Below are 115,343 nucleotides of genomic sequence, written 5' to 3'. Positions count from 1 at the left end.
CGACAGCCCGATGTTGCGGCCCGACGTGCTTTGTGGCCACGATATCCGACTGGTGGCGGCCCAATGTCGGATCGGGTTTCCTGATGCCGTTGACGCCACGAGAGTAGCGGTCCGGGATTGGATCGATCAGATGCACTTCTACGTCCGGATCCCGATCCGGCCACTTCGGCACCTGGAAGTTCCCGGGCTTCGTCACTGCGCACCGCCCAGAAGATCTGGCCGCAACTGCCTGAGCGCCCCCGCCGACGCCGCCGAACGATGCAAAGCCGCCCGGACAAGACCGATCGAATTCGGATCAAGCTGGTAGTACCGCCGGCGCGGACGCCCTTCAACCGCCGGATCGATCTCCTCCCACCGGCTGCGCAGCCAGCCGCACCCCTCCAGCCGGGCAAGAATCGGGTGAATCGTTCCGCTCGCGAGGCCCGCCTCCGAGCAGATCTCCAGGCCGTACCTCTCCCGGTCCGGCTCCGCCATGAGCACATACAGCACGAGCTGCGTCGGAAGCGTCATCTTCGGTGCCGTCATACTCTAACTCTACCTAGCCCCCTCCGACCCGCATACAGAAGCCGGGAGAGCGAGTTCACACCACCCGGGGATGCACGTTCATACATAGTCGTGCATAATCATTCCTATGTCCAAGGTGCTCACTTCCCTTCCCGTCGGCGAGCGGGTCGGCATCGCGTTCTCCGGCGGCCTCGACACGTCCGTGGCGGTGGCGTGGATGCGCGACAAGGGTGCGGTTCCGTGCACCTACACCGCCGACATCGGCCAGTACGACGAACCCGACATCGCGTCCGTCCCCGGCCGCGCGCACGCCTACGGGGCGGAACTCGCGCGGCTGGTCGACTGCAAGGAAGCCCTCGTCGAGGAGGGGCTCGCCGCGCTGACCTGCGGCGCGTTCCACATCCGCACCGGCGGCCGGGCCTACTTCAACACCACCCCGCTCGGCCGCGCGGTCACCGGCACCCTGCTGGTGCGCGCGATGCTGGAGGACGACGTCCAGATCTGGGGCGACGGCTCCACCTACAAGGGCAACGACATCGAGCGGTTCTACCGCTACGGCCTGCTGGCCAACCCCGGGCTGCGGATCTACAAGCCGTGGCTCGACGCGGCGTTCGTCGGCGAGCTCGGCGGCCGCAAGGAGATGTCCGAGTGGCTGCAGGCGCACGACCTGCCCTACCGCGACAGCACCGAGAAGGCCTACTCCACCGACGCCAACATCTGGGGCGCCACGCACGAGGCGAAGTCGCTGGAGCACCTCGACACCGGCATCGAGATCGTCGAGCCGATCATGGGCGTGCGGTTCTGGGACCCGGCGGTCGAGATCGCGCCCGAGGACGTCACGATCGGCTTCGAGCAGGGCCGCCCGGTGAGCATCAACGGCAAGGAGTTCGGCACCGCGGTCGAGCTGGTGCTCGAGGCCAACGCGATCGGCGGGCGGCACGGCCTCGGCATGTCCGACCAGATCGAGAACCGGATCATCGAGGCGAAGAGCCGCGGCATCTACGAGGCCCCGGGCATGGCGCTGCTGCACGCGGCGTACGAGCGGCTGGTCAACGCGGTGCACAACGAGGACACCATCGCCAGCTACCACAACGAAGGCCGCCGCCTCGGCAGGCTGATGTACGAGGGCCGCTGGCTCGACCCGCAGGCGATGATGCTGCGCGAATCGCTGCAGCGCTGGGTCGGCACCGCGATCACCGGCGAGGTCACGCTGCGGCTGCGGCGCGGCGAGGACTACTCGATCCTCGACACGTCCGGCCCGGCGTTCAGCTACCACCCGGACAAGCTGTCGATGGAGCGCACCGAGGACTCCGCGTTCGGCCCGGTCGACCGGATCGGCCAGCTGACCATGCGGAACCTCGACATCGCCGACTCGCGCGCCAAGCTGGAGCAGTACGCGAGCCTCGGCATGGTCGGCGGCACCTCGCACCCGAAGCTGATCGGCGCCGCGCAGGCGGCCGCGACCGGCCTGATCGGCGCGATGCCCGAGGGCGGGGCCGAGACGATCGCGTCCCGCGGCCGGGCCGACGACGTCGAACTGCTCGACCGCGCCGCGATGGAATCCGGCACCGACTGAGCTTTTTCCCACGGATGCCCGCGCCGGACCACCGGCGCGGGCATTCTCTATATACCAGCGTTCGCACCCCGCTAACGTCTCTATATTCGGGCCGAGCCTCCCGGCTAACGTGGCGGCGTGACCCCGATCTTCCAGCTGTCCGCCGACCACGTCACCGCCGAGGCGGCGCTCGACCCGATCGCCGCGACCCTCGACGGCGTGACCACCGACGCGACCGCGCTCACCGACTTCACCCCGGACGGCTTCGCGGCCCGCGCCGACCTGGCCCGGCGCACCCTGGCCACGCTCTCGACGCTGACCGCCGAATCGCGCACGGACCGGATCGCGGCCGCACATCTGCGGGACAGCCTCGAAGCCGAACTGGCCTGGCACGAGCTGGACGAGCCGTTCCGCCAGGTCCAGGCCCATTTCGGCACGCTGAACATCCTCGCCGATTCGATCCGGCTGCTGCCGCGCGGCGACGCCGACGGCTGGCACGTCGTCGCGGTCCGGATGGCCGGCGTCGAGACGATGCTCGACGGCTGGCAGAAGACGCTCCAAGACGGCCTCGACCGCGGCCTGCGCGCGGCCCGGCGGCAGGCGCTGGAGACGGCGGCGCAGGCCGACCGGTACGTCGGTGTCCACAATGCACTCGTCGAGGAGTACGGCGACGGACCGCAGGCCGACGAGCTGCGCGCCGCCGCCGATACCGCCCACCGCGGTTACGCGTCCCTTGCCCGGTTCCTGCGCGAGGACTACGCCCCGCACGCCACCGAAACCGACGGTGTCGGCGCGGAGCGTTACGCCGTCGCCGCGCGGCTGTCCCTCGGTGCGGACATCGACCTCGCCGAGGCGTACGAATGGGGCTGGGCGGAACTTCAGCGCATCGAAACGGAAATCGCCGCGGAGGTCGCGAAAATCCAGCCCGGCGCGAGCGTGCCGGAAGTGCTCGCGCGGCTCGACGACGAATGCGCGGTGCTCGGCGAACAGTCCTATTTGGACTGGCTACGCGCGGCGCACGACCGTGCGCTGGACGCCGCGAGTGAGCACTTCGACATCCCGGAACCGTTGCGCGCCTTGGACGTCACGCTCGCGTACGGCTCCGCGTCCGGTTCGCCGTACTACACCGGGCCCGCCGAGGACGGCACCCGTCCTGGCCGCACGTGGTGGCCGCTCGGCGGCCGAGAGCGCTTCGCGACCTGGTCCGAGCTGACGACAGTGTTCCACGAAGGCGTTCCCGGACATCATCTGCAGATCGGCGTCGCCAGCCTGGCCGGGGACTCGGTCAGCCGGTACGCGCGCGTGCATTCGTCGAGCGGTCACGCGGAAGGCTGGGCGCTGTACGCCGAGCGCCTCGCCGACGAACTGGGCTGGTTCTCCGAGCGCGGCACCCGGCTCGGCATGCTCGCCGGCTCCGCGCTGCGGGCCGCGCGCGTCGTGATCGACCTCGGCTCGCACCTCGACCTGCCGCTGCCGGACGGTTCCCGCTGGGACTTCGACACCGCGTGCCGGTTCCTGCACGAGCGGGGGCTGGCCGCGCAGCACCGCGTGCACGCCGAAATCGTGCGCTACCTCGGCTGGCCGGGCCAGGCGATCTCGTACAAGATCGGCGAACGCGCGTGGCTTCAGGCGCGGGCCGAGGCCGCCGCCAAGCCTGGGTTCACGCTGCGCCAGTGGCATCGCGAAGCGCTGGCGGTGGGGCCGGTTGGGCTGTCGGCGTTGCAGGAAGCGCTGCGTTAGCTCGTGAGTGTTTATCCCGGTTAGAACCGGGATTGCCACTCACGACCCCTTGGCCTCGCACCCCTCGCACATCCCCCACCACGTGACCTCCGCCTGATCCACCCGAAACCCGGCCACCGGCCCAGGCTCAAGACACGGCGCGGCGCCGACCGCGCACGGCACGTCCTGGATCCGCCCGCAGCCGCGGCAGACCAGGTGGTGGTGGTTGTCGTGGGTTTCGAGTTCGAACCGCGCGGGCGAGCCAGCCGGTTCGAGCGGGCGCAGCAGCCGGGCGCCGACGAGGTCCTCGAGCACGTTGTAAAGGCCCTGCCTGGACAACGCGCCGACGGCCCCGTCGGCGTCGAGCACCGTCGCGATCTCCGCGGCCGTGACGTGCGGGGTCCGCGCGACCGCGGCCAGCACCGCACGCCGCTGCGGCGTGTTGCGCAGGCCCTTGTCGCGCAGGCGCGCCCCGAACTCGTCCATGGCCCGGATGGTACCCGCAGACTTGACCGGATCAATTCTGTCGTGCAGTGGCTCACAGTCCTAGAGTTGACCCGTTCTTACATTTGACTGGATCAACTTTTCGGACTACAAAGGAGGCGTGCTCACGACCTCCGCACCTACCCCGTCCAGCGCCGACGCCGGTGTCCGGCTCCGGCGCGCCGGCCTGCGCGTGACCACCGCCCGGCAGGTCGTGCTGGAAGTGCTGGCCGAAAACCCGCACGTGACCGTCGCGGAGCTGCTGCCGCCGGTCCGCGAACGGCTGCCGATGGCGTCCACCAGGGCGGTCCACGACGTGCTGGCCACCGGCGTCACCGCCGGTCTCGTCCACCGCTTCGACCACGTCGGCGTCGCGCAGCGCTACGAACTTTCCGGCTTCGACCACCGGCATCTGCTGTGCGGCCAATGCGGCCGGCTGGAGGCAATCGCCGGCGCGCCAACGGAATCAGCCGAAGAGACGGTGTCCGGGCTGTGCTCGCGCTGCGCTCCGGCCGAGTAAGAAAGCTCAGCGGAACGCGGCGATATTGCGCGCCGCCCAATCGGCGAAGGACCGCGGCGGACGGCCGAGAACCCGCTCGACGTCCGGGCTCACCCGCAGCTCAGCCGGCGTCGGCGAGCTGAGGATGTCCAGGGTGTCGTCGGCGAGTTCGCCCGGCATGCTCTGGGTCATGCCCGCCTTGGCCTCGGCGCGGGTCAGCTCGTGGAACCGCACCGGCTCGCCCAGTGCGGCGGCCAGCGCCGCGGTTTGCTGCCGCGGCGTGATCACCTCCGGCCCGGTCAGCTCGTACACGCCGCCGACGTGCCGGTCGTCCACCAGGCACGCCGCCGCGACCTCCGCGATGTCCGCCGGATCGACGATCGGCACCCCGGTGTCCCCGAACGGCGCGGCGACCGTCCCCTGCGTGCGGACGGATTCCGCCCACCACAGCGCGTTGGAGTCGAACCCGCCCGGCCGCAGGATGGCCCAGTCCAGGCCGGACTCGCGCAGCGCGTCCTCCAGCGCGCGCATGGCGATCCGCGTCGTGCCGAACGGCCTGGTCGCCACTCCCAAGGTGGACAGCAGGACGACCCGGCGCACTCCGGCGTCGGCGGCCTTCGCGATGAGGTCGGCCGGATTGGCGCCGACCGCGTGCAAATCGCCGGACAGCAACAGGAACAGCGCCTTCGCCCCGGTCAGCGCGGGTTCGAGACTGGCCGGATCAGCCAGATCGGCCACCACGTGCCGTACGCCGTCCGGCACCTCCGCGGCGTTTCGCGACACCGCCGTCACCTGCTCGCCCGCCTCGGCCAGCGCCCGCACCAGCGGACGGCCGATGTTTCCGGTAGCCCCGGTCACCACGATCATGTGCAGCTCCTTTTTCGATGTGCATCCGAAGCTAGACCGCAGCGCTTACTCTTCGTAAGCACATACCTTTCGGTAAGCTCGATACGTGACAGGAAGCGCGCAGTTCACCCCGGCCGTCCCCGAGCCGCGGTATGAGGTGTTTCACACCGACTGCCCCGCTCGCACCGTGCTCGGCCACGTGACCAGCAGGTGGGGCGTCTGGATCCTGATCTCGTTGCGGGACAAGGAACTCCGGTTCTACGAACTGCGCGAGAGCATCGAGGGGATCAGCGAAAAGATGCTCGCCCAGTCCCTGCGCGCCCTGGTCGAGGACGGCCTCGTCTGGCGCCGCGTCGAGCCGACCACCCCGCCCCAGGTCACCTACGGCCTGACCGAGTTCGGCGAGGACGTCCGCGAACCCCTCGACGATCTCTTCGACCGCATCACCCGGCGGCTCGGACCGCGGTAGCTCCCGGCCGCGAACCGGTCCGGCATTACCTCAGAGGTAATTTACATACAGACTGCATGTATGTATCTTCGCCCTATGACTACCCACGAAGAACTCGGCACTGCCCGGCACGTCAACCTCCCGCAAGGCGAGATCCGGTACTTCGAACGCGGACGCGGCCGGCCGGTCGTCTTCGTGCACGGCGTGCTCACCAACGCACTGCTGTGGCGCAAGGTCGCCCCCGCCGTCGCGGACGCCGGATTCCGTTGCCTGTCCCCGGATCTGCCGCTCGGCGCGCACTCGGTCCCGATGCGCTCGGACGCCGACCTCAGCGCCACCGGCCTCGCCACCCTGCTGGGCGACTTCCTCACCGCGCTCGACCTGGAGGACGTCATCCTGGTCGCCAACGACACCGGCGGCGCCATCACGCAACTGCTGCTCGCGCGGTATCCGGAACGGGTCAGCCGAGTCGTGCTGACGCCGTCGGACAGCTTCGAGTACTTCTTCCCGCCGATCTTCCAGCCGCTGCCGTCGATCGCGCGCGTCCCGGGCTCGATGGCGGTGCTCGGCCAGCTGCTGCGGATCAAGGCGCTGTACCGGCTGCCGCTGCTGTTCGGCTGGGTCACTAAGTATCCGCTGCCGCCCGACATCGCGGAGGAGTACCTGGGCAAACTGCGGAAGTCTCCTGGCGTGCGGCGAGACCTGCGCAAATTCCTGCGCACCGTCGACTCCAGCCACACCCTCGCCGCGGCCGAAAAGCTGCGCCAGTTCAAGCACCCGGTGCTGCTGGTGTGGCCGCCCGAGGAAAAGCTGTTCCCGATCAGCCTCGCGCACCGTCTCGCGGAAATCCTGCCGGACGCGGAGATCGCCGAGGTACCGGACTCCTACACCTTCGTGTCCGAGGACCAGCCGGACGCACTGGCCGGGCACATCACGCGCTTCGCCACCGCCATGGCAGATTAGGTGCGTGCGACGTACCCAGCAAGAACGCTCCGACGCGACGCGAGCCGCACTGATCAAGGCCGCCCGCGACCTCTTCGGCGTGCGCGGCTACCACGACGTGCCCGCCGAAGAAATCACGCGCACGGCAGGCGTCACGAGGGGCGCGCTGTACCACCACTTCGGCGACAAACTCGGCCTGTTCCGGGCGGTAGTCGAGGTGGTTGAGCGGGAATTGACCGCCGAGGTCACCGAGGTTCTCGACCACGCACCGGACCCGCTCTCCGGCCTTTCGGGAGCGCTGGGGGTGTTCCTGGACGCGTGCCTGCGCCCGGACGTCCGCCAAATCTCGCTGACGGACGCTCCGGCCGTACTGGGCTGGGACGCCTGGCGAGAACTCGAGGCGGAGCACGGCTTGGGACTGGTGGCCGAGCACCTGGCGGCGGCGCGGGATGCCGGGTTGATCGTGGATACGCCGGTGGATGCTCTGGCGCAGCTGGTTCTGGCGACGGTGATGGAGGCGGCGCGGATGATCGCGAACGCGGACGACCCGGATCGGGTGCGGGAGGATGTGCAGCAGGTGTTCGCCGGGTGGCTGGGCGGGTTGCTGCGGACCGCTTAGGCGAGAAGCCTGGTTGTGTAGCCATGAGCGATCAGGTTTGCGAAGGCTCGCTCCACTGTGTCCGGGACATCTTGCGGTATCGCGAATCCTTGCTCGGCGTATACGGAGATCCTTTGCGTGTCGCCGACTAGCATGCTGATGACCCGGTCCACGTCGCCGATGCCGAGGATGTACTCGTCCAGCGGCAATGGCTGGGAGGCGCAGGTCACGGCTATCTCGGGCCAGAGCTTCTTGCAGGTCGCGTAAGCCCTTCGCTGTTGGTACGGCCGGGAAATCAGCACGACCGACTTGATCTCCCGCGCTTCCAGCAGTTTCCGGCTGAGGGTGATGTTTTCTCCGGTGTTCCGCGCGGTTGGCTCGACCAGAATCGCGCCGTCCGGTACGCCCAGTTCCAATGCGTGTTCCCGGTAGTGCACGGCCTCGCCGCGAGGGAATCGCTCCACGGTCGTCGGCGCGTTGGCTCCGGTGAAGACGATCCGCGGGAAGTATCCCTGGTGGTACAGCTCTGCGGTGCAGGCAGCGACGCCGAGGTCGTGACTGCCCAGACCGATCCCCACGTCGGCGGGCCGGAGTTCATGGTGCAGATCGTGGTAGTCCCAGAGCGCTTGGACGTCGGCACGGAGGTGCGGCGGGAGGGCGGTCGAGGCCATGCGCGGACTCCGGGTCAGTCGGGGATCTTGAACGTATAGGACCAGGAGAACCGGCTTGCGGCGTGGACACCGCGCGCGAACTCGACGACCCGGCCGTCCGCGGTGAACGTGCGGCGCCGCAAGACCATGACCGGTTCGCCCGCGAGGAGTTCCAGCATCTCGATTTCGTCCGGTGTGGGCATGCGCGAGCAGACGGTCTCGTTGATCGTGTCGGGTTCTAGTCCTTGCAGCGTGAGAACAAGGAAGCCACCGCCTCGACCAGCTGGCCCCGGCGTGTCGTCGACAAGACGAGTGCCCTCGACGTCCTCCGGCCGGTAGTAGCTGGCGAGGGTGTGCGTAGGGCGGCCGGCGTCCTTGACTAGGCGCGCACGCTCATAGACGGGCGAGCCGATGTCGACGCCCAGGGCTTCAGCGATTTCATCGTCGGCCTCGATCCGCGAGACAGTCTGCGTCTGGTCCGAGTGCTTCCATTCGCGACCGGAGGCCTCGCGATCGGCGATGAACGCGACCCTGTCGCCGTACTTCCACTTGCTCTTGGCATAGCGGTCGGCTCCGAGGCGCTTCATCGCCGGACGCGCACGAACGACGGTGCCACGACGGCGGATCGGCGTGACTAGCCCTTCGGCTTCCAGGACACCGACGGCTTTGCGGACCGTGTTGACGTTGACGCCGTACTCCTCGGCCAGCTCCTCCTGCTTCGGCAACGTTGAGTCCGGGGCGTACTCACCCTGCTGGATCGCGTCCCTCAGGCGCGCGGCCAGGTCGCGGTATCCAGTGCCCACCTCGTCCTCCTCCGTCGGGCGATAACGCTAGCGGTATCAGCGCACTCTGCCCACCAGACTAGATAGAGGTAGTTCTATTGACAACTTCCCCACACCCTCCTCTAATAGAACTATCCCTAATTGAGCACCCTCGGGCTACGGGAACAGATGCACCAGCGGAAGGACCTCCACGATGGCGACCAGTGCTGAACCGGCGACACTGCACGACGCGCACGCCTCCGCGATAACCCGGCGGCCCGCGTCCGACGCGCCCTCTTCGGACTGGGCAGACTTCCACTTCGCCAACGCGCGGATGTACCGGGCCGTCGCGGACTACGACCGCTGGCATCATCACGAGGCTCTGTACTGGGCCGGCTACGAGGAACGTCAGGCAGCACGGCGTTCCACACCGCCCGAAGAAGATCCGAGCGACCAGCATTAGTCCGCATCAGATCAAGGTCAAAGCCTGATCGACTTCTGGTTCATGAACTCCTCAATCCCCGCCGGCCCCAGCTCCCGCCCCATCCCCGACCGCTTGATCCCGCCGAAGGGCAAATCCGCCTGCGACCCGCCGGACTTGTTGAAATACACCATCCCCGCCTCCAACCGATCCGCAGCCCGGCGCAACCGAACCGGATCCGTGCCAAACACCGCCGCCCCCAACCCGAACGGCGAATCGTTAGCGATCTCAATCGCATGATCATCCGATTCCGCCCGGAACAAGACCGCCACCGGACCGAAAATCTCCTCCCGATAAGCGTCCATCTCCGGCGTGACATCGGTCAGGACAGTCGCCTCCAGATAAGCCCCCTCGCCCCGACGACCGCCGGTGCGCAACGTCGCGCCCTGCTCCACCGCGCGGGCCACCTGGGCGGCAACCTCGTCCGCAGCGGCAACCGAAGCCAACGGCGGCAACTTCACCGCCGGATCCGACGGATCGCCCGGCACGTAATAATCCGCGACCCGCTTGGTGAAGCGGTCCACAAACTCGGCATAGAGGTCGGACTGGACGATAATCCGCTTAGGAGCATTGCAGGACTGTCCACAGTTCCGCATTCGCGCAGTCGCGACCGCCTGGACCGTTTCGTCCAAATCCGCGGTGTCGAGCACCAGCAGCGGATCCGCGCCACCGAGTTCCAGCACGCACCGTTTGAGGTTCCGGCCCGCTTCGGCCGCGACGGAGATGCCGGCTTGTTCACTGCCCGTCAGGGAAACGCCTTGAATGCGCGGGTCGGCGAGGACCGACGGGACCTGGCGGCTGGAGGCGAAGATGTTCACGTACACATCGCCCGGTACGCCTGCTTCGTGCAGGATTTTCTCGATCGCCAGCGCCGAACGCGGGCAGATCGACGCGTGTTTGAGCAGGATTGTGTTGCCCAGCACGAGGTTCGGCGCGACGAACCGGGCCACCTGATAACACGGGAAATTCCACGGCATCACACCCAAGAGCGCGCCGATCGGCTCCTTGCGGATCACCGCGGACCCGCCGCGGATGGCCAGCGGCTGGTCGGCGATCAGGTCCGGGCCGCGTTCGGCGTAGTAGCGGAAGATGTCCACGACGATGCCGACCTCGCCGCGGCCCTCGTTGATCCGCTTGCCCATCTCCAGCGTCATGATGGCGGCCAGCTCGTCAGCACGTTCCTCGAAAAGATCCGCAGCACGCGCGACAATCGCGGAACGTTCCGCCACCGGACGGTCGCGCCAAGTGCGATATCCGCGGCCGACGCGCTCGATCGCCGCGCGGACCTCCTCGTCGGTCGCGTTGTCGATTTCCTCGATCAGCTGTCCTGTGGCCGGGTCGGTCACCGTGTACATCGCGGTCTCCCTGCGGTCGGTATCCTCCTCGACATCATATTGCATACAGTATCCTGTGTATAGATAACGCAGGGTAGCCGATTCTTGACCGAGCGCGGGCGGCCGAGTATGGTCTAGACCACAAATCTCCCCACCCCTCCGCCCGCGCTCCACCCCACCGCGGGCTCGTCGGTCGTGCCCTGGCCCGCCCGATCGCCCTCCGGCGCGGGAGCGGGCCCGGCTTCGAAGGAGCCACCATGCCCCGCAAACGCACGATCCTCGCCGCACTCGGCGGCGCGGCGCTCGCTCCGGTGCTGATGCTCGTCGGTCCCGGCATCGCCAGCGCGCACGGCTACGTCAACTCCCCGCCGAGCAGGCAGGCCCAATGCGCGGACGGAACGGTGTCCTGCGGCGACATCCAGTGGGAACCGCAGAGCGTCGAAGGCCCGAAAGGCCTGCACAGCTGCAGCGGCGGCGTCGACCGGTTCGCCGACCTCGACGACGACAGCAAGGGCTGGAAGGTCACCCAGGTCGGCTCGCAGGTCACCTTCACCTGGGTGTTCACCGCCCGCCACCGCACCCTCGACTACCAGTACTTCATCGGCGGCACCGAGGTCGCGAACTTCAGCGGCAACGACTCGATCCCGCCGGAAACCGTGTCGCACCAGGTCGATCTGAGCGGCTACTCCGGACAGCAGAAGGTGCTCGCGGTGTGGAACATCGCCGACACCGACAACGCTTTCTACGCCTGTATCGACTTGAACGTTTCCTGACCGCGCGAAACCGCCGGGCGGCCGGGCGGGGATCTCCGCTCCGGCCACCCGGCTATCCGGCGAATGCCTCGGCGACGGCGAGGCTGTCTTCGTAGACGTGGTACCGCGTGATCAACCCGCCGCCGACGGTCAGGTGAACCGCGAAGCTCGTCACGAAGCGTTTGCCGGTCAGCTTGACCGTTTGTGCGCTCGTCCCGATCAATACCGCGTCCGGACCGTCGATGCCGTCGGCCAAGACCTGGTCAACCCGGATTTCCCCGGACACACAGGCGTTTCCGAGCGTCCGGAAGTGGTCCGCGACGTCCGCCCTCGACGATCGGGGACGGATCCAGGGCACGGCGGGATGATGCGGTTCCGGCCAGCTCACCCGCCAGTCGGCTGGGTCCGCGAAAAGCTCCGCGATCCGGTCCGGGTCGCCGACCGCGAGCCGGCGCAGGAATTCGTCAATCACATGCTTCATGCCCGGACGCTAACCGCGCTCCACTGACACCCAGTGTCAGCGAAGTGGTCACCATCGTGCCGTTTCCGCGCTCCGCTTGCCGACCAGGAACCACAGGACCGGCCCGAGGAACGGCGCGCAGAACGCGAAGATCACCCACACCACCTTCATCCCGAAGCCGAGCGGGCTGCCGAGCACGCTCACCAGCGCGCCGAGGAACAGCAGCACCGGAAACGCCACTAGCGCCACGATCCCGGCGATAGCGGCGAAATGCAGGCCTTCATGGACGGTGTCGGCCAGGACGGCGGTCATCGGATTCCTCTCTCACAGCGGGCTGAACCCCATTGTGCGAGCGGAACCGCCGCGCCCGGATCGGCTTGACGGCTCGCTCCGGGTACCGCTTAAGTCGTAGTCCACAGTGGACGTCAGGCTCCGAAGAACTCGAGCAGCCCCGCCGGCGCGTCGTCGCGGAAACAGAGTTCCAGGCTCTGCGCCGACTCAGCGGCAGATTTCGCGCTGCGCGGGAACAACGCGGCCTCGTACTCGGCGAGCGCGCGTTCGACGTCACCCGGGTGCCGCGCGAGCGCGAGCCCCAGCTCGGCACCGTCGAGCATCGCGAGGTTCGCGCCCTCCCCCGCGAACGGCGACATGACGTGCGCGGCGTCGCCGATCAGCGTGACGCCGGGCACCCGCGGCCACGAATGCCCGACCGGGAGCGCGTGGATCAGCCGCGGGATCAGCTCGCCGTCCGCGTCCGCGACCAGGGCGCGGAGCCGGTCGGACCAGCCGTCGAAGTGGCTGAGCACGGCTGCCTTGGCGGCGTCGCGGTCGGTGAAGTCGATCGAAGCGGCCCAGGTTTCCGGGACGCGCAGGGCGACGTAGACGTGCAGGCTGCCGTCCGGTTCGCGGTGCGCGAGGAAGCCTTTGCCCTCTCCAAGGGCGAAACTCATGCCGCCGCCGAGGAGGGCCGCCGCGTCCGGGTGCCGGGTGTCGGCCTCGAGGAGGTCGATCTCGACGAAGGAAATCCCGGAGTACGCCGGTTTGTCCGGCGAGACCAGGGGCCGGATCCGCGACCAGGCACCGTCGGCACCGACGAGCAGGTCCGTCGTGAGCGACGTGCCGTCGGCGAGAGTGAGCCGATGCCGCCCGTCGGACAGCGATTCGGCAGCGGTGACCTTCGTGCCCCAGCGGACGGTGCCCGCTGGCAACGAGTTGAGCAGGAGGTCACGCAGGACACCGCGGTCGATTTCCGGCCGGTCTCCACCGCCGTCGTCCTCCTCGGAAAACAGTAAGGCGGCAGTTCGGTCGTAGACGCGGGCTTCCTCGCCGCCGGAGTGGATCAGGGTGCGGAATTCGTCATGCAGGCCGGCAGCGTGGAGGGCGACCTGGCCGGCGTCCTCGTGGATGTCGAGCATGCCGCCCTGCGTGCGGGCGGACGGGGAGGCGTCGAGGTCGAGGACAGTGGCTTCGATGCCGTGGACGTGCAGGACGCGGGCGAGGCTGAGACCGCCGAGGCCGGCGCCGACGATGGTGATGGTCATGGCGTGCTCCGTTCTTTTCGTGAGTGGCTGCCGATCAGCTTAACGAACATGTTCGTTACGAACAAGTTCGCTTTAGGGTGACGGCGGTCAACCGTGAGTAGAGCGGCTGGAGTCCTGGCCGGACGGGACGGGTTCGGCGGAACTGCTGCACCCCCGCTTGCACCGTCCCGTCCGTGCCTGCGGCGAAAGCGCAACGATTCGCCCGTCGTGGCAACCTGACCGCGGCTCAACCGTCGCCGAGTGCTCCGGCCCCGACCAACCGGTCACTCGATTGGTGGCGACCCAGATCACCTTATGGGGCCGGAACATTCGCGGGGCTCGCGCGTTGTACAGGGTGTCGGTACGGAGGTGCCCCCGGGCCTCACCTTCTGCCTTCCAGGAATACCGGTCCGGCCGGAGCCTGGTCGTGCCACTCGCCGCGAGGCGGCCCCCGTACCGGCGCACAAACCACCCGCTCCGCGCGACTGCTCCCCCCAGACGCGGAACGGGATCCGGTGCTCCTGCTCCCGCCGGCCGGTAACCCCCAGCCGGTCCGGACGGAGAGCGGGAGCACACCCCCGGACGCGGGAATGTTCTTGGCCCGCAACGAGTTGTACTGAATAGCGGAACTGTCCTCAAGGAACACTCTCCAGCCCACCAGAGCCACCCCGTCCGCTGCGGCGTCTCCCCCAGTGCCCCGCGCGGACGGGGATCCCGCGCCCCCGCTCCGGCACCCGCATCGGCCGGACGCGCGGGGCGCCCCGACTGCCTCGCCGACCACGGGCCGTCCCTGACCGCCTTGGTCGCCGCGAGGCGCTCGGACCCGTCTCGCCCGTCGCGGGACACCACAGAGACAGCCCTTCGCCCACCACGAGCACGCGGACGACCCCGCTCACTTGCGGACCGTCCAGGCCAGCTCCTCCGCCACGGGGACGCCCAGAGCCCCTCGCCCACCTGCGAGGTGCCCAAACCGTCTCGCTCGCCGCACGACACCAGACCACCTCGCTCGCCGCGCCACCCCTCCCCACGGTCGCGCGAGCGGGGACATGTGCCCGCCCGGCCGCCGGATCCCGACCGGACCGGCCGGGCAGGGCACCCCAGCTAGGCCCGACCCACTCGTGGCGATTCAACCGGTCCTCTCGCGGGACTCAGCCACGCCACGCGCGCAGTTCGTCCGGTCCGCTTGCGGGCTCAGCCCAACCGTTCGCGCGATTCAGCCAAGCCCCGCGCAGGGTTGAGCCGAACCGCTCGCAGGGTCCAACCGACCCACGCGCGGGACTCAGCCAAGCCGCTCGCAGTTCATCCGAACCGCTTGTGGGCTCGGCCAAACTGCTCGCGCGATTCGTCCGCGGCCCACTCGCAGGATTCGACCAAGCCACTCGCACAGCTCCTCCAGCCCGCTCGCGGGCTCAACCAAACTGCTCGCGCAGTTCGTCCGGTCCGCTCGGGCCCAGCCAAGCCGCTAGCCCGATTCAGCCGGTCCGCTCGCCGGTTCGGCCAAGCCCCTCGCACGGTTCAGCCAAGCCACGCGCAGGGCTCAACCAAGCCTCTCGCGGCGATTCAGCCGATACCCGCGCCGAGACCAACCAAACCGACCACAGCGGCTCAGCCGATCCACTCGCGAGCGTCGCGCAGCAGTCCCAGCATCCCGGAAACCAGCCGCATCTGGTCGACCGTCCGGATGTCCGCCTCGAGCAGCTTCGGGGAGCACACCAAGACCGCGACGGACTGCGCGCGGGACAGGGCAACATTCAATCGATTGCGGGACAACAGAAAATCAAGGCCTCGTGGCAAGTCTACCGCCGAAGAGGACGTCATGGTGGTCACCACAACGGGTGCTTCTTGGCCCTGGAACCGGTCCACCGTGCCGACGCGGACGTCACCGAAACCGGCGTCGGACAGGGCGCGCGTCACCACCCGGGCTTGCAAGTTATACGGGGCTACCACGAGGAAATCGGCGTCGGCGAGCGGGCGGCCTTCCCACGAACGGCCGTGCAGCGATTTGATCACCGAGACCACCTGCTCGGCTTCCTCCACCGAACGCGTGGTGTTCCCGCGATGCTCGACCGACGCCAGATAGAGGCCCGACGGGAAGCCGTCGATCGAGCGTTCCGCGGTGGGATGCGAGTGCAGCAAACCCGCGTACGACAGGTTCGAGACCGGCGCGCACACGGCGGGGTGCATGCGGCGCGTCAGGTCGAGGAAGTATCCCAATTCCGGCGGGATACTGTCGGCATCGCCGATCAAGTGGCCGAGCGCCGAAGCCTCCGCGCCTGCCGGATGCGTGCCCTGCACCACCTGCGGCAGCTGCTGCGGATCCCCCAGCAGCACAACGTTCTTCGCGCACGTCGACACCGCGAGCGCGTCCGCGAGGGCGAATTGACCCGCCTCGTCGATCACCAGGACGTCAAAGGGTTCTTCGCGCACGGCGGCGTTGGCGAACGTCCATGCCGTGCCGCCGACTAAGTGACCGGTGTTGTGTTCTTCACGCCAGCGTACCAGCGCGGTGTTGTTTTTCGGCTGTTCCCAAGGTAATTCCGGATCCGGCGTCCGCTTCGCGCGCTTGGCGCAGGCCATCTCCGGCGCGTTCTCCATGGCCGCCGAGAGCACGTTCTCGACCGCTTTGTGGCTGTTCGACGTGACGCCGACAGTCCGGCCCGAACGCACCAGATGCGCGATCAGTTTTCCGGCCAGGTAAGTCTTTCCGGCTCCGGGCGGGCCCTGGACGGCGAGCACCGAACCGTCCAGTTTGTCGACCGCGGTGATCACCGTGGCGACCAGATCTTCCCCCGGTTCGGGCAAACCGCCGCGCAGCCGGGGGATGCGGCGCAGCAGATCGACGCCGGGATGTGACGGCAGCGCGGGCAGCGTTTCCCCGACCAGCCGGGCGAGATCGGCTACCGCCTCGTCCTTCGGCGACGGACGGACCGGGCTGCCCGGCAGGACGGCCGCGGGGCGGTCATCGGACGTCCGGTCCGGGGCGCTGCTCTCTTCCAGGGTCACTTCGACGGCCGTCGCGGACACGACCTTCGCGTCGCGAGCGTCGGCGCCGTAACGCAATCGCACGTCGTCGCCGGGCGCGAACGGGTGCGGACGGTCCGGGTCGCACTTCACGACCAGGGTGCGTTTCGCGGTGCGCAGCCGGCCGGACGGCGGCACCCACTCGCCCGCGGTCACCGACAGCGGGACGGCGCAGGTCGTGTCCACTTCGAGGTCGCTGAGCGGGGCAGCCAACTGCCGGAAAAACTCCCACCACGCCGGGTTCGTCTCGCGCCGGTGGTAGCCGACGGAGGCGGCCAGCAGGGCGCGGGCGTGGTCGTCGGGGGTGAAATCCGCGGGGTCCTCGGGGAGGCCGTCCAGGAGCGGGTCGACCAGGGCCGCCATCGCGGCAGCGCGTTCGGCTCGGCGCTGGGCTGCTTCCTCTTCTTCGGTGCGGCGGAGCAGAGCGTCCACTTCGGACTCTGGGTCCGGTTCGGCGAGGTCGATTCCGGCTTCGGCGCGCACGCGGTGGAGGAATTCGTGCAGGCGCAAGGTGGAGACGCAGTCGTACTCGTTGTAGTCCGCGATGCCGCGCAGGATTTCGTCGGCTTGTTCGGTGCTTCCGGCGGAGGAGAGCGTCAGATAGTCCTCATATGCCTCGATGCTCGACGCCGCCGTTTTTACGTCGCCGTCGCGGGCTTCGGGCATGTACAGTGGTTCTAGATACTTGATCGAATACGACCGCTGCCCTACCCGTAAAGCCTTGCGTACCACGGCATACAGGTCGATCATCGCGCCGCTGCGCACCAGCTCGTCCACGGCTTCCTCGCGCGTGCCGTGGACGGCGGCGAGCCGCTTGATCGCCGTGACCTCGTACGGCGCGTAGTGGTAGACGTGCGCGTCGGGGTGTTCGGCGAGCCGTGCGGTGGCGAAGTCGATGAACTCCTCGAACGCTCGTTTCTCCTGCGCGCGCGAGTGCGCCCAGAAGGGCGTGAAGCGCTCGTCCGGGGTCACCGCGCCGAAGAGGTATTCGAGGCCGGTGCCAGCCAGCGCGTACGGGTCGCCTTCCATGTCGAAGAAGACGTCGCCGGGGCTGGCCTCGGGCAGTTCGGCGAGTGCGTCCGGGGCGATGATTTCGTAGGCCAGCTCACCGGTTTCGTCTTGGCGGACCTGGATCGCGGCCTGCGCGCGCAACGAGGCGAACGTGCCCTCGGACATGTCGCGCGGACGGTCGGCGGGTTCGGCGCTGGCGAGCGCGTCGATCGTGCCGAGCCCGGCGGCGGCCAGTTTGCGCCGCTGCTCGCTGCGCATGCCGGCGACCAGTGACAGGTCCCGATCCGCCTCCCGCGCGGACGAACAGTGGTCGGCGAACGCACATCCGGTGCACGCCGGGCGCTCGTCCGCCCAGACCCGGTCGGGCAGCTGCGGTGGACGGTCCTGCAACCGGTCGCGGAGCCGGTCCACGAGCGGGAGGAAGTCGTCGACGCGGAGGCTGCGCGTGCTGCCGTCGCCTAGCAGCAGGTGCATCTCCGGGCCGGTGGGCCATCCGCCGCGCCGGAGCGCGTCGGCGTACGCGGTGAGCTGCACGACCGCGGACGGCTTGGCGTGCCGGGCGAGTTTCGTGTCGTAGACCTCGTAGCGGCCCTCGTCGTCGCGCAGAAGAAAATCGGCTCGGCCGGAGAATTCGCCGTCGTGGAACACCGCCTGATAGACGACCGGCGCACCCGCGCGCAACGCTTCCTCGGTCGCTTTCGCCGCGACGACCGGATCGTGCTCCTCGATCTCGACGACCTGCGTCCGCTCGCCGCGCAACCGGCTGAGCGTGGCCGCCTCGTGCGCGCGGCCGTGCTTCACCGCCAGCCGATCGGGTGCCGAACTGGGCCGCGGCGCACCGGGTATCCCCGCCGCCAGCGCCTGCTTGAGGATGCTCCGGTGCTCGCATTCGAGCAGGTCAGCGAGATCAGACGGCGTGTACATCGCCCGGCAGTCTGTCACGGCCGGCGACGGGTCCCGGCAAGGCGGGTGCCGACACGCCGCCCGGAATTGTCGGTGGTGGGTGGGATGCTCTTGGAGTGCGCGGGAACGGGAGGGAAGGATCTGGTGAGGATGGAGGTGAGTGCTTGGAGGAGGCGCGAGTGACGGTGCGCGTGGGCGGTGAGTAGTCGTGTGGTGAGTAGTCGTGTGGTGAGTAGTCGTGTGGTGACTTGCGTTCGGCTTGGCGGCTGGGTGGCTTCACGGCTCGGCGGCTTCGCGGCTGGCTTGGCGGCATCGAGACTGGGTGGCCTCGTGGCTGGGCGGCCCCGTGATCGGTCCGGGTGGAGGCTGATTGCGGGCGCAACCGGCCTGAAACCGTAGGCGCTACGGCAGCTCGGCACGGCGGCGAGCCAGCGAGGCACGCTCAGCGGCGTTGCCCGCCAGCTCGATCGCCTCGTCATACGCCGCACGCGACTCCCCGACGCGGCCCAGCCGGCGCAGGAGGTCGGCGCGGGTGGCGTGGTACGGGTGGTAGCCGGACAGCCGGTCGGCTAGGCCGTTGACCACTGCCAGTGCCGCGTCCGGGCCGTCGAGTTCGGCGACTGCGATGGCGCGGTTCAGGGCGACGATCGGTGACGGGTCCACGCGGACGAGCTGGTCGTAGAGGGCGAGGATCTGCGACCAGTCGGTCTCGTGCATGTCGCGGGCGGACGTGTGCACGGCGTTGATCGCGGCCAGGATCTGGTAGCGGCCCGGAGCCACGCCGGCGGCGGCAGCGGCTAGGCGTTCGCGCACCAGGCGGTGGCCTTCGGCGATCAGGGCCGGGTCCCAGACGGTGCGGTCCTGTTCGTCCAGGGCGACCAGGTCGCCGGCGGGTGATACGCGGGCGGGGCGGCGGGCTTCGGTGAGGAGCATGAGGGCCAGCAGTCCGGTCGCCTCGCCGTTGCCGGGCAGGAGCGCGCGGATCAGGCGGGTCAGCCGGATCGCCTCGGTGGTCAGGTCGTGCCGTACTGGGTCGGTGCCGGGGCCGGTGGCCAGGTAGCCCTCGTTGAATACCAGGAAAAGCGCGGTCAGGACGCCGGAGACACGAGCCGGGAGGTCCTCGGCGGACGGCACTCGGTACGGGATGCGGGCCGCCTTGATCTTGGCTTTCGCGCGGGTGATCCGTTGCCCCATGGTGGTTTCGGCGACCAGGAAGGCGCGGGCGATCTCGGGCACGGTCAGGCCGCCGACCATGCGCAGGGTCAGTGCTACGCGCGCTTCCGGGGCCAGTGCCGGGTGACAGCAGGTGAAGATCAGCCGGAGCCGGTCGTCGTCGATGGCGCTGGGAGGCTCGGGCGGGGCGTCGTCGTGCACCGCCTGCGCCTCCTTGTGCTTGTCGTCGCGTTTGGTCTCGCGGCGGAGCCGGTCGATGGCTTTGCGGGTGGCGGTCGTGGTGAGCCAGGCGCCGGGGTTGGGCGGTACGCCGTCGGACGGCCATCGCTCCACTGCGGTCGCGAAGGCTTCGGCGGCGGCTTCTTCGGCGATGTCGAGGTCGCCGAAGCGTTTGGTCAAGCCGGCGACCACCCGCGCCCATTCCTCGCGGTGGGCCCGGGTGATCGCCTCCTGGACGTCGCTCATCCGGCCAGGAACGGGCGTACCTCGACCTTGCGGTTGCACGCCTTCGACCCCTCGGCGGCGAGCTTGAGCGCCACGTCGAGATCCGGGGCCTCGATGACCCAGAACCCGGCGAGGTACTCCTTGGACTCCAGAAAAGGCCCGTCGGTGACCATGCCCGCTCCGTCCCGGTTGTCGAGGACAGTAGCGGTGTCCGGCGCGGCGAGGCCGCCCGCGAAGACCCAGTGGCCCTTGGTCTGGAGCCGGTCGTTGAACACGTCGATCGCGGCGTGCTCCTCCGGGGTGGCGAGGCTGGCCTGGTCGTGGACGACGGAAATCAGGTACTGCATCCGAGGATCATCTCCTGTGCGGTCGAGAATGGATACGGTCAGCGGCCCGCGTACTGCGGACGTCCGGCGGGACGCCAGACCTCGGTCGTCACGCCCTTGGTGTCCACCCGCGACTCGACCAGGTCGAGCGCCAGATCCGGGCCGTTCTCCGGGAACAGCCGCTTGCCCTGGCCGACGATCACCGGGATCACGAGCAGCGTCATCTCGTCGACCAGGCCGTGCTCCAGCAGCCACCGGACGAGGGCACCGCTGCCGTGCACCTGCAGTTCGCCGCCCGGTTTGGCCTTCAAGTCCGTGATGGCGTCCGCCAGGTCGCCGGACAGGACGGTGGTGCCGGACCACCCAGGATCGGTGAGCGTCGCCGAGGCGACGTACTTCGGCCGCGCGTTCAGTGCCCGCAGGATGGGCTCCCGTCCGGGGACGTCCTGGAGCGTCAAGGATCCCCACGAACTGGCGAACAGGTCGTAGGTCCGCCGGCCGAACAGGAAAGCGTCGGCGCGCTGGTAGGTCTCGTTGATGAACGCCACGGTCTCGTGGTCGCCCTTGCCGAGCGCCCATCCGCCGCGCTCGAACCCGTTCCGGCGGTCCTCGTCCGACGCGCCGCCGTTGCCCTGCACGACTCCGTCGACGGTCACCTGGGTCATGGTCGTCAGCTTCACGATCGCGGTTCCTTTGCCTCCGTGCCGCCCCTCGCGGGCGGCCTCACCCCTGCTACGAAGACCGTCGGCCCGATCCGACACCGCGTCCCGAAGTTTCTCGGAAAAATTTCCGGAGCTAGCCGCGTGCCTCCAGCCAGGCGTTGATGGCCTGGACGAAGCCGTCGACGCTCAGCAGGGGTTTGCCGGTGAAGAGCGCGTGGAGGTGCTCGACGCCGACTGGGTCGTTCCAGGCTCGGGCGCGTCGGCAGGTTTCGTCGTCGGTGGCGGCGCGGAGGAGGTCCCAGCCGTGCCCGGTCGCGACGAGGGCGGCGTCGATCGCCGGGTCGGCCAGGGTCGCCAGGTCCCAGTCGACGACGCCGATCAGCTTGCCGTCGGCGCCGAAGTGGACGTTGCTGGCCCCGAGGTCGCCGTGGACGAGCCTGGCCGGGACCTCGTCGAGCGCCAGCAGCGCGTCGAGGCGCCGCCGGACGCCGTCCTGTCGTTTCGGCGGCAGGCGTGGGATGACCTCGTCGCGCAGGATGTCCGCCCAGCCGAGGCCGTCGGCGTGTCGGCGCGGCCGGTGGAGGACGGCTTCGAGTTCGGGCGAGATCTCCGCCTCGCGCAGCGCCGCGAGGAGCGGGCCGAACGCCGCCGGGTCGCCGACGCCTTCCGGCAACCCCTCGCCGGCGACCCATGAGATCGCGACGGCCGCGTGCTCGCCGAAGGTGGTCACGGGAGTCAGCGGCTCCGGCACGGTGAAGGGCAGTCCGGCGGCCGCGACCGCGCGAAGGATCGCGACCCGGCGCGGTAACTCGGCGGCGGCGCTGGGGCGTTTGGTGATCCGTACCGCGGCGACGTCGGGCAGCAGCACGACGTGGTGCATATTCCCTTGCGTGGCAAGGCTTGCGGAGCTGAGAGGGGTGCCGGGGACTAGCGCTTCGGCGATTTCGAGCAGGTCGGCGGGGACCGGTTGCGGCATGCCGTGATTCTGCCGGACTGGGGTGCGGTGCTGTCGAGGCAGCGGGACCACGCCCTGCGAGCTTGCCGGGCCACTGCGCTTCAGCGGCGAGGCGGCGGCGCTCAGGTCACGCGATCTCGCCGGACCGGCATACGGCGCTGTCAAGACGGGAGCTGCGCCGCGTCCGGATCACGCCGGGTGGCATGCGGCGCGGCGAGACGGCAGTCGCACCACAACCAGATCGCGCTAAATCGGCCCACGACACCGTCGAGGGCTCAGCAGCCTCATACCCGGGCCCGCCAGCCCACCCCATCTCACCGGCGAGGCGGCAGCGGCACCACGTCCAAATCCCGGGCCACGTGGATCTCCCCGTCGAACACCTTCGCGGCTTCGTCGCGGAACCGGTCCGCCTCCTCGTACGGGTAGCGCTGCGAGAAGTGCGTCAGCAGCAGCTCCCGGGCGCCCGACTCCGCCGCCAGCCGGCCAGCGTCAGCGCTGGTCAGGTGGCCGTAGCGGTAGGCGAGGTCGGCGTCGTCGGCGCGGAAGGTCGATTCGGCGATCAGCAGGTCCGCTCCGCGGGCGCAGGCGAACGCGCCCGCGCACAGGCGGGTGTCCATCACGAACGCGACCACCTGGCCCCGGCGCGGCACGCTTACGTCTTCCAGCCGGACCATGCCCTGAGCCGTCTCCAAGGAGCCATCGGCCTGGAGTTTTCGGACCGCAGGGCCTTGGACGCCTGCTGCGGCGAGGGCGTCCGGCAGCATCCGGACGCCGTCCGGTTCGGCGTAGCGGTAGCCGAAGCAGTCAATACGGTGTTCCAGCGGGTACGCCGACAGCGCGCCGCCCAGTGGGCCGGGGGCGGTGATCGGCAGCGGGACCAGCTCGGCGCGTTCGTGGAAGGACGTCGAGTGCCGTAGCCGGTCGAAGTACTCCTGGCCGGACGCTGGGTAGTGGCAGCGCACGGGATGCGCGACCCCGTCCAGCGACAGGCGCTGGACGATGCCCGCCAGGCCCAGGCTGTGGTCGCCGTGGAAGTGGGTGACGCACAGGTGCGTGAGCTCGGTCGCCGTCGCGCCCGCGTACATCATCTGCCGCTGGGTGCCCTCGCCTGGGTCGAAGAGGATGCCGTCGGCGTCGAAGCGCAGGAGGTAGCCGTTGTGGTTGCGGTGCCGGGTCGGCGTCTGGCTCGCCGAGCCCAGCACGACGAACTCGCGTCGGGACATGACGATCATCTTCGCGCCACGCCCGGGCTCGCCGCCACCGAAATGAACTCCGCGGAAACAGCGGCGGCCGTCCGGCGTGAAATTCTCCGGACGGCCGTTAGCATAATTGCCGCGTGAATTCGTTCGATTACTTTCCGCGAATTCGATCTTCGGTTCAGCTGGTCGCGGGAATTGCCAGAGTTTCCCGATACCAGTTTCTCGCTTGGGCCAAACGGACGCGGAATCCCGGTCCCCGGGACACGCCGGTGACCGCCCAGACCCGGCTGCTGTCGTACCAGTGGTCCCGGGTGAGCAGCGACCACTGGTGCTCGCTGAGCCACGGCGTGCGCGCCCGGTGTTCGCGCAGTGGCAGGTCGTGCTCGGGAACCGGCAGGTCGAGCAGGTGGCAGACGGTTTCGAGCAGGTCGCGCATCCGCACCGGCTCCGGGTCGGCCACGTGGAACACCTCGCCCGGGCTGCCCAGCGCCGGGTCCAGCGCGAACGCGCTGAGCACGGCGGCGAGCTCCTGCGACGAGACAACGGACGTCCGGGACGCGCCGCCCGCTGCCCACGCCGGCACTGCGCGCAACCACTTCACCAGCGCCGGGACCACGTGCCGGTCGCCGTCGCCGTACACCAGGTGCGGCCGCAGAACGATCCCGCCCGCGGCGCGGACCTGCTGTTCTCCGGCCAGTCTGGTGCGGCTGGTGGCCGAGGCGGGCCCGAGGTCGAGCGTGTCCTCGGGCGCGCCTCGATGGTCGCCGTCGCGGTAGACCGCGCAGGTGCTCAGCGACACGATGCGGCGGGTGCCCGCGCGGTGCGCCTCCGCGAGGAGCCGGGCCGTGCCGCGATCGTTGACCTCGGCGCATTCCTCTTCCGTGCCGCCGATCCGGGACGCGGCGTGCACGAGCGTCGTGACGCCCGTGCACGCCCCGGCCAGACTGGCGGCGTCGGCGAGGTCGCCGGAGTGGACCCGCGCGCCGGATCGCGTGATCCACTCCGGCACCTCGCCGCGCGCCAGCACCCGGACCGCGGCGCCGCGGGCGAGCAACACCCGCAGCACCGCCGAGCCGATGAACCCGGTCGCACCGGTGACGAGGATTTCCCCGGTCGTACTGTCCGCCCCCAGGCCGGCAGTCATGACCTGCGCATCGCCAGGGTGCCGCTCGCCACGGGGCTGCCCTTCTGCTCCGCCACCACGCGGACCAGCCGCGACCCGTCCGCGTCGACTCCGATCTCTTCCGCCGTCAGCAGGCATTCCGAGTCGAACTCGACGTAGACGGAGAACTCGAAGTCCGAACGCAACGGCAGCGCGTACGGGTCGCCGAGCGTCAGCAGCGCCGCCTGCCGGGCGCCTTCCAGCAGCACCATGCCCGGAACGTGGTCCACCGAGTGGTCGAACAGGACCGGGTGGTCCGGGTCGAACTGCAGGGACCACGTGCCGGGCGTCGCGGTCTCCGCGACCAGCACGTCTTCCTTGCGTTCCCGGCCGACGAGCGCCGGGTCCACGGTGGGCAGCGCGATGGCCTGGAACGGCGTCGCCGCGAAGTGATCGCCGCGCAGCCGGCGGTAGACCGCCGGGGACACGCAGCGGATGGTCTCCGAAGCGGTGCCGATCAGCTCGCCCTCGCGGAAGCAGCCGAACTCGAACCGCATGCCGCCGACGTTGTTGCCCCGGCGGAGCACGTCCCGCACGCTCGCCCGGAGCACCACGTCGATCGGCCTGCCCGCGGTGACCAGCCCTTCGGGGGTGATAGCGCTGGTCTTGCGGCCGGAGACGAACGCGGTGCCGAGCGAGACGCCGTACGCGCGGTGCGCGACGAGCATGATCGCCTGGCGGAACGTTTCCAGGTACAGCATGGGATCGTGCGATCCCGGAGTGCGCGGGCCGAAGAACCCGTGCCGGCGCGGCCACTGCGCGCCGACCTCGAACCGGTCCTCGCCCACGATGTTCAGATCAGTGACGAAAACTTCCGAGACGGCCGCGCGGTGCACGAGATTGCGCGGGATCGTCTGCTGGAAGTCGACCGGGCATCCGCCCGGCGAACTCTCGCCATCGATGATGAAGTTTCTTCCGACAGACTCCTCTAACAACGTACCGACCATGTCGGTCCTCCCAGAAAAAAGAACTTCCCCAGTACCCCCACCACATTTTTAGCGGAAACGGGCGAACAAAACCATACCTACCTACCGGTTTTTTTCTCTGGCTCCGGGGGCCGGTGCGGAGGTAGACTGGTGTGTCAGCGTGGCCCGGCGTGGGCCCGCATCCCCCCGAGAGGAGTCACAGTGGCTCGCCAGGAACGCGCGGAGCAGACCCGCAATGCCATCCTCGACGCCGCCGCGTCCAGGTTCGACGCGGTCGGCTTCCTCGGCGCGAGCCTGTCGGACATCCTCGCCGAGGCCGGGGTCACCAAAGGCGCGCTGTACTTCCACTTCAAGTCCAAGGAAGAGCTCGCCGACGCGCTGATCAACGAGCAGTTCACCGTCTGGGACCCGCTGGCCGACATCGAGAGCCCCGGGCTGCAGACGGTCATCGACCTCACCCAGAACATGGGGCACAGCCTGCGCAAAGACGTGCGCGTGCGCGCCAGCATCCGGCTGGTCATCGAGCAGGGCTCGTTCGTCACGCCCGCCGCGGGCGCGTACAAGCAGTGGACCGACACCATCCACGGCTGCCTGCTCGCCGCGAAAGCGGCCGGTGACGTGCGGAAAGACGTCAACGCGCACGACCTCGCGCAGTACGTGGTCGCGTCGTTCACCGGGAGCCAGCTCAGCTCGCAGGTGCTGACCGGGCGGACCGACCTGCACGAGCGGGTCACGTTCATGTGGCAGACGATCCTGAACTCGGTGGTCCCGCCGCGGCGGCTGCACAAGTTCGACCCGGCCGGGACCTTTCCCGCCGAGTGAGGTCCAGCGGTCGCGAGGCAAAACCGGACGGTCGGTTTGCGGCTCGCTGACCTGCCGGGGCGCGGTGGTCGCGGCCCCGGGAATCCGTTGCGGTGAGCTGACGCCGGGTGCTCCGCTCGCTCGCCTGCTCAGGTTGTCGCGGGGTGCCGTGGGCGGAAACCGGGTGGCCGGTCCGCTCCGGCCGGCGCGGCGCTCAGGCGCCGGTCGCCTCCGCCGCCGCCGAATCCGCCGGCTGGGACGCCTCGATCACCCGCCACAGTTCGGAGAGCGTGCTCACCAGGTCCGTGCCCGCCGGGATCGTGCCGCTGGCCGCCGCCGATTCCAGGCCGACACAGGTCACCACGACCAGCAGGGCCGCCATGTCCGGGCGGACGTGCGGGCTCAGCTCGCCCGCTCCGTGCGCCGCGGCGATGTGCGCGCGCACCTGGCCCAGCCACGCGCGGACGAACGCGACGAAACGCGGGTCGTTCGAGCCCATCTCCCTGGCCAGCCGGAAGCTCGCGCCCACCTTCGCGTCCTCGGCCAGCCAGCCCATCAGCGCCCGGCTCAGGTCGGCCAGCCTGCGCAGATGCGGACGGCGCCCGCGCGCTCGCGCGACGTGCCGGTGCAGGACCGCGACCGCGGCCGACTGCACCTCGTCGCAGATCTCGTCCTTCGACGAGAAGTGGAAGTACAGGCCGCCCTTGGTGACGCCCGCCTCGCGCGCGATGTCCACCATGCTCGTGGCCGCGTAGCCGTCCCGGTTCAGCAGCGCCGCCGCGGCGTCCAGCAGCAGATGCCTGGTCAGCTCCGCGCGGGCCTGTTTCGTCACCGTCTTCCCCATCGTCTCGCGCCGGGAACGGCACGGCGTGCGTTCCGGCCCGCTCATCATGACATACCGACCGCCCGGTTTACCAGCATTCACGCCCGATTACCTGGCCACACCTGGCCACTCAAGATCGAAACAGACCAACCTCCCGGTTTTGTCTTGAAAACCGACCTCCCGGTTTGCTATGGTGCAGTGGTGGACCCGGCTCGGACCGGCAGGCAGCGGCGCTGGGGGCGCCGCCGGACGGGTCCGGCGCGAGAGACACCGGAGGGCAGTCATGCTGAACTACGAAATTCTCGGACAGATCAGAGTGAGCGGCCGGCCCGGCGTCTGCGCCCCGCGGGCCCGCAAGATCGAGACCTTGCTGTCCGTGCTGCTGGCGAAGAACAACCAGGTCGTGACCGCCGAGCACCTGATCGGCGAAATCTGGGGCGAGCACCCGCCGGCGCGGGCGAGCGCGGCGCTGTACGTGTACGTGTCGCAGCTGCGGAAACTGTTGCGCGGCAACGGTGAAAGTGCGGAAGACAGCCCTGTTGTCACGAGCCCGCGCGGTTATTCGCTGCATGTCGGCATCGAGGAACTCGACGCCGACCGCTTCACCCGGCTCTACGAACAGGGCCGCGCGCTGCACTGGGACCGCGGCTACGGCCAGGCCGCGAAGGTGCTGCGCGAGGCCACGAACCTGTGGCGCGGCCCGGCTTTCGGCGGCTTCACCGACTCGCCGGATGTGCAGGCGTACGCCACGCTGCTCGAGGAGAGCCGGCTCGGGTGCCTGGAGCTGCTGATGGAGACGGAGCTGCTCATCGGACGGCACCGCGAGGTCGTGGGGCAGCTGTCCGCGCTGGCGAAGGAGCACACGCTTCGCGAGACCTTCACCGAGTACCTGATGACCGCGCTCGCCCGGTCCAACCGGCGGGCCGAGGCGCTGGAGACGTTCGCTTCGGCGCGGCAGAACCTGGTGCAGCAGCTGGGGATCGAGCCGGGGAGCTCGTTGCGGAAGCTGCATCACAGCATCCTTGTCGGGGAGATGTCGGACGCGGTCTGATCCTGACCCGCGGTCGTTTTCGGCCCGGTCTTCCGCCACAAGCGGGGGCCGGGCCGTTTTTCGTGTCGAGTATCCGCAGCAGGGAAAGCCTTGAAGGACTCCTCGCGGAAGCCCCGCGAGGAGTCCTTCACGACACCCCTCAGCTGCGATAGACCGAAACCACAAACCCGCCGCACGTAACAGGTTCTCCGTACCAACCGCCCCAGCGGCTGTCCAACGCCAGGCCCGCCAGCTCGGCCATCAGGTCCATCTCCGCGGGCCACACGTACCGCAGCGGCAGCGAAGCATCCGTCAGCTGCACGATCTGCCGTACGTCGTCGACCGTGCGCACGCGGGCGTCTGCGGCCCAGCACGTCGGGTCTGGGTGCCTGCCCTGCACCACCAGTGCGCCGCCGGGGCGCAGGAGGCGGCTGTAGCGGCCGATGGCGCGCAACTGGTCTCGCTGGTCCGGCAGGCGGGAAAGGACGTCCGCGCCCAGGTATCCAGTGTCGAAGCGCGGGCCGGGTTCCAGGTGGACCTCGTAGCCCTCTCCGGCCAGTGCGTCCGCGACCGGGCCGCCGCCGGGGACCAGTACCCGGCCCGTGCCGTGCTGGCGGGATACCCGGTCGGTTACTTCGGAGAGGAACGCGACCGCGCCCGCTGGGTCGTCCGCGAGCGGGGCCAGCCACTCGGCCACGGGGTCGGCCGGCTTTTCCATCACCCGGGTCGGCATTGTCGCCACCTCACTTCACGCAGTGGTCCTCTCTACTCCACAGAGAGTGCCGGAGCGATCTAAAGCCGACCTAGCGGAATCGGGGTCCCCTAGGCACGGAGAAAGGGCGACCCGCGCCGTTGCGGGTCGCCCTTAGTCGGGAAGAGGCGCTCAGCCCTTGGTGCGCCGGTTGAACTTGCGCACCGCGAAGTACGAGGCCAGTACCGTGATCGCGGCCCACCAGGCGAGCGCGAGCCACGCCGTGCCGCCGGCGGGGGTGCCGTTCATCAGCGCCCGCACGGCGTCCATGAGCACGGTGAACGGCTGGTTGTCCACGATCACCCGCAGCACGCCGGGCATCGCCTGGGTCGGCACCAGAGCGCTGGAGGCGTACGGCACGAACACGAGGATCATGCCGAGGCCGCCCGCGCCTTCGACGGTCTTGGAGATCGAGCCGAGCAGGACCGCGAGCCAGAAGACGCCCGCGGCGAACAGGACCAGCAGGCCGATCGCGGCGAGCCAGCCGAGTGCGCTGCCGCCGGGGCGGAAGCCGATCGCGAAGCCGATCGCCACCATGATCACGAACGACACCAGGCTGCGCAGCATCCCGGCGGCGACGTGGCCGACCAGCACGGCCGGGCCGAACATCGGCATCGAGCGGAAGCGTTCCACGAGGCCCTGGGTGAGGTCCGCGGCGACGCCGACGACCGTGGTGGTCGAGTTGAAGCCGATGCTGATCGCCAGCAGGCCGGGCACCAGGTAGTCGACGTAGGCCATGCCGGGCACGTTGATCGCGGGCCCGAACATGAAGCGGAACAGCAGCAGCAGCACGATCGGCAGCGACACCGCCTGCAGCAGCATCTCCGGGTTCCGCGTGATGTGCTTGACGTTGCGCCCGATCAGCACGCGGAAGTCGGACAGCACCGAGGCGAGCCCGGCGCTTTCGGGGGCCGCGGGGACCAGCTCCCCCTCGGTTTCCCTGGACAAGGTCTGGGTCATCACTTCGCTCCCGCGGTTGAGGTGAGGGTGTGGAACACGTCGTCGAGCGTCGGTTCGGACAGCTCGATCCCGGCGGGTTCGAGCCCGGCGTCGGCGACCCGGTTGAGCGTCGCGCGCACCTGTCCGGGGTGGTCGATCGGGACGCTGACCGTCTCGTCCAGCAGCACGCCGCCGGTGATCTGCTGCGCGCGGCCCGCTTCGGCGGCCGACGCGAAGGCCAGCTTGAGCCGTTCGGTGCCGACCCGGCGCTTGAGTTCGGTGGCGGTGCCCTCGGCGACGACGCGGCCCTTGTCGATGACCGCGATCCGGTCGGCGAGCTGGTCGGCCTCGTCGAGGTACTGCGTGGTGAGCAGGACCGTGGTGCCGCCGTCGAGCAGTTTGCGGATCGCGTCCCACATCGCCGAGCGGCTGCGCGGGTCGAGTCCGGTGGTCGGCTCGTCGAGGAACAGCACCGGCGGCGACGTGATGAGGCTGATCGCCAGGTCGAGGCGGCGCCGCATGCCGCCGGAGTAGGTCTTCACCGGACGGCCGGCGGCTTCCTCCAGGTCGAACTGGGCGAGCAGTTCGGTGGCGCGCTGCTTCGCCCGCGCGGTCGGCAGGTGGAACAGCCGTCCCATCATTTCCAGGTTTTCGCGTCCGGTGAGCAGTTCGTCGACCGCGGTGTTCTGCCCGGTCAGGCCGATCTGCTCGCGGACCTTGCGGGTGCGCTTGGCGACGTCGTGCCCGTTCACGGTGACGGTGCCGCCGTCGGCCTCCAGGAGGGTGCTGAGGATCCGCACCGTCGTGGTCTTGCCGGCCCCGTTGGGGCCGAGCAGCGCGAACATCGTGCCCCGCTCGACGCTGAGGTCGACGCTCTCCAGGACGTCGACATCGCCGTAGGACTTGCGCAGCCCCCGTGCTTCGATTGCGTAGCCGGTGACCATCGGGTTACCTCTCCTCGGTTCGGTCAAGCGGGGAATCTGTCGGGATCAAGTGGGCCACAGCGGCCGCGAGAGCGGCAATACCGGCCGGGCCCGATAGGGGTCGGCTAATCGTCGTCCCCACCCCCGATCGCCATGCTGATCAACGCGTCCGTGTCCAGCTCGTCGATCGTGTCCTCGTCCACTGCGGACACTTCCGGTTCATCCTCGGCCACAGTCTGTTCCGGGACCTGGATGCCGGCCAGGTCGAGCAGCCCGTCGAGCAGGCCCGCCGAACGCAGCCGTTCCAGCGGGATCGCCGCCAGCGCGTCGCGGATCCCCTGTTCCGACAACGGTTCCGGCTCGGCGTCGGCCGGGGCCAGTTCGGCGACAAGGTGCTCGGCGAGGATCCGCGGCGTCGGGTAGTCGAAGATCAGGCTGACCGGCAGCTTCAGTCCGGTGACGAGGCTGAGCTTGTTGCGGAATCCGGTGGCGGACAGGGAATCGAAGCCGACCTCGTTGAACGAGCGGTCCGCTTCCACCGCCTCCGGCCCGGCGTGCCCGAGCAGCGTCGCCGCGTGCGTGCGCACCAGGGTGAGCACGGTCGGCACCCGCTTGCCCGGCGGGAGCGCGCCGAGTTTCTGCGCCAGCGATTCGGTGTCCTCCACCGCGTCCTGTGCCGCGCGACGGCCGCGAGTGCCGACGAGTTCGCGCAGGACGGCCGGGAGGTCGTCGTCGCCGGAGGACGCCAGTACGCGGGTGTCCAGCGCGATCGGCACGAGCAGCGGTTCGGGAGAACCCGCCGCCGCGTCCAGCAGCCGCAGACCGTCCTCTGTGGACAGCGCGGTGATGCCGGTTTCGCCGATGCGGTGGGCGTCCGCGTCCTCCAGCGCCGCACCCATGCCGCCGCCCCACAGGCCCCACGCGAGCGAGGAGCCCGCGAGGCCTTCGCGACGGCGGCGGACCGCCAGTGCGTCGAGGTAGGCGTTGGCCGCGGCGTAGCTGCCCTGTCCCGGTGCGCCGAGCACGCCGGCCGCCGAGGAGAACAGGACGAACGCGGTCAGGTTGCGGTCGCGGGTCAGCTCGTCGAGCGTGGCCGCGGCGTCGACCTTCGGGCGCAGGACGTTGTCGAGGCGTTCTGGGGTAAGGGAAGTCAGCACCCCGTCGTCGAGTACACCGGCCGCGTGCACGACTCCGCGCAGGTCGATTCCGTCCAGCAGCGCGGAAACCGCGGCGCGGTCTGCCACGTCGCAGGCGGCGAGGGTGACCTCGGCGCCGAGACCGGACAGTTCGTCCCGCAGCTCGGTCGCGCCCGGTGCGTCCGCGCCGCGACGGCTGACCAGCAGCAGGTTCCGGACGCCGTGTTCGGTCACCAGGTGCCGGGCGACGGAACCGCCGAGCGCACCGGTGGCACCGGTGATCAGCACCGTGCCGTCCGGATCCCAGACCGGGGCGGCGGCCGCGTCGGCAGCTCGTTGCAGACGCGGTACCAGCACCGCGCCAGCACGGAGAGCGACCTGCGGTTCGTCCGATGCGGACACCGCGGCAAGGGTGCGGCCGCTAGGGGTTCCGGTGCCGAGGTCGACCAGGGTGATCCGGTCCGGGTGCTCGGCTTGCGCCGAACGGACCAGTCCGGCCACCGCGGCTCCGACCGGGTCGGGGCTCTCCTCGGCGTCGGTCGCGACCGCGCCTCGGGTGACCACCAGCAGCGAACCCTCCGGACGGCCGAGGAACGTCTGCAGTTCGCCGAGGACCCGGTGCAGTTCCGCGTGCACGTCGTCACCGGCGGCGGGCAGTACGACCAGGCCGGACGCGTCGCCGATGCTGGCCGCGGCGGTGGCGCCGAGGGCCTCGGTGAGGCCGAACGGGTCGTCGCCGACCACGGTCCAGTCGGTGACTTCGGCGACCGCGTCGAGGTCGGTCTGCTCCCACGCGAGGCGGAACAGCGACTCCGTGCCCCCGGTTTCGGCGGCCTGCGGCTGTGCCGACATCGGGCGCAGCAGCAGCGAATCCACCGAAGCGACCGGCGCGCCGGTGGCGTCCGCGATCTTCAGCGCGGCCGCGCCCGAGCCGATCTGCTTCACGTGCACCCGCAGCGTGGTCGCGCCGACCGCGTGCAGCCGGACGCCTTCCCACGCGAACGGCAGCGCCGGTTCGTCGCCGACCGCGCCGGAGACGCCGATGGTGTGCAGGGCGGCGTCGAGCACGGCGGGATGGATGCCGTAACGGTCCACATCGGACACAGTCGCCGGAAGCTGGATCTCCGCGAACGCTTCCCCGTCGCCCTTCCAGGCAGCGACGAGACCGCGGAACGCCGGGCCGTAGGCGAGACCGTCAGTGGCCAGTTCTTCATAGGTGCCCTCGAGTTGCACCTGTTCGGCGGCGGGCGGCCAGGCGGAGAGGTCGAACTTCTCCGTCTTGCCGGCCTTGGCCAGGCGTCCGGTGGCGTGCCGGGTCCACGGGACACCGTCCGCCGCGCCTTCCGGTCGCGAGTGGACAGTGAACGCGCGGGTGCCGTTCTCGGCGGCGTCGAGCGCGAACTGGACGCGCACGCCGGTCCGCTCCGGCACCACCAGCGGGTACTCCAGGGTCAGCTCGTCCAGGCGCGGGCATCCGGCCTCGTCGCCCGCGCGGATCGCCATCTCGACGAAACCGGTGCCGGGGAACAGGATCGAGCCGCCGACGACGTGGTCGGCCAGCCACGGGTGCGTGCCGACGGACAGCCGTCCGGTGAACAGGAGGCCCTGCGCACCGGCCAGCTCCGTCGCGGTGCCGAGCAGCGGGTGGTCTTCCTGGCCCGGTCCGGCGGCGGTGCTTTCCAGCCAGTAACGCTGCCGCTGGAACGGATACGTCGGCACCGCGACCGGGTGGGCACCGGTCGGCGCGTAGATCGCTGCCCAGTCGACGTCGACGCCGCTGACGTGCAGCTGCGCGACACCGGTCAGTGCGGCAACCGCCTCGTCCTGCTCCTTGTGCAGCAGCGAAGCGAGCACGAGACCGTCGGGACGCTCGTCGAGGCAGGCGTCGGCCATCGCGGTGAGCGTGGTGTCCGGGCCCAGTTCCAGGAACCGGGTCACGCCGTCCGCTGCGGCCCGGGTGACCGCGTCGCGCAACTGCACGCCTTCGCGGACCTGGTTCACCCAGTACTCCGGTGACGTCAGGTTGTCGGCGGGCTCGCCGGTGACGGTGGAGATGATCGGGATCCTCGGGTCCGCATAGGACAGTCCTTCCGCGACAGTGCGGAATTCGGCGAGCATCGGGTCCATCAGTCGCGAGTGGAACGCGTGCGAGACGCGGAGTTGCTTGGTGCGCTCGAACTTCGCCGCCACCTCGGCGACCGCTTCCGCAGCACCGGAGATCACCACTGCGGTCGGACCGTTCACTGCGGCAATGTCCACAGTGTCCCCAGCGGCTTCACGGACCGCCTCGGGAGTCCCGTCGATCGCGACCATCGCGCCACCGGTCGGAAGCGCCTGCATCAGCTTGCCGCGGGCGACGACCAGCTTCGCGGCGTCGGCCAGCGAGAACACGCCAGCGCAGTGCGCGGCGGCGAGTTCGCCGATCGAGTGTCCGGCCAGCAGGTCTGGCTTAACGCCCCACGAACGGACCGTGCGGAACAGCGCGACTTCCAGCGCGAACAGTGCCGGTTGCGTCCAGCGGGTCTCGTCGAGGCCGTCGCCGCTTTCGATCACCTCGCGCAGCGGGCGGTCGAGGTGCTTGTCGAGTTCGGCGCACACCTCGTCGTAGGCCTCGGCGAAGGCCGGGTACCGCGCGGCCAGCTGCGTGCCCATCTGCGCCCGCTGTGAACCCTGGCCGGCGAACAGGAACGCGGTCCGGCCACTGCCGGTGGCGATGCCGCGGACGACGCCGCGTGCGTCCTCTTCGTCGACCAGTGCCGCGAGACCGCGCACGAACTGCGGCGAACGGCTGCCGATCAGCACCGCCCGGCGGTCGAACGCACTGCGCGCAGTCGCCAGCGAGAGACCGATGTCGGCGAGGCTGCCTTCCGGCTCCTCGTCCACATAGGACATCAGCTGCTCGGCCTTCGCCCGCAATGCAGCCGCACCGCGTCCCGAGACCGGCCAGGCGACCGGGCCGTCGTACTCCGGGCCAGTCGAGGCGGTGACCTCGCGACGGTCGCCTTCCTCCAGGATGACGTGCGCGTTCGTGCCGCTCACGCCGAAGGACGAGACGCCGACGCGCCGGGTGTGACCGTTCGGCAGCCACTTCACCGGCTCGGCGAGCACGCGCACCGCGCCAGTGGACCAGTCGATCTCGCTCGACGGTTTGCCCACGTGCAGCGTCGCGGGGAGTTCGCCGTGCCGCATCGCTTCGATCATCTTGATCACGCCTGCCGCGCCCGCGGCGGCTTGGGTGTGCCCGATGTTCGACTTCACCGAACCGATCCACAACGGACGGTCCGCCGAGGTCTGCGTGCCGTAAGTGGCCAGCAGCGCTTGGACTTCGATCGGGTCGCCGAGCTTCGTGCCGGTGCCGTGCGCTTCGACGGCGTCCACATCGGACGGTTCGAGTCCGGCGTCGGCCAGCGCGGCGCGGATCACCCGCTGCTGCGCGGGGCCGTTGGGCGCGGTCAGGCCGTTCGACGTGCCGTCCTGGTTCACCGCGCTGCCCTTGAGGACCGCGAGCACCGGGTGGCCGTTGGCGCGGGCGTCGGAAAGGCGCTCCAGCACCAGCACGCCGACGCCTTCGGACCAGGTGGTGCCGTCGGCGTCGTCGGAGAACACCTTGCACCGGCCGTCGGCGGCGAGGCCCTGCTGACGGCTGAATTCCACAAAGGTCTCCGGCGTGGCCATCACCGTGACGCCGCCGGCCAGCGCGAGCGAGCAGTCGCCGCCGCGCAGTGCCTGTGCCGCCATGTGCATCGCGACCAGCGAGGACGAGCACGCGGTGTCGACGGACACCGCCGGACCCTCCAGGCCGAGGGTGTAGGAAACCCGGCCGGTGACGATCGATCCGGCGCTGTTCGCGCCCACGTAGTCGTGGTACTGGACGCCCGCGTAGACGCCGGTCGGGCTGCCCTTGAGCGACACCGGGTCGATCCCGGAGCGCTCCAGCGCCTCCCACGACGCTTCGAGCAGCAGCCGCTGCTGCGGGTCGATCATCGGCGCTTCCTTCGGGGAGACGCCGAAGAACGTCGGGTCGAAATCGCCCGCGTCGTAGACGAATCCGCCGCGCGCGACGTAGGTCGTGCCGGGGCGGCGGCCGGTCGGGTCGAGCAGGCCGTCGATGTCCCAGCCGCGGTCGGCCGGGAAGTCCCCGATCCCGTCGCGGCCCTCGGCGACCAGTTCCCACAGCTGTTCCGGCGAGGTGACTCCGCCGGGCAGGCGGCAGGCCATGCCGACGATCGCGATCGGCTCGTCCGAGTTGTCCTTAGTGGACACCGCGCTGATTTCGACCGCCGTGCCGGCCAGCTCGGCCAGCAGGTGCGCGGCGAGTGCGGTCGGCGTGGGGTGGTCGAAGATCAGCGTGGCGGGCAGCCGCTGGCCAGTGGCCGCGGTGAGGCCGTTGCGGAGTTCGATCGCGGTCAGCGAGTCGAAGCCGAGCGACTGGAACTGCGCCGACGGCTCGATCTCGTGCGCCGCGCGGTAGCCAAGCACGGTGGCGGCGTGGCCGCGGACCAGTTCCAGCACCGCGTCGCGGCGGTCTTCTTCCGGCAGCCCGAGCAGGCGTCCGGCGAACGAGTCCACTGAGGACTCGGCAGCGGCGGCCACCCGGCGGGTGGTGCGGCCGACGAGCTGCTCCAGCGTGCGCGGGAGCCGGTCGAGTTTGCGCAGCACCGGCAGGTCGAGCTTGGCCGGGACGGCGGTCGGCTTGCGGACGGCGAGCGCACGGTCGAACAGCGCCAGACCCTCCGCAGTGGACAGTGGCACGATGCCGCTTGCCGCGAGCCGCTGCACCTCTTCTTCGGTGAGCGTGCCGCCCATGCCGCCGACCTCGCCCCACAGGCCCCAGTCCAGGGACAGACCCGGGAGGCCGTGCGCGACGCGGTGCGAGGCGAGGGCGTCCAGGTACGCGTTGGCTGCGGCGTAGCTGCCCTGGCCAGGCGCGCCGAGCACGCCGGAGACCGACGAGAACAGCACGAACGCCGACAGTGCGGTTTCGCGGGTGAGTTCGTGCAGGTTCAGCGCACCGTCGACCTTCGGGGCGAGCACGGCGTCGACCCGTTCGGGCGTCAAAGCGGTGACCACGCCGTCGTCGAGTACGCCAGCGGCGTGCACGACCGCGGTGAGCGGGTTCTCCTCCGGCAGCGACGCCAGGACGCCGGCCAGCGCCTCGCGGTCGGCGACGTCGCAACGCTCCAGCCGGACGTCGACCTCGCTTTCCCGCAGCTCAGCGGCCAGCTGGTCGAGGGCGGGCGTGATCCGGCGGCTGAGCAGCAGCAGCCGGCGGACGCCGTGTTCGGCGACCAGGTGCCGGGCGAGCTTTCCGCCCAGCGCGCCGGACGCGCCGGTGACCAGCACCGTGCCGTGCGGGCAGAAGTACGGCCGGTCCAGCTCCGGCGTCGTGCGGACCAGCCGGGGCACCAGGACGGTGCCGAGCCGGACCGCCGCCTGGGCCTCGCCCGAGGCCAGGACCTGCGGCAACACCGCTTCCGGCGTGGTTTCGGCGTCGAGGTCGAGCAGGACGAAGGCGTCCGGGTTTTCCTCCTGTGCGGAGCGGACCAGGCCCCAGACCGCCGAGGCGGCGAGGTCGGTGACGTCCCCGGCGGCCGGGACCGCGCCGCGCGTGACCACCACGAGCCGGGCTTGCGAGGGGTGTTCCTCGGACAGCCACGTCTGCAGCGCCGTCAGCACCCGGTGCGTCAGCTCGTGCGTCTCCGCAGCGGTGCCGGATTCGCCGATGCACTCCAGGAGCTGGACGTCGGAAGTGTCCACAGTGGCTTCGTTGTCCGCCGAACGCTGCCATTCGATCCGGTACAGCGGAGCGGCCTGTTCGGCGACCGGCGCGGTGAACGCGCGGAACACCGTCTCGGCGACCGTTGCGACCGGAGCGCCGGTCGGGTCGGCGAGGGCGATCTCGAAACCGTCCTCTGTGGTCGGAGTGAAGCGCACCCGCAGCGCGGACGCACCGGTCGCGTGCAGCTCGACTCCGGTCCAGCAGAACGGAACCCGGCCGACCCCGCCGTCTCCGCCACCGGCGACGCGCAGGGCGTGCGTGCACGCGTCGAGCGCGGCCGGGTGCAGGCCGAAGCGTTCGGCGTCGTTGTCCTCCGGCAGGGCGACCTCGGCGAAGATCTCGCCACCGCGCTGCCAGACTGCTTGCAGGGAACGGAAAAGCGGGCCGTACGTCAGGCCGGTGTCGGCGAAGTCGTCGTACAGGCCGTCGATGGCGACCGGCTCCGCACCAGCAGGCGGCCACTCGGTCAGCTCAGTGCCGCCGCGAGCCGACTGCGGGGCGACGCTGCCGCTGGCGTGCAGGGTCCAGTCCGCGTCGTCGTCTTCGGGTCGCGAGTGGACAGTCACCGTGCGGACGTCGCGCTCCCCCGCCGCGCCGACGGTCACCTGCACCTGGATACCGCCGCGAGCGGGCAGGACGAGCGGGCTGCCCAGGGTCAGTTCCTCGATCCGGCCCGAGCCGACCTGGTCGCCGGCGCGGACGACCAGCTCCAGGAACGCCGTGCCGGGCACGGTCACCGCGTCGCCGAGCTGGTGTTCGGCCAGCCACGGGTGCGTTTCGACGGACAGCCGGCCGGTGAGCACGACGCCGTCGGTGTCGGCGAGCGCGACGGCCGCGCCGAGCAGCGGGTGCCCGGCGGACGTCAGACCGGCGGCGGTGACCTCGTCACGGTTGGCCCGCGCGTCGAGCCAATACCGCTTGCGCTGGAAGGCATACGGCGGCAGGTCGACGCGCTGGGCACCGCTGCCCGCGAAGACCGCGGCCCAGTCCGGGGTCAGGCCGCTGACGAAGAGTTCGGCCAGCGCGGTGAGCGCGGCGGCCGGTTCTTCGCGGTCCTTGCGGAGCACCGGAACGACGAGTGCGTCGGAGGTCTGGCGGACCAGCGCGGACAGCACACCGTCCGGACCGACCTCGACAAAGCGTCCGACGCCTTGTGCGGCAAGGGTTCCGACGCCGTCGTGGAACCGGACCGCGGCACGCACCTGGCGCACCCAGTAGTCCGGAGTGGACATGTCGGCCTCGGGGCCGACCGTGGAGACCAGCGGGATTTCCGGCTGGTGGTAGGTCAGGCCGCGAGCCACAGCCGCGAACTCGGCCAGCATCGGCTCCATCAACGGCGAGTGGAACGCGTGCGACACCTTGAGCTTCGAGGACTTCCGTCCGTCGAACGCAGCCGCCACGGCGGCCACCGCGTCCTCGGTGCCAGAGAGCACCACGGAATCCGGGCCGTTGATCGCGGCAATGCTGACCTGGTCAGTCAGATGCGGCGTGACCTCGTCCTCGGTCGCCTGCAAGGCCACCATCGAACCACCGGACGGCAACGCCTGCATCAGGCTCGCCCGCGCGGCCACCAAGGTGGCGGCGTCGGCCAGCGAGAAAACTCCGGCGACGTGCGCGGCGGCGAGTTCGCCGATGGAGTGGCCGAGCAGGAAGTCCGGCTTGATCCCCCACGACGCGAGCAGCCGGAACAGCGCGACCTCGATCGCGAACAACGCGGGCTGGGTGTAGCCGGTCTGGTTGATCAGGCGCGGTTTCTCGAACAGGACTGTCTTGAGTGGACGGTCGAGGTGCTGGTCCAGTTCGGCGCAGACCTCGTCCAGCGCCTCGCGGAAGACCGGGAACGCGGCGGCCAGCGCGGCCCCCATTCCGGCCCGCTGCGCGCCTTGGCCGGAGAACAGGAACGCGGTCAGTCCTTCCACCTGCGGGCCGGTGATGACGTCCGGAGTGGCGACGCCGTCCGCGAGCGCGGCGATAGCCTGCTTCGGGTCCTCGGCCAGCACGACCGCGCGATGCGACAGCGGCGACCGCGAGGTGGCGAGCGAAAAGCCCAGGTCAAGTGGGGTCGCCGCGAAGGACACCAGCTGCGCCGCCTGCGCGCGCAACGCGGTGCTGCCGTGGCCAGCCAGCGGCAGCGGAATCGCGACGCCCTCGGGCCAGCTCGGCGTAACCGGCTCGGCGGTCTCGGCCGGAGGCGCTTCCTCCAGGATGATGTGCGCGTTGGTGCCGCTCACGCCGAACGACGACACACCCGCGCGACGTGGGCGTTCCCCAGCCGCCCACGGACGTTCGGTACGCAGCAGTTCGACGGCGCCGGAGGTCCAATCGACCTCTGTGGACGGTTCGGTGACGTGCAGCGTGCGCGGCAGCAGGCCGTGCCGCATCGCCTGCACCATCTTGATCACGCCGCTGACGCCCGCCGCCGCCTGCGCGTGGCCGATGTTCGACTTGATCGACCCCAGCCACAGCGGCTCGGTGCGGTCCTGGCCGTAGGTAGCCAGGAGTGCTTGCGCCTCAATGGGATCGCCCAGCGTGGTACCGGTGCCGTGGCCCTCGACAGCGTCCACTTCGGACGCCGACAGCCGGGCGTTGGCCAGCGCCTGCCGGATCACGCGCTGCTGCGAGGGACCGTTCGGCGCGGTGAGGCCGTTGGACGCGCCGTCGGAGTTCACCGCGGAACCCCGCACCACCGCGAGCACCGGGTGCCCGTTGCGCTGTGCGTCGGAAAGCCGTTCCAGCAACAGGGTTCCCGCGCCCTCACCCCAGCCGGTGCCGTCCGCGCTGTCGGAGAACGCCTTGCAGCGACCGTCCGCCGCGAGGCCGCGCTGACGGCTGAAGGCGAGGAACGGGCCGGGCCGCGACATCACCATGACACCGCCGGCCAGTGCGAGCGAGCAGTCCCGCTGGCGCAGCGACTGCACCGCCAAGTGCAGCGCGACCAGCGAAGACGAGCACGCGGAGTCGATCGTGACGGCCGGGCCTTCCAGGCCGAGCGCGTAGGCGATCCGGCCGGAGATGACCGAGGCGGCGTTGCCGGTGCTCAGGTAGTCCTCGACCTCGCCGGTGAGCACGGACTGCGGCAGCTCGTCGTAGTAGTCCTGCCCGCCGCTGCCGACGAACACGCCGACCTGCTGTTTCGCCAGCGAGTGCGGCGCGATGCCGGCCCGCTCGAAGGTCTCCCACGCCAGCTCCAGCACGAGCCGCTGCTGCGGGTCCATGGCCAGCGCCTCGCGCGGCGAGATGCCGAAGAACGGCGCGTCGAACTCGCCCGCTTCGTGGACGAACCCGCCTTCGGAGACGTAGCTCGTGCCGGGGCTGTCCGGGTCGGCGTCGAACAGCCGGTCCAGCGCCCAGCCGCGGTCGGCGGGGAACTCCCCGATCGCGTCGCGGCCCTGTGCGACCAGCTCCCACAGGTCGTCGGCGGACCGGACGCCGCCGGGATAGCGGCAGCCCATCGCGACGATCGCGATCGGCTCGGACTCGGCGGCCTCGACCGCGCGCAGCCGGGCCCGCGTCTCCTGCAGGTTGGCGGTGACCCGCTTCAGGTAGTCGACCAGCTTGGTTTCGTCGGTCCTGGCTTCGTCAGACATCTGGAGAACCTCTTGTCGCGGTGTAGTGGGCTGGCCGTGTGGGTCAGGCGCCGAGTTCGTCGTCGATGAGGGCGAAGAGTTCGTCGGTGGTGGCCGCTTCGAGCGCTTCGGAGCCGGACTGACCGCCCGAGAGCGTCTGGTGCAGCGCGGCGACCACCGCCTGCAGCCGGGGCAGGATGCGGGACCGGTCGATCTCCGCGGCGTCGAGCGCGGCGGCCGCCGCTTCGAGCCGGTCGAGCCCGGCCTCGAGCGGGACCTCCGTCTCGCCCGCGCACAGCTGGCTCCAGAGGTGCTCGGCCAGCGCCTGCGGGTTGACGTGGTCGAACGCGACCGTGGCGGGCAGCTTCAGTCCGGTGCCCGAGCCGAGCCGGTTGCGCAGGTCGACCGCGGTCACCGAGTCGAAGCCGAGTTCCTTGAAGGCCCGCGCGGGCTCCACCGCGCCGCCGTCGTCGTACCCGGCGACCGCGGCGACCTCGCCGCGCACCAGGTCCAGGACAGTCCGGCGCTGTTCGGCCGGACTCAACGAGGCCAGCCGGGTGGCGAGATCGCCCGCGCCCACCGGTTCGGCGTCGGCCTGGTCGGCCGCCGCCTCGGGAATGCCGCGCAGCAGCGGGCGGGGCCGGGCGAGCTGGTAGACCGGCGCGAACGCGGACCAGTCGATGTCCGCGACGACCAGCTGGGACTCGTCGTGGTCGAGCGCCTGGCCGAGGGCTTCGACGGCCAGCCTCGGGTCCATCTCGGCCAACCCCATGCGGCGCAGCAGATCGCTCGCGTCCGCGTCGACCATGCCGCCCCCGCCCCAGGAACCCCAGGCCACCGCGGTCGCGGTGCGGCCGGCCGCACGACGGCGGCGGGCCAGGGCGTCGAGGTAGGCGTTGCTGGCGCCGTAGGCCGGCTGGCCCGAAGTGCCCCACACCGCGGCACCGGAGGACATCAGGACGAACGCGTCGAGTTCGGTGTCGCCGAGCAGCCGGTCGAGCAGCGCGGCACCGGTGACCTTCGCCCGGATCGCGGCGGTGAACTCCTCCGCCGTGACGTCGGCCAGCGCGGGTTCGCGGGTCAGCACCCCGGCGGCGTGCACCACGGCGGACGGCGGGTGCTCCGCGAGCAGCTTGGCCAGCGCTGTCTCGTCGGCAACGTCGCAGGCCACGACGGTGACGCGGGTGCCGGACAGCTCTTCCACCAGCTCCCGCGCGCCTTCCGCTTCGAGGCCGCGACGGCTGGTGAGCACCAGGTGTTCCGCTCCGCGAGCGGCGAGCCAGCGTGCGACGTGTCCGCCGACCGCGCCGGTGCCGCCGGTGATGAGCACGGTGCCGCTCGGCTGCCACGGTTCGGCCGCGTCCGGGCCGAGCGGGGCGTGCACCATCCGCTTGGCGAACACTCCGGACGGCCGGATCGCGACCTGGTCCTCGTCGTTGACGCCGGACACGACTGCGGCGAGCTTGGCCGCGTCGTTCGAGTCCGTGATGTCGACCAGGCCGCCCCAGCTGCCGGGCTGGTCCAGCGCGACCACGGTGCCGAGGCCCCAGACCGACGCGGCTTCGGGGTCAGCGTCGGAGAAGGCGTCGACCGCGACCGCGCCTCGGGTGACGACCCAGGCCGGAGCGTCGATCTCGTTGTCCCGCAACGCTTGCAGCAGGGCGATCGTGGTGAGCGTCGGGTTGTCGTCGAAAGCGAGCAGCGACAGGACGCCGTCGAACGGACGGACTGCGGTGGCCTCGCCGAGCAGTTCGGCGAGCGCCGCGCGGTCGTAGTCGGCGGCGACCAGGCGGACGACGTCGCCCTGTTCGGCCAGCGTGTCCGCCAGTTCGGTCGCTTGCGCCACCCCGGCGGGGACGACGACCAGCCAGCTGCCGGTGAGTCCGCCGGTCACGCCGGACAGCGGGGCCCACGACACGCGGTAGCGCCAGGAGTCCACCGTGGACAGTTCGGTGCGGCGGCTGTGCCAGGCGGCCAGTGCCGGGACGACCTCGGCGAGCGGGCCGGTCCCGACGCCGAGCCGGGCGGCAAGCGCGTCGACGTCGCCGCCGGCCACGTCCTGCCAGAACTCCTGGTCGGCCACCGGGGTCGCCGCGGCCTCGACGGCGGCGGCTTCCTCTTCGAGCCAGAAACGCTTGTGCTGGAACGGATAGGTCGGCAGGTCGGCGATCTGCCCGCCGGGGACCAGCGAGAGCCAGTCGACCGAGCCGCCGCGGACCGAGTACTCCGCCATCGAGGTCGCGAACCGGGTCAGGTCGCCCTCGTCGCGGCGCAGGGTGCCGGCGACCGAGCCAGTGTGCCCGGTTTCGTCCAGGGTTTCCTGGATGCTCATGGCCAGCACCGGGTGCGGGCTGATCTCGATGAACCGCGTGTAACCAGCCTCGGCCAGCTGCGCGACGACCGGGGCGAACCGGACCGTGCGCCGCAGGTTGGCGAACCAGTACGCGGCGTCCACAGTGGACTCTTCCACCGCGTCGAGAGTGACGGTGGACGTCATCGCGACGTCACCGCGGCGTGGCGTGATCGGGCCGAGGTCGGCGAGCAGCCGGTCCGAAAGGTGTTCGACGTGCGCTGAGTGCGACGCGTAGTCCACCGGGACCAGCTTCGCGCGGAAGCCTTCGGCGACCAGCTGGTCGCGCAGCTCTTCGAGGGCTTCGGTGTCGCCGGACAGCACGGCCGACGTCGCGCCGTTGTCCGCGGCGACCGAGATCCGGCCGTCCCACGCGCCGAGCCGCTCTTCCAGCTCGGTCGCCGGGAGGCCCGCCGCGAGCATGCCGCCGCCGCGTCCGCCGAGGACGTCACCGATCGCCTTGCTCCGCAGCGCAACCACCAGCGCACCGTCCTCAAGCGACAGTGCACCCGAGACAGTCGCCGCGGCGATCTCGCCCTGCGAGTGGCCGATCACCATGTCCGGCTCGACGCCGTGCGCACGCCACAGCGCGGCCAGCGACACCATGACCGCCCACAGCATCGGCTGCACGACGTCGACGCGATCTGCCGGCGGAGTGCCCGGTTCGCCGCGCAGGACCTCGATGACCGACCAGTCGGTGAACTTCCGCAGCGCGGTGTCGCATTCGGACATTCGGGCGGCGAAGGCCGGGGACTGCTCGATGAGGTCGAGCGCCATGCCAGTCCACTGTGAACCCTGACCGGGAAAGACGAAGACGGTCCTGCCTCGCACGTCCGCGGTACCGGTGAGCACGTCCGGACGCGAAGAGCCGGAAGCCAGCGCGCGCAAGGCTTCCTCGGCCTGCTTGCGGTCCTGAGCGACGACTACCGCCCGGTGGTCCAGCGGCGCGCGTCCGGTGGCTAGCGTGTGGACGACGTCGGCGAGGTCACTGTCCACTTGCGCCAATTGTCCAGCGGCCTCGGCGAGCGCGGCGGGCGTCTTCGCCGACAGGGCCAGCGGATAGACGGCGGCCGGAGGTTTAGCGGCTTCCTCCGTGACCGGGGCTTGTTCCAGGATCACGTGCGCGTTGGTCCCGCTCACGCCGAACGACGACACCGCCGCCCGCCGCGGCCGGGTCACCTCGGGCCACTCCTGCGCTTCAGTGAGCAGCTCGACCGCGCCGGACGTCCAGTCGACGTGCTTCGACGGCGTCCCGACGTGCAGTGTCTTCGGCAGCCGGGCGTGCCGCAGCGCCTGCACCATTTTGATCACGCCCGCGACGCCGGCGGCAGCCTGCGGGTGCCCCATGTTCGACTTGATCGAGCCGAGCAGCAACGGCGCTCCGCTGCTGCGCTGGCCGTAGGTTTCCAGCAGCGACTGGGCTTCGATCGGGTCGCCCAGCGCAGTCCCAGTGCCGTGTGCCTCGACAGCGTCCACATCGGACAGCGACAGCCCGGCGTCGGCGAGCGCGGCCTCGATCACGCGGACCTGCGAAGGGCCGTTGGGCGCGGAGAAACCGTTGCTGGCCCCGTCCTGGTTGACCGCCGAGCCGCGCAGCAGCGCGAGCACCCGGTGCCCGTTGCGCTGGGCGTCGGAAAGCCGCTCCAGGACCAGCACACCGACGCCTTCGGCCCACGAAGTGCCGTCCGCGTCGTCAGAGAACGACTTGCTCCGACCGTCCGCCGCGAGACCGCGACGGCTGCAGAAGTCCACGAACATCTCCGGCGTACCCATCACCGCGACCCCGCTCGCCAGCGCGAGCGTGCAGTCGCCGCGACGCAGCCCCTGCGCGGCCATGTGCAGCGCGACCAGCGAAGACGAGCACGCGGTGTCCACCGACACCGACGGTCCTTCCAGACCGAGCGTGTAGGAAACCTGGCCGGACACGAGGCTGCCGTCCGGGCTGCCGCCGCTGTAGTCGTGGTACATGACGCCGGCGTAGACGCCGGTCGAGCTGCCCTTGAGCCCGTGCGGGTCAAGCCCGGCGCGCTCGAAGGCCTCCCACGACGCTTCGAGCAGGATCCGCTGCTGCGGGTCGGATCGGCGGGCGTCGCGCGGGCTGATGCCGAAGAACTCGGCATCGAACTCCGCTGCGCTGTAGAGGAAACCGCCGTGCCGGGTGTAGGTCTTGCCGGGCCGCTCGGGCGTCGGGTCGTAGACGCCCTCGATGTCCCAGCCGCGGTCGGCCGGGAACTCCCCGATCGCGTCGCGGCCCTCGTCGACGAGGTCCCACAGGTCGTCCGGCGTCCGGACGCCCCCGGGGTAGCGGCAGCTCATGCCGATGATCGCGATCGGCTCGGTGTCGCGCGCCTCCAGCTCGTGCAGCCGGCGGCGGGCCTGCTTCAGATCGGCCGTCGCACGCTTCAGGTAGTCGCGGAGCTTGTCCTCGTTGCTCATGGTCTGCCCGTTCATGAGATGCCCAATTCGTCGTCCAGGACGGCAAACAGCTCGTCGTCGGTGGCCTCGTCCAGATCGGCTTCGGTTTCTGCTCCGGCGTGCGCGTCGGTCCACTTGCGCACGAGCGCGTCCAGCCGCGCGGTGACCTTCGCGGTCGACCCGTTCAGCGTTCCGGCCGCGCCGCCGAGCAGCGCCTCCAGCCGGTCGATCTCGGTCAGCAGCGGTTCGGCCGGACCGCGGCCGGCGCCGAGCAGCTCGTGCAGCCGCCGCGCCAGCGCGGCCGGGGTCGGATGGTCGAACACGATGGTCGCGGTCAGCTTGAGCCCGGTGCGGGCGCCGAGCTGGTTGCGCAGTTCGACGGAGGTGAGCGAGTCGAAGCCCATCTCCTGGAACGCGCGCTCCGGCTCGACCGCGGCGGCGTTCGCGAAGCCGAGGATCGCCGCGACCTGCTCGGACACCAGGCCCAGCAGGTGCTCCTCGCGTTCGGCCTCGGGCACGGTCGCCAGGCGGGTCACCGCTACCGGAGCCTTTTTGACCGGTCGGCGCACCATGCTCCGGAGGACCGGCGGCAGGTCGTCGGTCCGGGCGCGCAGGGCGGCCTGGTCCAGGCGGACCGGCGCGAGCACGGGTTCGGCCGAGGTCAGGCAGGCGTCCAGCAAAGCGAGCGCTTCGTCGGTCGCCATCGGCGGGGTGCCGAGGCGGCGGAGGCGGCGGAAGTCCGCTTCGGACAGTTCGCTCGCCATGCCGCCGTCCTCGGACCACGCGCCCCAGCACAGCGAGGTCGCCGGAAGTCCTTGTGCGCGGCGGTGTTCGGCCAGTTCGTCGAGGAACGCGTTGGCGGCGGCGTAGCCCGCCTGCCCGGCCGCGAGGACCGTGCTGGCGGCAGACGAGAACAGGACGAACGCGTCGAGGTCGCTCGTCAGCTCGTGCAGGTGCCAGGCCCCGTCGACCTTCGGCGCGAAGACGCGGGCGGTCTCGTCCTCGGTGAGCGTCTCGACGCGTCCGGCCGAGGGCACGCCAGCCGCGTGGATCACCGCGGAGAGCGGGCCGACGGTGGCGAGGAGGTTCCGCACCGACTCCGCGTCGGTGACGTCGCAGCTTTCGACCGCGACCGTCGCGCCTAGTTCGCTCAGCTCGTCGCGCAGTTCGGCCGCGCCGGGGGCGTTCGCTCCCCGACGGCTGGTCAGCACCAGGTTCCGCACGCCGTGCTTGGTCACCAGGTGCCGGGCGACGACCGCGCCGAGTCCGCCGGTACCGCCGGTGACCAGCACCTTGTCCCAGTTCAGCTCGGCCGGTTCCGCAGTGACTGTGGTGAAGCGCGGGGCGAAGACCTTGCCGTCGCGGACCGCGGTTTCCGGCTCGCCGGTGGCCAATGCCTTCTCCGGGTCGCCGTCGACCAGCACGAACCGGCCGGGGTTCTCCGCCGCAGCTGCACGGACCAGGCCCCACGCCGGGGCCAGCGCCGGATCGACGTCCTCGCCCTGCACGGAAACCGCGCCGCGCGTGACGACCGCGAGCCGGCCGTCGCCGTCGAGCGTTTCCTGGATCGCGGCAAGCACCTGAGCGGCGATCGCCCGCGCTGCTTCCGGCACTCGACGCTCCGATGTGGACACTTCGAGAATGCGGAAGTCCTGCGGTGCAACGGTTTCAGTGACTGGATCCCAGTTGACGCGATACAGCGCGTCCTTCGCCGGCGCCAGCTTGAGCGCCCGCGCGGCGAGCGCCTCGACAGTCAGGACCGGGCCGCCGGTGGCGTCGGCGATCTGCAGGGTGATCGCGTCGGTGCCGGCCGGGGCGACCCGGACCCGCAGCGTCGACGCGCCCGGCGAGTGCACTGTGGTGCCGCTGAACGAGAACGGCAGCATCGGCTCGGCTCCGCCTTCTGGGGCCGGGCCGAGGAGTTGCGCGTGCATGGCGGCGTCGAGCAGGGCGGGGTGGACGCCGTAGTCGCGGGCCTCGGCACCGTCGGGAAGCGTAACCTCCGCGTAGACGACGTCTCCCTCGCACCACATCGCTTGCAGGCCCTGGAAAGCAGGGCCGTAGTCGTAGCCCAGTGCGGCGAGGGTTTCGTACGGGTCGTCCAGCTCGACCTTGGTGGCTCCGGCGGGCGGCCATTCGGTGAGGTCGAACGACGGCGGTTCCGCAGTCGGGGCAACGAAACCGCTCGCGTGCCGGGTCCAGGCTTCGGCGCTGTCGGGTCGCGAGTGGACGGTGACCGTGCGTCGGCCGTTCTCGTCCGCGGCCTCGACGGAGACCTGGATCGCGGCGCTTTCGGTGAGGGTGAGCGGAGCTTCGAGGGTGAGTTCCTCGATGTGCGCGCACCCGGCTTCCTCGGCGGCGCGGTGCACCAGCTCGACGAACGCCGTTCCGGGCACCAGGACGGTGCCGAGCACGACGTGGTCGGCGACCCAGCCGACGGTGCTGGTCGACAGACGGCCAGTGAGCACCACGGCGTCGGTGTCCGGCAGGTGGACGACGGAACTCAGCATCGGGTGCTCGGCGGGGCGCTGGCCGTGTTCGGTCGCGTCTCCGCTGGTCGCGGCGGCGGGGAGCCAGTATCGGGTCTTGCGGAAGGCGTAGGTCGGCAGGTCTACGCGGCGCGCGCCCGGGTAGAACGCGGTCCAGTCGACCTCGGCACCGCGTGCGTGCAGCGTCGCAAGCGCGGTGACGGCGGTGATCGCTTCGCCACGGTCCTTGCGCAGAGCCGGGACGAACGCGAGCGTGTCGTCGTCAAACCCGTTCTGGGCGGCCGCGGTGAGGACTGCGGACGGTCCAATTTCGACAAACGTGCGGACGCCTTCGTCCACCAAGGACTGGACCCCGGCGTGGAACCGGACTGCTGCGCGGACTTGGCGCACCCAGTAGTCCGGAGTGGACAGATCTTCGTCAGAGCCGACGGTGGAGACGATCGGGATCAGCGGCTTCGCGTAGGTAAGCTTCTCGGCCACGACGGCGAACTCGGCCAGCATCGGCTCCATCAGCGGCGAGTGGAACGCGTGCGACACCTTGAGCTTCGAGGATTTCCGGCCCGCGAACTCCTGGATCACGGCAGCGACCGCATCCTCGGTGCCAGAGAGCACCACGGAGTCCGGACCGTTGATCGCCGCGATGCTGACCTGGTCAGTCAGAAGCGGCGTGACCTCGTCCTCGGTCGCCTGCAGGGCCACCATCGAACCACCGGACGGCAGCGCCTGCATCAGCCGCGCCCGCGCGCCGACCAACGCCGCAGCGTCCGGCAGCGAGAGAATCCCGGCTACATGCGCGGCAGCCAGCTCGCCGATGGAGTGGCCCAGCAGGAAGTCCGGCTTGATCCCCCACGACGCCAGCAGCCGGAACAACGCCACCTCGACCGCGAACAACGCGGGCTGGGTGAAGCCGGTGCGCTCCAGTTCGGCAGCGTCGTCGAGGACTGTCTTCAGTGGACGGTCCAGGTGCGGGTCAAGCTCGGCACACACAGCGTCGAAGGCTTCGGCGAACACCGGGTACTTCGCGGCGAGTTCCGTGCCCATCCCGGCGCGCTGCGCACCCTGGCCGGTGAAGAGGAATGCGGTACGGCCATTGGTGCGGCGGTCCCGGACGATCTCGCGCGTGGCACCGACCAGCACCGCGCGGTGGTCAAGCGCGGACCTGGTGGTGGCCAAGGAGAAACCGATATCGGTCGGCGAGCCTTCGAGGCTTACGAGCTGGTTCAGCTGGGCGTCGAGCGTGTCGGCGGTGTCCGCGGAAACCGGCCAAGCGAGCACCGGCACCTCGACCGGTGCGGCGGCCTCCTCGACCTGCTCGGCCTGTTCGACGATCACGTGCGCGTTGGTGCCGCTGATCCCGAACGACGACACCGCGGCGCGACGGGCGCGTCCGGTCTCCGGCCACGGGCGGGCCTCGGTGAGCAGCTCGACCTCGCCTGCCGACCAGTCGACGTGCGGCGAGGGCGCGTCGACGTGCAGGGTCTTCGGGAGCACGCCGTGCCGGATCGCTTCCACGACCTTGATCACGCCGCCGACCCCGGCCGCGGCCTGGGTGTGCCCGATGTTCGACTTGAGCGAGCCCAGCCACAGCGGCTCACTGCGGTCCTGGCCGTAGGTCGCGAGCAGCGCCTGCGCCTCGATCGGGTCGCCAAGTTTGGTGCCGGTGCCGTGGCCTTCGACGAGGTCGACGTCCGATGTGGTCAGTCCGGCCGACTCCAGCGCCTGGCGGATCACCCGCTGCTGCGCGGGTCCATTGGGGACAGTCAGGCCGCTCGACGCGCCATCGGAGTTCACCGCGGAACCCCGGACGACGGCGAGCACCGGGTGCCCGTTGCGGCGAGCTTCGGAAAGCCGCTCGACCACGAGGACGCCCGCGCCCTCGCCCCAGCCGGTTCCGTCGGCCGCGGCGGCGAACGCCTTGCAGCGACCGTCGTCGGAAAGGCCGCGCTGCTCGGAGAAGTACACGAAAGTTTCGGGAGTGGCCATCACCGTGACGCCGCCGACCAGCGCGAGCGAACAGTCCCCGCGCCGCAAGGCCTGCGCGGCCCAGTGGAGCGCGACGAGCGACGACGAGCACGCGGTGTCCACGCTCACCGCCGGTCCTTCGAGGCCAAGTGCGTAAGCGACCCGGCCCGAGACGACGCTGCCGGCGGCCGCGTGTCCGGCGTAGTCGTGGTACATGACGCCGGTGAACACGCCGGTTTCGCTGCCGCGCAACGTCTCCGGCACGATCCCGGCCCGCTCCAACGCGGTCCACGAGGTTTCCAGCAGGATCCGTTGCTGGGCGTCCATGGCGAGCGCCTCGCGCGGCGAGATGCCGAAGAACTCCGGGTCGAATTCCGCCGCGTCGTAAAGGAATCCGGCCTCGCGGGTGTTCGTGGTGCCGGGCCGCTCGCCGGTGGGGTCGTACAGCGTGTACAGCGGCCAGCCGCGGTCCTCCGGGAACCCGCCGATCGCGTCGGTTCCGGTGGCGACGAGGTTCCACAGGTCCTCGGGCGACGTGACGCCGCCCGGGTACCGGCAGGCCATGCCGACGATCGCGATCGGCTCGCCGTCGCGCTCGCGCGTTTCCTGCAGCGCCCGCTTCGCTTCGCGAAGATCGGTCGTCGCGCGTTTGAGATAGGCGAGCAGTTTGCGCTCGTTCTCGCCGCCGGACTGGAAGTCGCTACTCACGCCAATCGCCCCGCCTAACCGCGAAAAGGGTGGAAAGTGCCACGTCGGGAACGCTACCGACGGGCCTGGCGTGTCCCCACCCCTAGCGGCCCCACATTCAGCTGGCCAGCGCGGCGACGACCGCTCGCGGAGCCGGCGACGCGGCCACCTCCGCACGCAACGCGTTCGCACCAGCGCGAAGCGTTTCGTCCGTCAACCGGGAAATCTCGTCCGCCGCACCGGAAAGGCCAGCACTCGCGGCGGTTACGCGAGTGCCGAAAGCGGATTCGGTCAACGACAACTGCGGCAGTCCATACGCGACCGCCGCCAGCGCCAGGGCCTCGTCACCGTCGTGCACCACTGCCGCACACGTTGGCAGTACGGCGGCCGGTGGCGCGGAGTCGACAAGCTTGACCTTCTGCGGCAATTCGAGCCCGGCGGGAAGTTCCGCCGCACAGACCAGTTCGATGTCCACATTAGACATCGCGCGGAAGAGCGGCTCGTACCACGACGGATCGTTCAGCGACAGGAGCACGCGCGCCCGGCGTGCCTTGCGGCGCAACCAAGTCGGCACCTCGACTGGACCGAAGTACGGCACATGCCGCAGCGGCTGTCCAGGAGAATCCCGCAGGGAAGGCGGAACGACATCGAGCGTAAGGTCCGCAGCGTCGTCCGGCTCATCGGCTGGCCCCAGTACTCGCACCGCTTTCGCCTCGACGGCACGGGCTGCGGCAATTCCGGCGGGCGCATTCGAGACCACCGCGTCCGGCCGCCACAAGTGCGCGAACTCGACCAGCTTGGCGGATTCGGTGAGCGCCGGGTCGCCGTCCTCGAGTTCGACCGCGACACAGCCGGTCCGGAGGATCTCCTCGACGAACTCCGGCCGGCCGGCGACTTTCACGTCGTGCCCGGCGCTGCGCAACGCCCACGCGAGGGGCACCAGAGTGTGCAGGCGGGCCGTTGCCGACGGCGCGGCCAGGAGTACACGCATGGGGATCACTCCAGATACGAAAACACCGGGTCGGCCCGGGAATGGACAGTCCTCACGAGACTAACCACCCCGGGTCGACCCGGCGTACCCCTAGAAAACTGTTACTGCCCGGGCATTTTCACCGCTTCGATGGCGTTGCGGCGCATCGCCAGCCTGGCCGAGAGCGCGGTCGCCGGCCACACGATCAGGAAGATCGCGAGGATTACGGCGAGGAACACCCAGATCGGCCCGGACGGGATGATCTCGCCGGTGGTCAGCGCCATCGGGATCACGGTGAAGAGCGAGATCACGATGCCGAGCACCAGCCCGGTGACCGCCACGATCCCGCCTTCCACGAACAGCATCCGCCGGATCTGCCCCCGGTCCGCACCGGCGAGCCGCTGCGCGCCGAACTCCCGCCGTCGAGCCAGCACGGCCACCGCAAGCGTGTTCACCGCGGCGATCGCGGCGTAGGCGATGGCGAGCACGGCCAGCAGGTAGTTGATCAGCGCTTCCACGTCGGCACTCGCCTGGAAGCTCTCGGCGAGCGCGCTGTCGTCGCCGACCGTGACCCCGGGCCAGTCCTTCGCCCGGTCGGACAGCGCCGACACGATCGCACTGGCGTCCCCGCCCCGCACGAGCACCTGCGACGACAGGCCGCTGGTGGTGTGCGCGGCCAGCAGCTCGGCGGGCAGCACCATGCTCGCGTAACTGGACGGGCTGTCCAGCAGCGCGACCACGGTGACCGGGACCTGCGCCCCGTCGCCGAGCCGCATCTTGATCTTGGACCCGACCTTGACTTCCAGGTTCTCGGCGACCGACACCGGCAGCGCCACGGAGTTCCCGCGCAGCTCGGTGAGCGAGCCTTCGGTGACCTCGGTGGCGAGCACCGTGCCGCCCTGGTCCTGCGCGGCGACGCCCATCAGCCGCAACGGGTCGCTTCCGTTGCCGTCGTAGGGCTCCTCGACCCAGCCGGAGCTGGTGACGAGCGGCGACGACGTCGAAACCCCTGGCGTGCTGCGGATCTGCGCGAGCTCGTCCGGGGAGAACCCGCCCGCGGTCGAGCTGACCACCGCGTCCGCCTGCAACTGCCCGGCGTACGCGGCGATCTGCGCTTTCTGCGCGGTGGTCTCGGAGTACACGTTGCCGAGCGCGACCGCGCTGGCGAGCGTGATCGGCGTGAGCACCGCGGCGAACGCGACTGCCCGCGCCCGGGTGTTGATGACCGCGAGCGTCGCGTCGCGGCCGGCGACCCGGCGCACGAACGGACCGAACCGGTCCACCACCCAGGCGAGGATCTCCGGACCGAGCAGCGCGACGCCGATCGCACCGGTGAGCACCGCCGGACCGCCGATCGCCGACGCGGTGTCGGCGGGCATGAAGATCGTGGTCGCGGCGAGCAGCACGGTGGCCGCGCCGCAGATCAGCGCGCCCATGCGGCGCATCGCGTTCACCTTGACGCCCGGGATCGCCGCCTCGGCCAGCGCCTGGATGGGCCGGGCCCGCGCGGCGGCCAGCGCGGCGAACCACGCCGCCCCGAAGGTGATCGCGAGCGTGGCGACGATGCCTGCCGCGAACGCGATGATGTCCTGGGTGAAGGAGAGTTCGTCCGGCACGATGCCGAGCGACCCGCTGGTGCTGAAGATCCAGTTGCCGAGCAGGCTGCCCAGGAACGCCCCGCACACCGCGGCGAGCGCGCCGACCGCCATCGTCTCCATGACGACCATGCGGTGCACCTGTTTCGGCGTCGCGCCGGTCGCCCGCAGCAGCGCGAGTTCCTGCTGCCGCTGCCGGACGGTGAGGCTGATCGTCGCGGAAACCACCAGCGCCATCACGACCAGCACCATGCCGCCGAACACCGCCGCGAGCAGGATCAGCGGCAGCTGGCTTCCGCTCACGCCAAGGAATTCGGCCGAACCGCGATCGTCGCCGGTCAGCACGGTGAGCGACGGGACCTGCTCGGAAATCTTGGTCGCCAGGTCGCCCGGGTCGACGCCGTTGGCCGGGAACACGCCGACGAGACCGACGGTGCCCGGATGCGGGTTGAACCGCTGCGCGTCCGCGACGGAGAAGAAGAACGCGGGCGCCTTGACGGTCTGCGAAGGCTCCGCGACACCGGAAACCTGGAACGACTGCCGCTGCCCGTTCACCGCCAGATCGACGGCCGAACCCGCGTGCACGCCTGCCGAGGACGCCGTGGCCGCGTCAAGCACGACCTGTCCCGGCGTGTTCGGAGCCGTGCCCTCGGTGAGCTTGTATCCGCCAAGCGAAGCCGAATCCCAGCCGTGTCCGGAAAGGACAGACGCGCCCGACTCGGCGGGCGCACCTTCGTGCAGCAGCACCGTCGCGAACGACACGTCCGGCACCGCCTGGCCGACGCCCTGCACCGCGGAGATCTTCGCGACCTGGTCCTCGGGCAGCACGGCCCGCTCGGCGTACGGGACGACCTCGGATTCCTCGTCCGGCAGCTTGAATCCGGCGGACCCGCCGACCACGAGCGGAGCCGCGGACAGCCGCTGCGGCTCGGCCTTCAGCACGATCGCCGTCTCGAACAGCCCGGCGCACGCGATCAGCAGCCCGCAGCCGATGAGGATCGCGACGAACGACGCGAGCGACGCCGCCGCGCGGTACCGGAGGCTCGACAGCGCGAGCGCGAGCACCACTCGCCGCGAACTCACCGCTGCCTCCGGGATTGCTCGCCGAGGTGGGCCAGCGTGCTGGCGACCGCGTCGACGCTCGGCGAGGCCATCTGCGAGACGATCCGGCCGTCGACAAGGAACAGCACGTTGTCCGCGTGGGACGCCGCGACCGGGTCGTGGGTGACCATCACGATGGTCTGGCCCGCGCTCACCAGCTCGCGCATCAGGCCGAGCACCTCGAGCGCCGTGGTGGTGTCGAGCGCGCCGGTCGGCTCGTCGGCGAACACCACCGCCGGGCGGGCGGCGAGCGCGCGGGCGATCGCGACGCGCTGCTGCTGCCCGCCGGACAGCTCGCCGGGCCGGTGCTTCACGCGCTGGGCCAGCCCGACGCGCGCGATCACCTGGTCCACCCACGCCTTGTCCGGCGCGCGGCCGGCCAGCAGCGTCGGCAGCGTGACGTTCTGTTCCACGTTCAGCGCCGGCATCAGGTTGAACGACTGGAAAATGAACGCCACGTGCTCGCGGCGCAGCTCGGTGAGCTGGGTTTCGTTCTTGCCCTTGAGGTCGGTCCCCACGAGGGTGACCCGCCCCGAGGTGGGCGTGTCCAGGCCGGCGGCACAGTGCAGCAGCGTGCTCTTGCCGGAACCGGACGGGCCCATCACCGCGGTGAAGGTGCCCGCCGGGAACGCGACGGACACGCCGGCCAGCGCTTCGACCGCGCTCTCGCCGCGGCCGTAGGTCTTGTGCACCTCGTCCAGCTGGACGGGCGTTGCCACGGAAGTGGTGGTGGGCACGTCGTTCACTCCGATCCGTTCCCGGAACCGCGGCGCTCCAGCGACCACCACACCGCGAGCACGATCGCGCCGCCGCCCAGGGTCCACAGCCAGAAGGGCGATTTGAAGGACATGCTGATGAGGCTCATCAGCAGCCAGATGACGAACTGGACGCCGGTGACCGCCGCCCAGACGATGGTGACGATGCGGCGAGCGAGTCCGCTCCCGGAGCGGGTCTTCTCGGTGCTCTCCGACATGAGGCCCCCCAATACGGCTTCGGCGGAGTCGGGATTAATTGTGTAAGGCTTGAACAGTTTAGCGGACCCCGGCTGATCGGGGAACCCCGGCCCGGATCGCAGAGGTGTCGAGGGTTCAGGAGGCCTCGCCGGCCGAGGCACGGGCCCGCCGGTCGAAGTCCCGGACGCTCCACACGCCCGCGACCAGCACCCCGCCGCCGAGCAGGACCCAGAGCAGCCACAGCGGGTCCCACTGCCCGCCGATGACGCCGATGCCGAACCAGATCAGCGTGTTGGCCGCCGCGACCAGCACCCACAGCCCGAACGCGAGCCGCGGCGCGGCCTCGAGCAGCGGCGGCGGGGAGACGGACGTGCGCCCCTCGACCGCGGCCCGCAGCGCCGCGTGCGACCCGGCGAGCCGGATCCGGGCCAGCCGGCGCGCCGCTTCCTGCCCGTCGCAAGCGCCTTCGGAGCGGGCGTGCTCGACCTCGGTCGCCGCCAGCTTCCGGTCCAGTTCGGTGACCTTCCCGAACCCGAACCGGTTGGTCTCGCTCACGTTGGCTCGCCCCCAGACCAGATCAGTGTAAGACTTGCACAGTTTACTGAAAGACGTACCGGAGCGAAAGATGCCGATCGAGCCCGATCCCCGCACCCTGCCGCCGGGCCTGTCCCCGGCCTGGCAAGGCGGCCAGCGCCCCCGCCGCGGCCCGAAGCCGTCGCACACCGTAGAGGCGGTGGTCGCGGCCGCCGTCGACCTGGCCGACACCGAAGGCCTGGCAGCGGCGTCCCTGCCGAACATCGCGTCCGCACTCGGGCTGACGACCAACGCCCTCTACCGCTACGTCGGCTCGAAAGACGAACTGCTGATCCTCCTGGCCGAGGCGGGCTTCGGCGCACCCCCCGACCCCCCGATCGGCCTAGAATGGCGCTCCGCCGTGCACGCCTGGTCAGACGCCGCCGCGAAGCGCTACGCCGCCCGCCCATGGCTACTGGACGTCCGCGAGGGCCTGACCCCGCACCGCCTGCACTGGACCGAGCAACTCCTGGCCATCTTCACCAAGGCCGGATTGTCCACAGTGGACGCCCTGTCGTGCGCGGAACTGGTCACCGCGGTAGTCCGCGCAACCGCAGACCGCCGCCGCACGATCGCCGACCCGGACTCGCCGGAATCCAGCGAATACGCCGCCACTGTACGAGCGTTCCTGCACCCCCGCCTAACCGAAGGCGACTACCCCCACCTGGCCGAGCTGACCGCGACCCAGGAGTACCCCGCTGCCGCCCCCGAAGACTTCGCCTTGGAACGAGTCCTGGACGGCATCGCCGCGCTGCTCCCTTGAGCCCCGTTGTTCCGTGAGGGCCACCTTCACAGCCCCAGATTCCCCCAGGGTTCCCCTCACGACCTCTCGGCAAGCCCGGCCCGGCCCGATCGTCTGTGAGGGGCCCCTTCACGGACCCAGATTCCCTCAAGAAGTCCTTCACGGACCGAACCCGCCCGCCGCCACTGTTGCGCCCCAATGTGGCATTGGGTGCATCCCACGCACCCAATGTGGCGTTCGGTGCGCCTAACGCACCCAATGCCACATTGGGGCGCTAGCCCCACCCCCACCACAACCGCCGCCGACGCACCCAAACCAGCCAGGCACCACACCACCCCCGCACCCCGATACGAAGCCCAAATGCGGTCCGAGGGTGCTTGTCAAGGCATCTTTCCCGCCTTGACAAGCACCCTCGGACCGTCATCACAATGGGGCTTCGGGGTGCCCCGCCTCAATCGGGGCGCAATGTCGCCGCCAGGCGACGAGCAGAACCTCAGCCAACCCCATCCAACCAATCCCCCACAGCCTTGGCCGTAGTCTCCACATCCCCGTCCACAATACTGAAATGATCCCCCGGCACCGTAAGCACGGAATCCGCCCGATCCCAGGTAGTCCGCCACAACCCAGGATCCTCCCCAGCCCGAGCCGGATCATCCCCAGCAGTGACAAACCGCCGATCCGGCCGCACCAAAACGGTAGGAACCGTCACCTCAGGCAACTCCACCCCATCAAGCAACCCAAGATAATAAGCCATAGCCGTCAACTTATCCCGGTCAAACGGCCCATAATGCTCTTCCCGCTCAACCATCCCAGCGGCCATATCCCGCACAGTGTCCCCGGTATCCCCACTGCCATCCATCGCATAGGTATCCAGCAACACCACCGCAGCAGGCTTCACCCGAGCAGCCAAGGCATACGCGAGCACCCCACCAGAAGAATGCCCCACCAAGGCAAACGGCCCATCCCCAGCCAACCGCACACTCTCCGCCAGCACATCCAGCAACGCACCAAGATCAGCAGGCAACAACTCACCCGCGACAAACCCCGGCGTAGGCAGGGCGGCAACCGCCCGAGTCCCCCGGAACCGAGCCGCCAGCTTCGCGTACTGATACGCACCACCCAGCCCAGCCGGAGTAGGAACCGCCAGCAACTTCGGCCCGACCGACCCCTCCGCGAGATCCACCGGCCGAGGCTCTTCCGGAAGATCCGCCACGCTCTTAAACGTAGGCCGCAGATTAGCCGCCGCCCCCAGCAACGCGATTCCGTCCTCCACCTGTCCACTCCGGACAGCGTCGAAGAACATCTCGGTAACCGGGTCCCCGTCCTCTTCCGCCTCCGGCCCAGTCAGCACAGTCAGCAAATGCCGCGCCAACCCAGCCGGCGTCCGATGATCAAACGCCACCGAAGCAGGCAACGAAATCCCCGCCGCATCGGCAATCCGGTTCCGCAGTTCGACAGCGGTCAGCGAATCAAAACCGATCTCCAGGAAGTGCGCGTCGTCGTCAAGCTCAGCAACGTCGTCGTACCCGAGAAGCCCAGCGACGTGCTCCAGCACGAACGCCCGCAGTCCCTTCTCGGTCAGCTCCAGCTCCGGCTCCGCATCGGACACCGCGCGCCGCTTCTTCGCCACCGCCTGACCTGCCGAGACCGCCTCCGAAGCCGCGATCTGCCGCAAAGTCACCGACTCCGCCGCCGCCACCGGACGCCCGGACCGATCAGCAAGCAACACCGCTACCCGATCGTCCTTAAGCGGAGTCACCCGAACCCGAAGCTTCGCCGCCCCGGTGGCGAACAGCCGGAAGTCCCGCCATTCGACCGGATCCCCGCCCACCGCGGACAACGCCACGTCAAGCACCGCCGGCGACAGCCCGAACCGCTCGTCCGGCGCGACTTCCAGCTCCCCGAACACCACTCCGTCAACCGACCAAGCAGCGTCGAGCCGCCCAGCCGCCACCGATTCCGCACCAGCGGGCGGCCACTGCGCAAGCGTCCCCGGCTCGTCCCCGTCGTCCGCCGCCAAAAGGCCTTCGGCATGCCGGGTCCAACCGCCACCGTGTCGCGAATGGACAGTCACGGAACGCTGTCCGGCGTCATCCGGCTCACCGACCACGATCTGCAAGTGCGTCTCGCCAGTAGCAGGTGCCAGCGGCGACTCAACGGTCAGCCGCACCACCCGTCCGCAACCGACCTCGTCCCCAGCCCGGACCGCCAGCTCCACAAAGCCCGCCACCGGGAAGTTCTCGCCAGCAGGCAACGTCCCACTCAAGACCACAGTGGACGATCCGGCGACAGTCAACGCGGGCCCGAACAACGTCGCGAGCCCAGTCCCGGTAGCCCGCCGGGCCTCCATGTCCACCGACGGCCAGTACCGCGTCCGGTGGAACGCGTACGGCGGCAACGGCACGTCAACCGGGGACCGCCCGGCGAACATCCGCCGGACATCGAGCCCCGCGCCCAGCACATGCAACTGCCCAGCCGCCAGGAGCGCCGAAGCAACCTCACCACGATTGCGCCGAAGCACCGGGACAAAAGCCACGTCGTCGAGCACCGACTCAACGGCAGCGGTAAGCACGCCGTTGGTGCTCAGCTCGACAAACCGATTCGCCTCCGAAGCCTGCACCGCGTCAGCAAACCGAACCGTGTTACGGCAGTTAGCCACCCAATGCGCCGGATCGCGCAGCTCATCCGTCACCTCGGCACCGGTGACCGTCGAGATCACCGACACGGTCGGCTTGTCAAAGGTCAGCTCCTGCGCGATCTCTTCCAGCTCTTCGAGAATCTCGTCGAGCAACGGCGAGTGCACCGCACAGTCGATCGAAAGCCGGTTAGTCCGGCGGCCAAGCTTCTCGAAGTGGTCGGCAATCGCCTGAACGCCACCGTCCACTCCGGACACCACCACCGCACGCGGCCCGTTCACCGCGGCCAGCGCGACCTCGTCGCTCAGCAGCGGCCGCACCTCGTCCGCACTGGCCTCAATCGCGACCACAGCACCGGCCTGCGTCTCCGCCATCAACTGACCACGGTGGGCAACCAGCTTCACCGCATCGTCCAAAGAGAACACACCGGCCAGATGCGCGGCCGCGATCTCGCCCACCGAATGGCCGACCAGCACGTCCGGCCGCTGCCCCCACGACTCCAGCAGCCGGTGCAGCGCCACCGCGAAGGAGAACACTGCGGCCTGGCTGAACTGTGTCCGGTCCAGCAGCTGCGCATCCACCGACCCGGCCTCGGCGAACATCACCGTGCGCAGGGACCGGCCGAGATGCTGGTCGAACTTCGCCGCGACTCGCTCCAGTTCGTGTGCGAACACCGGGAACGCGGCCGACAGCTCCGCCCCCATCCCAGCCCGCTGCGAACCCTGTCCCGGCAGCAGGTAGGCAGTCCGCCCGCCGGAACGAGCCCGGCCGGTCACCATTGAGTCCGAAGTGGACAGTGACTCCAGCGCGGCCCGAAGTTCAGCCGCGTCCGAGCCGACCACCGCGGCCCGATGCGAGAACAACGGACGACGGTTGGCCTGCGAATAAACCACATCCAGCGTCGGATACGTGTCAAGATGCGCCAGCAGCGCCCGAGCCTGGTCCGGAAGCGCCGCCGCGGTCCGAGCGGACAGCACGAGCGGCGGCAGTACTCCGCCAGCGTCGACCGTCTCCGCAGCTTCCGCTACGACCTCGGGAGCCTGCTCCAGAATCACGTGCGCGTTGGTCCCGCTGTACCCGAAGGCCGACACCGCCGCGCGACGCGGACGGTCCGCTTCCGGCCAGTCCCGAGCCTCGTCCAGCAGCCGAACCGTCCCGGCCGCCCAGTCGACGCCCTCCGTCGGCTCCGCGGCGTGCAAAGTGGACGGCAACACTCCGTGCTGCATCGCCTGCACCATCTTGATCACCCCGGCGACACCCGCCGCCGCCTGGGTGTGCCCGATGTTCGACTTCACCGAACCAAGCCACAGTGGACGGTCCGCCGAACGCTCGCGGCCGTATGTAGCCAGCAGCGCGGCAGTTTCGATCCGGTCACCCAGCGGAGTGCTCGCGCCGTGGCCTTCCACAGCGTCCACATCGGACGCATCCAGACCAGCCGCCGACAGCGCCCGCCGGATCAAGCGTTCCTGCGCCGGAGCACTGGGCGCATTGAGACCGTTGGAAGCACCATCCGCATTGACCGCACTGGACTTCACGACGGCCAGCACATGGTGCCCGTTGCGCTGCGCGTCGGAGAGCCGCTCGATCACGAGCACCCCGACGCCCTCGCCCCAGCCAAACCCGTCCGCGGCCGCGGAGTACGGCTTGCACCGGCCGTCGCGAGCGACCGCACCGTCGAGGAACTGCGCGAACGGAGCCGGCGAGACGAGCGCCGAGACCCCGGCGACCAACGCCAGCGAGCAGTCGCCGCCGCGCAGCGCCTGGGTCGCCTGGTGCAAGGCCACCAGCGAGGACGAGCAAGCGGTATCCACGCTCACCGCCGGTCCTTCAAGACCGAACACATACGCGACGCGTCCGGAGACCACGCTGCTCAACGCGCCAGATCCGCGGTACAGCCCGCCGCCCTGTTCGAGCGCATCGCCCGGGTCATAGTCGGACTGCATGACACCGACGAACACGCCGGTCGTGCTTCCCTTGAGCGCCAACGGATCCACGCCGGCGTTCTCGAGCGCGACCCACGACGACTCCAGCAGCATCCGCTGCTGCGGGTCCATCATCACGGCTTCGTTGGGGCTGATGCCGAAGAACGCCGCGTCGAAGTCGGTGGCGTCCGGCACGAACGCGCCGCGCGGGGTGCCGCCCTCGGGTGCGACCTGGTCCAGCCAGTGGTCCATGTCCCACGCGCGGTCGGTCGGGAAGTCGCTGGTCCCGTCCTGGCCGGCGGCGACCAGCTCCCACAGCTCCTCCGGCGTGGTCACGCCGCCGGGGAACCGGCAGGCCATGCCCACGATCGCGATCGGCTCGTCGCTGCCGACCACGGTGGTCTCCGGGCCGGCCGCGTCCGTGTCGAGGTCGCCGAGCAGCTCCTCGTGCAGGTGTGTGGCCAGGTCTCCGGCGGTGGGGTGGTCGAAGACGAGGGTCGCGGTGAGGCTGAGGCCGGTGACCTCGTTGAGCGTGTTGCGCAGTTCGACCGCGGTCAGCGAGTCGAAACCGAGGTCCTTGAACGCGCGGTCGGCGTCGATCATGTCCGTGGACGTGTGCCCGAGGACGGCCGCGGCGTGTTCGATGACCAGGTCGCGCAGGTGGTCGAGGCGCTTGTCGGCGGGAAGCCGGATCAGCTTGCCGAGCAGCGAGTCCGCCCCGGCCTCGCTGTCGGCGACCGTGCGTCGAGCCGTCGGGACCAGGCCACGCAGGAGGTCCGGCACCGCGCCGGCCTCGCGCCACGCGGGCAGGTCGAGCTTCACCGGCACGAAGACCGCGCCAGCCGAGCTGACCGCGGTGTCGAACAGCGCCAGGCCCTCCGCCGCGGTGAACGCGCCGAGGCCGCGCTTGCCGTTGGTCTCGCCGGCCATCCCGGCTGCCGATTCCCACATGCCCCACGCGAGCGAGTGCGCAGGCTTGCCTTCGGCCCGGCGGTGCGCGGCGAGAGCGTCGAGGAAAGCGTTTGCGGCGGCGTAGTTCGCCTGGCCAGGGGCACCGAGCACACCGGCGGCCGACGAGAAGGTGACGAACGCTGAGACGTCGCCAGCCAGTTCGTGCAGGTGCCAGGCGGCGAGTGCCTTCGGGTTGAAGACGCCGTCGATCCGCTCCGGGGTCATCGACGGTAGGACACCGTCGTCCAGCACACCGGCGGCGTGCACGACCGCGGCGACCGGGTGCTTCTTCAGCAGCCGCGCCACGGCCTTGCGGTCGGTGAGGTCACACGCGGCGACCGTCGTCTCCGCACCGAGTTCGGCCAGCTCCGCGACGAGTTCCGCGGTGCCGGGCGCCTGGTCGCCACGGCGGCTGACCAGCAGCAACTGCCGCGCGCCCTGCTTCGCGAGATGCGTGGCGACGATCCGGCCGAGCGCCCCGGTACCGCCGGTGAGCAGCACGGTTCCGGCCGACCAGTCGACCGGCTCGCCCGGCTCCGGCGTCGCCCGGACGAGACGCGGCACGCGCACCTCGGCACCGGAAACCCGCACCGCCGACTCATCCGCCGCTGCGATGGCAGCGAGTTGCTCGGCAGTGGCGTCGCCTTCGACCAGCACGATCCGGCCCGGGTTCTCCACCTGCGCGGACCGGACGAGCCCGGCCACGGCAGCACCGGCGAGGTCGTCGCCGGTCACCACCAGAAGCTTCTCTTTGCCGTCCGACTGCAGTTTGGACAGTGCACTGTGGACAGCCTTCTTGGCCTTCGCGGCATCGTTCCCGGCGTTCGCCGAGTAGACCTCGTAGGTCCCCTGCGCCGCCGGCAGCGTGGTCGGCACCCAGTCCACTTCGTACAGTTCGTCCGAACCAGTCGGGGCCGCGGCGGCGAGCTGTTCCTCGCTGATCTGCCGCAGCTTCAGCGTGCCGACCCGCGCCACCGGTGCCCCGGCGCTGTCGGCGAGACGCAGCTCAACGGCCTGCTCACCGGTCGGTCGCACGTGGACTCGCAGCGAAGCCGCGCCGGTGGCGAAAAGCTCCACTTCGGACCAGGCGTACGGCAGCGTCGTTCCTTCCCCGGCCGCCGAGCTGAGCCCGACCGCGTGCAGGGTCGCGTCGAAGACCGCCGGGTGCAGGCCGAACGCCTCGGCCCCGATCCGCTCCTGCTCGGGCAGCGCGACCTCGGCGTACACGTCGTCACCGCGCTGCCACGCCGCCTGCAGGCCCTGGAACACCGGCCCGTAAGCCATTCCGTGCTCGGCCAGCAGGTCGTACATTCCCTCGACGTCGACCGTTTCGGCACCGGACGGCGGCCATTCGCTGAGATCGAAGTTCGTCCCGGACGCGGCTGGCGCGAGCGTGCCGTCCGCGTGCCGGGTCCAGCCGGCGGCGGTGGCGAGGTCGTCTGGTCGCGAGTGGACACTGATCGGTCGCATCCCGTCCGCGGCCGGAGTACCGATGCGCACCTGGATCCGCGCCGCGCCCTTCGCGGGCAGCACGAGCGGAGCGTGCAGCGTCAGGTCCTGAACGCGGCTGCAGCCGACCTCGTCCCCGGCGCGGACGGCGAGTTCCACAAACGCCGTGCCAGGCAACAGGATCGAGCCGCCGACCGCGTGGTCCGCCAGCCAAGGATGGGTCGCTGTCGAAACGCGTCCGGAGAGAACCACGCCGTCCGCGTCGGCGAGCAACGTCGTCGCGCCGAGCAGCGGGTGGTCGACCGGGTCAAGACCCATCGACGAGACGTCCCCGGATTCGGAGGAAACCTCCAGCCAGTAACGCTGGTGCTGGAATCCGTACGTCGGCAGCCCGGCCCGGCTCGTGCCCCGCGAAGCGAAGTGCGCGGCCCAGTTCGGCACCACGCCGCGGACGTGCAGCGTCGCCAGTGCGGTCAGCAGCGCCACATCCTCGGGGACGTCGCGGCGCTGAGCCGGAACGGCAACGGCGTCGCCGGCGGACTGCGGAACCACCGCGGTGAGCGGCGCGTCCGGCCCCAGTTCGAGGAACCGGTTGACCCCGTCCGCAGCAAGCGCGCTGACCGCATCGGCGAACCGCACCGGCTGGCGGACATTGCGCACCCAGTACTCGGGGTCGGTCAGTTCGGCGTAGACCTCTTGGCCGGTCAGGCTGGAGATCACCGAGATAGTCGGCTGTGCGTAGGCGATGCTCTGCGCGACGGTGCGGAACTCGGCGAGCATCGGCTCCATCAGTCGCGAGTGGAATGCGTGCGAGACCTTAAGCTGCGTCGTCCGCCGTCCAGCCTCGCTGAACTTCGCGGCCACCGCGAGGACCGCATCCTCCACACCGGACAGAACCACCGAGCGCGGCCCGTTCACCGCAGCGACGTCGACCGTCCCTTGTGGATCGTGAGCGGCGACCTCGTCCGGAGTTCCTTCGACGGCCACCATCGCGCCGCCCTTCGGCAGCGCCTGCATCAACCGTCCGCGAGCGGCGACCAGCTTTGCCGCGTCCGCCAACGAGAACACGCCCGCGCAGTGTGCAGCGGCAAGCTCGCCAATCGAGTGGCCGCACACCGCGGCCGGCGTGAGCCCCCACGACTCGACCAGGCGGAACAGCGCGACCTCGAACGCGAACAGCGCGGCCTGCGTGTTCGCGGTCTGCGCCAGTGCGTCCGCGTCGCCGTCGATCACCGCGCGGATCGGCCGGTCGAGATGCCGGTCCAGCTCCGCGCACGCCGCCGCGTAGGCCTCGGCGAAGACGGGGAAGACCTCCAGCTGACGGCCCATCCCGACCCGCTGCGACCCCTGTCCGGAGAAGAGGAACGCCAGCGATGCCTCTCCGCGAGCCAGTCCGCTCACCGCACCCAGTTCACCGTTCGCGAGTGCGTTCAACGCGGGCAGAACGTCCTCAGTGGACTTTCCGATCACCGCGGCCCGGTGGTCCAGATGCGTCCGCGACGCACCCAAGGTGGCGGCGACGTCGAGCAGCGCCAGTTCCGGTTGCGCGGCAAGGTGTTCGGCCAGCCGCGCGGCCTGAGCGCGCAACGCCTGCGGCGTCCGGCCAGACACGACCACCGGGACCGCCGCCTCGTCGCGCGGGTTTTCCGCCGCCTCCGGAGCCGGCGCTTCCTCCAGGATGATGTGCGCGTTGGTGCCGCTCAGCCCGAAGCACGACACCGCACCGCGACGCGGCTGCTCCCCGCGTTCCCACGGCCGGGCCTCGGTCAGCAGTTCGACCTTGCCCGAGGACCAGTCCACGTGCCGGGTCGGTTTGTCGACATGAAGCGTCTTCGGCAGCAGTTCGTTGTTCAGCGCCAGCACGATCTTCAGCACGCCCGCAACCCCGGACGCGGCCTGCGTGTGCCCGACGTTCGACTTGATCGACCCCAGCCACAGCGGCTCTTCGCGCTCCTGGCCGTAGGTCGCGAGCAGCGCCTGCGCCTCGATCGGGTCGCCCAGCTTGGTCGCGGTGCCGTGCGCCTCGACGACGTCGATCTCGTCCGGCCGCAGCCGCGCGTTCGCCAGCGCCTGCCGGATCACGCGCTGCTGCGCGGGCCCGTTCGGCGCGGTCATGCCGTTGGACGCGCCGTCCTGGTTGATCGCAGTGCCGCGGACGAGCGCCAGCACCGGGTGCCCGTTGCGCCGCGCGTCGGACAGCCGCTCGACCAGCAGCATGCCGCAGCCCTCGGACCAGCCGGTACCGTCCGCGGAGTCGGCGAAGGTGCGGCAGCGGGCGCTACGGGCTAGCGTGCCGTCGAGGGAGAACTCAACGAACGTACGCGGCGTCGACATCACCGAGACGCCGCCGGCGAGCGCGAGCGAGCACTCGCCGCTACGCAGCGCCTGCACCGCCAAGTGGAGGGCGACGAGCGAGGACGAGCACGCGGTGTCAATGGTCACCGCGGGTCCTTCGAGCCCGAAAGTGTAAGCGAGGCGGCCGGAAATGACGCCGGAGGAGCCGTAGCTGCCCTGATAGTTGTGATACATCGTGCCCGCGAAAACGCCGGTCGGGCTGCCCTTCACCGAATGCGGCGCGATGCCGGCGCGCTCGAACGCCTCCCAGGACGTTTCGAGCAGCAGCCGCTGCTGCGGGTCCATGAGCAGCGCCTCGCGCGGGCTGATGCCGAACAGGTCGGCGTCGAAATCGAGCGCGTCGTGCAGGAACCCGCCCTCGCGCACATAACTCGACCCCGGCCGTTCCCCGGTCGGATCGTAGAGCCGGTCGAGATCCCAGCCCCGGTTCGCCGGGAACTCGCCGATCGCGTCGACCCCGGCGGACAGCAGTTCCCACAACGCTTCCGGGGTGCCCGCGCCGCCGGGCAGCCGACAGGCCATCCCGACGATCGCGATCGGCTCCCGCGCAGCTTCGGTGAGCTTGCGGTTCTTCTCGCGCAACCGCTCGGTCTCCTTCACCGAAGCGCGGAGCGCACCGACCAGCTTCTCTTCGGAGTTGCCCACGTGCCCACGTTCCTTCCGCGTCGCATGCTCGCCCGACGTCGTGACGATACGAGCGCGCCCGAGCGCGCACCCACCCCTAACGGCCCCTGCCGCACCGGTCCGCCCGCCCGGCCAAGGTCCGCTTTAGACGGTCTTTAGGGGTTGTCGCCGCAGACCGCGGATGTCAGATTTTGCTGGCGTTCCAAGCCATTTCGCTCGGCTCGTTTTCGCTGGGGGTTTCACCGCCCGGACAAGGACTGGGGAATCGTATGCACACGTTGACACGCAGACTGCTGGTGGTGGGAGCCCACGGCGACGACGAAACGCTCGGCGCGGGCGCGACGATCGCCCGGCTCGCCGACGAGGGCGTGACCGTTTCGCTTTGCATTCTCACCAACGACGACGGTTCGCGTTCGGCCGCGGGCGCCGAGGTCACCAATCGCACCGACGCGATCGAACTGGCCGCGAAAACGCTCGGCATCGAGCGGGTGCGAGTCCACGAATTCGGCGACAACCGCCTCGACACGGTCAGCCACCTCGAACTGAACCAGGTCGTCGAGCGCGAGGTCCGCGAATTCGAGCCGGACACCATTTTCGCCACCAGCATGTGCGACCTGAGCACCGACCACGCGCTGGTCAGCCGCGCCGCGCGGGTGGCCGGACGGCCGGGCAAGGGCCCGGTGCGCGAGGTCCGCACGTTCGAGATCCGCTCCGCCACCGACGTCGGGGAGGCCTCCGGGCTGCCGGTCACCTTCCGGCCGAACTGCTGGCAGGTTGTCGACGAAAGCCACCTCGAACGCAAAATCGAAGCGCTGCGCGCCTACGGGAAAGAACTCGAACCGTGGCCGAATCCGCGCAGCGAACGCGGCGTCCGCGCGCTGGCCGAATACCGCGGCTCCCAGGTCAGCGCCGGCCTCGCCGAGGCCTTCGAAATCGTCCGTTCGGTCCGATGACCGGTGTTTCTTCAGCTTTTCCCGCTCGCTTTTTCCACTGCCCATCCAGAAACGGGTGACCAGGAATGACCAGTACTGTCGCTGAATTCGAGACCATCGCCGAACGGAACGAACTGACCTCGGTCGCGGTGATCGGGATGGGCTACGTCGGGCTGCCGACCGCGCTCGGCCTGCACGCCGGCGGCGTCGGCGTGATCGGCATCGACCTGTCGCAGAACCGCCTCGACGCGATCCGCTCCGGCGAGGTCGACCTCATCGAGGCCGACCACCGCAGGCTCGAGAAAGCCGTGCACCAGGAGGACTTCCAGCTCACCGCGGATTCGGCGCGGATGGCCGAGGCGGACGCGGTGCTGGTGTGCGTGCCGACCGGGCTCGACGAGTACCTGATGCCCGACCTCGGCCCGCTGGAGGCGGCGTGCGCGGCGCTGGTCGCGAACGCCCGCCGCGGCCAGACCTTCATCCTCACCTCCACCAGCTACGTCGGCACCTCGAACCGGCTGCTGGTGAAACCGCTGGTGGCCAAGGGATTCACGATCGGCCGCGACCTGTTCGTAGCGTCCAGCCCGGAGCGGATCGACCCGGGCAACGTCACGCACACCCAGGCCGAGACGCCGCGTGTGCTCGGCGGCGTGACCCCGGTGTGCACCGCGATGGCGCAGCGCGTGATCAACGTGCTGACCCCGAGCGTGCACTGCGTCAGCTCGCCGGAGGCGGCGGAGATGACCAAGCTGTACGAGAACACCTTCCGCGCGGTGAACATCGCGCTGGCCAACGAGTTCGCCGAGATCAGCGACGGCTTCGCGATCGACCCGATCGAGGTCATCGACGCGGCGGCCAGCAAACCGTACGGCTTCATGGCCTTCCACCCCGGCCCCGGCGTCGGCGGCCACTGCATCCCCTGCGACCCGCACTACCTGCTGTGGCAGCTGCGCGCGACGCAGAGCAACGCGCCACTGGTCACCCAGGCGATGCACGCCATCGCGGAGCGGCCGAAGCAGGTCGTCGACCGCGTACTGAACACACTGTCGCGCGAAGGCAAGGGCATGGCGGGTACGCGTGTGCTGGTGGTCGGCGTGACGTACAAGCCCGGTGTGCAGGACGTGCGTTCGTCGTCCGCGCTGGACATCCTCGACCTTCTCGCCGCGAAGGGCGCGAAGGTCGGCTACTACGACCCGTTGGTGCCTAACGTCCGCGTGACCGGCGGCTCGCTCGACACCGTCCCTGAGCCGGAGGGCCAGGAGTGGGACGTCGCGCTCATCCACACGATTCAGCCGGGCCATGACTACGAATGGCTCGCCGACTGCCCGACCGTCATCGACGCCACCTATCGCTTCGACCGCGCGCTCTTCGCGAACTGAGAAAGGGAAACTAACGTGCGTTACCTCATCACCGGAGGCGCCGGGTTCATCGGCTCCCACCTCACCGAGCACCTGCTGGCCCGCGGCGACGAGGTCGTCGCACTGGACAACCTCAGCACCGGCACCCTGGACAACCTCGCCGGCGTCGCCGGGCACCCCGGATTCCGGTTCGTGCGCGGTTCGATCACCGACCCGAACGCGGTCGAATCGTGCATGGCGGGCATCGACGCGATCTTCCACCTCGCCGCCGCGGTGGGCGTGTTCACCATCCTCGACAAGACGATGGACAGCCTGCGCACCAACCTGCACGGCACGGAGAACATGCTCGACGCCGCGTTGCGCCACGACGTGCCGATCCTCGTCGCGTCCACGAGCGAGATCTACGGCAAGAACACCGCCGACGGGCTGCGCGAGGACGACGACCGGATCATCGGTTCGCCGCTGAAGAACCGCTGGTCCTACGCCGAGGCGAAGGCGCTGGACGAGACGTTCGCCCACCTGTACGCGGTGGAGCACGGCCTGCGCACGGTGATCGTGCGGCCGTTCAACACCGTCGGGCCGCGCCAGACCGGGCGCTACGGCATGGTCATCCCCCGGTTCGTCAGCCAGGCGCTGGCCGGCGAGCCGATCACGGTCTTCGGCGACGGACAGCAGACCCGCTGCTTCTGCCACGTGCACGACGTCGTGCCCGCGCTGGCGGAGCTGCTCGCCGACGAGTCCGCGTACGGCAAGGTGTTCAACCTCGGCAGCAACGAGCAAACCACCATCTCTCAGCTGGCCGAGCGCGTGATCGGCGCGACCGATTCGGCGAGCACCATCACGAAGGTGCCGTACGAGGAGGCGTACGGCGACGGGTACGAGGACATGCAGCGCCGCATTCCCGACTGTACCCGCGCCTACAACCAGATCGGCTTCGTGCCGACGCGCAGCCTGGACGACATCATCGCCGCGGTGGTCGCCGACCGCCGATCCTGACCTGCCCCCGGTGAAGGGCCTCTTGCGGAATTCGCGCGAGAGGCCCTTCACGCGTTTCGGAGCTTGACGTAGACGGCCGTCAGGTGGCTGGCGGCGGTGTTCGCGGACACTCCCAGTACCTCCGCGATCATCGCCACCGGCGTACCTTGCGCGGCCAGTTCCGCGACTCTCAGCTCTACGTCGGTCAGCACCCTCGCCCCGCTCTCCGTCGGTTGGTCCGTCAGCTTTTCGGTCAGCTTTTCGGTCACTGCCCGGCACCGGCCAGTTCGCCCGCCAGCGCGCTCCGCCCGGCCACGCCGAGTTTGCGGTACACCCTGGTCAGGTGTTGCTCCACAGTGGACACCGTGATGTACAGCGTTTCGGCGATCTGGCGGTTGGTCCGTCCGTGCGCCGCGAGTTCCGCCACCCGCAGTTCCGCCTCGCTGAGCGCCGTCGCCGCCGCTCCCTCGGGATCCGCGCGAGGCGGCTCGGGTCTCGACGCGACCGGCCTCGGTGCGAGCGGGCGCATCGGCTGCCTCGGCACCTGAACCGGTTTCACCAGGCCCGCCGAACGTTCCGCACGCTGGCCCAGCTGGTTGATCGCACGGACCGTACGCGCCAGCTCAAGCCGGTCACCGGATTCCTTGAACGCCTCCGCCGCCCGGTTCAGCAGCCCGGACCGCGCACCGGTGTCCCCGGCGAACGCCAGCACCCGCAGCGCCACTGCCTGCGAGAACGCGTCCTTCGTGTCCGCCAGCTGCTGCTTCGCCAGCTCGACCGCCAGGGTCGGGTTGCGCAGCCGCAGGTTCGCTTCGGCAAGATCAGTCCGCCACGGGGCGACCGCAGGCAGGTCCAGGTTGCGGTCACGGAGAATCCGCTGACACTGCTGGAAGTCACTCACGGCGGAGAGTCCTCGGTTCGTGGCTAGATGGAACTGCCCGCGCGCCCGAAGGAACCGTACGCCGCCGAGTGTCGTGTACACCGTTTCGGGGAGCGCGTGCCGCAACACCGCCGCTGCGGCCTTGAACGCTCCCGCCGCAGTGTGCGCGGTCAGCATCGTGGCCAACGGGTACGTGATCGCCACGCCCCAGTTCGGTTCGTCAAGCAGGGCAAGCGCACGGCTCGCCGCTTCGGCCGCTTGAGCCGGTTCGCCGCGACGCAGCAGAAGACTCGCGCCGAGAGCGTCGAGCATGGCCTTCCACGTCACCGCACCGCGATACTCGGCCTCCTCGGCCAGCGAAGTGCACCAGCCTTCCGCGCGGTCCGCCTTACCGTCGTAAGCGAGCGCGAGGATAGCTGTGGCCAGCGCTTCCAGCGAAGTGTCGGAGAGCCGGCAGTTCTGCAGAATCCGCTCCGCGCACACTGAAGTCTCTTCGCTGCCGCCGACCTTCCACACCGACGCGAGCGTCGTCGCCGTACGCATCCACGGATCCGCAGCGTCGACCGACAACTCCGGTGCCGTGCCGTAATGCCAATGCGCGGCGAGGGTCAGCTCGGCAGCCATCCGCGGATGCAGCGGCTCGAGGTCGTCGCCCAGCCGGACCAGCGCTGACTCGAACGTTTCCTGGTCACCGAACCACAACGACTGGCGTACCAGCGCGATCCGGTCGGACTGGTCGAGCGAATCGGCCTCCCGCAACGCTGCGAGATGCGGCGCGGCCGCCGCCGGGTTGACCCGCCACGTGATCTTGGCCAGCAGCTGCGAAATCATCTGCTGCTCCCACGCCGCGGTGGTCGTCGAAGCCGCCAGATGCAGGCAACGGGTCGCGAAGTCGACGTCGTCGCCAAGCATGACCTGCTCCGCCGCCGCGACCAGCACCGGCAACGCCCACTCCGCCTGCGCCTCGCCCGCCGCCACGAGATGCCGCGCGACCTCCGGCGCCGACAACCCGCGTGCGTGCTTCACCTCAGCAGCCCGGATATGCAGTTGCACCTTCTCGTGCCCGCGCAAGCCGCCGACCACCGCGGCCGCAGCCGGCTGCTGCCGGAAACGCACCCCGTCGACCAGTCCAGTCTCCACGAGCAACCCAGCGGACGCCTCCGCCTCGACCGGGTCCACGCCCGCGACCGTCGCCACCGCTTCCGTCGTCACGTCGGTGTCCAGGACCGCGATCGCCGTCGCGACCTCCCGAAGCGGCGAACCGTAGCGGCGCAGAAGCCGTTGCACCGCATCGGAATACGCCGGTCCGTCGTCCACCGAGCTGCGGCATGCGTCGACCAAGGCACTGACCAGCAACGGATTCCCCGCGCTCAGCCCGTGAATCCGCTCCGCGTCGCCCTGGTCCGGGACCAGCTGCGCGATCGCCTCGACCGTGAACGGCGTGAGATGCACGTACCGGTGCGGCTGCGCGGCGAATTCCATGCCCTCGCCGGAATACCAGCCATCCGGCTGCGTCAGCACCAGCAACATGGCCGCCGACCGCGCCCGCCGCTGCAACCGCAGCAGCAACCGTGCCGACGTGTCGTCCACATGCTGGAGATCATCGACCGCGATCAGCAGCGATCGCTCGCGCGCCAACCGGTGCAACGCACTGCACAACGTCGCGATCCGGTCCTCGCCGTCCGCCGCGGCCAGCACTTCGCGCGGCAACGCCGGACTGGCCAGCAGCTGGTCGAGCACGCCACCGTCAAGGTCGCGCTCGTCGGCCGCGCCCGCCGCGGTGAGCGTCAGAACGCCCAGCTCACGGGCTCGCGCCACCACTTGGTTCTGTACCTGTGTTTTCCCGCTGGCCGGTCCTCCGCCGACCAATACCGTGTCTCCCGCCCCCGCGTCGCATTCGATCAGCAGGCCCTCAAGGAGGGACACTGCTTCGTTCGGCTCGGTGCGGCGGTTCTGCCCCCAGTTCACGCCCATCGCAAGCTCCTCGACCCAACGGTCATCTTCCTGCGTGTGCCACATTCGCAGCCACCCCCTAAGCACAGCCAACCGCGATCTAAAGTCACTCAATCAGGTGATCACGATTACGAGGCGTTGCTTTCGCGCTGGTTTCCCCTTGGTTCACCTTGGCCGCGAGCGGCAGATTCCCGCCCTGCGCGCCGGGTTTCGGCTCCGGACAGTGATCTTGCTGGCCGATGCTCCACAGTCCGGGTTGACCACTTCGAGCGATGGCGTAATCGAACGCGCGTTCGATTCAATGAAGAGGTGTCCGCTACGACGACGCTCCCCGCCTGGCAACTGCCCGACCGGGACCTGACCACCAGACTCCTTGCCACCCAACGACAACAGAACATCGCCTACGCCGAGCAGCTGGAGACAATCCGGGAACTAGACTCGCGCGGCACTGTGCCCGAGGGCTATTCCTCGACCGCGGCCTACCTGGCGACGATCCTGCACCTCACTCCCCGCGAGGCGCGCAGCCGGCTCGCGCAAGCCACCGGCAGCCTGCCGCTGACTGGGAAAGCGCTGACCGCAGGCGAAATCACCGCCCAGCACGCCGCGGTGATCGCCGAATTCCTGGCGGCCGCCCCGAGATGGCTGACCCCGGAGGACTACACCGTCGCCGAAGACACCCTGGTCACCCTCGCGCAGCAAGCCAACCCGAGCACTGTCCGCCGAGCCGCCACCCGCCTGAAGATCTACTGGGACAACGACCCTTCCGATGACGAGCCCGACTCCGACGCAGACCCCGACGCCGCGTCGGGTTCCAGTTCTGCTTCCGGTTCTGCCCGCCCGTGGCGAGAATTCCGCTGGCACTGGACCCGCGCCGGCCGCTTCCGCTTCACCGGCAACGTAGACCAAGAAACCGGCACCCTGATCGAACAGCTGCTGGTCCCCTTGGCCGCACCGGATCCCGCAACCGCCCCCGGCACCCCCGACCCGCGCACCCCAGCCGAGCGCCACGGCGACGCCGTCGCGGCCATCGTCGACCTGGCCGCCCGCACCCCGGACCTACCGACCAAAGCAGGCGAACGCGCCGTCGCGACGGTGACCGTAAGCCTGGAAACCCTGCAGAACGCGGCGAAAACGGTCTTCACGGATGACGAATCCGTCCTGCCCGCCTCCCACCTGCGCCGAATCCTGTGCGACGCCAAGGTCTACCCCGCCGTCCTGGGCACCGAAGGCCAAGTCCTCGACATGGGCCGCGCGACCCGCACCGCCACCAACGCCCAACGCCGGGCCCTGGCCGTCCGAGACCGCGGCTGCACCTTCCCCGGCTGCGACCGCGGTCCAAAGTGGACAACTCCGCACCACGTCGTCCACTGGTCCGACGGCGGCCCCACCGACCTGGGCAACCTCGCCTCCTGCTGCGAACGCCACCACCGCCTCCTCCACCACAGCGGCTGGCGAATCACCATCCGCAACGGCGTTGTGTACTGGATTCCGCCGTCCATCCTCGATCCGGAACAGAAACCGCTCCGCAACACCGCCCACAACCCGCCACCCGAACCCCTGCGCTCCTCCCGAAAACCGGCCCGACGCCCGGCTTCCGCTCCGCCGCCGTCAGCCGCCGCCTCATGACCGCCCGGGCCGTGGCTGCACACGCGTATACCCCAGCCTGCCTGGCTAGGGGGTTGCCCAGCACCGGCCATGCCCCGAACACTCCTGGGTTTGTGACCGCAGTGGACGAAACACCCGCGAACGCAGGCACCAGCCGGTGGATCCGCCGTTTCCACCCGACCGACGAGGCCCGGGTGCGTCTGGTGTGCCTGCCACACGCCGGCGGCTCGGCGACCGCCTACTTCCCGCTCTCCGCAGCCGCGGCAGGGCAGGACTTCGAGGTGGTCGCGGTCCAGTACCCCGGCCGGCAAGACCGCCGCACCGAACCATGCCTGGACACGGTCGCCGCCATCGCCGACGCGATCACCGACGACCTCACCAGGTGGTCCGACCTGCCGGTAGTCCTGTTCGGCCACAGCATGGGCGCCACCGTCGGCTACGAGGTGGCCCGCCGCCTGGAGGCGCGGGGCACTCCCCCGCTCGGCCTCTTCGCCTCCGCCTGCCGGGCCCCGTCCGCGCAACGCATCGAGTTCATCCACCAACGCGACGACGACGGCCTGATCGCCGCGCTGAAGGAACTCAGCGGCACCGACGCCGGCGTCCTGGGCGACGACGAGCTGCTGCGAATAGTCCTGCCCGCGATCCGCGGCGACTACACAGCGGTAGAGACCTACCGGCACCAGCCAGGGCTGGAACCGAGCTGCCCGATCCAGGTCCTGGTCGGCGACGCGGACCCGGTAACCGACCTCGACGAGGCCGGCGCCTGGCGCGCCCACACCACGGGCGACTGCCAGGTCAAGATCTTCCCCGGCGGCCATTTCTACCTGAATGACCAGCTCAGCGCCGTCCTCAAGACGATCACCACAACCCTGGCCCGCTGGCAACCGGGAATCTACCGGGGATAAGGGTGGGGAAACCCCAGGGAAGCTTCAGGAGCACACCCCATGGCTCCGGCGGGCCGGTTCCGAGAAACTAGGTACATCAAGGAAACACCCCCCTCAACCAGGAGGCCATCATGATGGCGATCACCACCGCCCCCGGCGTCACCCAGCGCATGCTCGCCAACGGCCACCTGGAGCTGACCTGCCGCACGACCAACCGCCACATCGAGTGCGAGCCGGTGGCCGCCGCGATGTGGATCGCCCTGAAGCAACACAACGGCGACGTCGACCAGGCCGCCACCACCCTCTCCGCCCTGTGGGAGACGAACGAGGACGACACCCGCTACGACCTGATCGCCCTCGCCGGTTCGCTGTGCTCCCTGGGCATGGCCACCGAGTCGTGACCCGAGCCGCCTGAGCCCTCCCACTCAGCCAGTCAGTCAAACGCAGGCGTCAGGACTGCTCCAACGCCCGCTCGATCGCGCGACGCGCCCGCCCCGCAGCCGTCCGGTCGTGCTGGAGCTGCATGGCAGCGTTCAACGCCAGCCCGGCCGCGATGATCTCGAACAGCGCCTGCTCGACGTCAAACCCAGCAGGCAACTCCCCGTTCTCCACCGCCGCCGTCAAGTCCGCCCGCAGCTGTTCCCGCCAGCGCGACCACACCTCGGCCACCGCGTCGCGGACCCGCCCCGGGCGGCCGTCGTATTCGGTGAGCGCCGCCGTCATCAGGCAGCCGCCGGGCAGCAGTGGTTCTTCCAGATAGCCCACGGAGTTGGCGCACACCGCGCGCAGCCGCCGCAGCCCCGGTGGCTCAGGCAGCGCGGGTTCGACCACCCGGTGCCAGAAGTCCACGAATGCCTTGTCCAGCGTGGAGATCTGCAGCGTCTCCTTGGTGCCGAAGTGCTTGTGCACCCCAGACTTGCTCATCTCCAGCTCCTCGGCGAGCCGGCCGATGGTGATGCCGTCCAACCCTTCCTCGGAGGCGATCTCGGCCGCACGGCCGAGAATCCGGCCCCTGGTGGCCTGCGCTTCGGCCGCTGAGCGTCGCGGTGACATGCACGAAGGATAGCGTACGTACGTTCGCTATTGATTAGCGAACGTACGTACGCTAAATTTCGCAGCGACCACCGAGACGAGGGAGCAACAAGATGCGGATGCGACGACTGGGCTGGGCCGGACTGGAGATCGAAGCGGACGGCGAGCGACTGGTGATCGACTACGCGCGAGACCTGTCACCGCTGTTCACGGGATGGAAGCCTGGCGAAGGACTGCTAGCACCGAGCGGGAAAGTCACGGCCGCCCTGGTCACTCACCTGCACCGGGACCACACCGACGCAACCGCGCTCGCGGACGTGCTGGAGCCGGGAGCGCCAGTACTCCGGCCAGCGCCCGGCCACGGCGACGACGTGGACAACGTGACCACCCTGCCCGCCGAGCACGAACTGGTCCTGCACCGGCTGGCTACCGAAGTCGTGGAGCCCTGGTCCACTCGCGAAATCGGCCCGTTCCGCGTCACTGCGGTCCCTGCCGTCGACGGGCTGGGCGATCCGCAGCTGAACTGGGTCGTCGAGGCTGACGGCCAGCGGGTTTTCCATGGCGGCGACACGATGTTCCACGGTTTCTGGTGGCTCATCGCCCGCCGGTTCAGCCCGGTCGACGCGGCGTTCCTGCCTGCCAACGGTGCCGTGGTTGACGCACCGCATCTTCAGCCGCCGAGTCCGCTGCCCGCCGCGATGGATCCGAAGCAGGCTGCCGCGGCCGCGGAAATTCTCGACGCCCGGTATGCGGTGCCGATGCACTACGAGGCGGAGCAGCCGGACAAGATCGCCGGCTACGTCGAGGTAGCCGACCCGGAGGCCGAGTTCCGTGCACATGCCGGGCTGCGCGCATGCGTTCTGCCCGTCGGGGAATGGCTCGACTTAACGTCCACGGCCGGAAATTCCGCCGCGACCGTGGGTTCAGACAACAGGGCATAGCCCCGACGGCCGCCGATCGGGACGAGGCAGACTCCGTCGGCGGATATCGACTGCCTGCCGAGACGGTTGCCGCACCTGCGGCGAGCAGGCTAATCTGAATTCAGATGTTCATGGCATCTGATGTAAGCATCCAGGATCTGAGGAAGGACCTGGTCAGCAATGCGCGTGCTCTTCACCAGCCTCGCGTCGGTCGGGCATACCTACCCGCTCATTCCGCTCGCGGTCGCGGCTCGGGAGGCCGGGCACGAGGTGCACTTCGCCGCTGGGGAGAACGTGCACGGGTCCTTGCGCCGCAACGAGTTGCGGCCCTTTCGGCCGGCGGATTCGTTCTACGAGATCTACGCCGAGGATCTCGAACCCGACCTGGTCCGGCTGCGGCCCGACCTCGTCGTGCACGAATGGGGCCAGCCGGGCCCGGCCGTCGCGGCGGAGCGGGCCGGGATTCCCAGTCTCTGGCACGGGTTCGGCCGGATGTTTCCCGCCGGGATCGGGCTGGAGCGGCCCGCGCTGGATCGGCCGCATCTCGATATCTGTCCGCGATCCTTGCAGGACAAGGACTTTCTCGCGACAGCCGAGCGGATCGAACTCCGCCCGGTCGCCTATTCCGAGCCGGCGCTGCCTGAGTGGCGCGTCGATCGGGCTCCGCGGCCGCTCGTCTATCTGACGCTCGGCACTGCGTTCGGCACGCCGGAAGTGCTCACCACAGCGGTCCAGGGCTTGTCGGCGCTTGATGCCGACGTAGTGGTCGCGGCCGGGAATGTCCAGCTCAGTGCGGTACCGAAGAACGTCACGGTTCGGAGTTGGGTACCGCAGGCGGAACTGTTGCCGCAGGTCGACCTGGTCGTGCATCACGGCGGGAGTGGTACGACACTCAGCGCGCTCGCGGTCGGGGTGCCGCAATTGGTTCTGCCGCAGGGGGCGGACCAGTTCGCCAATGCGGAAGCGCTCCGCGCCGCGGGAGCTGCGTTGAGCATTCTTCCCGAGGCGTTGAGCGTGGACAGTGTCGCGGATGGTGCGCGAAAACTGCTGGCATGCAACGGTGAGCATCGCGACGCGGCCCGGGCCATCGCTGAGGAGATCGCCCGGATGCCCTCGCCTGAGGAGGTGGCCGGTGATCTGCCCGGGTGGGCTGAACGCGGTTAGAGACCGATGACTGTCTATGCGATCGGCGGGGGCTCGAGTGTCGGCAAGACGACTGTCGTCGAGCAGCTCCTGGCGCGGCACGATTTCGATGAAGTAGTCCACGTCGATGATCTGCGCACCGATGATTTCACCGCGCGCCGGGACCACAGCTGGCTTCGGTCCGAAGACGAGCTGCTGGAAGCCCTGCTGGCCTCGACAGCTCGGCTCCAGCCCGGGCTGATCCCCGAACTCGACCGGCTCAGCGCGCGGCATACCCGCGTGCTCATCGAGGGTGAAGGACTGCAGCCGGATCTCCTGCATCGGTACCACGGCTGCCTGCCGGTTTACCTGGTGGAGGCTGAAGAAGACGTCCTCTGGACGACTCTCGCCACCCGGCCGAGCGGCCATCGGTTTCTCGCGCTGACGCCGCTTGAACAGCAGGGCGTGGTGCGGATGAACCGCCGGTACGGACAATGGCTGCGCGCGGAGGCGGAGCGGTTCCGGCAGCCGTGGCTCAGTAGTCGGCCCTGGGACAGCCTTGCCGATCGGGTTGAAGCCTGTCTGTTTGACGGCTGAACTCTGGGGCCGCCCGCGAGTACGGGCGGCCCCAGAGCGTCACCGGGCTTCTAGTTCCTCGTCGAGCAGTGCGAACAGTTCGTCCGCGCTGGCTCCTTCCACTTCCTCGTCCGGGACCAGCGACGCCAGCACGGACTTCAACCGCGTCACGACTCCGGCGACCTCATCCGGTTCCAGGCTCCGTACGACGTCTTCCAGTGCGTCCAGCTGGACTTCGACTGCCGACGGAGCGCCGTCCGCGACGAGATGTTCTCCCAGGACCTGCACGGACGGGTAATCGAAGATCAGCGTCGCGGGCAGGCGCATGCCGGTGAGGACGTCGAGGCGGTTGCGCAGTTCGATGGCAGTCAGGGAGTCGAAGCCCAGTTCGATGAAGCCCTTTCGCGGATCCACTGCGTCCCGGCGTTCGTGGCCCAGGACCACCGCAGCGGTGCCGCACACCAGGTCGACGGCGGCTCGGACCCGCTCCGCGCCGGACAGGCGCAGCACCTGGTTCCAGGAATCGTCAACGACCTCGACGCGGCGACGGCCTCGGATCAGGCCGCGCAGCATCGCGGGGACGCTGTGTGCGTCGGCGCGCAGACCGGACATGTCCAGTCGCACCGGCACCAGCGACGGTTGCCCGGCGGCGACTGTCGCGTCGAACAGTTCCAGGCCGTCGGCGAAGGACAGGCCGAAGACGCCGGACCTGGCCATGCGGATCAGGTCCGTGTCGGCCAGATCGCCGGACATGCCGCCTTCGGTCCACAGGCCCCATGCCAGCGACACGGCGGGCAAGCCTTGCGCCGCACGGTGATGGGCCAGTGCGTCGAGGAAGACGTTCGCCGCTGAGTAGTTGGCCTGGCCGGCGGCGCCGAGGGTTCCGCCGGCGGACGAGTACAGCACGAAGGCGGACAGGTCCATCGACGCGGTCAGCTCGTGCAGATGCCAAGCGGCGTCGACCTTCGGGCGGAGTACGGCGTCCATTCGTTCCGGTGTCAGCGACAGCAGGACGCCATCGTCGACGACACCGGCCGTGTGGATTACCGCGGTCAGCGGGTGGTCGGCCGGAACGTCGGCGAGCAGGCCGGCGACGGCGTCTCGGGAGGCCAGGTCGCAGGCCACTAGCGAGACGGAGGCACCCAGGTCCGTTAGGGAGGCGACGAACTCGTCGGCACCCGGAGCGGCGGGACCGCGGCGGCTCGTGATGAGCAGGTTTCGGACGCCGTGGTCGGTGACCAGATGCCGGGCGATCAGCTGGCCGAGCACGCCGGTGCCGCCGGTGACCAGGACAGTGCCGTCCGGGTTGAAGGCGACCGCGCCGGTCGGGGCGTATTTTGCCAGGCGGTGCACCAGAACCGCGCCGTCGCGGACTGCGACGCCGGGCTCGTCGGCGTACATCGCGCCGAGCACTGAGCCGATCGGGAGCGGGCCGTTGTCGAGGTCTACCACCATGAACCGGTCGGGGTACTCGAGTTGCGCGGTGCGGATCACGCCCCACAGTGCGGCGTGGGTGAGATCGTCCGCGCCCTCGTCCGGGCGGGTGGCGATCGCACCGGAGGCGACGACGACCAGGCGCGAAGCAGCCAGGACGTCCTCGGCGACCCAGGCTTGGGCCAGTGCGAGGAGTCCGTGGACGGCTGCGCGAGCGCCTTCCGGAGTAGCGTTTTCCGGGGCGGCGAACGGCACGTACACCACGTCCGGGACGAGGGCTCCGTTGTGGATTGCCTCCAGCAGGGCGGGGAGGCCCACATAGGACTGTCCGCCGAGGTGGAACGGATCGCTGCCCAGGACTGCGGTGGTTACGGCGGTGACGTCGTCGCCCTGCCACGGGACCCAGTCGACACGGAACAGCGAATCGTCCACTGCCGAACGCGCGGCCGCGGCGAACGCGTCGTCCGCGATCGGTCGCAGGGCGAGCGAATCGACGCGCAGCACGGGTGCGCCGGACGCGTCGGTCGCGGTGAGCGAGACGGTGTTTTCGACGTCTGACGAGATCAGCACGCGCAGGCTTGCCGCACCGCCGGCGTAAAGCGAGACGCCGGACCATGCGAACGGCAGGACTGGTTTGTCCTCGGTCGGCCCGGCGAGGCCGATCGTGTGCAGGGCGGCGTCCAGCAGCGCGGGGTGCAGGCCGAACGCGCTGCCGTCGGCGTGCTCGGGCAGCGCGACTTCGGCGGCCAGCACGTCGCCTGCCTGCCAGGCTCGACGCAGACCGGCGAACACCGGGCCGTAGTCGAAGCCTTGCGCGGCCAGCTCGTCGTACCGGGAGGTCACGTCGATCTCCGTGGCTCCGGACGGCGGCCATTGTCCGGCCACCGCGGACGGCGAACCGGCTGGGGAGAGCCGGCCGCTGCCGTGCTGCACCCACTCGTCGGCGTCCTCGGCCTGGGAGAAGATCCCCAGCGCCCGGGTGCCGTCGTCTTCCTCCGCGCCGACGGTCACCTGCAGCCGTACCGCGCCCTGCTCCGGCAGGATCAACGGCGCGGCCAGGGTGAGTTCGTCGACCCGTCCGCAGCCGACCTCGTCGCCGGCACGCACGGCCAGCTCGACGAACGCCGTGCCGGGGAACAGCGCGTTGCCCTGGACGACGTGGTCGGCCAGCCAGGGCTGCGCGGCCAGCGACAGCCGTCCGGTGAGGACGACGCCGCCGGAGTCCGCCGTGCCGACCACCGCGCCGAGCAGTGGGTGCGCGGCTTCCCGTTGGCCCACTTCGGCTACGCCGCGAGCCCGCGCACCGGTGGGGTTGTCCAGCCAGTAGCGCTTGCGCTGGAAGGCGTAGGTCGGCAGTTCGACGGTGTGCGCGCCGGAGTAGAACGCGTCCCAGTCGGCCGTGCCGCCGAGTGTGAACAGGGTCGCGACCGCAGCGGCGGCGGACTCTGCTTCGGCTCGGTCCTTGCGCAGCACCGGCACAAAGGCTGCGTTGGCGAGGGTGGCCGCGCCGCCACCCGCCACACCAGCACCAGCCGAGCCCGCCGCAACAGCCGTACCAGCACCCACCGCACCAACACCCACCGCGCCATCAGCGCAGCTCTGTCCCATCGCCGTCAGCACCGCGCTCGGGCCCACCTCGACGAACGTGTCCACCCCGGCCTCGGCCAGCGCCCGCACGCCATCGGCGAACCGCACCGCCGACCGCACCTGGCGCACCCAGTAGTCCGGCGACGCCACATCCGCCGAAACATCCACTGTGGACACGATCGGCACTGCGGGAGCGGAGTACGTCAGCGTGCGCGCGACCGCGGCGAACTCGTCCAGCATCGGGTCCATGAGCGGTGAGTGGAAGGCGTGCGACACCCGCAACCGAGAGGTTCGAGTAAATTTCCCAGCAACCGCAAGTACTTCTTTCTCTACCCCCGACACTACCACCGACCGAGGCCCGTTCACGGCCGCGATTCCTACACCATCGGTTAGTAGCGCCACGACCTCGTCCTCGGTAGCCTGCACCGCGACCATCGCCCCGCCGGCGGGCAGCGCCTGCATCAGCCGCGCCCGGGCGACGACCAGTTTTCCGGCGTCCGCAAGGGAAAGCACCCCGGCGACGTGCGCGGCGGCGATCTCCCCGACGGAGTGGCCGAGCAGGTAAGCGGGCCGGACGCCCCACGACTCCAAGAGCCGGTGCAGGGCGACTTCCACCGCGAACAGGGCGGGCTGCGTGTAGCCGGTCTGGTCGAGCCGGTCCGCGTCGGCTAGCAAGGAGCGCAACGGGACATCGAGGTTCAAGGCAGCGCCGACCTCGTCCAGAGCCGCGGCGAAGACCGGATACGCGGCAGCGAGGTCGAGGCCCATGCCAGCCCGCTGCGCGCCTTGGCCGGTAAAGAGAAACGCCGTAGTCCGCGTAGCAGCCACGCCCGAGACCACCAAAGACGAAGCCCGGCCTGCTGCATAATCGACAAGAGCCCGCGCAGCAGCCTCCCGATCCGACGCCACTACTCCAGCCCGGTATTCCGCCAAGGTACGCGCCGTAGCAAGGGAAAGCCCGACATCCGCGGGAGAGCCCGAAGCAGCGAACTCAGCCAGCTGACCAGCCTGTGCCCGCAAAGACTCCGGCGACGAAGCGGAAACCAGCCACGTCACCGGCCCAGACTCGACAGAAGGCGCCGGAGCAGGATCTCCTTGCTCCACAATCACATGCGCATTCGTCCCGCTGATGCCGAACGACGAGACCGCAGCCCGCCGGGGACGGTCAGTCGACGGCCACGGCGTCGGCTCGTTCAGCAGCGCGACGGTCCCGTCCGTCCAGTCGACGTGCGGCGAAGGTTCATCGGCGTGCAGTGTCGGCGGCAACACCCCTCGATGCAACGCCTCCACCATCTTGATCACCCCGCCGACCCCGGCCGCGGCCTGAGTGTGCCCGACGTTCGACTTGAACGAGCCGACATACAACGGTCGCGAAGGAGTAGCGACCTTGCCGTAGGTCGAGATCAGGGCTTGCGCCTCGATCGGGTCGCCCAGCTTGGTGCCGGTGCCGTGTGCCTCCACGGCGTCCACATCAGACAGTTCCAAAGAAGCGTCGGCCAAGGCAGCCCGGATCACCCGTTGCTGAGCCGGACCGTTGGGCACAGTGATACCGCTCGAAGCACCGTCCGAGTTGACCGCGCTCCCGCGCAGCACCGCGAGCACGTGGTGCCCGTTGCGCCGAGCGTCGGAAAGCCGTTCCAGCAACAGCATTCCGGCACCCTCGGAGCAGCCGACGCCGTCCGCGCCGCTGCCGAACGCCTTGCACCGGCCGTCCGAGGACAAGCCGTGTTGTTCGCTGAAGTACACGAACATGTCCGGCGTGACCATCACCGTCACCCCGCCGGCCAGCGCCAGCGAACATTCCCCGCGCCGAAGTGCTTGCGCGGCAAGGTGCATCGCGACCAGCGAGGACGAGCACGCGGTGTCCACCGACACCGACGGGCCTTCGAGGCCGAGCGTGTACGAAACCCGCCCGGAGATCAGGCTGCCGTCGCTGCTGCCCGCGCCGTAGTCGTGGTACATGACGCCGGCGAACACTCCGGTGGCGCTGCCGCGCAGGGTCGACGGCACGATCCCGGCGCGTTCGACGGCTTCCCACGCGGTCTCGAGCAGCAACCGCTGCTGCGGGTCCAGCGTGACCGCCTCGCGTGGGCTGATGCCGAAGAACTCCGGTTCGAAATCGGCGGCGTCGTAAAGGAAACCGCCTTCGTTCGAGTAGGTCGTGCCGGGCCGGGTGCCGGTCGGGTCGTGCAGGGCGGCGGTGTCCCAGCCGCGGTCGGCCGGGAACTCGCCGATCGCGTCGACGCCGCCGGCCACCAGGTCCCACAGCTGCGCGGGCGTGGTTACCCCGCCGGGGTACCGGCAGCCCATGCCGATGATCGCGATCGGCTCGGACTGCCGGGCGGCCAGCCGCTGGTTGTCCGCACGGAGCCGTTCGTTGTCCGTCATGGACTGCCGCAGCGCGGCGACGATCTGCTCGGTCGAAGGAGCGGACTTGTCGGTCACTGGGATTCACCCCGTTCGTCGGTGCCGCCCATCGCGGAGCGGACCAGGTCGGCCAGGTCCATCGAGGCGACTGCCGCCGCCGCGTCGTCGGTGCCGTTCAGTTCTTCCGCCGAAACCGAATCCGAAGCCGAAGGCTCAGGAGCCAGTTCCGCCAGCAGGTGCCTCGCCAGCGGCAGCGGGCTCGGGTAGTCGAAGATCAGCGTCGCGGGCAGCCGCAGCCCGGTCGCGGCGCCGAGCCGGTTGCGCAGCTCCAGCGCGGCGAGCGAGTCGATGCCCAGGTCGGTGAAGCCCTTCTCGACCCCGACCGCGGACGCCTCGTCGTACCCGAGTACTGCCGCCGTGTGCTCGCGCACCAGGTCCAGCGCCGCCGAGTCCCGCTCGTCCGCCGGGAGCGTGGCGAGCTTGTCGGCGAACCCGGCCTCCGGCGTGGCCGACGACGAGGCGACAGCGGCCCGTCGCGGCCCAGCGGTGACGAGCCCCTTCAGCAGTGCCGACGCGTGGTCGGCGTCCTTGAGGTCGAGCTTCACTGGCACCAGCGCCGCCGTATCCGAAGACAGAGCGGCATCGAACAGCTCCAGCCCTTCAGCCGCGGACAGTTCCGCGACCCCGGACCGGGCGATGTGCGCCAGGTCCACCTCGCCGTCGGTGCCCTCCCACGGACCCCACGCGAGCGACGTCGCCGGGAGGCCGAGAGAAGCGCGGTGCTCGGCCAGCGCGTCCAGGAACACGTTCCCAGCCGCGTAGTTCGCCTGTCCGGCGGCGAGCAGGAGACCGCCCGCCGAGGAGTAGAGGACGAACGCCGCCAGGTCCCGAGCAGCGGTCAGTTCGTGCAGGTGCCAGGCCGCGTCGACCTTGGGCCGCAACACGTTCTCGACCTGCTCCGGCGTCAAAGCGCTCAGCACCGCGCTGTCCATCTGCCCGGCCGCGTGCACCACGGCGGTCAGCCGCGGCAGCGTGTCGAGCAGCTTCGCCAGCGCGTCCCGGTCGGTGACGTCGCACGCGGCCACGGTGACCTTCGCGCCCGAGCCGGCCAGTTCGTCGACCAGTTCCCGCGCCCCCGCCGCTTCGAGACCGCGACGGCTGGTCAGGACCAGGTCCCGGGCCCCGCGAGCGACCAGGTGCCGGGCCAGCAGCCCGCCGAGCAGGCCGGCGCCGCCGGTGATCAGCACCGTGCCGTCCGGGTCCCACTCGACCGTTTCGCCGACCTCCGTGACCCGGGTCAGCCGCGGCACGCGCACCTCGCCGTTCCGCACCCGGGCTTCCGGTTCGCCGGACGCGACCACTGCGGGCAGCGCCCGAGCAGACGCCGGAGAAGCATCGAGGTCCACGACCTGGATCCGGCCCGGGTTCTCCGCCTGCGCGGCCCGCACCAGACCCCAGACCGGCGCCTGCGCCAGCTCGTCGCGAGTGACCACGACCAGCTTGCCGTCCCCGGCCGACAGCCAGTTCTGCAAGTGTCGCAACGTTTCCTGCACGACCTGGTGCACCTGCGCCGGAAGCGAGCCGGATCCGGAACCGACCGGCAGCACCAAGACCTCCGCGGGCACCGGCTCAGCGCAGAGCGGCACCCCGAGGCCGAGGTCGTCGGTCCCGAGCACCGTCCAGCCGTCCAGCGACGGCACCAGCCGCACGCCCGAAGCGGGCTGCCACTCGATCCGGTACAGCGAGTCCGGCACCTTCGCGCCGAGCTGGCCTTCCGACACCGGCCGCGTGACCAGCGAAGCGATCCGGGCCACCGGAGCACCGGCGGCGTCGGCCAGGTCGAGCGACGAACCGCTGTCGGTCTTCCGTACCCGCACCCGCAGCGCGGTCGCGCCGCTGGCCTGCAGCGACACCGAGTTCCACGCGAACGGGATGGTCGTCTCGGTCAGCGCCTTCGGCCCTCCCGGGATCAGGAAGTCCGTCGCGCCGAGTGCCGAGTCGAGCAGGCCCGGGTGCAGGCCGAACTCGTTCGCCGCGGTGCCTTCCGGCAGCGCGACCTCGGCGTAGACCTCGCCTTCGCGCAGCCAGATCGCCCGCAGGTTGCGGAACGTCGGCCCGTAGCCGAAGCCGAGCCCGGCCAGGTCGTCGTACAGCCCGGTCAGGTCCACCGGCTCCGCCTCGGCGGGCGGCCACTCGCTCAGCGAGAAGTCCGACGCCACCCCGCTGGCCAGCGTGCCCGCGGCGTGCTGGACCCACCCAGCGTCGGTCCGCGAGTGCACCGACAGCTCCCGGCGTCCGCTGGCGTCCGGCGCGCTGATGACCACGCGCAGGTCGACCCCGTCCTCCGGCAGCAACAGCGGTGCCTGCTGCGTCAGTTCCTCCAGCAGGTTGCATCCGAGCTGGTCACCGGCGTGCACCGCCAGTTCGACGTACGCGGTGCCGGGCAGCATCGTGCGTCCCATCACCACGTGGTCGGCCAGCCATGGCTGCGTCGCGACCGACAGCCGTCCGGTCAGCACTGCGCCGCCGTCGGGCAGTTCCACCAGCGCACCCAGCAGCGGGTGTCCGGCGGACTGTGCGCCCAACGTGCTGACGTCACCGGTCGGCTTCGTCGCGTCGAGCCAGTACGACTTGTTCTGGAACGCGTACGTCGGCAAGTCCACAGTGGACGCACCCTGGCCGGCGAACAGCGCCTTCCAGTCGATCTTCGCGCCTCGGGAGTACAGCGTGGCCAGCGCGGTGAACACGGTCGGCACCTCGGCCCGGCCGCGCCGCATCGCGGGCACCTGGACGACCCGGTCCGGCCGATCGGCCAAAGCGGTGTCGCATTCCCGCGCCATGCCGGTGAGCACCGCGTCCGGACCCAGCTCCACGAACCGGGTCACGCCCGCGGCCAGCAGCGTGCCGACGCCGTCGGCGAACCGGACGGCCTCCCGCACGTGGCCCACCCAGTACTGCGGCGAGCACAGTTCGGCGGCGGTCGCGATCTTGCCGGTCACGTTCGACACCACCGGGATCGACGGCGCGGCGTAGGTCAGTTTCTCCGCCACCACCGCGAACTCGGCCAGCATCGGCTCCATCAGCGACGAGTGGAACGCGTGCGACACCACCAGCTGCTTCGTCCGTCGACCAGCGTCGGAGAAGGTCGCCATGGCCGCGACAACCGCCTCTTCCGGACCGGAGATGACCACCGACCGCGGCCCGTTCACCGCCGCGATGTCCACGCCGGAGGGCAGCGAGGCGCGCACCTCGTCCTCGGTGGCCGCGATCGCCGCCATCGTGCCTCCGGACGGCAGCGCCTGCATGAGCCGGCCGCGAGCGGCGACCAGCGAGCAAGCATCAGCCAGCGAGAACACTCCGGAGACGTGCGCCGCGGCCAGCTCGCCGATCGAGTGCCCGGCGACGTAATCCGGCGTGACGCCCCAGGATTCGACCAGCCGGTACAGCGCGACCTCGATCGCGAACAGCGCGCATTGCGTGTACGCGGTCTGGTTGAGCAGCGGCGAGTCCTCCCAGATCACCTGCTTGAGCGGGGTGTCCAGCTCGGCGTCGAAGAGTCCGCAGATCTCGTCGAACGCTCCGGCGAAGGCCGGGAACGCCTCGTACAGCCCGCGTCCCATGCCCGGCTGCTGCGCGCCCTGTCCGGTGAACAGGAACGCGGTCAGGTCGGCCGCGCTGACCGTGCCGGCCACGGTGCCCGCCGGGGTCCGGCCGTCGGCCAGTCCGTCGAGCGCCTTCAGCGCTGCTTCGCGGTCGGCCGCCAGTACCACCGCGCGGTGGTCGAGCGCGGCCCGCGCAGTGGCCAAGGTGTAGCCGACGTCGGTCAGGCTGACGTCCGGGTTGGCCCGCAGGTGCGCGGCCAGCCGGGCGGCCTGGTCGGCGAGCGCCGACGCGACCGAACCGGCCAGCGGCAACGGAATCGCCGGGAGTTCCGGAGCGGTGCGCCGGGTTTCATTGGCCGGAGCAGGCGGGGCCTCCTCGATGATGATGTGCGCGTTGGTGCCGCTGATACCGAAGGACGAGACGCCAGCGCGACGCGGGTGACCGTTGCGCAGCCACGGCCGCGGCTCGGTGAGCAGCTCGATGTTGCCCGTGGTCCAGTCGACGACCGGCGACGGCGCGTCGACGTGCATCGTCTTCGGCAACATGTTGTGCCGCAACGCTTGCACGACCTTCATCACGCCTGCCGCACCACCGGACGCCTGTGCGTGCCCGATGTTCGACTTCACCGAACCCAGGTACAGCGGCCGGTCCCGGTCCTGGCCGTAGGTGGCCAGCAGCGCCTGCGCCTCGATCGGGTCGCCCAGCTTGGTGCCCGAACCGTGTGCCTCGACAGCGTCCACATCAGACGGTTGCAACCCGCCAGCCGCGAGGGCCGCGTGGATCACGCGTTCCTGCGACGGGCCGTTCGGGGCGGTGAGGCCGTTGGACGCACCGTCCTGGTTCACCGCGCTCGACCGGACCACCGCGAGCACCTCGTGCCCGTTGCGCTGCGCATCGGACAGCCGCTCCAGCAGGAGCAGGCCCGCGCCCTCAGCCCAGCCGACGCCGTCGGACGCCGCGGAGAACGACTTCGACCGGCCGTTGGGCGAAAGCACGCCCTGGCGGCTGGAGTCGACGAACAGGTCCGACTGCGACAGCACCGTGACACCGCCGGCCAGCGCCAGCCCGCACTCCCCCGCCCGCAGCGCCTGCACCGCGAGGTGCAGCGTGACCAGCGAGGACGAGCACGCGGTGTCCACCGTCATGCTCGGGCCCTCGAGGCCGAGCAGGTAGGAGATCCGGCCGGAGACGACCGCGCCGGAGCTGCCGTTCGGGATGTAGGCGGCGACGTCGGCCGGAGCGCCGGGGGCGCGGCTGCCGTAGTCGTCGTACATCGCGCCGGTGAAGACGCCGGTCAGGCTGCCGCGCAGCACGGTCGGGTCGATGCCGGCGCGCTCGATGGCCTCCCACGCGGTTTCCAGCAGGAGCCGCTGCTGCGGGTCCATCGCCATCGCCTCGCGCGGGCCGATGCCGAAGAACGCCGGGTCGAACTCCGCCGCGTCGTGCAGGAAGCCGCCCTCGTTCGCGTAGGTCTTGCCGCGCTTGCCGCGTTCCGGGTCGTAGATGCCCTCGACGTCCCAGCCGCGGTTGGTCGGGAAGCCGGTGACCGCGTCGACCTCGTCGACCAGCAGCTGCCACAGGTCTTCCGGCGACCGCACGCCGCCGGGGTAGCGGCACGCCATGCCGACGATCGCGATCGGTTCCTGCATCGACGCGTTCGTGCGGGCGGTCGTCGCCGGGGTCTTCGCGACCGCGCCGAGCAGCTTGCCCTTCACGAAGTCCGCGACGGCCTTGGCGGTCGGGTGGTCGAAGATCAGCGTTGCGGGCAGCGAGAGGCCGGTCGCGGTGCCGAGGAGGTTGCGCAGTTCGACCGCGGCGAGCGAGTCGAAGCCCAGCTCCTTGAACGCCCTCGTTCCGTCCACTTCGGACTTCTCCGCGTAGCCGAGCACGGTGGCCACCTGCGTGCGGACGAGGTCGAGCAGCACCCGGTCCCGTTCGCTTTCCACCAGCGCGGCCAGCTCGTCGGCGAGTGCGTTGTCCGCCGCCTTGGCCGCCTTCGCCACGCGACGTGCCTTCGGCGGCACGAAACCACGCAGCAGCGCGGGCAGTTCGTCGGTACGCGCTCGCAGCGCCGGGACGTCCACGCGAAGCGGCGCGATGACCGCGTCTTCAGTGGCCACGGCGGCATCGAACAGAGCCAGGCCCTGTTCGGCAGTCACCGCGGGCAGGCCCAGGCGCGCCATCCGGGCGAGGTCGGCTTCGGCGAGGTCGCCGCCGAGTCCGGTGTTTTCCGCCCACAGACCCCACGCCAGCGCGGTTGCCGGCAGCCCGGCCGCACGCCGGTGCTCGGCGAGCCCGTCGAGGAACGCGTTGGCCGCGGCGTAGTTCGCCTGTCCGGCGGGCAGCACCTGGCCGCCCGCGGAGGAGAACAGGACGAACGCGGACAGCTGCCGGTCGGCGGTCAGCTCGTGCAGGTGCCAGGCCGCGTCGACCTTCGGCCGCAGCACCGCGTCAAGCTGCTCCGCGGTGAGGGAGTCGAAGACGCCGCTGTCAGCGGTACCGGCGGCGTGCACCACCGCGCCGAGGTTCGGCAAGCCGTTGATCAGCTGCTCGACGGCCGCCCGGTCCGCGACGTCGCACGCCGCCACCTGGACTGTCGCGCCCAGGTCAGTCAGCTCTTCGGCCAGCTGCGCGGCACCCGGAGCGTCGAGACCGCGGCGGCTGGTGAGCACGAGGCTCTGCACGCCGTGCTCGGCCACCAGGTAACGGGCCAGCAGGCTGCCGAGACCGCCGGTGCCGCCGGTGATCAGGACCGTGCCGTCCCACGCGGTGGTGCCGGTCGACTCGGTGCGGGTGTAGCGCGGGGCGAGGACCGCGCCGGCGCGGATCGCCGACTCCGGTTCGCCCGAGGCGACCACCGCGGCGATCGTCTCGACCTTCGTCCCCGCATCCGCGTCGATCAGGAACACCCGACCTGGGTGTTCAGCCTGCGCCGCCCGGGCGAGGCCCCACAGCAGACCCTGCGTGACGTCCACAGTGGACTCGCCAGCCGGGACCGCCGACTGCGTGACGATCGCGAGTTTCGTGTCCGTCAGGCGCGATTCGGCCAGCCAGGCCTGGATCTCGGCGAGCAGCCAGGTCACGTTGGCTCGCGCCGCCTCCGGCACCGAGCCGTCCGCAGCGGGCACCGAGAGCGTCACAAGACCGGGCACTGGCTCCCCGCGATCGACGGCGCCGAGCAGGTCCGCGAAGCCGCTATAGGTGGCGGCCACGCCGACTCGGCCCTGGCCGATCGCAACGACGTCGCCCGGTTCGGCAGCCGCGACCGGCACGGACTGCCAGCCGATCTTCAGTAGCGAACCGTCCGTGGTGTCAGCCTGCGCGGCCAGTTCGGTCCGCACCGGCCGCGAGACCAGCGACTCGACCGACGCGACCGGGTTGCCTTCGCCGTCCGCGACCTCGATGGACGACAGCTCGTCGCCATCCAGCCGCACGATCCGCACCCGCAGCACCGAAGCGCCGACCGCGTGCAGCGTGACGCCGTTCCACACGAACGGAAGCAGCGTCGAACCGCTCGGGTCACCGAGCAGGTCGGCGTGCATCGCGGTGTCGAGCAGCGCCGGGTGCAGGCCATAGGAACCCGCCGTCGATGCGGCCGGTTCCGGCAGCTCGACCTCGGCGAACACCTCGTTGCCCCGTCGCCACGCGGCTTTCAGGCCCTGGAACGCCGGGCCGTAGCCGTAGCCGCGCTCGTTGAGCAGTTCGTACGCGCCCTCGACCGGGATCACGGTCGCGCCGGCCGGCGGCCATTCGGTGAGGCCAGCGGGCTCCGGCCGCGCGGTGGCGGACAGCGTGCCCAGCGCGTGCTGAGTCCAGTCGCCGTCCGATTCGACCGGGCGGGAGAACACGGTGACCGGGCGGCGGTCGCCGTTCGCCGGGCCGACCACGACCTGCAGCGCGACCGCGCCGTCCGGCGGCAGGATCAGCGGCGCCTGCAGCGTCAGCTCCTCCACCGTCGGGTGGCCCACCTGGTCGCCAGCCGCGACCGCCAGCTCGACAAACCCGGTGCCGGGCACCAGGATCGCGCCCTTCACCACGTGGTCCGCGACCCACGGCACCGACGAAGCGGACAACCGTCCAGTGAGGACAGTGGTGTCCGAACCGGACAGTGCCACGACCGCGCCCAGCATCGGGTGCGCCAGCGGCTGCTGACCGACCGAGGTGACATCTCCGGACGGAGTCGCGTCGAGCCAGTAACGCTTGTGCTGGAAGGCATACGTCGGCAGGTCGAGCCGGACCGGGCCGTCGCCGAGCAGCGGGCCGAGCTTCGCCGCGCCGCGAACGTGCAGGCGACCGGCCGCGGTGAGCGCGGTGCGCACCTCGTCCTGGTCGCGCCGGCCGAACGGGACGAACTCCGCGTCGACGCTCTGCGGGCCGAGCGCGGACAGCACACTGTCCGGGCCGATCTCCAGGAACGTCTGAACGCCGCTTTCTGCCAGCGTCGTGACCGCAGCACCGAAACGGACGGTCTCGCGGACGTGGGTGACCCAATACTCCGGCGAACGCAGCTCGTCGTCGGTGGCGAGTTTCCCAGTGACCGTCGAGACAATCGGGATCTTCGGGGCCGCATACGACAGCCCGGTGGCGATCTCGCGGAACTCGTCCAGCATCGGCGTCATCAGCGGCGAGTGGAACGCGTGGCTCACGCGCAACCGTCGCGTTTGGACATCGCCCGCGGCCCGCTCGATCTCGGCGACCACGTCCGCGTCACCCGACACGACCACGGCGGCCGGACCGTTCACCGCCGCGATGCTGACCGCGTCCTCGTGGCCCTGCAGCAGCTCGCGAACCGTGTCCTCGGTGGCGGAGAACGACACCATCGCGCCGCGACGATCGTTCAGCGCACCCATCAACCGGCCACGAGCGGCGACCAGCTTTGCCGCGTCCTCCAGGGAAAGCACGCCCGCGACGTGGGCCGCGGCCAGCTCGCCGATCGAGTGCCCGGCGAGCGCGTCAGGCCGGAAGCCCCACGACTCGGCGAGCCGGAACAACGCGACCTCGACCGCGAACAGCCCGGTCTGCGTGTACTGCGTCTGGTCCAGCAGGCCACGGTCAGCGAGTTCGGTGGTGCCGAACACGACGTCCCGCAGCGGAACGTCGACCAGCGGATCGATCGCCGCGCACACCGCGTCGAACGCCGTCGCGAAGGCCGGGTACGCGTCGTAAAGCTCGCGTCCCATGCCGACCCGCTGCGCGCCCTGTCCGGAGAACAGGAAGGCGAGCTTCCCGTCCACGACCTGGCCGGTCGGTGCGTCACCGCCCGCCAACGCGTCGAGGCCGTCGGCGAGTTCGGCCGCCGTTTCGGCGACAACCACTGCCCGGTGTTCCAGCGAGGCCCGCGTCGCAGCCAGCGAACGCGCGATCTCCGCGACGGAAACGCCCTCAGCAAGCCAAGAACGCAGCCGCGCCGCCTGTCCGCGCACCGCAGCGGCGGACCGGCCGGACAACGCGACCGGAACGATCGTCTGCGTCTCGGAAGGCCGTTCGGCCGGGATCGCCGGCGCCTGCTCCAGGATGATGTGCGCGTTCGTGCCACTGATGCCGAACGACGACACCGCTGCCCGGCGCGGCCGGTCGACGTCCCACTCACGCGACTCGGTCAGCAGCCGGACCGCGCCGGTCTCCCAATCGACCACAGTGGACGGACGGTCGACGTGCAACGTCTGCGGCAGCTGGCCGTGCTGCATCGCCATGACCATCTTGATGATGCCCGCGACACCCGCCGCGGCCTGTGTGTGACCGATGTTCGACTTGATCGACCCCAGCCACAGCGGCTCGTCCTCGGAACGGTCCTGGCCGTAGGTGGCCAGCAGCGCCTGCGCCTCGATCGGGTCGCCCAGCGTGGTACCGGTGCCGTGGCCCTCGACAGCGTCCACTTCGGACGGCTGCAGACCGGCGTCGGCCAGCGCCTTGGCGATCACCCGCTGCTGCGAAGGACCGTTCGGTGCGGTAAGGCCGTTCGACGCGCCATCGTGGTTCACTGCGGAGCCGCGGAGGACCGCGAGCACCGGGTGGCCGTTGCGACGAGCGTCAGACAGCCGCTCGACGAGCAGCATGCCCGCGCCCTCGCCCCAGCCGGTGCCGTCCGCCGCTTCGGCGAACGCCTTGCACCGGCCGTCGGCGGAAAGCCCGCGCTGCCGGCTGAAGTCGATGAAAGTGTCCGGAGTGGACATCACGGTGACACCGCCGGCCAGCGCCAGCGTGCACTCGCCGCGACGCAGCGCCTGCACCGCCCAGTGCAGCGCGACCAGCGAAGACGAGCACGCAGTGTCCACAGTGACCGTCGGGCCTTCCAGCCCCAGCGCGTACGACACGCGGCCGGACACGACGCTGGCGAGGCTGCCGTTGCCGAGGTAGCCCGCGATGTCGTCCGAAACCGTGCCGAGCCGGGTGCCCCAGTCGTGGTACATCACGCCGGCGAACACACCGGTCGCGCTGCCGCGCAAGCCGACCGGGTCGATTCCGGCCCGCTCGAACGCCTCCCACGAGACCTCCAGCAGCAGCCGCTGCTGCGGGTCCATCGCCGCCGCCTCGCGCGGGCTGATCTCGAAGAAGTCCGCGTCGAACTCGGCCGCGTCGTGCAGGAAGGCACCGTGCTTGACGTAGGAGTGGCCAGGCTTGCCGGGCTCCGGGTCATACAGCGAGTCGACGTTCCAGCCTCGGTCGACCGGGAAGCCGGACAGCGCTTCCTCACCCTCGGACACCAGCCGCCACAGGTCTTCCGGCGTCGCGACGCCACCCGGGTAACGGCAGGCGATACCGACGATGGCGATCGGCTCCTCCGGGTCCACCGTGGTCACCGGAGTGATGGTTCGCGTCGGGGCCAGCCCGGCCAGCCGCGACGCCAGGTACTCGGCGAGCGCGCGCGGCGTCGGGTAGTCGAACACCAGCGTCGCGGGCAGCCGCATGCCGGTGACCGAGTCGAGGATATTGCGCAGTTCGACCGCGGCCAGCGAGTCGAACCCGATCTCGCCAAACGGGCGGGCCGGGCTGATCGCGTCCGCGCTGTCGTGCCCGAGAACGGCCGCGACGTGCGTGCGCACCAGGTCGAGCAGCGCACGGTCCCGGTCGGCCTCGGCGAGGTGCGCGAACCGCTCGGCGAACTGCTGCTCCGGCGTCACTTCCCCGCTGGCGACCGCGATCCGGCGGCGGCCGGCGGGCACGAGCCCGCGCAGCACGGCCGGAACGTCCTCGCCGCGCGACCGCAGCGCGGCCCGGTCGACCCGGGTCGGCACCACCGTCGGAACCCCGGTGCCGAGCGCAGCGTCAAGCGCGGCAAGGCTTTCCGACACGGTCAGCGGAGCCAGACCCAGCCGCGCGATGCGGTTGCGGTCCACTTCGGACAGTGTCGCGCCCATGCCGATCGCCTGACCGGCGTCGGGGGCCCAGAGACCCCAGGCCAGCGACGTCGCGGGCAGGCCGGCGGCGTGCCGGTGCTCGGCCAGTGCGTCGAGGAACGTATTGCCTGCGGCGTAGTTCGCCTGTCCGGCCCCGTCGGCGAGACCCGCCGAGGAGGAGAACAGTACGAACGCCGACAGGTCCAGCTCCGCAGTCAGCTCGTGCAACGCCCACGCCGCGTCAAGCTTCGGGGCCAGCACTGCGTCAAGCTGCTCGGCGGTGAGCGAGCCGATCATCGCGTTGTCGAGCACGCCAGCGGTGTGCACGACAGCGGACAGCGGGTGCTCGGCCTTCTTGATCGCCGACGACAGCGAACGCTTCTTGCTGACGTCCGAAGCGACCACCTTCGCGGTCGCGCCCAGCTCCGCCAGCTCTTCGACCAGCTCAGCCGCACCCGGGGCGTTAAGACCACGACGGCTCAGCAACAGCAGGCTGCGCACCCCGTGCTTCGTGACCAAGTGCTTCGCGACCTGCGCACCAAGACCGCCGGTACCGCCGGTGATCAGCACGGTTCCGTCAGTACGCCAGGTCGGCTCGCCGCCTTCGGCCGCCAACCGGACCATCCGGCCCGCCGACACCGTGTCACCGTCAATGCGCAGCTCCGGCTCACCCGAGCCGAGCGCGGTGGCGAGCGTCGCCGCCGTGGCAGCGCCCTCCACCAGCACCACGCGACCGGGGTGCTCAGCCTGCGCCGAGCGCACCAGCCCACGGACTGCGGAGTCGGCCAGCGAACCGCGCGTCAGCACCACCAAGCGCGCACCGGCGTAGCGGTCGCCTTCCAGCCACTGCTGCAGCACAGTCCGCACGCGGTGCGCGGTCTGCTTGGCAGCGGCGGCGATGTTCTTGCCCGGCACCGAAACCGGCAGCAGCACGACCTCGGGCACGTCGACCAGCGACACCAGCGAGTCGACCACCGGCACGTCGAAGCCGTTGATCGAGCCCAGCGAAGCGAGCGTCGGCAGCTCCGCCGAGCTCGTGACCGGAGTCCACTCGACGGTGTACAGCAGGTCGCGCGCCTGAGTGCCGAGGTCGGCCTCGCGGACCGGCCGCGAACGGAACGACTCGACGGACAGCACCGGCGTACCGGCCACATCCGTCACGTCGATCGAGACGCCACCGGTGGCCGGGGAGGTGATCCGCACCCGGACCTCGGTCGCGCCGGAAGCGTGCAGCCGCACGCCGGTCCACGCGAACGGCAGCCGGATCTCGTCCGGTTCCCGCGCCTCGCCCGGAGCGAAGTCGGTGGCGTGCAGGACCGCGTCCAGCAGCGCCGGGTGAACGCCGAACGCCGCGTCGCGCCCGGTCGCCGGCAGCGCGACCTCAGCGAACACGACGTCATCGCGCTTCCACGCGGTCCGCAAGCCCTGGAACAGCGGCCCGTAGCCGTAACCCTGCTCGGCCAGTTCGGTGTACAGCTCGCTCGTCGCGACCACTTCGGCACCAGCGGGCGGCCATTCGCCGCGCGGCGCGGGCTCGACCACCGGGCCGGCGGCGAGGACACCGATGGCGTGCCGGGTCCAGGCCGCGTCGGCGTCGTGGTCGGGACGGGAGTGGAACTCGATCGTGCGGCGGCCGTCGACATCCGGGCCGACCAGCGTCTGCAGCGCGACGCCACCGGATGCCGGAAGCGCCAGCGGGGCCTGCAGCGTCAGCTCGTCCACGACGCCGTACCCGACCTGGGCGGCGGCGTGCAGAGCCATCTCGACGAACGCGGTCCCCGGCAGCACCGGCGTGCCCGCGATCGAGTGGTCGGCCAGCCACGGATGCGTCCGCAGCGCGACGCGACCGGTCAAGACGAGACCGTCGTCGCCGGCCAAGCCGATCTCGGCGGCCAGCAGCGGGTGCCCCGAGGCCAGCTGGCCGAGGTCCGCCGCGTCGCCGTGCCCGGCCGGCGCGGTGAGCCAGTAGTGCTTGTGCTGGAAGGCATACGTCGGCAGGTCGACCACCTGCGCGGTCCCGAAGAACGCCGTCCAGTCGACCGCGACACCACGGGTGTGCAGGCGGCCGAGCGCGGCCGCGAGCGTGGTGACCTCGGGCCGGTCGCGGCGCTGCGCGGGAGTGAACGCGATGGCGTCGCTCGTGCCGGCGGCCATCGCCGACAGCACGGCGTCCGGGCCGACCTCGACCGCGGTCGTCACCCCGGCGTCGACCAGCGCCTGGACGCCGTCGGCGAACCGCACCGCGCGGCGGACGTGCCACAGCCAGTACCCCGGCGAGCACAGCTCCTCGGCGGTCGCGATCCGGCCGGTGACGTTCGAGACCACCGGGATCGTCGGGGTCGCGTAGTCGACCACCTCGAGGATCTCGCGGAACTCGGCCAGCATCGGCTCCATCAGCGGCGAGTGGAACGCGTGCGACACCCGCAGCTCGCTGATCTTGCGGCCCTGCATGCGGAACACCGACACGACGGCTTCCACCGCTTCGCGCTCGCCGGAGACGACGACCGACGTCGGGCCGTTCACCGCGGCCAGGCTGACCTGGTCGCCCAGCAGCGGCTGGACCTCGTCCTCAGTCGCCGCGATGGCGACCATCGAACCGCCCTCCGGCAACGCCTGCATGAGGCGTCCGCGAGCGGCGACGACCAGGCACGCGTCGGCGAGCGACCAAACGCCCGCGATGTGCGCGGCGGCCAGCTCGCCGATCGAGTGGCCGAGCAGGATGTCCGGGCGCACGCCCCACGATTCGAGCAGCCGCGCCAACGCGACCTCGACCGCGAACAGCGCGCACTGCGTGTACTGCGTCTCGTTCAGCTCCGTGGCGTCGTCGCCGAAGAGGACGTCGCGCAGCGGGGTCTCCATCTGGACGTCGAGGTGGTCGACAGCCTCGTCGAAGACCTCGGCGAACTTCGGGTACGCCAGGTACAGCTCACGCCCCATCGCGAGGCGCTGCGAACCCTGGCCGGTGAACAGCATCGCAAGCTTGCCCGGCGTGCGCTCGCCGATGACGACGTTCGGGTCCTGCTCGCCCGCCGCCAGCGCCTGCAGCCCGCGCACGGCGTCGGCGATGTCCTCCGCGACGACCACGGCACGCTGATCGTGCGCGGCCCGCGTGGTGGCGAGCGAGAAGCCGAGGTCGGTCAGATTCTGCGATTCCACAGTGGACACCAGCGCGGCGGCCTGTGCCTTCAACGCTTCTTCGCTGCGCGCCGACACGACCAGCGGCACGACCGGCAGCTCGTCGCTCGTGGTTTCCACCGTCTCGACGGCCGGAGCCTGCTCGATGATGACGTGCGCGTTGGTGCCGCTCACGCCGAACGACGAAACGCCAGCGCGGCGCGGACGTTCGATCGCCGGCCATTCCCGCTGCTCCGTCAGCAGCTCGACGGCACCAGTGGTCCAGTCGACATGCGGCGTCGGCTCGTCCACGTGCAGTGTCTTCGGCAGCACGCCGTGGCGCATCGCCTCGACCATCTTGATGATGCCCGCGACACCCGCCGCGGCCTGCGTGTGCCCGATGTTCGACTTGATCGACCCGAGCAGCAGCGGCGTCTCACGGTCCTGCCCGTAGGTGGACAGCAATGCCTGCGCCTCAATTGGGTCGCCGAGCCGGGTGCCGGTGCCGTGTGCCTCGACCGCGTCCACATCGGACGATGCCAGGCCAGCGTCCGCCAGCGCACGCTTGATCACACGCTGCTGCGACGGACCGTTCGGCGCGGTAAGACCGTTCGACGCGCCATCGGAGTTGATCGCCGAACCGCGGACCACGGCGAGCACCGTGTGTCCATTCGCGACTGCGTCGGAAAGCCGTTCCAGCACCAGGACACCGACGCCCTCAGCGAACCCAGTGCCATCCGCGGCAGCAGCGAAAGCCTTGCAGCGACCGTCTTCCGCCAGACCACGCTGACGGCTGAAGGCAGTGAACGTGCCCGGCGCGCCCATCACCGCAACACCACCGGCGAGCGCGAGCTGAGTTTCCCCACGTCGCAACGCCTGCACCGCCAGGTGGAGCGCGACCAGCGAACCGGAGCAAGCGGTGTCAACGGTCAGCGTCGGCCCTTCCAGACCAAGCGCGTAGGCGATGCGACCGGAGACGACACTCGGCGCGTTGCCGGTGAGCATGTAGCCGTCGAGGCCATCGGGAGCTTCGTGCAGCCGAGGGCCGTACTCCTGCGCCTCGGCACCGATGAACACACCCGCCGGAGTACCGCGCAAAGTGGACGGATCGATCTTGGCCCGCTCCAACGCTTCCCACGCCGTCTCCAGCACCAGCCGCTGCTGCGGGTCCATTGCGGACGCTTCGCGCGGCGCGATACCGAAGAACCCGGCGTCGAATTCCCCGGCGCCGGGCAGGAATCCGCCCGCGGTGACGTAGCTGCTGCCCGGCTTGTCCGGGTCCGGGTCATACAGGCTGTCGAGGTCCCAGCCGCGGTCCTCCGGGAAGCCGGAGATGGTGTGCACCTCGTCGGCGACCAGCTGCCACAACGCTTCCGGCGACACCGCGCCGCCCGGGTACCGGCAGCCGATGCCGACGATCGCCACCGGCTCGTCGTTCGCCGCACCGGCGGCCAGCGCCGCGCCGGGCTCCTCCGCGCCGAACACCTCGGCGTGCAGGAAACGGGCGACCGCGGCCGGCGTCGGATAGTCGAAGGCCAGCGTCACCGGCAGTTCCAGCCCGGTCGCGTCGGTGAGCTGCGCGTGCAGCTCCACCGCGGCGAGCGAGTCGAACCCGTGGTCGGAGAACGCTTTCTCCGGGTCGAGCACGGCAGGCACCTCGGGCAGCGCGGCCTGCAGCGCCGCCCGCGTCGCGTCGTGGACCACGCCGGCGAGGAACCCCGCGCGGTCCGCCGGCGGCAGAAGCGTCAGCCGCTCCGCGAAGCCGGATTCCCGATTCTTCTCACTCTCACGCATTGCGCACTCCACCGCGGTAGCCAGGCAGCATTCATGGGTCGTCGGTCGGATCGTATGGCGGGCTCGGGCCGCGCCGGATCCCCAGAAAACGTCGTTAGGGGAGGGAAGTCACCAGGCGACGCGCAGCAGCGACGGGCCGCGCACGATCACCCCGTACTCCCATTTCACGCCGTCGCGCCCGTCCGCGAGCCGCAATTCCGGAAACCGCTCCAGAATCGCTTTCAGCGCCTCCTGCAATTCCAGCCGGGCCAGCTGCGCCCCGATGCAGTGGTGCGGGCCGTGCCCGAACGCGACGTGCGGGTTCGGGCTGCGGGTCAGGTCGATGACGTCCGGATTCGCGAACACCTCCGGGTCCCGGTTGGCCGCGTGCAGCGCGGGCAGCACCGGATCGCCCGCCCGCACCACGACGTCGCCGATCCGGATGTCCTCGCGGGCATACCGGGCGAACATCGCCGCGGTGTTGATCGGCACCCACCGCAGCAGCTCCTCCACCGCGGTCGGCAGGATCTCCGGCTGCGCCCGCAGCTGCGCGAGCAACTCCGGCTGCGTCAGCAGGGTGAACATGAAGCTCGGCAGCGCCGAGGAAACCGTCTCCACGCCACCGGTCAGCAGGCCCGCGCCCGCGATGGAGATCAGCTCGTTCTCGCTGAGCTTGTCACCGGCGTCGCGGGCGTAGACGAGCGCGCCGAGGAGGTCGTCAGTCGGGTCCTCACGGCGTTGCGCGACCAGCTGTGCCACGTAGTTGTCCAGCTGGTCGCCGTAGACGTCGAGCACGTCGCCCTTCGCCGTGGCGTCGCTGACCAGCGCCTGAGTCCACTCGCGGAAGATCGAGTGGTCCTCCTTGGGCACGCCGAGCAGGTTGCAGATCACCGTCACCGGCAGCGGCCGCGCGAGGTCCTCCACGACGTCGCCGGGCGCGCCGTTCTCGATCATCGCGTCGATCAGCTCGTGCGTCAGGGTGCGGACGCTCTCGCGCATTGCCTCCAGCCGCCGCGCGGTGAACGCCTTCATCACCAGGCGGCGCAGCCGGGTGTGGTCCGGCGGGTCCATGCCCATGATGCCGTCGCCCATCTGCTGGCGGCGCATCCTCGGCTGGTCGAGCCCTTGGGCCAGCTCCCGGCTGAACCGCGGGTCGGCGGTCACCAGCTTGACGTCGGCGTACTTCGTCGCCAGCCAAGCCTGCTCGCCGAACGGCAGCTGCACCCGGCTCATCGGCTCGTCGCGCTGCAACTGGTGGTAGGTCTCGGAAACGGACGTCTCGTGCATGTCGAACGGATACGCCCGGACAGTCCGGCGAGTGCTCATCGCGGTTCCCCTCCGATCGCGGTCATCGGCTGCTCCAATGCCTGGGTGTCATGGGTGTGCTGGACGTAGGAAAGCGCCGACATCAGCGTCGACGAGGTGATCCGGCCGCTCGGCGCGCGCTCGGCGATCCCGCGCAACGGCAGCGAACCCAGCTCGGACCAGCCGAGCCGGCCGTCCGCGTCGAGCGTGCTGCGCGCCTGTCCGGCGTTGTCCGGATGCAGGCAGTACGGCACGTCGAGCAGACCGCGTTTGAAGGCGACCACGAGCGCCCGGTCGAGATCGCCGTGGCTGTTGAGGACCGCGTCGACCAGTGCGTAAGCCTCGCGGTAGACCTGGTTGTCCTCATCCACAATGGCCTTGATGCCCTTCGCAGACGCTGCCGCGTGTTCGAGCGCGGTCACGTTCTCCGCGACGGTCGGGATGCGGTGCGCCTCGGCGGCGGTCTTCACGATCAGCCGCTCCGAACCGGTGCTCATCGCCAGTTCAGCGGCCTTGCCCAGCAACAACATCGCGCCGTCGGGCGTGCGCGGGAAGAGTCCCATGTAGGCGTAGATCACCACGTGCCAGGTCGCTTCCGGCAAGAATTCGGCGCACAACCGGCGAAGCGCGGCAACGGCTTCCCGGTCCTGCTGAAGGTTCGTCTGCTGCGCATAGCTCACCGAGATGCTGCGCAAGCCCTTGCGGTAGAAGAACAACGCCTCCAGCACGCTGATCGCGACCAGCTCGCTCGGCGGACACAGCTGTCCGAGCATGCAGCCGCCGAACGTCTCCAGATGCGGACGCCCGCCCGGATGTTCAGCGGCGACCAGCAGATCGCAGCAATACGCCCAGTTCCGCACGGCTTCGTCGAGCGGCGTGCGGCTGTAAGGCAGGCAGTACGAAATCGGGCCGCCTTCGGTGGCGTGCAGACCGGCGGCGATCATCGCGCGGAAGATGTCCGCCGGCCGCGCCGAACCGTGCCGGACCTGCACCGGGAAGTCCGGGCCTTCGAGACCGTCGAGCATCGCCCTCGTCACCTCGGGCGGATGGTTGACGATCGGGTAGCCGTTGAGCGGAATGCCGTTGCGCAGCGCGTGTTCCGCGGAATCGGTGTCGCGGACGCGGGTGTAGCTGTCGAGCGTGAGCGTGCCGACGGTCGTCGCGTTCGCGTACTTCGTCGCGAAAAGCCCGGCGCGCATCGCGGCCGGCTGGTCGAAGCCCATGCGCGGCTGCACGACCAGTTCCCCGGCCGCGTGCCGCTGCGCTACGAACCGCTCGAAGCTCACGCTCCCTCCAACTGGGATACCCCGCCCGGCAGGGTGGCCGCGAAGTGCCGGAACGCGGCGGCGTTCTGCTCGTCGAACACCCCGTCGAACCCGGCGAACAGCAGTTCCGCGGTCTGCTCGTCAGACAGCGGACCGCCGGTGCCGAGCTTCCCGCCGATCACGATCGGCAGCCGGCGCAGCTCCGGCAGCGCCCGCAGCCGCTGCACGACCCGGAGCCCGTCCTGGTAGCCGTGCCCGTTGACGCTGCTCAGCACCAGCATCGCCGGACGGCGGCTGACGCATTCGGACTCCAGCAGCTCGTCCGGCACGCACGCGCCGAGGTTCATGACGTCGAAGCCGAGTTCCCCCACCAGCAGTTCGAGGTAGACCAGGTTCCAGGTGTGCGAGTCCGACGCCATGCTGCTCACGATCACCGTGCGCCCGCCGGGCTCTTCGATGATGCTGCCGCCGTACGCGCGGACTTCCTCGCTCATGGCGACACCTCATAGGCTCGCTGGTAGTCCAATCGCGACACCGAAATGACCTCGTCGCCGCGGACCACCACTTCAGTCGGCGCGGGACGGCCGAGGAAGCTGATCAGACTGGCGGTGACGCCGTACGCGCCCACGTTCGGCACGGTCAGCAGGTCGCCAGCAGCCAGCTCAGGCAGCTTCGCGGCCTTCGAGAGCGAGTCGCCGGGAGTACACAGTGGACCGACCAGCTGGCCCGGGTTGTCGCCGATCTGCTCGACACCCACCGCGGCGGGCAGCAGACGGCCGATCCCGGAAAGCCCGCCGACCACGTTGATCCCAGCGTCGAGAATGACGAACCGGTGGCCCCGGCTCTCCTTCACGTTCACGACACCGGCCAGCAGCGTCCCGCAGGTACCGGAGAGGTAGCGGCCGGACTCGCAAGCCAGCTCGACCTCACCGCTGCGCCATTCCGGCAGGTAGAGATCAAGCAGCTGCTCCAACCCGTTGCGCAGCTTCGGATAGTCGGTGCGCTCGCCCGGAACCGCGTACGGCGAAGAGAACCCGCCGCCGATGTCGAGCAGCTCCAGCGGCAGCCCGGTTTCCTGCCGCAGCTGCGCGGCCGACTGCAACACGAACTCGTACTCGCCGAGCAGCGCGTCCTCGTCCTGTGCGTTGCTCATGGTGAAGAAGTGCGCACCGACGATCTTGGCTCCGCGGACCGCCTTGAACAGCGGCATCAGCTCGGGCAGCGTCTCGGCGTCGACCCCGAACTGCGACGGACGGCCCATCATCCGGATCCCGGTCGACGCGCTGCCCTGCGTGGTGTTCACCCGCAGCAGGCACCGGGCGACCGTGTCCTGCCGTTCCGCCGCCGCACCGACGTGCTGCAGGTCAGTGAGCGATTCCACGGAGAACAGCCGGACGCCCGCGGTGATCGCCGCGTCCAGCTCGCCGTCCGTCTTGCCCGGGCCGGTGTAGAGGATGTCCTCCGGGGCGAACCCGGCGGTCAGCGCGTTGGCCAGCTCGCCGGTCGAGCTGATCTCCGCCCGGCACCCGCCCGCGCGGAGTTCGCGGGCGATCTCCGGATGCGGGTTGGCCTTCAGCGCGTAGTAGACCGCGAACCCCTCGGGCAGCAGGCCGAACAGCTGATCGCGCGACCGCGCGGTCACGTCCAGGTCGTACACGTAAGCCGGCGTGCCGAACCGTGCGGCCAGCTCGTCGTACTTGCTCATTTGCGGGCACCTTCCACCAGCAGGGCCAGTTCCTTCGTCGCGTTCTTGCCGTGCGCGGTGAGCGGGAACTCGTCCACGACGTGGCACAGCGCGGGCACTTTCTGCGGTTCGAGCCGCTGCGCCAATTCCTTGAGCACCGTGGTCGGCGGCAGGTCGCTTTCCACGCAGATCGCCAGGTCGCGCGTCTCGCTCGGCGGGATCGCGCCCGCCGCGCGCACGCCGGGGATGTCCATCGCGGCCGCTTCGATCTCCAAAGTGGACATCCGGATTCCCTTGCGCTTGAACATGTCGTCGCGGCGGCCCTCGAAGTAGAGGTAGCCGTCCTCGTCGAGCCGGCCGTAGTCGCCGGTGTGCAGCCGCAGTTCGCCGGTGGCCTCGTCGCGACGGAACGCACGCGCGGACAGCTCCGGAGCCCGCCAGTAGCCGGGCATCACGTGCGGACCGGCGGCCACGATCTCGCCGATTTCGCCCGCGGGCAACGGAGTTCCGTCGGCGGCGAGGATGTGCACGGTCGTGCCGGGCAGCGGAAGGCCGGACGAACCGGGGCGTTCGGTGTCTTCCTCGGGCGGCATGACGGTGATCCGCTTGCACTCGGTCTGGCCGAACTGGCGGACGACGCGCACGCCGGGGAAGGCGTCGCGGAGCTTGGCGATGGTCGAATCCGGCAGCGCCGCACCGGTGTTGGTGAACAGCCGCACCGGAGCCGCCTCGCCGCGATCGCGCTCGGCCAGCGTGGCGATCATCGTCGCGAGCGACGGCACAATCGGGACGACCGTCGCGCCGACCTCGCGCATCCGTTGCAGCAGACGAAGATCGGACTCGGCGTCGGCGAGCACGATCTCGCTGCGGCCGAGCGTCGAAAGAAGGACTTTGTACAGGCCGTAGTCCCAAGACATCGGGAACCGGCAAAACACGACGTCGTCCTGGCGGTAGCCGAGCACCGCCTGGATCGCGCCGGCCGCGAACGTGACCTGCCGGTGCGGCCCGATAACGCCCTTGGGCGCGGCCGTGCTGCCGGAGGTGTAAACGAGCACCGCGACGTCGTCGAGATCGACCTCAGTCGGTTCGACGCGCGTTCCGTCGCGATAAGCTTCCTCGACTTCCGTCCACAGTGGAGCGAACTCTTCCGGCTGCAGGATCAGCACCGGTTCGGCGTTCGCGACGACCGAGTCGAAGTGGAACTGCTTCATCGCCGGGTTGATCGGCACGAACACCGCGCCCCGGCGCGAGGCGCCGTGGAAGAGCGCGACCAGCGCCCGGTCCGTCGGCAACTGCACCACCACGCGATCGCCGCGCCCCACTCCGCGCCGCGCGAGGACTGCCTCCACCGCGTGGCTCCAAGCGGCCAGCTCGGCATACGTCCACACCCCCGCCCGGTCGCGCACCGCGGCGGCGTCCGGCGCACCGGCCACCGCCGCGTCGAGCAGGGCATGGACGAGAGAACCGGATTCGTTCACGACTGCCACTCCCGAAAGGATTTGTAGAATCACCGTGCCTGCGCGGGATAGCTCCCCGACGTCCGGAAAGTTATCCGCGCGCAGGCCGTGATCCACACCCCTAACGGCCCCTAGCTGGCAGTCTGCGGGTCAGGCGGGCACCGGGCTGAGGATCTCCGCGGCCCGCGCACCGAGCGTCTTCCGGTCGATCTTCCGGTTGGAATTCAGCGGGAACTCCTCGACGTGTTCGTACCGGCGCGGGATCACGCCCTCGGGCAGCACCGCGCGCAGCGCCCGCACCATTTCGATCACCGGCCGCTGCGGCCCGGTGTAGAAGACGAACAGCTCGGTCCCGCTCTCGCCCTGGACGCCCAGCGCCACCGCGTCCACGCCACAGTCTCGCAACGCGTGCTCCACCTCGGTCAGCTCCACGCGCCAGCCGAGCACCTGCACCTGCGAATCCAACCGCCCGAGGTACGCCAGATCGTCGCCGCCGAGCCGCCGCACGCGGTCGCCGGTCCGGTAGAACCGCTGTCCGTCGCGGTCGAGGAACCGGCCCTTCTCGTCGGCCGGGTCGAGGTACCCCGGCGTCAGCTGCGGTCCGGCAATGGCGAGTTCGCCCTCCCCCGCCTCGTTCTCGTCGAGCAGCAGGTACTCGTGCCCCTCGTGCACCGCGCCGATCGGCACCACGCCGTTCACCGCCACACGCGGCGTTTCCTCGTCGTCCCACCGATAGCCAGCGACCGTGATGGTCAGCTCCGTCGGGCCGTAAAGGTTCTCGGTCACGGCGTTGCCCGCCGCCGCCCGCCAATCCGCGGTGTCGCGGACGGTCAGCGCTTCCCCGGCGAAGAAACTCCACCGCAGACCCGGCATCGCGTCCGGGGTGAGCCGTCCGGTGCGGCGCACCAGGTCGATCGCGCTCGGCGTGGAGAACCACACGGTGAGGCCGCGTTCTTCCACGAACGCCGGCACGTTCCGGTACGCCGCGCCCGGCAGGACCACCGCTTCCGCGCCCGCGCCCCACGCGCAGAAGAGGTCGAACATCGCACAGTCGAAGTTCAGGTCGAACGTCTGCGAGAAGACGTCGTCCGGGGTGAAGTCGTACCGCGCGTCCAGCAGGCCGAAGTAGTGCTCAGTGGAGCCGTGCCCGATCCGGACTCCCTTCGGCCGTCCAGTGGACCCCGAAGTGAAGAGCACGTACGCGGAGTCCTCCGGCCGCACGTCCTTGGCCGCGCTGAGCGCTGTCGTCGGTTGCCACTTGCCGACCTCCGGAGCCAGCAGCGTCTTCACCGGCGGAGCGACGGTGAGGCCGCGTTCGTCCGCGAGGATCGCGTCCACCTCCGCGGCCTCGACCATCTGCGCGGTGCGGGCCGCCGGGAAGTCCGGCCGCAGCGGGACCACCGTCGCCCCCGCGTACAGCCCGGCCAGAATCCCGGCGTAGGCAGTGACTCCCTTCCCGGCCAGCACCCCTACCGTGCGGGCGCCGGACTCCGCCAGCGCCCCGCCCCACCGCAACGCCCGCTCGTGCAGCTCGCCGTAGGTGAAGGTCTCCCCGCCGACGCTCACCGCCGGACGGGACTCGGAACGGGCCAGCCCGCGCAGAAACCGCGCGTGCAGTCCCGAGGTGGTCGTCGTGTCCATCGTGGTCCTCCGCCTACTGTGTTGATCGCTGCTAACCCGGCCACAGTCACGGCCTCATGGCTTCGTAGCAACGGTTACGTGCCGGGTGGGGGGTCGGCCTTCTTTTGGCCGGATTAGCAATAGGGGTGCCGACGCGTCGCTCAGGAACGGCGGCGCGGGGTAAGGTTCAAAACCGAACCGGGCGGTCGGTTTCCCTGCCTGGTGAAGTGCCCGACCCAGCCACCGGAGTAGCCATGTGGGACAGCTCTTTCGACGAAGCCCTCCGCCCGTACCTGCCGTTTCTTCCCGCTGACGAAGCGCTGACCGCCGAGACCCCGCTCAAGGAGTACGGCCTCGACTCGCTCGCCACCGTGGAACTGCTGGCGGTGCTGGAGGAGAAGTACAACGTCCGGTTCTCCGACGACGCGCTGAACCTGGAGACGTTCGAGAACCCCGGACGTCTCTGGGCGACGCTGTCGCAGCTGCAGCCGGCTAGCTGACCCGCGAGGGACCCGCGCCGCGCCGCCGCGGCTGCAGCGCGAGCCGCGGGTTCACCGTGGTCACCTCGAACCGGCTGGTGGTGGCCCGGACACGGCCGAACAGCGTGTCCGGCCCGGCCACCCACAGCTTGCGCACGCCGAGCTGTTCGAGCGACGAGACGACGTCCGGCCAGCGCAGCGGCTCGACGATGCTGTCCAGCAGCATCTTCCGGACCTGCTCGCCGGACCGCAGCACCGAACCGTCCTGGTCAGCGACGATCGGAAGGAGGGGATCATGGAAGTCGAGGCCGCCGAGCACCTCGTCCTCGGCCTTGCGCCGCAACGCGCCGAACGCGCGCGAGTGCAGCGGAGGACGCATCGTGTACAGCGACAGCCCGCCCATGCTCCGCACGGTCTGCTTGAGCCAGTCGAGGTTCCGCTCCCGCACCGAGACCATGTAGAAGTCGTGGTCGATGTAGCAGGAGATGTCCGACCACTCGCCGCGCCCGTCGAGTTCGGTCAGCGCGTCGCGCAGTTTCTCTTCCGGGGTGCGGACGAACGAGTGCGTGACGACGTCGGTGTGCTCGGTCGCGAAGAACTCGTCGAGGCACTGCGCGAGCTTCGCGGTCATCCACACCGCGTCCGGGAAAGTCAGCGAACCGGCGTACACGCTGGCCGGCTTCTCGCCGAAACTCGGGCCGGTGCAGTAGTCCGGGCTCATCCCGTACTCCTGTTCGGCCCATTCGGCGAGCGCGACGCAGGTGAGCATGAACCCGACCTGGGCGTACTCGGAGTAGTCGCCCTCGGCCTCGCGGAACCGGTCGACCAGCGAGTAGCCCAGCCGGTCGTCGGCGTCCTTGATGAGCCTGCGGGCGAACGGGTTGATGAGCAGGAACTTGCCGAAGTCGACGAACCGGCACGGGCTCATCCCGGGGAACACGACCGCCGATCCGGCCTGGCTGGCCTCATCCATGACTGGCGACCTCTCTTTCGGCGGGGGAATGGACTTCCTGCAGGAATCCCAGCAGGACCTCACGGAACCGTTCCGGTTCCTCGAGATGGGGGACGTGGCTCGAGTCCGGGAGGATCTCCCAGCGCACGTCGTGGATCCGGTCGTAGTACGGCTGCACGGTGGCCGGGGTGGCCTCGTCGTGCGCGCCGGAAATGAGCAGGGTCGGCACCTCGATGTCGTCGAGGCGGTCGATCACCGAATAGTCCGCGAGCGTGCCGGTGACGGTGAACTCGCTGGGCCCGTTCATCACCGAGTAGACGGTGTTGTTGTCGGCCATCTCCATGAACGAGGCGAGATAGTCCGCTGGCCACGGCAGCACACGGCAGACGTGCCGGTCGTAGAAGACGCGCATGAGGTCGAAGTACTCCTGCGTGTCCGTGGTGCCGGCGGCTTCGTGCGCCCGCAGGCCCTCGTCGACCCCAGGCGGCAGCAGCGCGCGCAGCCGGTCCATCTCGCTGCGCCACAGCTCGTACGACGCCGGCGAGTTGGCGATCACCAGCCCGCGCAGCCCGTCCGGCCGTTCGGCGGCGTGCCGCGCGACGACGAGACCGCCCCACGACTGTCCATAGAGGACGTAATTGTCCTCTATGCCGAGCCGGTGCACCAGATTGTCCAGCTCGTCGCCGAACAGCTCCGGATTCCAGAACCCCGGCGCGGCGTCCGGCAGCCGGGTGGACCCGCCGCTGCCGAGCTGGTCGTAGTGCACGACCGGGAAGCCGTCGCCGGCGAGTCCGGCCAGGTTCAGCAGGTAGTCGTGCGTGCTGCCCGGCCCGCCGTGCACCACGACCACGGCGGGAGCAGCTCCTCCCGGTTCGCCGGTGACCCGGTACCAGGTGCGGTGCTCGCCGAACGGGACCCAGCCTTTCGCGGTGGGCGCCACGGCCATGCTCATCACCTCGTTCGTTTCCCTCGTCCCGGTCCGCCGCGGCGCGGCCGGATCCGGTTACCTGTCTATCCGCCGCGGCCCGCGCGCCACTAGCCCCTAAGGGGCATCTAAAGCCGAGCCAAATCCCGTTCGCCGCGCCCGATTCAGGGGTCCCCTACCGGGTGGGCGGGGCGCGGGCGCGGCCCTACCGTTTCCCTTGTCCTGCCGCGCCTACGAACTTCGGAGCTGCCGCGATGCGCGTGATGCTGATGGTCTTCCCGACGAGGACGCACGTTTACAGCATGGCTCCGGTGGGCTGGGCGCTGGCCGCGGCCGGGCACGAGGTCCGCTTCGTCGGGCAGCGCAACCCGCGCGAGGTCGCGTCGTTCGCCGAAACCGGGCTGGACGCCATGTGGTTCGGCGACGAACTCGACATCGCGCGGCACCGCCAGCTCCAGGTCGACGGCAACAACGCGATGCAGGGCGACTTCCGGATCTCCGAAAGCCGTCCCGAGCGCTACACCGACGAGTACGTGCGCAACGTCTACGAGCACTGGGTCGACGTGTTCCGCTGGACCACCCCGGACCCGCTGCTCGACGAACTCGTCCGCTTCGCCCGGCAATGGCAGCCGGACCTCGTGGTGTGGGACCCGATGATCTACGCCGCGCCGATCGTCGCGCACGCCATCGGGGTGCCGCACCTGCGGATGATGTACGCCGCCGACCAGACCGCCCGCATCGGCGCGCAGTACCGCGACCTCAGAGCCAGCCGCCCGGAGGACACGTCGCCGGACCCGTTCGTGACGTGGATGTCCGCCGCCGTCGGCCGGTTCGGCGCGGACTACGACGAAGCCCTCCGCTACGGCGTGCGGACCATCGACTGCCATCCGTCGTACCTGCGCTACGACGGCGTGGACGTCGACTACATCCCGGCCCGGTTCGTCCCGCAGAACAAGCCGATGGCGATCCCCTCGTGGGTGCTGGAGCGCCCGGAGCGGCCGCGGGTGATGCTCACCCTCGGCATCTCCAACCGGCAGGTCCTCGGCGTCGAGGAAACCTCCGTCGGAGACCTGCTGGACGGGCTCGCCGACCTGGACATCGAAGTGATCGCCACGCTCAACGCGAGCCAGCTCGCCTCCGTGCGCGCGATCCCGGACAACGTCCGCGCGGTCGATTTCGTGCCGATGAACGAACTCCTCGCCTCGTGCTCGGCGATCGTGCACCAGGGCGGCGGCGCGACGATCAGCAACGCGGTGGTGAACGGCGTCCCGCAGCTGGTCATCCCGGGCACCACGTGGAGCGAACGCGGCTCCGCGGTGGCTCAGGTGAAGCGCGGCAACGGCTTGCTGGTGGACCTCGAGGACGTGACGCCCGCGAGTGTCCGCGACGGGGTGTGCCGGCTGCTGGAAGAACCGTCCTTCCGGGAGTGTGCGCTCGAGGTGCGCGACGAGATGCTGGCGACGCCCACGCTCGACGACCTCGTGCCGGAACTGGAACGGATCGCGCTATGCCCGTGACGCGGCCGCCGACCATGCGCACGATCGGGTTTCTCGTGCTGAGCCTCCCGATCCGGCTCGCCGCGTTCGTGCTGATCCTGGTGACCATGCTGGTCGGCGTCGCCACGACGATGCTGTGGATCGGCATTCCCGTCCTGCTGGTCGCGACCTCGCTGATGCGCTCGTACTGCGCCTTCGAACGACGCTGGGCCCGCCAGATGCTCACCGTCACCATCGCCGAACCCGTGCGCAGGCGACCGGCCGGACCGGGCATGCTCGCGGTGTGGCAGGCCCGGCTGCTCGACGCCGCCACCTGGCGCGAGTTCGCCTTCGTGCTCATCGCTTTTCCGCTGGGCATCGTGGAATTCGTGGCGGGCGTCGTGTCCACCGCGGTACCTCCTTTCGGTATTTTCGTGGCCCCGCGCATCGGGGCGATGCACGGCGAACTGGCGACGTCGTTCCTCGGCCCGAACCGCACCGCGCAACTGGAAGCGCGCACGCAGCAGCTGCGGAACTCGCGAGCACGCGGAGTCGACGCGGTGGAAGCCGAACGCCGCCGGATCGAACGCGACCTGCACGACGGAGCCCAGCAGCGGCTGGTGTCCGTCGCGATGAGCCTGGGCCGCGCCCAGCTCAAACTCGACCTCGAAGACCCGACCGCCGTCCGCGAACTCATCGGAGCCGCGCACGCCGACGCCAAACTCGCTGTTTCGGAGCTGCGCGACCTGGCCCGCGGGATCTACCCGCCGGTGCTGCAGGACCGCGGCCTGGACGCCGCGTTGTCTTCTCTCACCGCAAGAATGCCTATCCCTGTTGAAGTCGAGGTTACCGTAGAACCCCGTCCGCCCGCACCCGTCGAGACGACGACCTACTTCATCGTGAGCGAAACGCTCACCAACGTGACCAAACATTCCGGAGCCGACCGCGCGTCCGTGCGAGTGACCCGCGACGACGACACCGTCGTCGTCGAAATCACCGACACCGGCCATGGCGGCGCCTCGATGCGCCCCGGCGGCGGCCTGGCCGGCCTGGCCGACCGAGCCGCCACGATCGACGGCGTGCTCACCGTCGTCAGCCCCGCCGGCGGCCCCACCGTCGTGCGGGCCGATCTGCCCGTCCGCTGGTGAATAATGTTGTGGAGGCAAGAGAAATGCGCGTCGTGATCGCGGAAGACTCGGTACTGCTGCGCGCCGGGGTGCAAAGCCTGCTCGCGGACGTCGGCATCGAAACCGCCGCCGCGGTGGACAACGGCGACGACCTGCTGGTCGCCATCCGGGACCACCGCCCCGACCTGGTCATCGCCGACGTCCGGATGCCCCCGACCTTCACCGACGAGGGCCTGCGCGCGGCATTGGCCGCCCGCAAGGAAATCCCCGGCCTGCCGGTACTGGTGGTGTCGCAGTATGTCGAAGGAAGCTACGCGGTAGACCTGATCGCGGAAGGCACGTCCGGCGTCGGCTACCTGCTGAAGGAACGAGTCGCCGACGTCGCGGACTTCCTGGAAGCAGTCCGCCGCGTAGCCGGCGGAGGCTCGGCAATCGACCCGGACGTAGTCGCTCAGATGCTTTCCCGCAGCCGAGACCCGTTGGAAGCCTTGACGGCCCGGGAGACCGAGGTACTGGCGCAAATGGCACAAGGCCTGTCCAACACGGCCATCGCCAAGGCCCTGGTGGTGACTCAGGGAGCGGTGGAAAACCACATCAGCAACATCTTCGCGAAACTCGGCCTGGACGCAAGCCGCGACCAGAACCGCCGCATCCGCGCGGTCCTGACCTATCTGGACAGCACCGCCGTGCACGCCTGATTCACCGGATCGATACCGTGCAGATGTTCGATCGACGGCGGTAGCTTTGAGGTATGGCTATTGGACCTATCCCCGTTTCGTCCGTTGTGGACGATGTAGTTGTTCTGCTGTGGCGCAACGGTTTTCCCATCCCGCGCCCCGCCCCTATGCCGAGACCGGCACCCCAGCCGAGCCGACGGCCACGAAGACCAGCATTCCGCGCTGCCGCACAAGCCGGAAGGACCCTGCTACGGAAAGCCCGCATCGCCCTGCGCCGATGCGGGCCCCACCCCTTCACGTCACCCGCGGGCTGGCTTACCGAGCCCGCCAGCTCGTCGCCGGAACAAACCTTGTCGACGGTTGCCGAGGTGACGGCACCGCAATTTCTCCACGCCCATTACCGGTCCCCTGGCCAACCGCGGCCAACGCCACCAGCAACGCAGCCACCTCAACGTCGTCCGGATTCCCCCGCACCACACGCACTGCGGGCACTACCGCCGTATCACGGTGCCCTTCAGCGAGGGTTTCCTCAGTCGGCTTTCCCTGCGTCACAGGAAGTTTCGTACCATCCGCATCCGAACCACGCAGTGCCTCAGCCGCTTCACCCTGCTCTGCAAGAAGAAGCACACCATCCGCGCCCGAACCGCCCGGCACCCCAGCCGTTTCTTCCAGCGCAAGCAGCCCTGCGCTGGCCGTATCCGAACCAACCGGCACGCCCGCCACTCCTCCCCGCATCCCAGAAAGACACGCCCCAGCCGCACCCGGCGCTACAGCCGCTTCTCCCGGCACAAGCAGCCCTGCACTGGCCAACTCTCCGCCCGCTACCCCAGCACGCCATTCCCCGGCAGGCTCCGGCTCGGCGGCGTCAGGCGAAGAAGTCCCCAGACCACCCGGCCCACCCGCACTCAAGCCGTCCGTCGTCCCGGCCCCAGCACCGCCCGACTCCAGACCCTCCAGACCCTCCAGACCCGCCAGCGCCCCAGCCGCCCCCATCGCCGTACCCGTCCGCTCCGAAGCCCGAACCGCCATCACATCGGCGGATTCCCGTGCTTGCGCGCCGGAACGTCGGCGTGCTTGGCCCGCAACATCGCCAGCGACCGGATCAGCATCTCCCGCGTCCGGCCGGGCTCGATCACGTCGTCGACCAGCCCGCGTTCGGCCGCGTAGTACGGGTGCATCAGCTCGGTCTTGTACTCCTTGATCTTCAACCGCCGCACCGCCTCCGGGTCGTCAGCTGCGTTGATCTCGCGACGGAAGATCACGTTCGCCGCGCCCTCGGCACCCATCACCGCGATCTCGTTCGTCGGCCACGCCAGCGAAACGTCCGCGCCGATCGACCGCGAGTCCATCACGATATACGCGCCGCCGTAAGCCTTCCGCAGGATCACCTGCACCCGCGGCACCGTGGCGTTGCAGTAGGAATACAACAGCTTCGCACCGTGCCGGATGATGCCGCCGTGTTCCTGGTCCACCCCGGGCAGGAAGCCCGGCACGTCCACCAAGGTCACCAACGGAATATTGAACGCGTCGCACGTCTGCACGAACCGCGCGGCCTTCTCGCTAGCCTCGATGTCCAGCACCCCGGCGAGGGTCGCCGGCTGGTTCGCCACGATCCCGACCACGTGCCCGTCCAGCCGCGCGAGGGCGCACACCACGTTCGTCGCCCAGCCAGCGTGCACCTGGAGGAACTCGCCGTCGTCGACGATTTCCTCGATCACGGTGCACATGTCGTACGCGCGGGCCGCGTCCGTCGGCACCACCTCAAGCAGTTTGTCCGTGCGGCGGTCCGCCGGATCGGCCGTCGGCTCCACCGGCGGCACCTCGTTGTTGTTGGACGGCAACAACGAAATCAGATACCGCACATCCTCCAGACAGCTGGGTTCGTCGTCATAAACGAACGCGGCGACACCCGACGTCGAGGCATGCACGTCCGCGCCGCCGAGGCCGTTCTGGGTGATCTCCTCGCCAGTCACCGCGTGCACCACGTCGGGGCCGGTGATGAACATCTGCGAGGTTTCGCGCACCATGAACACGAAATCCGTCAACGCGGGCGAATATGCCGCACCGCC

The 115,343-nt window shown here is 70.0% G+C and carries 67 protein-coding genes and 2 pseudogenes (1 of these 69 running past the window's edge); 24 read left to right on the top strand and 45 right to left on the bottom strand.

Annotated features, from left to right (window positions below; translation table 11 throughout):
• Positions 1–192: 192 nt before the first annotated feature.
• Entirely contained in the window at positions 193–525 is a 333-nt protein-coding gene (locus tag ACFSVL_RS44535; RefSeq protein WP_378313885.1) for a PadR family transcriptional regulator, read from the bottom strand.
• A 106-nt stretch (positions 526–631) separates the two neighbouring features.
• On the opposite strand from ACFSVL_RS44535, the gene argG reads away from it, so the two are divergent.
• Both argG and ACFSVL_RS44525 read left to right on the top strand, forming a co-directional pair.
• Positions 632–2,080 carry an argininosuccinate synthase gene (gene argG / locus ACFSVL_RS44530; protein ID WP_344272209.1) on the top strand — a complete coding sequence of 483 codons (1,449 nt, stop codon included), beginning with the start codon at positions 632–634 and terminating at the stop codon, positions 2,078–2,080.
• A 117-nt stretch (positions 2,081–2,197) separates the two neighbouring features.
• Complete coding sequence (locus ACFSVL_RS44525) at positions 2,198–3,799, top strand: DUF885 domain-containing protein (RefSeq protein WP_378313882.1); 1,602 nt, start codon at positions 2,198–2,200, stop codon at positions 3,797–3,799.
• A gap of 39 nt (positions 3,800–3,838) precedes the next feature.
• On the opposite strand, the gene ACFSVL_RS44520 is transcribed toward ACFSVL_RS44525, so the two are convergent.
• On the bottom strand, positions 3,839–4,264 hold the full coding sequence (locus tag ACFSVL_RS44520) for a Fur family transcriptional regulator (RefSeq protein WP_378313881.1): 426 nt from the start codon (positions 4,262–4,264) through the stop codon (positions 3,839–3,841).
• A 118-nt stretch (positions 4,265–4,382) separates the two neighbouring features.
• Between ACFSVL_RS44520 and ACFSVL_RS44515 the strand changes: the two genes are divergently transcribed.
• Positions 4,383–4,781, top strand: coding sequence for a Fur family transcriptional regulator (locus ACFSVL_RS44515; protein WP_378313880.1), 399 nt, complete (start codon positions 4,383–4,385; stop codon positions 4,779–4,781).
• A 6-nt stretch (positions 4,782–4,787) separates the two neighbouring features.
• Here the strand turns inward: ACFSVL_RS44515 and ACFSVL_RS44510 are convergent, their stop codons facing one another.
• Positions 4,788–5,627, bottom strand: a complete 840-nt coding sequence (locus ACFSVL_RS44510) for an SDR family oxidoreductase (protein WP_378313878.1) — start codon at positions 5,625–5,627, stop codon at positions 4,788–4,790.
• Positions 5,628–5,712: 85 nt separating this feature from the next.
• On the opposite strand from ACFSVL_RS44510, the gene ACFSVL_RS44505 reads away from it, so the two are divergent.
• The 3 genes from ACFSVL_RS44505 to ACFSVL_RS44495 all read left to right on the top strand — a co-directional run bounded on the left by ACFSVL_RS44505 (position 5,713) and on the right by ACFSVL_RS44495 (position 7,615).
• Positions 5,713–6,075 (top strand): winged helix-turn-helix transcriptional regulator, encoded by a 363-nt coding sequence (locus tag ACFSVL_RS44505; RefSeq protein ID WP_378313876.1) that lies wholly within the window; start codon positions 5,713–5,715, stop codon positions 6,073–6,075.
• 75 nt (positions 6,076–6,150) lie between these two features.
• Positions 6,151–7,017: an alpha/beta fold hydrolase gene (locus ACFSVL_RS44500; protein ID WP_378313874.1), complete on the top strand. Its 867-nt coding sequence runs from the start codon at positions 6,151–6,153 to the stop codon at positions 7,015–7,017.
• Positions 7,018–7,021: 4 nt separating this feature from the next.
• Positions 7,022–7,615, top strand: a complete 594-nt coding sequence (locus ACFSVL_RS44495) for a TetR/AcrR family transcriptional regulator (RefSeq protein ID WP_378313872.1) — start codon at positions 7,022–7,024, stop codon at positions 7,613–7,615.
• On the opposite strand, the gene ACFSVL_RS44490 is transcribed toward ACFSVL_RS44495, so the two are convergent.
• Both ACFSVL_RS44490 and ACFSVL_RS44485 read right to left on the bottom strand, forming a co-directional pair.
• Positions 7,612–8,265 (bottom strand): YdcF family protein, encoded by a 654-nt coding sequence (locus tag ACFSVL_RS44490; RefSeq protein ID WP_378313870.1) that lies wholly within the window; start codon positions 8,263–8,265, stop codon positions 7,612–7,614. The genes ACFSVL_RS44495 and ACFSVL_RS44490 overlap by 4 nt on opposite strands.
• 14 nt (positions 8,266–8,279) lie before the next feature.
• Entirely contained in the window at positions 8,280–9,047 is a 768-nt protein-coding gene (locus ACFSVL_RS44485; protein ID WP_378313868.1) for a GntR family transcriptional regulator, read from the bottom strand.
• A gap of 172 nt (positions 9,048–9,219) precedes the next feature.
• Between ACFSVL_RS44485 and ACFSVL_RS44480 the strand changes: the two genes are divergently transcribed.
• The gene (locus ACFSVL_RS44480; protein WP_378313866.1) at positions 9,220–9,468 is read left to right on the top strand and encodes an AMED_5909 family protein; all 249 of its coding nucleotides are present in this window, start codon (positions 9,220–9,222) and stop codon (positions 9,466–9,468) included.
• A 17-nt stretch (positions 9,469–9,485) separates the two neighbouring features.
• Here the strand turns inward: ACFSVL_RS44480 and ACFSVL_RS44475 are convergent, their stop codons facing one another.
• Positions 9,486–10,994, bottom strand: a complete 1,509-nt coding sequence (locus tag ACFSVL_RS44475; RefSeq protein ID WP_449224408.1) for an NAD-dependent succinate-semialdehyde dehydrogenase — start codon at positions 10,992–10,994, stop codon at positions 9,486–9,488.
• An 83-nt stretch (positions 10,995–11,077) separates the two neighbouring features.
• Between ACFSVL_RS44475 and ACFSVL_RS44470 the strand changes: the two genes are divergently transcribed.
• Positions 11,078–11,593, top strand: coding sequence for a lytic polysaccharide monooxygenase auxiliary activity family 9 protein (locus ACFSVL_RS44470; RefSeq protein WP_378313865.1), 516 nt, complete (start codon positions 11,078–11,080; stop codon positions 11,591–11,593).
• Positions 11,594–11,645: 52 nt separating this feature from the next.
• Here ACFSVL_RS44470 and ACFSVL_RS44465 read toward each other — a convergent pair whose 3' ends face one another.
• From ACFSVL_RS44465 to ACFSVL_RS44415, 11 genes are all read right to left on the bottom strand, one after another.
• Positions 11,646–12,053, bottom strand: coding sequence for a nuclear transport factor 2 family protein (locus tag ACFSVL_RS44465; protein WP_378313863.1), 408 nt, complete (start codon positions 12,051–12,053; stop codon positions 11,646–11,648).
• A gap of 48 nt (positions 12,054–12,101) precedes the next feature.
• Positions 12,102–12,344, bottom strand: coding sequence for a PLDc N-terminal domain-containing protein (locus ACFSVL_RS44460; RefSeq protein WP_378313862.1), 243 nt, complete (start codon positions 12,342–12,344; stop codon positions 12,102–12,104).
• Positions 12,345–12,457: 113 nt separating this feature from the next.
• Positions 12,458–13,573, bottom strand: a complete 1,116-nt coding sequence (locus tag ACFSVL_RS44455; protein WP_378313860.1) for an FAD-dependent oxidoreductase — start codon at positions 13,571–13,573, stop codon at positions 12,458–12,460.
• A gap of 1,584 nt (positions 13,574–15,157) precedes the next feature.
• Positions 15,158–18,508: a TM0106 family RecB-like putative nuclease gene (locus ACFSVL_RS44450; RefSeq protein ID WP_378313859.1), complete on the bottom strand. Its 3,351-nt coding sequence runs from the start codon at positions 18,506–18,508 to the stop codon at positions 15,158–15,160.
• Between the two features lie 381 nt (positions 18,509–18,889).
• Positions 18,890–20,125, bottom strand: a complete 1,236-nt coding sequence (locus ACFSVL_RS44445) for an RNA polymerase sigma factor (protein WP_378313857.1) — start codon at positions 20,123–20,125, stop codon at positions 18,890–18,892.
• Positions 20,122–20,451: a YciI family protein gene (locus ACFSVL_RS44440; RefSeq protein WP_378313855.1), complete on the bottom strand. Its 330-nt coding sequence runs from the start codon at positions 20,449–20,451 to the stop codon at positions 20,122–20,124. The genes ACFSVL_RS44445 and ACFSVL_RS44440 overlap by 4 nt, the downstream gene beginning before the upstream one ends.
• Before the next feature lie 38 nt (positions 20,452–20,489).
• Positions 20,490–21,110: a dihydrofolate reductase family protein gene (locus ACFSVL_RS44435; RefSeq protein ID WP_378313854.1), complete on the bottom strand. Its 621-nt coding sequence runs from the start codon at positions 21,108–21,110 to the stop codon at positions 20,490–20,492.
• 115 nt (positions 21,111–21,225) lie between these two features.
• Positions 21,226–22,068: an aminoglycoside phosphotransferase family protein gene (locus ACFSVL_RS44430; RefSeq protein WP_378313853.1), complete on the bottom strand. Its 843-nt coding sequence runs from the start codon at positions 22,066–22,068 to the stop codon at positions 21,226–21,228.
• 293 nt (positions 22,069–22,361) lie between these two features.
• Positions 22,362–23,270: a ribonuclease Z gene (locus ACFSVL_RS44425; RefSeq protein ID WP_378313851.1), complete on the bottom strand. Its 909-nt coding sequence runs from the start codon at positions 23,268–23,270 to the stop codon at positions 22,362–22,364.
• Positions 23,271–23,424: 154 nt separating this feature from the next.
• A complete protein-coding gene (locus ACFSVL_RS44420) occupies positions 23,425–24,390 on the bottom strand; it encodes an NAD-dependent epimerase/dehydratase family protein (RefSeq protein WP_378313849.1) in 966 nt (321 codons plus the stop codon).
• Positions 24,387–25,355 (bottom strand): ScbA/BarX family gamma-butyrolactone biosynthesis protein, encoded by a 969-nt coding sequence (locus tag ACFSVL_RS44415; protein WP_378313847.1) that lies wholly within the window; start codon positions 25,353–25,355, stop codon positions 24,387–24,389. Before ACFSVL_RS44415 ends, ACFSVL_RS44420 begins: the two co-directional genes overlap by 4 nt.
• Positions 25,356–25,535: 180 nt before the next feature.
• Between ACFSVL_RS44415 and ACFSVL_RS44410 the strand changes: the two genes are divergently transcribed.
• Positions 25,536–26,156 carry a ScbR family autoregulator-binding transcription factor gene (locus ACFSVL_RS44410; RefSeq protein ID WP_378313845.1) on the top strand — a complete coding sequence of 207 codons (621 nt, stop codon included), beginning with the start codon at positions 25,536–25,538 and terminating at the stop codon, positions 26,154–26,156.
• 193 nt (positions 26,157–26,349) lie between these two features.
• On the opposite strand, the gene ACFSVL_RS44405 is transcribed toward ACFSVL_RS44410, so the two are convergent.
• Positions 26,350–27,024 (bottom strand): ScbR family autoregulator-binding transcription factor, encoded by a 675-nt coding sequence (locus tag ACFSVL_RS44405; protein ID WP_378313843.1) that lies wholly within the window; start codon positions 27,022–27,024, stop codon positions 26,350–26,352.
• 217 nt (positions 27,025–27,241) lie between these two features.
• On the opposite strand from ACFSVL_RS44405, the gene ACFSVL_RS44400 reads away from it, so the two are divergent.
• Entirely contained in the window at positions 27,242–28,009 is a 768-nt protein-coding gene (locus tag ACFSVL_RS44400; RefSeq protein WP_378313842.1) for an AfsR/SARP family transcriptional regulator, read from the top strand.
• Between the two features lie 139 nt (positions 28,010–28,148).
• Here the strand turns inward: ACFSVL_RS44400 and ACFSVL_RS44395 are convergent, their stop codons facing one another.
• From ACFSVL_RS44395 to ACFSVL_RS44345, 11 genes and pseudogenes are all read right to left on the bottom strand, one after another.
• Positions 28,149–28,721, bottom strand: coding sequence for a hypothetical protein (locus ACFSVL_RS44395; protein ID WP_378313840.1), 573 nt, complete (start codon positions 28,719–28,721; stop codon positions 28,149–28,151).
• Positions 28,722–28,871: 150 nt separating this feature from the next.
• The gene (locus tag ACFSVL_RS44390; RefSeq protein ID WP_378313839.1) at positions 28,872–29,699 is read right to left on the bottom strand and encodes an ABC transporter permease; all 828 of its coding nucleotides are present in this window, start codon (positions 29,697–29,699) and stop codon (positions 28,872–28,874) included.
• Entirely contained in the window at positions 29,699–30,622 is a 924-nt protein-coding gene (locus ACFSVL_RS44385; protein WP_378313837.1) for an ATP-binding cassette domain-containing protein, read from the bottom strand. Before ACFSVL_RS44385 ends, ACFSVL_RS44390 begins: the two co-directional genes overlap by 1 nt.
• Positions 30,623–30,726: 104 nt before the next feature.
• Positions 30,727–41,058, bottom strand: a complete 10,332-nt coding sequence (locus tag ACFSVL_RS44380) for an SDR family NAD(P)-dependent oxidoreductase (protein WP_449224409.1) — start codon at positions 41,056–41,058, stop codon at positions 30,727–30,729.
• 88 nt (positions 41,059–41,146) lie between these two features.
• Positions 41,147–45,895, bottom strand: a complete 4,749-nt coding sequence (locus ACFSVL_RS44375) for a type I polyketide synthase (RefSeq protein WP_378313944.1) — start codon at positions 45,893–45,895, stop codon at positions 41,147–41,149.
• A pseudogene (locus ACFSVL_RS44370) lies at positions 45,880–50,886 on the bottom strand (SDR family NAD(P)-dependent oxidoreductase); the annotation flags it as partial. The gene ACFSVL_RS44375 and the pseudogene ACFSVL_RS44370, both read right to left, overlap by 16 nt.
• Positions 50,887–51,103: 217 nt before the next feature.
• Positions 51,104–51,976, bottom strand: a complete 873-nt coding sequence (locus ACFSVL_RS44365) for a nucleotide disphospho-sugar-binding domain-containing protein (RefSeq protein WP_378313834.1) — start codon at positions 51,974–51,976, stop codon at positions 51,104–51,106.
• Positions 51,977–52,077: 101 nt separating this feature from the next.
• Positions 52,078–54,633, bottom strand: a complete 2,556-nt coding sequence (locus ACFSVL_RS44360; RefSeq protein ID WP_378313833.1) for an ABC transporter permease — start codon at positions 54,631–54,633, stop codon at positions 52,078–52,080.
• On the bottom strand, positions 54,630–55,370 hold the full coding sequence (locus ACFSVL_RS44355; RefSeq protein ID WP_378313831.1) for an ABC transporter ATP-binding protein: 741 nt from the start codon (positions 55,368–55,370) through the stop codon (positions 54,630–54,632). Before ACFSVL_RS44355 ends, ACFSVL_RS44360 begins: the two co-directional genes overlap by 4 nt.
• A gap of 23 nt (positions 55,371–55,393) precedes the next feature.
• Complete coding sequence (locus tag ACFSVL_RS44350; protein ID WP_378313829.1) at positions 55,394–55,624, bottom strand: hypothetical protein; 231 nt, start codon at positions 55,622–55,624, stop codon at positions 55,394–55,396.
• 115 nt (positions 55,625–55,739) lie between these two features.
• The gene (locus ACFSVL_RS44345) at positions 55,740–56,159 is read right to left on the bottom strand and encodes a hypothetical protein (RefSeq protein ID WP_378313827.1); all 420 of its coding nucleotides are present in this window, start codon (positions 56,157–56,159) and stop codon (positions 55,740–55,742) included.
• 70 nt (positions 56,160–56,229) lie between these two features.
• On the opposite strand from ACFSVL_RS44345, the gene ACFSVL_RS44340 reads away from it, so the two are divergent.
• Positions 56,230–56,940, top strand: a complete 711-nt coding sequence (locus ACFSVL_RS44340) for a TetR/AcrR family transcriptional regulator (RefSeq protein WP_378313825.1) — start codon at positions 56,230–56,232, stop codon at positions 56,938–56,940.
• A 472-nt stretch (positions 56,941–57,412) separates the two neighbouring features.
• Here the strand turns inward: ACFSVL_RS44340 and ACFSVL_RS44335 are convergent.
• A pseudogene (locus ACFSVL_RS44335) lies at positions 57,413–66,862 on the bottom strand (type I polyketide synthase); the annotation flags it as partial.
• 263 nt (positions 66,863–67,125) lie between these two features.
• Here ACFSVL_RS44335 and ACFSVL_RS44330 point away from each other — a divergent pair.
• The 3 genes from ACFSVL_RS44330 (at position 67,126) to ACFSVL_RS44320 (ending at position 70,142) form a co-directional block, all read left to right on the top strand.
• Complete coding sequence (locus ACFSVL_RS44330; RefSeq protein WP_378313822.1) at positions 67,126–67,809, top strand: PIG-L deacetylase family protein; 684 nt, start codon at positions 67,126–67,128, stop codon at positions 67,807–67,809.
• A gap of 65 nt (positions 67,810–67,874) precedes the next feature.
• The gene (locus ACFSVL_RS44325; protein WP_378313820.1) at positions 67,875–69,167 is read left to right on the top strand and encodes a nucleotide sugar dehydrogenase; all 1,293 of its coding nucleotides are present in this window, start codon (positions 67,875–67,877) and stop codon (positions 69,165–69,167) included.
• A gap of 15 nt (positions 69,168–69,182) precedes the next feature.
• A complete protein-coding gene (locus tag ACFSVL_RS44320; protein WP_378313819.1) occupies positions 69,183–70,142 on the top strand; it encodes an NAD-dependent epimerase/dehydratase family protein in 960 nt (319 codons plus the stop codon).
• A gap of 47 nt (positions 70,143–70,189) precedes the next feature.
• Here the strand turns inward: ACFSVL_RS44320 and ACFSVL_RS44315 are convergent, their stop codons facing one another.
• Both ACFSVL_RS44315 and ACFSVL_RS44310 read right to left on the bottom strand, forming a co-directional pair.
• Positions 70,190–70,390 carry a LuxR C-terminal-related transcriptional regulator gene (locus ACFSVL_RS44315; protein ID WP_378313817.1) on the bottom strand — a complete coding sequence of 67 codons (201 nt, stop codon included), beginning with the start codon at positions 70,388–70,390 and terminating at the stop codon, positions 70,190–70,192.
• On the bottom strand, positions 70,387–72,975 hold the full coding sequence (locus tag ACFSVL_RS44310) for a response regulator transcription factor (RefSeq protein WP_378313815.1): 2,589 nt from the start codon (positions 72,973–72,975) through the stop codon (positions 70,387–70,389). The genes ACFSVL_RS44315 and ACFSVL_RS44310 overlap by 4 nt, the downstream gene beginning before the upstream one ends.
• A gap of 288 nt (positions 72,976–73,263) precedes the next feature.
• Between ACFSVL_RS44310 and ACFSVL_RS44305 the strand changes: the two genes are divergently transcribed.
• The 3 genes from ACFSVL_RS44305 to ACFSVL_RS44295 all read left to right on the top strand — a co-directional run bounded on the left by ACFSVL_RS44305 (position 73,264) and on the right by ACFSVL_RS44295 (position 75,844).
• Positions 73,264–74,580 (top strand): HNH endonuclease signature motif containing protein, encoded by a 1,317-nt coding sequence (locus tag ACFSVL_RS44305; RefSeq protein WP_378313814.1) that lies wholly within the window; start codon positions 73,264–73,266, stop codon positions 74,578–74,580.
• Between the two features lie 92 nt (positions 74,581–74,672).
• Positions 74,673–75,464 (top strand): thioesterase II family protein, encoded by a 792-nt coding sequence (locus ACFSVL_RS44300; protein WP_378313812.1) that lies wholly within the window; start codon positions 74,673–74,675, stop codon positions 75,462–75,464.
• Positions 75,465–75,574: 110 nt separating this feature from the next.
• Complete coding sequence (locus tag ACFSVL_RS44295; RefSeq protein ID WP_182891233.1) at positions 75,575–75,844, top strand: hypothetical protein; 270 nt, start codon at positions 75,575–75,577, stop codon at positions 75,842–75,844.
• A 49-nt stretch (positions 75,845–75,893) separates the two neighbouring features.
• Here ACFSVL_RS44295 and ACFSVL_RS44290 read toward each other — a convergent pair whose 3' ends face one another.
• Positions 75,894–76,496 (bottom strand): TetR family transcriptional regulator C-terminal domain-containing protein, encoded by a 603-nt coding sequence (locus ACFSVL_RS44290; protein WP_378313810.1) that lies wholly within the window; start codon positions 76,494–76,496, stop codon positions 75,894–75,896.
• A 92-nt stretch (positions 76,497–76,588) separates the two neighbouring features.
• On the opposite strand from ACFSVL_RS44290, the gene ACFSVL_RS44285 reads away from it, so the two are divergent.
• From ACFSVL_RS44285 to ACFSVL_RS44275, 3 genes are all read left to right on the top strand, one after another.
• Positions 76,589–77,416: an MBL fold metallo-hydrolase gene (locus ACFSVL_RS44285; protein ID WP_378313809.1), complete on the top strand. Its 828-nt coding sequence runs from the start codon at positions 76,589–76,591 to the stop codon at positions 77,414–77,416.
• A gap of 159 nt (positions 77,417–77,575) precedes the next feature.
• Positions 77,576–78,559 (top strand): glycosyltransferase, encoded by a 984-nt coding sequence (locus ACFSVL_RS44280; RefSeq protein WP_378313807.1) that lies wholly within the window; start codon positions 77,576–77,578, stop codon positions 78,557–78,559.
• 6 nt (positions 78,560–78,565) lie between these two features.
• On the top strand, positions 78,566–79,114 hold the full coding sequence (locus tag ACFSVL_RS44275; protein ID WP_378313805.1) for a hypothetical protein: 549 nt from the start codon (positions 78,566–78,568) through the stop codon (positions 79,112–79,114).
• Positions 79,115–79,153: 39 nt separating this feature from the next.
• On the opposite strand, the gene ACFSVL_RS44270 is transcribed toward ACFSVL_RS44275, so the two are convergent.
• The 8 genes from ACFSVL_RS44270 to ACFSVL_RS44235 all read right to left on the bottom strand — a co-directional run bounded on the left by ACFSVL_RS44270 (position 79,154) and on the right by ACFSVL_RS44235 (position 107,660).
• Positions 79,154–84,559 carry a type I polyketide synthase gene (locus tag ACFSVL_RS44270; RefSeq protein ID WP_378313804.1) on the bottom strand — a complete coding sequence of 1,802 codons (5,406 nt, stop codon included), beginning with the start codon at positions 84,557–84,559 and terminating at the stop codon, positions 79,154–79,156.
• Positions 84,556–100,341, bottom strand: a complete 15,786-nt coding sequence (locus ACFSVL_RS44265) for an SDR family NAD(P)-dependent oxidoreductase (protein WP_449224407.1) — start codon at positions 100,339–100,341, stop codon at positions 84,556–84,558. The genes ACFSVL_RS44270 and ACFSVL_RS44265 overlap by 4 nt, the downstream gene beginning before the upstream one ends.
• A 96-nt stretch (positions 100,342–100,437) precedes the next feature.
• Positions 100,438–101,634 carry a cytochrome P450 gene (locus tag ACFSVL_RS44260; protein WP_378313801.1) on the bottom strand — a complete coding sequence of 399 codons (1,197 nt, stop codon included), beginning with the start codon at positions 101,632–101,634 and terminating at the stop codon, positions 100,438–100,440.
• Complete coding sequence (locus tag ACFSVL_RS44255) at positions 101,631–102,899, bottom strand: methylaspartate mutase (RefSeq protein WP_378313799.1); 1,269 nt, start codon at positions 102,897–102,899, stop codon at positions 101,631–101,633. The genes ACFSVL_RS44260 and ACFSVL_RS44255 overlap by 4 nt, the downstream gene beginning before the upstream one ends.
• Positions 102,896–103,372, bottom strand: a complete 477-nt coding sequence (locus ACFSVL_RS44250) for a cobalamin B12-binding domain-containing protein (RefSeq protein ID WP_378313798.1) — start codon at positions 103,370–103,372, stop codon at positions 102,896–102,898. Before ACFSVL_RS44250 ends, ACFSVL_RS44255 begins: the two co-directional genes overlap by 4 nt.
• Entirely contained in the window at positions 103,369–104,583 is a 1,215-nt protein-coding gene (locus ACFSVL_RS44245; RefSeq protein ID WP_378313796.1) for a type III PLP-dependent enzyme, read from the bottom strand. The genes ACFSVL_RS44250 and ACFSVL_RS44245 overlap by 4 nt, the downstream gene beginning before the upstream one ends.
• Entirely contained in the window at positions 104,580–106,049 is a 1,470-nt protein-coding gene (locus ACFSVL_RS44240) for an AMP-binding protein (RefSeq protein WP_378313795.1), read from the bottom strand. Before ACFSVL_RS44240 ends, ACFSVL_RS44245 begins: the two co-directional genes overlap by 4 nt.
• 120 nt (positions 106,050–106,169) lie before the next feature.
• Positions 106,170–107,660: an AMP-binding protein gene (locus ACFSVL_RS44235; protein ID WP_378313793.1), complete on the bottom strand. Its 1,491-nt coding sequence runs from the start codon at positions 107,658–107,660 to the stop codon at positions 106,170–106,172.
• A 233-nt stretch (positions 107,661–107,893) separates the two neighbouring features.
• Here ACFSVL_RS44235 and ACFSVL_RS44230 point away from each other — a divergent pair, with 233 nt between their 5' ends.
• Positions 107,894–108,139: a phosphopantetheine-binding protein gene (locus tag ACFSVL_RS44230; RefSeq protein ID WP_101438236.1), complete on the top strand. Its 246-nt coding sequence runs from the start codon at positions 107,894–107,896 to the stop codon at positions 108,137–108,139.
• Here ACFSVL_RS44230 and ACFSVL_RS44225 read toward each other — a convergent pair.
• Complete coding sequence (locus ACFSVL_RS44225; RefSeq protein WP_378313790.1) at positions 108,132–109,091, bottom strand: ACP S-malonyltransferase; 960 nt, start codon at positions 109,089–109,091, stop codon at positions 108,132–108,134. The two genes, ACFSVL_RS44230 and ACFSVL_RS44225, sit on opposite strands and share 8 nt — an antisense overlap.
• A complete protein-coding gene (locus tag ACFSVL_RS44220; protein ID WP_378313789.1) occupies positions 109,084–110,016 on the bottom strand; it encodes a proline iminopeptidase-family hydrolase in 933 nt (310 codons plus the stop codon). Before ACFSVL_RS44220 ends, ACFSVL_RS44225 begins: the two co-directional genes overlap by 8 nt.
• A 233-nt stretch (positions 110,017–110,249) precedes the next feature.
• Here ACFSVL_RS44220 and ACFSVL_RS44215 point away from each other — a divergent pair, with 233 nt between their 5' ends.
• Genes ACFSVL_RS44215 through ACFSVL_RS44205 form a run of 3 tightly spaced genes read left to right on the top strand, consistent with a single transcriptional unit; the run spans position 110,250 to position 113,295 of the window.
• On the top strand, positions 110,250–111,512 hold the full coding sequence (locus ACFSVL_RS44215) for a nucleotide disphospho-sugar-binding domain-containing protein (RefSeq protein WP_378313787.1): 1,263 nt from the start codon (positions 110,250–110,252) through the stop codon (positions 111,510–111,512).
• The gene (locus ACFSVL_RS44210; RefSeq protein ID WP_378313786.1) at positions 111,503–112,618 is read left to right on the top strand and encodes a sensor histidine kinase; all 1,116 of its coding nucleotides are present in this window, start codon (positions 111,503–111,505) and stop codon (positions 112,616–112,618) included. The genes ACFSVL_RS44215 and ACFSVL_RS44210 overlap by 10 nt, the downstream gene beginning before the upstream one ends.
• 23 nt (positions 112,619–112,641) lie before the next feature.
• Positions 112,642–113,295 (top strand): response regulator transcription factor, encoded by a 654-nt coding sequence (locus tag ACFSVL_RS44205; protein ID WP_378313784.1) that lies wholly within the window; start codon positions 112,642–112,644, stop codon positions 113,293–113,295.
• Between the two features lie 294 nt (positions 113,296–113,589).
• On the opposite strand, the gene ACFSVL_RS44200 is transcribed toward ACFSVL_RS44205, so the two are convergent.
• Both ACFSVL_RS44200 and ACFSVL_RS44195 read right to left on the bottom strand, forming a co-directional pair.
• On the bottom strand, positions 113,590–114,009 hold the full coding sequence (locus ACFSVL_RS44200; protein ID WP_378313782.1) for an acyl-CoA carboxylase epsilon subunit: 420 nt from the start codon (positions 114,007–114,009) through the stop codon (positions 113,590–113,592).
• Between the two features lie 293 nt (positions 114,010–114,302).
• On the bottom strand, positions 114,303–115,343 hold the 3' portion of the coding sequence (locus ACFSVL_RS44195) for an acyl-CoA carboxylase subunit beta (protein WP_378313780.1). 528 nt of this gene lie beyond the right edge of the window; only the last 1,041 of its 1,569 coding nucleotides appear in the window; its start codon lies beyond the right edge, outside the window; its stop codon occupies positions 114,303–114,305.

The organism is Amycolatopsis silviterrae, from assembly GCF_042684085.1.
GTDB classification, from domain to species: domain Bacteria; phylum Actinomycetota; class Actinomycetes; order Mycobacteriales; family Pseudonocardiaceae; genus Amycolatopsis; species Amycolatopsis silviterrae.
The sequence above is the reverse complement of the archived record's forward strand: the minus strand, read 5'-3'. Positions and strand labels throughout refer to the sequence as shown.

Coding starts and splice junctions, on each gene's coding strand:
- ACFSVL_RS44490 (WP_378313870.1), bottom strand. CDS start 8,265: ATGGCCTCGACCGCCCTCCCGCCGCACCTCCGTGCCGACGTCCAAGCG.
- ACFSVL_RS44200 (WP_378313782.1), bottom strand. CDS start 114,009: ATGCGGGGAGGAGTGGCGGGCGTGCCGGTTGGTTCGGATACGGCCAGC.
- ACFSVL_RS44330 (WP_378313822.1), top strand. CDS start 67,126: ATGCACACGTTGACACGCAGACTGCTGGTGGTGGGAGCCCACGGCGAC.
- ACFSVL_RS44235 (WP_378313793.1), bottom strand. CDS start 107,660: ATGGACACGACGACCACCTCGGGACTGCACGCGCGGTTTCTGCGCGGG.
- ACFSVL_RS44400 (WP_378313842.1), top strand. CDS start 27,242: ATGCTGAACTACGAAATTCTCGGACAGATCAGAGTGAGCGGCCGGCCC.
- ACFSVL_RS44365 (WP_378313834.1), bottom strand. CDS start 51,976: ATGCGTGTACTCCTGGCCGCGCCGTCGGCAACGGCCCGCCTGCACACT.
- ACFSVL_RS44480 (WP_378313866.1), top strand. CDS start 9,220: ATGGCGACCAGTGCTGAACCGGCGACACTGCACGACGCGCACGCCTCC.
- ACFSVL_RS44295 (WP_182891233.1), top strand. CDS start 75,575: ATGATGGCGATCACCACCGCCCCCGGCGTCACCCAGCGCATGCTCGCC.
- ACFSVL_RS44285 (WP_378313809.1), top strand. CDS start 76,589: ATGCGGATGCGACGACTGGGCTGGGCCGGACTGGAGATCGAAGCGGAC.
- ACFSVL_RS44510 (WP_378313878.1), bottom strand. CDS start 5,627: ATGATCGTGGTGACCGGGGCTACCGGAAACATCGGCCGTCCGCTGGTG.
- ACFSVL_RS44210 (WP_378313786.1), top strand. CDS start 111,503: ATGCCCGTGACGCGGCCGCCGACCATGCGCACGATCGGGTTTCTCGTG.
- ACFSVL_RS44275 (WP_378313805.1), top strand. CDS start 78,566: ATGACTGTCTATGCGATCGGCGGGGGCTCGAGTGTCGGCAAGACGACT.
- ACFSVL_RS44415 (WP_378313847.1), bottom strand. CDS start 25,355: ATGGTCGGTACGTTGTTAGAGGAGTCTGTCGGAAGAAACTTCATCATC.
- ACFSVL_RS44500 (WP_378313874.1), top strand. CDS start 6,151: ATGACTACCCACGAAGAACTCGGCACTGCCCGGCACGTCAACCTCCCG.
- ACFSVL_RS44230 (WP_101438236.1), top strand. CDS start 107,894: ATGTGGGACAGCTCTTTCGACGAAGCCCTCCGCCCGTACCTGCCGTTT.
- ACFSVL_RS44325 (WP_378313820.1), top strand. CDS start 67,875: ATGACCAGTACTGTCGCTGAATTCGAGACCATCGCCGAACGGAACGAA.
- ACFSVL_RS44220 (WP_378313789.1), bottom strand. CDS start 110,016: ATGGCCGTGGCGCCCACCGCGAAAGGCTGGGTCCCGTTCGGCGAGCAC.
- ACFSVL_RS44205 (WP_378313784.1), top strand. CDS start 112,642: ATGCGCGTCGTGATCGCGGAAGACTCGGTACTGCTGCGCGCCGGGGTG.
- ACFSVL_RS44245 (WP_378313796.1), bottom strand. CDS start 104,583: ATGAGCAAGTACGACGAGCTGGCCGCACGGTTCGGCACGCCGGCTTAC.
- ACFSVL_RS44390 (WP_378313839.1), bottom strand. CDS start 29,699: ATGACCCAGACCTTGTCCAGGGAAACCGAGGGGGAGCTGGTCCCCGCG.
- ACFSVL_RS44385 (WP_378313837.1), bottom strand. CDS start 30,622: ATGGTCACCGGCTACGCAATCGAAGCACGGGGGCTGCGCAAGTCCTAC.
- ACFSVL_RS44280 (WP_378313807.1), top strand. CDS start 77,576: ATGCGCGTGCTCTTCACCAGCCTCGCGTCGGTCGGGCATACCTACCCG.
- ACFSVL_RS44460 (WP_378313862.1), bottom strand. CDS start 12,344: ATGACCGCCGTCCTGGCCGACACCGTCCATGAAGGCCTGCATTTCGCC.
- ACFSVL_RS44350 (WP_378313829.1), bottom strand. CDS start 55,624: ATGTCGGAGAGCACCGAGAAGACCCGCTCCGGGAGCGGACTCGCTCGC.
- ACFSVL_RS44310 (WP_378313815.1), bottom strand. CDS start 72,975: ATGGGCGTGAACTGGGGGCAGAACCGCCGCACCGAGCCGAACGAAGCA.
- ACFSVL_RS44465 (WP_378313863.1), bottom strand. CDS start 12,053: ATGAAGCATGTGATTGACGAATTCCTGCGCCGGCTCGCGGTCGGCGAC.
- ACFSVL_RS44430 (WP_378313853.1), bottom strand. CDS start 22,068: ATGCCGCAACCGGTCCCCGCCGACCTGCTCGAAATCGCCGAAGCGCTA.
- ACFSVL_RS44215 (WP_378313787.1), top strand. CDS start 110,250: ATGCGCGTGATGCTGATGGTCTTCCCGACGAGGACGCACGTTTACAGC.
- ACFSVL_RS44405 (WP_378313843.1), bottom strand. CDS start 27,024: ATGAGCGGGCCGGAACGCACGCCGTGCCGTTCCCGGCGCGAGACGATG.
- ACFSVL_RS44440 (WP_378313855.1), bottom strand. CDS start 20,451: ATGCAGTACCTGATTTCCGTCGTCCACGACCAGGCCAGCCTCGCCACC.
- ACFSVL_RS44520 (WP_378313881.1), bottom strand. CDS start 4,264: ATGGACGAGTTCGGGGCGCGCCTGCGCGACAAGGGCCTGCGCAACACG.
- ACFSVL_RS44290 (WP_378313810.1), bottom strand. CDS start 76,496: ATGTCACCGCGACGCTCAGCGGCCGAAGCGCAGGCCACCAGGGGCCGG.
- ACFSVL_RS44225 (WP_378313790.1), bottom strand. CDS start 109,091: ATGGATGAGGCCAGCCAGGCCGGATCGGCGGTCGTGTTCCCCGGGATG.
- argG (WP_344272209.1), top strand. CDS start 632: ATGTCCAAGGTGCTCACTTCCCTTCCCGTCGGCGAGCGGGTCGGCATC.
- ACFSVL_RS44340 (WP_378313825.1), top strand. CDS start 56,230: ATGCCGATCGAGCCCGATCCCCGCACCCTGCCGCCGGGCCTGTCCCCG.
- ACFSVL_RS44420 (WP_378313849.1), bottom strand. CDS start 24,390: ATGACTGCCGGCCTGGGGGCGGACAGTACGACCGGGGAAATCCTCGTC.
- ACFSVL_RS44455 (WP_378313860.1), bottom strand. CDS start 13,573: ATGACCATCACCATCGTCGGCGCCGGCCTCGGCGGTCTCAGCCTCGCC.
- ACFSVL_RS44425 (WP_378313851.1), bottom strand. CDS start 23,270: ATGTCCCGACGCGAGTTCGTCGTGCTGGGCTCGGCGAGCCAGACGCCG.
- ACFSVL_RS44445 (WP_378313857.1), bottom strand. CDS start 20,125: ATGAGCGACGTCCAGGAGGCGATCACCCGGGCCCACCGCGAGGAATGG.
- ACFSVL_RS44250 (WP_378313798.1), bottom strand. CDS start 103,372: ATGAGCGAGGAAGTCCGCGCGTACGGCGGCAGCATCATCGAAGAGCCC.
- ACFSVL_RS44470 (WP_378313865.1), top strand. CDS start 11,078: ATGCCCCGCAAACGCACGATCCTCGCCGCACTCGGCGGCGCGGCGCTC.
- ACFSVL_RS44535 (WP_378313885.1), bottom strand. CDS start 525: ATGACGGCACCGAAGATGACGCTTCCGACGCAGCTCGTGCTGTATGTG.
- ACFSVL_RS44450 (WP_378313859.1), bottom strand. CDS start 18,508: ATGTACACGCCGTCTGATCTCGCTGACCTGCTCGAATGCGAGCACCGG.
- ACFSVL_RS44395 (WP_378313840.1), bottom strand. CDS start 28,721: ATGCCGACCCGGGTGATGGAAAAGCCGGCCGACCCCGTGGCCGAGTGG.
- ACFSVL_RS44260 (WP_378313801.1), bottom strand. CDS start 101,634: ATGAGCACTCGCCGGACTGTCCGGGCGTATCCGTTCGACATGCACGAG.